Origin of the sequence: Prosthecobacter sp., assembly GCF_044232965.1 — a bacterium.
Classification (GTDB): domain Bacteria; phylum Verrucomicrobiota; class Verrucomicrobiia; order Verrucomicrobiales; family Verrucomicrobiaceae; genus Prosthecobacter.
In genome coordinates this window covers 56,301-171,643 of the sequence record NZ_JBIIKX010000002.1, presented here as the reverse complement: position 1 = coordinate 171,643, position 115,343 = coordinate 56,301, and the positions used below count along the sequence as shown (strand labels likewise).

At 61.1% G+C, this 115,343-nt stretch carries 91 protein-coding genes (2 of these 91 cut by a window edge); 54 read left to right on the top strand and 37 right to left on the bottom strand.

All coding sequences use genetic code 11. The features are described from left to right. The 3 genes from ACILSI_RS01620 to ACILSI_RS01610 form a co-directional block, all read left to right on the top strand. Nucleotides 1–1,142 carry the 3' portion of a PAS domain S-box protein gene (locus ACILSI_RS01620; protein ID WP_395720088.1) on the top strand. The gene continues 1,819 nt to the left of window position 1, outside the view, so the window shows 1,142 of its 2,961 coding nt (coding positions 1,820–2,961); its start codon lies beyond the left edge, outside the window; the stop codon is at nt 1,140–1,142. A gap of 74 nt (nt 1,143–1,216) precedes the next feature. After that, nucleotides 1,217–3,304: a hypothetical protein gene (locus ACILSI_RS01615; protein WP_395720087.1), complete on the top strand. Its 2,088-nt coding sequence runs from the start codon at nt 1,217–1,219 to the stop codon at nt 3,302–3,304. A gap of 50 nt (nt 3,305–3,354) precedes the next feature. Further along, nucleotides 3,355–3,972 carry a cyclase family protein gene (locus ACILSI_RS01610; protein WP_395720086.1) on the top strand — a complete coding sequence of 206 codons (618 nt, stop codon included), beginning with the start codon at nt 3,355–3,357 and terminating at the stop codon, nt 3,970–3,972. A gap of 65 nt (nt 3,973–4,037) precedes the next feature. Here the strand turns inward: ACILSI_RS01610 and ACILSI_RS01605 are convergent, their stop codons facing one another. From ACILSI_RS01605 to ACILSI_RS01585, 5 genes are all read right to left on the bottom strand, one after another. Continuing rightward, nucleotides 4,038–4,490, bottom strand: a complete 453-nt coding sequence (locus ACILSI_RS01605; RefSeq protein WP_395720085.1) for a hypothetical protein — start codon at nt 4,488–4,490, stop codon at nt 4,038–4,040. Nucleotides 4,491–4,672: 182 nt separating this feature from the next. Next, complete coding sequence (locus ACILSI_RS01600; RefSeq protein WP_395720084.1) at nt 4,673–5,272, bottom strand: L,D-transpeptidase; 600 nt, start codon at nt 5,270–5,272, stop codon at nt 4,673–4,675. Between the two features lie 112 nt (nt 5,273–5,384). Continuing rightward, the gene (locus ACILSI_RS01595) at nt 5,385–5,951 is read right to left on the bottom strand and encodes a hypothetical protein (protein WP_395720083.1); all 567 of its coding nucleotides are present in this window, start codon (nt 5,949–5,951) and stop codon (nt 5,385–5,387) included. A 45-nt stretch (nt 5,952–5,996) separates the two neighbouring features. Next, on the bottom strand, nt 5,997–6,806 hold the full coding sequence (locus ACILSI_RS01590; protein WP_395720082.1) for a DUF6576 domain-containing protein: 810 nt from the start codon (nt 6,804–6,806) through the stop codon (nt 5,997–5,999). Between the two features lie 12 nt (nt 6,807–6,818). Further along, nucleotides 6,819–8,117, bottom strand: coding sequence for an ABC transporter permease (locus tag ACILSI_RS01585; RefSeq protein ID WP_395720081.1), 1,299 nt, complete (start codon nt 8,115–8,117; stop codon nt 6,819–6,821). Nucleotides 8,118–8,215: 98 nt separating this feature from the next. On the opposite strand from ACILSI_RS01585, the gene ACILSI_RS01580 reads away from it, so the two are divergent. Both ACILSI_RS01580 and ACILSI_RS01575 read left to right on the top strand, forming a co-directional pair. Then, a complete protein-coding gene (locus ACILSI_RS01580) occupies nt 8,216–8,458 on the top strand; it encodes a hypothetical protein (RefSeq protein WP_395720080.1) in 243 nt (80 codons plus the stop codon). A gap of 111 nt (nt 8,459–8,569) precedes the next feature. Then, nucleotides 8,570–8,869: a DUF4412 domain-containing protein gene (locus tag ACILSI_RS01575; protein WP_395720118.1), complete on the top strand. Its 300-nt coding sequence runs from the start codon at nt 8,570–8,572 to the stop codon at nt 8,867–8,869. A gap of 1 nt (nt 8,870) precedes the next feature. On the opposite strand, the gene ACILSI_RS01570 is transcribed toward ACILSI_RS01575, so the two are convergent. Next, nucleotides 8,871–9,896, bottom strand: a complete 1,026-nt coding sequence (locus ACILSI_RS01570; protein WP_395720079.1) for a hypothetical protein — start codon at nt 9,894–9,896, stop codon at nt 8,871–8,873. Beyond that, nucleotides 9,893–11,116, bottom strand: coding sequence for a beta-ketoacyl-[acyl-carrier-protein] synthase family protein (locus ACILSI_RS01565; protein ID WP_395720078.1), 1,224 nt, complete (start codon nt 11,114–11,116; stop codon nt 9,893–9,895). Before ACILSI_RS01565 ends, ACILSI_RS01570 begins: the two co-directional genes overlap by 4 nt. A 116-nt stretch (nt 11,117–11,232) precedes the next feature. Between ACILSI_RS01565 and ACILSI_RS01560 the strand changes: the two genes are divergently transcribed. Together ACILSI_RS01560 and ACILSI_RS01555 are read left to right on the top strand one after the other, a co-directional pair. Then, nucleotides 11,233–12,429, top strand: a complete 1,197-nt coding sequence (locus ACILSI_RS01560; RefSeq protein WP_395720077.1) for an AMP-binding protein — start codon at nt 11,233–11,235, stop codon at nt 12,427–12,429. Further along, nucleotides 12,426–13,094, top strand: a complete 669-nt coding sequence (locus ACILSI_RS01555) for a class I SAM-dependent methyltransferase (RefSeq protein WP_395720076.1) — start codon at nt 12,426–12,428, stop codon at nt 13,092–13,094. Before ACILSI_RS01560 ends, ACILSI_RS01555 begins: the two co-directional genes overlap by 4 nt. Here ACILSI_RS01555 and ACILSI_RS01550 read toward each other — a convergent pair. Then, the gene (locus ACILSI_RS01550; protein ID WP_395720075.1) at nt 13,063–13,857 is read right to left on the bottom strand and encodes a polysaccharide deacetylase family protein; all 795 of its coding nucleotides are present in this window, start codon (nt 13,855–13,857) and stop codon (nt 13,063–13,065) included. The genes ACILSI_RS01555 and ACILSI_RS01550 overlap by 32 nt on opposite strands. After that, nucleotides 13,854–14,789, bottom strand: a complete 936-nt coding sequence (locus tag ACILSI_RS01545) for a hypothetical protein (protein ID WP_395720074.1) — start codon at nt 14,787–14,789, stop codon at nt 13,854–13,856. The genes ACILSI_RS01550 and ACILSI_RS01545 overlap by 4 nt, the downstream gene beginning before the upstream one ends. Nucleotides 14,790–14,879: 90 nt before the next feature. Between ACILSI_RS01545 and ACILSI_RS01540 the strand changes: the two genes are divergently transcribed. Next, complete coding sequence (locus tag ACILSI_RS01540) at nt 14,880–16,430, top strand: NAD(P)/FAD-dependent oxidoreductase (RefSeq protein WP_395720073.1); 1,551 nt, start codon at nt 14,880–14,882, stop codon at nt 16,428–16,430. Between the two features lie 77 nt (nt 16,431–16,507). Beyond that, nucleotides 16,508–17,776: a right-handed parallel beta-helix repeat-containing protein gene (locus ACILSI_RS01535; RefSeq protein WP_395720072.1), complete on the top strand. Its 1,269-nt coding sequence runs from the start codon at nt 16,508–16,510 to the stop codon at nt 17,774–17,776. A 3-nt stretch (nt 17,777–17,779) separates the two neighbouring features. Here ACILSI_RS01535 and ACILSI_RS01530 read toward each other — a convergent pair whose 3' ends face one another. Further along, complete coding sequence (locus tag ACILSI_RS01530) at nt 17,780–18,856, bottom strand: DEAD/DEAH box helicase (protein ID WP_395720071.1); 1,077 nt, start codon at nt 18,854–18,856, stop codon at nt 17,780–17,782. Between the two features lie 123 nt (nt 18,857–18,979). Here ACILSI_RS01530 and ACILSI_RS01525 point away from each other — a divergent pair, with 123 nt between their 5' ends. Genes ACILSI_RS01525 through ACILSI_RS01515 form a run of 3 tightly spaced genes read left to right on the top strand, consistent with a single transcriptional unit; the run spans nt 18,980 to nt 24,213 of the window. Next, a complete protein-coding gene (locus ACILSI_RS01525) occupies nt 18,980–21,070 on the top strand; it encodes an FAD-dependent oxidoreductase (RefSeq protein ID WP_395720070.1) in 2,091 nt (696 codons plus the stop codon). Between the two features lie 51 nt (nt 21,071–21,121). Further along, nucleotides 21,122–22,417, top strand: coding sequence for a hypothetical protein (locus ACILSI_RS01520; RefSeq protein WP_395720069.1), 1,296 nt, complete (start codon nt 21,122–21,124; stop codon nt 22,415–22,417). Nucleotides 22,418–22,467: 50 nt separating this feature from the next. After that, the gene (locus ACILSI_RS01515) at nt 22,468–24,213 is read left to right on the top strand and encodes a class I SAM-dependent DNA methyltransferase (protein ID WP_395720068.1); all 1,746 of its coding nucleotides are present in this window, start codon (nt 22,468–22,470) and stop codon (nt 24,211–24,213) included. Here the strand turns inward: ACILSI_RS01515 and ACILSI_RS01510 are convergent. Both ACILSI_RS01510 and ACILSI_RS01505 read right to left on the bottom strand, forming a co-directional pair. Next, nucleotides 24,113–25,018, bottom strand: coding sequence for an AccI family restriction endonuclease (locus ACILSI_RS01510; protein ID WP_395720067.1), 906 nt, complete (start codon nt 25,016–25,018; stop codon nt 24,113–24,115). The genes ACILSI_RS01515 and ACILSI_RS01510 overlap by 101 nt on opposite strands. Beyond that, complete coding sequence (locus tag ACILSI_RS01505; protein WP_395720066.1) at nt 25,015–25,233, bottom strand: helix-turn-helix domain-containing protein; 219 nt, start codon at nt 25,231–25,233, stop codon at nt 25,015–25,017. The genes ACILSI_RS01510 and ACILSI_RS01505 overlap by 4 nt, the downstream gene beginning before the upstream one ends. Before the next feature lie 133 nt (nt 25,234–25,366). On the opposite strand from ACILSI_RS01505, the gene ACILSI_RS01500 reads away from it, so the two are divergent. The 5 genes from ACILSI_RS01500 to ACILSI_RS01480 are packed head-to-tail and all read left to right on the top strand — an operon-like array spanning nt 25,367 to nt 32,721. After that, on the top strand, nt 25,367–26,833 hold the full coding sequence (locus ACILSI_RS01500) for a hypothetical protein (RefSeq protein WP_395720065.1): 1,467 nt from the start codon (nt 25,367–25,369) through the stop codon (nt 26,831–26,833). A 25-nt stretch (nt 26,834–26,858) separates the two neighbouring features. Further along, a complete protein-coding gene (locus ACILSI_RS01495) occupies nt 26,859–28,850 on the top strand; it encodes a DUF4838 domain-containing protein (protein WP_395720064.1) in 1,992 nt (663 codons plus the stop codon). An 18-nt stretch (nt 28,851–28,868) separates the two neighbouring features. Beyond that, on the top strand, nt 28,869–29,717 hold the full coding sequence (locus ACILSI_RS01490) for an alpha/beta hydrolase (RefSeq protein ID WP_395720063.1): 849 nt from the start codon (nt 28,869–28,871) through the stop codon (nt 29,715–29,717). 34 nt (nt 29,718–29,751) lie between these two features. Beyond that, nucleotides 29,752–31,185 (top strand): sulfatase, encoded by a 1,434-nt coding sequence (locus ACILSI_RS01485; RefSeq protein WP_395720062.1) that lies wholly within the window; start codon nt 29,752–29,754, stop codon nt 31,183–31,185. Between the two features lie 45 nt (nt 31,186–31,230). Next, nucleotides 31,231–32,721 (top strand): sulfatase-like hydrolase/transferase, encoded by a 1,491-nt coding sequence (locus ACILSI_RS01480; RefSeq protein WP_395720061.1) that lies wholly within the window; start codon nt 31,231–31,233, stop codon nt 32,719–32,721. On the opposite strand, the gene ACILSI_RS01475 is transcribed toward ACILSI_RS01480, so the two are convergent. Next, the gene (locus tag ACILSI_RS01475; RefSeq protein ID WP_395720060.1) at nt 32,722–36,489 is read right to left on the bottom strand and encodes a PQQ-binding-like beta-propeller repeat protein; all 3,768 of its coding nucleotides are present in this window, start codon (nt 36,487–36,489) and stop codon (nt 32,722–32,724) included. Between the two features lie 59 nt (nt 36,490–36,548). Between ACILSI_RS01475 and ACILSI_RS01470 the strand changes: the two genes are divergently transcribed. The 8 genes from ACILSI_RS01470 (at nt 36,549) to ACILSI_RS01435 (ending at nt 44,774) form a co-directional block, all read left to right on the top strand. Beyond that, complete coding sequence (locus ACILSI_RS01470; RefSeq protein WP_395720059.1) at nt 36,549–38,003, top strand: sulfatase; 1,455 nt, start codon at nt 36,549–36,551, stop codon at nt 38,001–38,003. A gap of 40 nt (nt 38,004–38,043) precedes the next feature. After that, a complete protein-coding gene (locus tag ACILSI_RS01465) occupies nt 38,044–39,459 on the top strand; it encodes an arylsulfatase (protein WP_395720058.1) in 1,416 nt (471 codons plus the stop codon). Between the two features lie 21 nt (nt 39,460–39,480). Beyond that, nucleotides 39,481–40,383: an alpha/beta hydrolase gene (locus ACILSI_RS01460; RefSeq protein WP_395720057.1), complete on the top strand. Its 903-nt coding sequence runs from the start codon at nt 39,481–39,483 to the stop codon at nt 40,381–40,383. 193 nt (nt 40,384–40,576) lie between these two features. Next, nucleotides 40,577–40,756: a hypothetical protein gene (locus tag ACILSI_RS01455; protein ID WP_395720056.1), complete on the top strand. Its 180-nt coding sequence runs from the start codon at nt 40,577–40,579 to the stop codon at nt 40,754–40,756. Then, nucleotides 40,731–40,937, top strand: a complete 207-nt coding sequence (locus tag ACILSI_RS01450; protein WP_395720055.1) for a response regulator transcription factor — start codon at nt 40,731–40,733, stop codon at nt 40,935–40,937. The genes ACILSI_RS01455 and ACILSI_RS01450 overlap by 26 nt, the downstream gene beginning before the upstream one ends. Further along, nucleotides 40,934–42,241, top strand: coding sequence for a tetratricopeptide repeat protein (locus tag ACILSI_RS01445; RefSeq protein WP_395720054.1), 1,308 nt, complete (start codon nt 40,934–40,936; stop codon nt 42,239–42,241). The genes ACILSI_RS01450 and ACILSI_RS01445 overlap by 4 nt, the downstream gene beginning before the upstream one ends. 17 nt (nt 42,242–42,258) lie before the next feature. Next, nucleotides 42,259–43,326, top strand: coding sequence for a HEAT repeat domain-containing protein (locus ACILSI_RS01440; protein WP_395720053.1), 1,068 nt, complete (start codon nt 42,259–42,261; stop codon nt 43,324–43,326). Continuing rightward, nucleotides 43,323–44,774 carry a glycosyltransferase gene (locus ACILSI_RS01435; RefSeq protein ID WP_395720052.1) on the top strand — a complete coding sequence of 484 codons (1,452 nt, stop codon included), beginning with the start codon at nt 43,323–43,325 and terminating at the stop codon, nt 44,772–44,774. The genes ACILSI_RS01440 and ACILSI_RS01435 overlap by 4 nt, the downstream gene beginning before the upstream one ends. On the opposite strand, the gene ACILSI_RS01430 is transcribed toward ACILSI_RS01435, so the two are convergent. From ACILSI_RS01430 to ACILSI_RS01415, 4 genes are read right to left on the bottom strand one after another with little or no spacing between them, the layout of a single operon-like run. Beyond that, a complete protein-coding gene (locus ACILSI_RS01430; protein WP_395720051.1) occupies nt 44,749–46,533 on the bottom strand; it encodes a hypothetical protein in 1,785 nt (594 codons plus the stop codon). The two genes, ACILSI_RS01435 and ACILSI_RS01430, sit on opposite strands and share 26 nt — an antisense overlap. A gap of 7 nt (nt 46,534–46,540) precedes the next feature. Then, nucleotides 46,541–49,141: an ATP-binding protein gene (locus ACILSI_RS01425; protein WP_395720050.1), complete on the bottom strand. Its 2,601-nt coding sequence runs from the start codon at nt 49,139–49,141 to the stop codon at nt 46,541–46,543. Between the two features lie 29 nt (nt 49,142–49,170). Continuing rightward, nucleotides 49,171–51,228, bottom strand: coding sequence for an ATP-binding protein (locus tag ACILSI_RS01420; RefSeq protein ID WP_395720049.1), 2,058 nt, complete (start codon nt 51,226–51,228; stop codon nt 49,171–49,173). Nucleotides 51,229–51,236: 8 nt separating this feature from the next. Next, nucleotides 51,237–51,791, bottom strand: coding sequence for a CHASE3 domain-containing protein (locus ACILSI_RS01415; protein WP_395720048.1), 555 nt, complete (start codon nt 51,789–51,791; stop codon nt 51,237–51,239). 143 nt (nt 51,792–51,934) lie between these two features. Between ACILSI_RS01415 and ACILSI_RS01410 the strand changes: the two genes are divergently transcribed. The 17 genes from ACILSI_RS01410 (at nt 51,935) to ACILSI_RS01330 (ending at nt 71,908) form a co-directional block, all read left to right on the top strand. Next, the gene (locus tag ACILSI_RS01410) at nt 51,935–52,720 is read left to right on the top strand and encodes a DUF1080 domain-containing protein (protein ID WP_395720047.1); all 786 of its coding nucleotides are present in this window, start codon (nt 51,935–51,937) and stop codon (nt 52,718–52,720) included. Between the two features lie 63 nt (nt 52,721–52,783). Further along, entirely contained in the window at nt 52,784–54,037 is a 1,254-nt protein-coding gene (locus ACILSI_RS01405) for a hypothetical protein (protein ID WP_395720046.1), read from the top strand. A gap of 69 nt (nt 54,038–54,106) precedes the next feature. Continuing rightward, on the top strand, nt 54,107–54,430 hold the full coding sequence (locus ACILSI_RS01400; RefSeq protein ID WP_395720045.1) for a nucleotidyltransferase domain-containing protein: 324 nt from the start codon (nt 54,107–54,109) through the stop codon (nt 54,428–54,430). After that, nucleotides 54,411–54,797 (top strand): HEPN domain-containing protein, encoded by a 387-nt coding sequence (locus ACILSI_RS01395; RefSeq protein ID WP_395720044.1) that lies wholly within the window; start codon nt 54,411–54,413, stop codon nt 54,795–54,797. Before ACILSI_RS01400 ends, ACILSI_RS01395 begins: the two co-directional genes overlap by 20 nt. A gap of 26 nt (nt 54,798–54,823) precedes the next feature. After that, a complete protein-coding gene (locus ACILSI_RS01390; protein ID WP_395720043.1) occupies nt 54,824–56,743 on the top strand; it encodes a sulfatase-like hydrolase/transferase in 1,920 nt (639 codons plus the stop codon). Nucleotides 56,744–56,991: 248 nt separating this feature from the next. After that, entirely contained in the window at nt 56,992–57,495 is a 504-nt protein-coding gene (locus ACILSI_RS01385) for a hypothetical protein (protein ID WP_395720042.1), read from the top strand. Nucleotides 57,496–57,551: 56 nt separating this feature from the next. Continuing rightward, entirely contained in the window at nt 57,552–58,427 is an 876-nt protein-coding gene (locus tag ACILSI_RS01380; RefSeq protein ID WP_395720041.1) for a sialate O-acetylesterase, read from the top strand. Nucleotides 58,428–58,571: 144 nt separating this feature from the next. Next, entirely contained in the window at nt 58,572–59,324 is a 753-nt protein-coding gene (locus ACILSI_RS01375; protein ID WP_395720040.1) for a hypothetical protein, read from the top strand. Nucleotides 59,325–59,346: 22 nt separating this feature from the next. Continuing rightward, nucleotides 59,347–60,837, top strand: a complete 1,491-nt coding sequence (locus tag ACILSI_RS01370; RefSeq protein WP_395720039.1) for a sulfatase — start codon at nt 59,347–59,349, stop codon at nt 60,835–60,837. A 69-nt stretch (nt 60,838–60,906) separates the two neighbouring features. Continuing rightward, nucleotides 60,907–62,529 (top strand): arylsulfatase, encoded by a 1,623-nt coding sequence (locus ACILSI_RS01365; RefSeq protein WP_395720038.1) that lies wholly within the window; start codon nt 60,907–60,909, stop codon nt 62,527–62,529. Nucleotides 62,530–62,538: 9 nt separating this feature from the next. Next, complete coding sequence (locus ACILSI_RS01360; protein WP_395720037.1) at nt 62,539–64,134, top strand: sulfatase-like hydrolase/transferase; 1,596 nt, start codon at nt 62,539–62,541, stop codon at nt 64,132–64,134. A gap of 76 nt (nt 64,135–64,210) precedes the next feature. Then, nucleotides 64,211–65,716: an arylsulfatase gene (locus tag ACILSI_RS01355; protein WP_395720036.1), complete on the top strand. Its 1,506-nt coding sequence runs from the start codon at nt 64,211–64,213 to the stop codon at nt 65,714–65,716. 289 nt (nt 65,717–66,005) lie between these two features. Continuing rightward, a complete protein-coding gene (locus ACILSI_RS01350) occupies nt 66,006–67,448 on the top strand; it encodes a sulfatase (RefSeq protein ID WP_395720035.1) in 1,443 nt (480 codons plus the stop codon). 66 nt (nt 67,449–67,514) lie between these two features. After that, nucleotides 67,515–69,308: an arylsulfatase gene (locus tag ACILSI_RS01345; RefSeq protein ID WP_395720034.1), complete on the top strand. Its 1,794-nt coding sequence runs from the start codon at nt 67,515–67,517 to the stop codon at nt 69,306–69,308. 207 nt (nt 69,309–69,515) lie between these two features. After that, complete coding sequence (locus ACILSI_RS01340; protein WP_395720033.1) at nt 69,516–69,854, top strand: hypothetical protein; 339 nt, start codon at nt 69,516–69,518, stop codon at nt 69,852–69,854. Nucleotides 69,855–69,879: 25 nt separating this feature from the next. Then, nucleotides 69,880–70,326 carry a hypothetical protein gene (locus tag ACILSI_RS01335; RefSeq protein ID WP_395720032.1) on the top strand — a complete coding sequence of 149 codons (447 nt, stop codon included), beginning with the start codon at nt 69,880–69,882 and terminating at the stop codon, nt 70,324–70,326. A 154-nt stretch (nt 70,327–70,480) separates the two neighbouring features. After that, entirely contained in the window at nt 70,481–71,908 is a 1,428-nt protein-coding gene (locus tag ACILSI_RS01330; protein WP_395720031.1) for a sulfatase-like hydrolase/transferase, read from the top strand. 55 nt (nt 71,909–71,963) lie between these two features. On the opposite strand, the gene ACILSI_RS01325 is transcribed toward ACILSI_RS01330, so the two are convergent. Then, nucleotides 71,964–73,541, bottom strand: coding sequence for a hypothetical protein (locus ACILSI_RS01325; protein WP_395720030.1), 1,578 nt, complete (start codon nt 73,539–73,541; stop codon nt 71,964–71,966). 42 nt (nt 73,542–73,583) lie between these two features. Further along, complete coding sequence (locus ACILSI_RS01320) at nt 73,584–74,231, bottom strand: hypothetical protein (protein ID WP_395720029.1); 648 nt, start codon at nt 74,229–74,231, stop codon at nt 73,584–73,586. 183 nt (nt 74,232–74,414) lie between these two features. Here ACILSI_RS01320 and ACILSI_RS01315 point away from each other — a divergent pair, with 183 nt between their 5' ends. Continuing rightward, nucleotides 74,415–76,952, top strand: coding sequence for an efflux RND transporter permease subunit (locus ACILSI_RS01315; protein ID WP_395720028.1), 2,538 nt, complete (start codon nt 74,415–74,417; stop codon nt 76,950–76,952). On the opposite strand, the gene ACILSI_RS01310 is transcribed toward ACILSI_RS01315, so the two are convergent. The 7 genes from ACILSI_RS01310 to ACILSI_RS01280 all read right to left on the bottom strand — a co-directional run bounded on the left by ACILSI_RS01310 (nt 76,945) and on the right by ACILSI_RS01280 (nt 82,947). Continuing rightward, nucleotides 76,945–78,201, bottom strand: coding sequence for a beta-ketoacyl-[acyl-carrier-protein] synthase family protein (locus ACILSI_RS01310; protein WP_395720027.1), 1,257 nt, complete (start codon nt 78,199–78,201; stop codon nt 76,945–76,947). The genes ACILSI_RS01315 and ACILSI_RS01310 overlap by 8 nt on opposite strands. Further along, nucleotides 78,198–78,551, bottom strand: coding sequence for an acyl carrier protein (locus tag ACILSI_RS01305; protein ID WP_395720026.1), 354 nt, complete (start codon nt 78,549–78,551; stop codon nt 78,198–78,200). Before ACILSI_RS01305 ends, ACILSI_RS01310 begins: the two co-directional genes overlap by 4 nt. A gap of 29 nt (nt 78,552–78,580) precedes the next feature. After that, nucleotides 78,581–79,429 carry a methyltransferase domain-containing protein gene (locus ACILSI_RS01300; RefSeq protein ID WP_395720025.1) on the bottom strand — a complete coding sequence of 283 codons (849 nt, stop codon included), beginning with the start codon at nt 79,427–79,429 and terminating at the stop codon, nt 78,581–78,583. A 3-nt stretch (nt 79,430–79,432) separates the two neighbouring features. Then, entirely contained in the window at nt 79,433–80,602 is a 1,170-nt protein-coding gene (locus ACILSI_RS01295) for an FAD-dependent oxidoreductase (protein ID WP_395720024.1), read from the bottom strand. Continuing rightward, entirely contained in the window at nt 80,599–81,744 is a 1,146-nt protein-coding gene (locus ACILSI_RS01290; RefSeq protein ID WP_395720023.1) for a type III polyketide synthase, read from the bottom strand. Before ACILSI_RS01290 ends, ACILSI_RS01295 begins: the two co-directional genes overlap by 4 nt. Nucleotides 81,745–81,748: 4 nt before the next feature. Then, nucleotides 81,749–82,312, bottom strand: coding sequence for a YceI family protein (locus ACILSI_RS01285; RefSeq protein ID WP_395720022.1), 564 nt, complete (start codon nt 82,310–82,312; stop codon nt 81,749–81,751). A gap of 146 nt (nt 82,313–82,458) precedes the next feature. Further along, the gene (locus ACILSI_RS01280; protein WP_395720021.1) at nt 82,459–82,947 is read right to left on the bottom strand and encodes a hypothetical protein; all 489 of its coding nucleotides are present in this window, start codon (nt 82,945–82,947) and stop codon (nt 82,459–82,461) included. A gap of 168 nt (nt 82,948–83,115) precedes the next feature. Between ACILSI_RS01280 and ACILSI_RS01275 the strand changes: the two genes are divergently transcribed. Genes ACILSI_RS01275 through xerA form a run of 3 tightly spaced genes read left to right on the top strand, consistent with a single transcriptional unit; the run spans nt 83,116 to nt 86,485 of the window. Further along, the gene (locus ACILSI_RS01275; protein ID WP_395720020.1) at nt 83,116–84,780 is read left to right on the top strand and encodes an FMN-binding protein; all 1,665 of its coding nucleotides are present in this window, start codon (nt 83,116–83,118) and stop codon (nt 84,778–84,780) included. Between the two features lie 23 nt (nt 84,781–84,803). Next, the gene (locus ACILSI_RS01270; RefSeq protein WP_395720019.1) at nt 84,804–85,592 is read left to right on the top strand and encodes a hypothetical protein; all 789 of its coding nucleotides are present in this window, start codon (nt 84,804–84,806) and stop codon (nt 85,590–85,592) included. A 5-nt stretch (nt 85,593–85,597) separates the two neighbouring features. Further along, nucleotides 85,598–86,485, top strand: a complete 888-nt coding sequence (xerA, locus tag ACILSI_RS01265) for a site-specific tyrosine recombinase/integron integrase (protein WP_395720018.1) — start codon at nt 85,598–85,600, stop codon at nt 86,483–86,485. Nucleotides 86,486–86,528: 43 nt separating this feature from the next. Here the strand turns inward: xerA and ACILSI_RS01260 are convergent, their stop codons facing one another. The 4 genes from ACILSI_RS01260 to ACILSI_RS01245 all read right to left on the bottom strand — a co-directional run bounded on the left by ACILSI_RS01260 (nt 86,529) and on the right by ACILSI_RS01245 (nt 92,805). Further along, nucleotides 86,529–88,832: a heparinase II/III family protein gene (locus tag ACILSI_RS01260; RefSeq protein ID WP_395720017.1), complete on the bottom strand. Its 2,304-nt coding sequence runs from the start codon at nt 88,830–88,832 to the stop codon at nt 86,529–86,531. Nucleotides 88,833–88,992: 160 nt separating this feature from the next. Beyond that, nucleotides 88,993–90,492: a Gfo/Idh/MocA family protein gene (locus tag ACILSI_RS01255; RefSeq protein ID WP_395720016.1), complete on the bottom strand. Its 1,500-nt coding sequence runs from the start codon at nt 90,490–90,492 to the stop codon at nt 88,993–88,995. A 153-nt stretch (nt 90,493–90,645) separates the two neighbouring features. Continuing rightward, nucleotides 90,646–91,071 (bottom strand): hypothetical protein, encoded by a 426-nt coding sequence (locus ACILSI_RS01250; RefSeq protein WP_395720015.1) that lies wholly within the window; start codon nt 91,069–91,071, stop codon nt 90,646–90,648. A 162-nt stretch (nt 91,072–91,233) separates the two neighbouring features. Then, nucleotides 91,234–92,805 (bottom strand): peptide ABC transporter substrate-binding protein, encoded by a 1,572-nt coding sequence (locus ACILSI_RS01245; protein ID WP_395720014.1) that lies wholly within the window; start codon nt 92,803–92,805, stop codon nt 91,234–91,236. 400 nt (nt 92,806–93,205) lie between these two features. Here ACILSI_RS01245 and ACILSI_RS01240 point away from each other — a divergent pair, with 400 nt between their 5' ends. The 3 genes from ACILSI_RS01240 to ACILSI_RS01230 all read left to right on the top strand — a co-directional run bounded on the left by ACILSI_RS01240 (nt 93,206) and on the right by ACILSI_RS01230 (nt 98,041). Beyond that, entirely contained in the window at nt 93,206–94,864 is a 1,659-nt protein-coding gene (locus ACILSI_RS01240; protein WP_395720013.1) for a sialate O-acetylesterase, read from the top strand. An 85-nt stretch (nt 94,865–94,949) separates the two neighbouring features. Continuing rightward, the gene (locus ACILSI_RS01235; RefSeq protein WP_395720012.1) at nt 94,950–96,449 is read left to right on the top strand and encodes a PDZ domain-containing protein; all 1,500 of its coding nucleotides are present in this window, start codon (nt 94,950–94,952) and stop codon (nt 96,447–96,449) included. A gap of 41 nt (nt 96,450–96,490) precedes the next feature. After that, on the top strand, nt 96,491–98,041 hold the full coding sequence (locus ACILSI_RS01230; protein WP_395720011.1) for a PDZ domain-containing protein: 1,551 nt from the start codon (nt 96,491–96,493) through the stop codon (nt 98,039–98,041). Between the two features lie 13 nt (nt 98,042–98,054). Here the strand turns inward: ACILSI_RS01230 and ACILSI_RS01225 are convergent, their stop codons facing one another. After that, the gene (locus ACILSI_RS01225; RefSeq protein ID WP_395720010.1) at nt 98,055–98,747 is read right to left on the bottom strand and encodes a YceH family protein; all 693 of its coding nucleotides are present in this window, start codon (nt 98,745–98,747) and stop codon (nt 98,055–98,057) included. Nucleotides 98,748–98,830: 83 nt separating this feature from the next. On the opposite strand from ACILSI_RS01225, the gene ACILSI_RS01220 reads away from it, so the two are divergent. Beyond that, a complete protein-coding gene (locus tag ACILSI_RS01220; protein ID WP_395720009.1) occupies nt 98,831–99,106 on the top strand; it encodes a hypothetical protein in 276 nt (91 codons plus the stop codon). 7 nt (nt 99,107–99,113) lie between these two features. Here ACILSI_RS01220 and ACILSI_RS01215 read toward each other — a convergent pair whose 3' ends face one another. Further along, the gene (locus tag ACILSI_RS01215; protein WP_395720008.1) at nt 99,114–100,574 is read right to left on the bottom strand and encodes a sulfatase; all 1,461 of its coding nucleotides are present in this window, start codon (nt 100,572–100,574) and stop codon (nt 99,114–99,116) included. A 17-nt stretch (nt 100,575–100,591) separates the two neighbouring features. Then, nucleotides 100,592–101,287, bottom strand: a complete 696-nt coding sequence (locus tag ACILSI_RS01210) for a pseudouridine synthase (protein WP_395720007.1) — start codon at nt 101,285–101,287, stop codon at nt 100,592–100,594. 140 nt (nt 101,288–101,427) lie between these two features. On the opposite strand from ACILSI_RS01210, the gene ACILSI_RS01205 reads away from it, so the two are divergent. Then, nucleotides 101,428–102,159 carry a DUF1080 domain-containing protein gene (locus ACILSI_RS01205; RefSeq protein ID WP_395720006.1) on the top strand — a complete coding sequence of 244 codons (732 nt, stop codon included), beginning with the start codon at nt 101,428–101,430 and terminating at the stop codon, nt 102,157–102,159. A 73-nt stretch (nt 102,160–102,232) separates the two neighbouring features. On the opposite strand, the gene ACILSI_RS01200 is transcribed toward ACILSI_RS01205, so the two are convergent. Further along, entirely contained in the window at nt 102,233–102,973 is a 741-nt protein-coding gene (locus ACILSI_RS01200; protein WP_395720005.1) for a helix-turn-helix domain-containing protein, read from the bottom strand. A gap of 91 nt (nt 102,974–103,064) precedes the next feature. Between ACILSI_RS01200 and ACILSI_RS01195 the strand changes: the two genes are divergently transcribed. Further along, nucleotides 103,065–105,629, top strand: coding sequence for a discoidin domain-containing protein (locus tag ACILSI_RS01195; RefSeq protein ID WP_395720004.1), 2,565 nt, complete (start codon nt 103,065–103,067; stop codon nt 105,627–105,629). A gap of 213 nt (nt 105,630–105,842) precedes the next feature. Here the strand turns inward: ACILSI_RS01195 and ACILSI_RS01190 are convergent, their stop codons facing one another. The 3 genes from ACILSI_RS01190 to ACILSI_RS01180 all read right to left on the bottom strand — a co-directional run bounded on the left by ACILSI_RS01190 (nt 105,843) and on the right by ACILSI_RS01180 (nt 111,184). Beyond that, nucleotides 105,843–107,294 (bottom strand): DUF1501 domain-containing protein, encoded by a 1,452-nt coding sequence (locus ACILSI_RS01190; protein WP_395720003.1) that lies wholly within the window; start codon nt 107,292–107,294, stop codon nt 105,843–105,845. 17 nt (nt 107,295–107,311) lie between these two features. Then, nucleotides 107,312–110,683: a DUF1553 domain-containing protein gene (locus ACILSI_RS01185; RefSeq protein ID WP_395720002.1), complete on the bottom strand. Its 3,372-nt coding sequence runs from the start codon at nt 110,681–110,683 to the stop codon at nt 107,312–107,314. Between the two features lie 90 nt (nt 110,684–110,773). Next, nucleotides 110,774–111,184 carry a type II secretion system protein gene (locus ACILSI_RS01180; protein ID WP_395720001.1) on the bottom strand — a complete coding sequence of 137 codons (411 nt, stop codon included), beginning with the start codon at nt 111,182–111,184 and terminating at the stop codon, nt 110,774–110,776. A gap of 154 nt (nt 111,185–111,338) precedes the next feature. Between ACILSI_RS01180 and ACILSI_RS01175 the strand changes: the two genes are divergently transcribed. Further along, on the top strand, nt 111,339–114,236 hold the full coding sequence (locus ACILSI_RS01175) for an alanine--tRNA ligase (protein WP_395720000.1): 2,898 nt from the start codon (nt 111,339–111,341) through the stop codon (nt 114,234–114,236). Between the two features lie 83 nt (nt 114,237–114,319). Next, on the top strand, nt 114,320–115,343 hold the 5' portion of the coding sequence (locus ACILSI_RS01170) for an arylsulfatase (RefSeq protein ID WP_395719999.1). It continues 380 nt past the right edge of the window; 1,024 of the gene's 1,404 nt are visible here — the first part of the coding sequence; it begins with the start codon at nt 114,320–114,322; the stop codon falls past the right edge of the window.

The window sequence follows — 115,343 nt, the reverse complement described above, 5'->3', positions numbered from 1 at the left end:
TCCTACAGGAGGCTGCCCCGCCCCCTACCACAGCGGCCGAACCTGTGCCTTCAGCCCCCGTCAGCATCGAAACACGCGCACCAGACCTGGCCACCGCACGACAAACCACCGAGATGCTGCTCACCACCGATGCGAACGGCCGCGTGCGCACCTGGACGGAACGCGCACGGCAGATTTTTGATATTGAGGAGTCCGCCGCCGTTGGCCGTCCGCTGCACCAGTTCTTCCGCCCTTCCGACGCCACGGGATTTTTCGCCGACCTCGCCCAGCAGGCCGACGATCCGCAGCAGTTCATCCTGCATCCGTTCTTTGGCGGCAATGGCAGCCGTGGTGAGGTGCTGATGAGTGCCCGAGTGTTGGAAAGCGGCGGTTTTGAAGTCCAGACGCAAATCACGGAGAACGTGGCCGTGACAGAAAACGTCGCTTCATCGCCACGCGTCCAGGCATTGACCGCCGCCGTGCCGCAGGCCTTCCAAGTGATCTCATCCTCCAGCCAGCGCTGGCCCGTGGTCGATTTGGAGCGTGAAAAGCTGCTCCTCACCGAGACGCATCACCGCATCAAAAACCATCTCCAGATCATCTCCAGCCTGCTGAACATGCAGATCAACGGCGTGAGCGACCAGGACGCCCGCAACGCCCTGCGATCCAGCCAAAACCGTGTGCGCGCCATTGCCGCGCTGCACCAGCATCTGTATCAGATCGCCCTGGGAAAAGGCGACACCTTCAGCGACTTCACTCGTGATCTGGTCTCCCATCTGCGTCAATGCTACGAGGTGGCGGCGGAGCAGATCAGCGTGCGTCTCGAAATCCAGGAAGGCCCTGTGCTGCCGGAATGGCTCATGCCCTTGGCCCTCACGCTCAACGAGGCGCTCTCCAACTGCTTCGAGCACGCCTACCCGCATGGTCGCCAGGGGCAGATCACCGCCACACTGAGCTACACGGAGGAAAGCGGCGAGCTCACCGTGCGTGACGACGGTCTCGGCCTGCCACCAGACTTCCACCCCGGCGAAGGCACCGGCCTCGGCCTCAAAATCCTCGCTGTCTTTGCCGATCAGATGCGCGGCCAGCTTTTCGTCCAGGGCAGCCCGGACCAGGGCGCTGAAGTCCGTCTGCGCTTCCCGCTCGTCGTCAGTGACGCGTGAGGTGACGAATCGCCTCCTGGCTTCTGAATCACCACGCCGCTTGACCATCCCTCGTGCCGCCTTGACAATGGCGGGTGCATCTCACGCCCACGGTCGCCCTGCGCCTCCTTGCGTTCCTCACGCTGGGCATTTCGGTCGTTCATGCTCAGCAACCAGTCACCACCCGGACGGACGAGGTCGCAAAGTGGCTCAACGAATGGTTCATCAACGGCACCGCCGCCGGACTCAAGGCCATCAGCTATGAGAACCGCGACGGCCAGCACTCGCCGCTGAACACAGCGCTCTATCCACAGTTGCAGGTTCACAAGGCCGGAGCTGACGATGTCGGCGCCGCCAAGCAAGTCCGTCAGCAGCCCACCTTCGGAAACTGCTCCATGGCCTCCGGTGCCGAGCAGCTCGGCTGCCTCCCGCGCCTCTACATGATGGAACCCAGCGGAAACCGCTTCCTGGCCCAGCAGTATCTCTCCAACAACCTCTTCATTTACCCCGAGCATCAGGATCACGACATCGGTGCCAACGGTATCGGCGGTTATGGCGATCTCCTGCCGGTGAACACGCCCGCCTTGCTCATCTCACAAGGCTCCTCTTATACCGACCAGCCCTTCCTCCAGGCCCTGCTCTCCACCACCGCCGCCTTCCCGCCGGACACGCAGAAGCTCCTCATCGAAAAACACCTGCTCAGCCCCACGCTCCAGTCCGTCTTCCGCCGCTCAAACAAATGGGTGCGGACGCCCGAGGACTACTTCACCGGCAAAGCGCACCCCGTGGTCTTCGACGGCACCCAAATCGACGAGGAAAAAATGGTCCGCATCGCCCATGAGATGACACCGGAGAAAATTCCGCCCCTCGTCATCATGCAGATCCTTGAAGAGACGAAGATCGAGGCGGGCAAAAACTACTTCGAGCACACCGGTCCCTATCCCTGGCAGCTCGCCGACACGCCCGTCTCCATCGCCCGCATTTTGCGTGGCAACGAAGCCGAGCACGGCCTGCTCATCAGCCTCGAAAAGACCCTCAACCCCGTCAAAGGACCGCTGCAGATGCGCGCCGCGCTGCTTCAAGGCGATCCACGCTTCGTCAGCATCGAAAGCACCCCTGGCAAGCCTGTCATGCGCATCCGTGTCCGCTGGCAGCCCCCGGTGATCAACAGCACCGGCATCCGCAGCCACCGCATCGACATCGGCCTCTTCGCCGACAACGGCGCCAGCATCAGCGCCCCCGCCATCCTCAGCTTCTACATGCTGCCCAACGAAATGCACTTCTACGATGAGCAGGGCCGCGTTTCCGAAATCCATTATCAAACGCACAACCCCGACTTCGGCCTCCCCGCCTCCGACACCGATCCACGCTGGATCAAAGTCCTCCTCGCCTTCAGCCTCAAGGACACCAACCTCCGCAGCCGTCTGCTCGATCAAATCCTCACACCCGCCGAACGCGGAGGCCTGCAAAAGCTCTACCTCGGCCTCAAACAGCCATCGGATGCCCTCGCCAAAGCAGAACGCGATGAAAAACGCAAGGACGAGGCCGGCAAGCTCCGCACCCAGCTTGGCGAGGCCATCCGCACCGCCGTGAACGCCCGGCTCGAAAACACCACCGGCCTCACCGCCCGCCAGACCATCGAAAAAGTCCTGCACGCCATCGCCAGCTTTCACCCCTTCTACCTGGGTTCCCAGCGCGAGCTGGACGCGCTCGCCACCGCCTCGCCCAAATCATCTGCCGTCGCCGATGTCCGCGCCGAGCTTCACCGCCTCATCATGCAAGGCGTCCTCGTCGAGCAGGCCTCCGGCCAGATCGACACCATGTCCCCGCCGGACAAGCTTTCCCTCGGCGAGCGTCACATGCTGCGTGGACTCAATCTCACCCTGCTCAGCCAGGTGCTCTTCCCCGATGTCCTGGAGCGCTCCACCGCACCCGCCTACGTCAGCCCGCGCCTCACCACACCGAAGCAATGGCGCGATGTGTATCGCTACGATCCCGATTCCGGCCAGCGCCTCGGCTGGATTCGCTACGCCAAGGCCCGCATCGCCAACTTCGACGCCGAAGGCCGCCTGCTGCCAGACGGCCCCAAAGGCAAGTCCATCCCTGTCATTTATCTCAAGGACGAAAACGGCACCCTCACCTGGCAGCCCCAGGCCGAACCCGCCCCCGTCTCGCCCAAGTAACCCACAAGTGGCCCTTGCGGTCGGCCTGCTTGCGAGTTCGTTCACCGCCTATGAAACGCCCCTGGAAAGATGTCTCCACACCGCTGCGGGACGGCATGGTTCACTGGCCCGGCGATCCCGAGTGCAAGATCACCCGCGTGAACCGCATGGAAGACGGCGCGGTGTGCAATCTGACCCACCTCTCCATGAGCGCCCACACGGACGCGCCACGGCACTTCATCGCCGATGGCATGACGATGGAGCAACTGCCCTTCGAGGCCGTCATCGGTCGCTGCCGCGTCTTCGAACTCGACTGCGAGGACCAGATCACCGCAGACGACCTCAAAAAGATCCGGCTCTCCAGCAGCCAGCGGGTGCTCTTCAAGACCCGCAATTCGACACGGAGCTGGTCCATGAACGAGTTCGATAAAGACTTCGTCTCCCTCCGCGCCGACGCCGCACAGTATCTCGCCGACCTAGGCGTCATGACCGTCGGCGTGGACTACCTCAGCATCGGCGGCTTCAACAAAGACGGCGTCGAAACCCATCAGATCATGCTCGGTGCCGGCATCTGGGTGATCGAGGGCCTCAACCTCTCCGACATCAAACCCGGCTATTACGAGCTGATCTGCCTGCCCCTCAAACTCGAAGGCGCGGACGGCGCCCCATGCCGAGTGGTGCTGCGTTAACCCGCTGATTTTTGGCTGGCCAATCCTAAACAAGGCGGAGTGAAGCAACCCGCGATCAAGGCGAGCTACCGGCTCTCCACGCGCAGCGGTTCGTCCATCGACTTGATCAAGCGCTCGGTCCGCACCAAACGCGAGTCACTAAAGTGGTAGCGGGCCTCGGCCCGCGTGGCGGTCAAACTGCCGCCGATGCTGATCACGAAGGCCGCTTCATTCTGCCAGCAGGCAAAGTCATAGGCGCCGGATTCAACGGTGAAGGCGCCGTCTGTGGGAATGCCATCATCGGCAAACGGCCACATCGGCAGCCTCACCTCATTCTCGCCGAACTTGAGCAGGCATTGCCCGCCTCTGATGCGCAGGGTGGCTGGAGGCTGCGAGGCAAAACACACCGCCCCATCCTGCACATGCGCCGTCACGGAGCGCAGGCCGGCGGGTGGTGGCAGGGTCTGGGTAATGTCCATTTTCCGAGACGTGGCACAGCCGAAGAGCAAACAGATGAGGAGCAGACGAAACCTGTACATGGCGGGCTGGATCAATGGCGGTTCCGTCTAAAATTTCAAGACTTCATGCCCAGCACCGCCTCCAGCACGCGACACTGCTCCTCGGGAAGCGAAAACGAGGTCATGCTGCAATTGGCTGACAAAACAAATCACGAACAGGAAAGGGCCGGGAATCGATTCGTGACAAACGGAGTCTCCTTCGGCTATTGAGCGCCGACTCTTTCTTGCAACCGCGATGGCACCGGATGCACCGCGCGATGGACGCTCACTCGCACGCCTGGCCTGCACAGTTCCCAGCATTGCTGCTGCGGCTTCTCGGGGCAGCGGATGCAGCCATGGCTGGTGCAGCGACCGCGTTCAAAACCGCCGACGTGAACGCCCACGCCATCATCGGTCAGTCTCAGCCAGAACGGCATGGCGATGCCAAGATACTCGGTGCCCTCAGGCTTCGGCCCCGCATGTTCCCAGGTGCGCGGCACCACGACCTCGCCCGTGCCCGGTCGCACATACTGCCCGTAGAGATTGGAGCGTTTGAGCGGCAGTTTTTCCTTCACCTTGAACTCGCCGGTCGGAGTTTCGTGCCCAGGCAGCCCTGGGGAGACATCCATCTCTACGAGCACGCAGGAATCCTCGTCGAGGAGTTGGGCGGTCTGGCTCGCCAGGGAGATGTCCAGGCGCACCTTGCCCGGCTTCGCAGCGGCGCAGCGCTCCTCATCGATGTGCCAGCGTGGATGCTCGAAGGCGGCAGGCTTCTTCCGCAGGCCCTGGCAGGAGGCGAGGCAAAGCGGCAGCAGCAGGGGCAAGGCGGCGGCCAGGAGGTAAAGCCTCCCGCCCGGTCTTCGCTGCCGCAACCCATTCAACACAGCGCCGAGGCTGCCACACGCAGGCCCGTTGCCAAGTCGAAAACCCGGCGGCTTAGGCTCTTCGTGAGTTGAGAACCGCCCAAGCTGGTTCAGCCGTTGCTGCCAACGATCGACTCCCGCCCCTTTGCTGCATGAATTGGGGCGTTTGGCCCGTGGACGCACCGCGCTTGGGCCCGTGGACCCGAATCCGCCTTTTCGCCCCGCCAAACCGCAGTTTGGTGGCGTCAAACCACGGTTTAGCACGGCCAAACCTGGGATGGGTGGCGTCAAACCCAGGTTTGGTGGCACCAGACCACGGTGTGGTGCGGCCACACCACGGTTTGATGATGTGAAGCCACGGTGTGGTGGCGTCAAACCCAGGCATGGCGCGGCCGAACTCAGGCTTGGTGGCACCACACCACGGTTTGGTACGGCCAAACCATGGTTTGGCGTGGTGAAACCTGGGTTTGGTACGACCAAACTTCGGTTTGGCGGCGTGATAAGCCGGGTGGGGCGGGCCAAACCTAGGCTGGGCATGGTCATGCCGGAGAGGGGCGGCAAGCGGTTTGAAGTTCCTTCGAGGCGTTTCAGGCGGCAGGGGGCGTGAAACAGGCAGCCTTGCCTGTTCTTTTCGATTCACCCACAGGCTGGCAGCCTATGTCACACGATCGCGCTCCAGACGAGTTCAACGGGCACGACGTTTCATCTCATCGCTCGCCTTGTCGAGAATGCGGCGCTCTTCAGCGGTCAGGCTTTGCATGCCCTCGCGGCTGATCTTGTCGAGGATGTCATCGACCGTGGGAGCGTGTGGTGTGGCGGGTTTCTTGGCTTTGGCAGGCTTGAAGGCCGGTTTCGGCATGGAGGGCAGTTTCAACTCGCCGGTTTCATAACGGATGAAGGCGTAGGCGGAGCCGACGTTGGCGGCGAGGAGGAGCAGCGACAGCCAGTCACGCGCCGCGAGGCTGCCCAACGCATTGAGGCCGACGAAAATGGCCGCCAGCACCCAGGCATCAATGGTCAGGATGATGATGCTGATCTTGGCGCGTGGATACAGCGTGGCGAAGGCGATGAACACGCCGAATTCGAGCTGCAAAATGCCCGCGCAGCCCGGACCGCGAATGCCGAGCAATCCAAGCACGGTGATGAGCAGCGGCGAAACGAGCAAGAGCAGCAGCAACATCCGCACGAAGGCCCGGCGGCCCAGATGCCTCTCCACGGCCTCGCCAAAGCTCCACAGCAGGTAACAGCCGATCAGCGTCCACAGGCTGGGCGGATTGAAAAGTACATAGGTCAGTGGCGTCCAGAGGTGCAGTTCGCCAAAGGCCCGGTCGAATGTGAAGACGAAGTGCCCCATCAGATCGTAGCCGAGCACGGCGGTGACGATCATGCTCGCCGCGGCGACGAGCGCGATGATGGCGGCGAGATAAACCGGATGCTGCTTCCACCACGTCAGCGGCAGGCGGTCTTGGGATTCAGGGAGCCAGGAGTTGAACATAAGCGGAGGGTTTCACTTTCGCAGCCGATCCACGAGCACGGCGGCGAGGATGACAAGCCCGAGAACGATTTTCTGGTCGTTGCTGCCGATGTTGGTGAGGTTCATGCCGTTTTGAATCACGGCGATGATGAACGCGCCGATCAAGGTGCCCGGCATCGTGCCTTTGCCACCGCTCAAACTGGTGCCACCGACCACGACGGCGGCGATGACATACAGCTCATACATTTGACCGTAGGTGGGCGATCCGCTCTTGAGCAACGAGGCGGTGACCACGCCGCCCAGACCGGCAAGCAGGCCGCAGATCACATAAGCGATGAGAATGACGCGCTTCACCGGCACACCGGAGATGAACGCGGCCTCGGAGTTGCCGCCGACGGCGTAAAGATGCCGCCCCAGGCTGGTTTGCGTCATCACGACATGCGCCACGCCATACAGCAGCAGCATGAGCACCACGGCGTTCGGCAGACCGAGCAAATCCGACCCACGACCGAGCCACACGAAGGAATCGGGCACCTGATAGACGGATTGATTGTCCGCGAGACGATACGCCAGGCCGCTGCACACCAGCATCATCGCCAGCGTGACGATGAACGGCGGCATGCGCAGGCGCGTGATGAACATGCCGGAGATCCAGCCGAACACACCGCACAAGGCAATGCCGCCCAATCCAGCGATCAGCATCCCTCCCACGCTCGCGCTCGTGCCTTCAAAGCAGTCCCGCACAAGCATCGTCGTGACGACGGCGGAGAGCGCGATCAGGCTGCCCACGCTCAAATCAATGCCACCGGTGATGATGACCATCGTCAGGCCGATGGCGAGAATGGCGATGACGGCGATCTGATTGGCAATGTTGAGCAGGTTGTCGGCCTTCAGAAAGACCGGCCACGACTGCGCCCTCGGTTTGAGCACCTGCGTGTTTTTGAGCGCCGGAAAGTCGGTGCCAAGTTCGCTGAACACCAGCCACGCCGCCGTGGCTTGATTGCAGGCGATGACATCGAGCCCGCCGGAAGCAGCGGCACGTTCCAAAGCCGCGCGGGCGTCTTTCGGCTCGCCCTTCACGATTTCGGCCCGAGAACCGAGCGCGGTGTTCAGAGCCTCGGCAAAGACAGTGTCCTCAGCCTGCGGGCGCACCACGATGAGCACCTTCGCGCTCGGAGCGATCTGCGCTGCCAGTTGCCTCGCCGCCGCCGCATCTTGCGGATGCTGCTCCGTCCACGTCACGACGCTGAAGAAGGCGCACAGCAGCAGCAACGCGAGCAGCATGCCCGAACCGGCAAGGTGATGGCTGAGAAAGGCAAAGAGGCGGCTCATGCGGTGGCGTGGATCATGAGGGCTGGAAGAACGCGGTTCAAGGCCGCAGACGTTCGAGATTGACCACCGAAGTCGTTTTCGGGTACTCTCCCGGCATCATGAAAACTTACCTCCGTGCTCTTGGCGCGCTGCTTTGCACCACCGCGATCGCCTGCGCCGACTGGGTCTTGGTTCAAAAGACCAACACCGACGGCCAGGAGAAGGAAATGACCACCAAGATCAAAGGCGATCTCGCCCGTGTGGACATCGGCTCGGAAATGAGCGCCATCTTGAGCGCCGAGGGCATGACCGTGCTCATGCACGCCCAAAAAAGCTCATGCGGATGGATGCGGGCACTCTGAAAACCGCCATGGAAATGGCCGCCAAGGCTGCGGTGCCTCTCGAGAAGCATGCGCCCGCCAAACCCGTGACGACGGGGCAGAAAGAAAAAAGTCGGCGAGTGGGAGGCTGAGATTTTCACCTGGGACGGCCCGCTGGGCAAAGGCCGCTTCTGGGTGGTGAAGGACTTTCCCAAGTTCGCCGAGATCAACGCGGTCAGCGACAAGCTCGGCAAGGCCATGGGCAACCCGATGGCGAAGATGGCACCGCAGGCCGCCGACTTCGGCGGCATGGTGGTGAAATCCGAAATGACCACGATGGGCAAAAACATCTCCACGTCGCTGGTCTCGGCCAAGGAGCAGGAGCTCGACGCAAAAGAGTTCACCGCCCCCGAAGGCTACAGCGAGATGAAAATGCCCGCGCTGCCGAAATAACTCACGGCGTGATCACGCACGCGTAGGCCGCGGTGTTGGCGCCGGGCATGGAAACAACCACCGGCTGGCGCGTGTCACGTGCTTCGAGGGTGCCAAGCACGAGTTGCAGGGCAGAGGACGCACCCATGCTTTCGCCGAGGATGAGTTTCGGGCTGCGCACGGCCTGCCACTGCGCTCCAGACCACGCCGCCTGCTCAGCGCGGTCGATGCGGTCGATGCCGCAACGGTCGTCGATGAGAATCGCGTCGCCTGTGAGTTTGGCGCGTGTTTGGGCCGCGAGATCCGGCAGCAAGGCGGCGCGTTCATCCCAGGAGGTGTAGCAGAGCGGGCCGATGACCTCGCGCACCTGCGGACCGGCGCTTTTGGCTGAAAGCAGCAGCGCTCCCGCGCCTTCGGTGGCGATGAGCTTCGGATGATAATAGGTGAGCGCCTCGGCGCTGAGCCAGTCGCATTCCTCGGCGGCGATGATCAGGCACTCTTCGACAATGCCGCTGCGAATCCAGAACGCGGCGGTGTCCAGCGCCTCCACAATCGTGTTGGGACTGCCCACCAGCGTGCTGACCACGCCGTCGATGCCGAGGAAGGAGGCGATGTGCGAGGCGGGCGCGTTGAACACGGTTTCCGGGAAGATGAGCGGACTGGCCTGCGCGGGATTTTGCAGCACCTCGTTGAAGAAGCGGCCCGTGTAGTTCACACAGCCGTTCATCATCACGAACAGGATGCCCAAACCGCGTGGCGGAGCCGCAGGATCGTGCCCGGCGTCCGCCAGCGCGCCGAGCGCGGCAGCCACGGAGTAGCGGGTGATGGCGCTGGACCGGCGCATGCGCGGATGCCGCGCCGTTTTGTCCGGCGGTGGCGGAGGAACCAGGCGCACCGGGCAGGGCCAGGTCCGTTCATCGCCCGGACGCGCACAATTGACCGCAGGCAGCGGATTTCCTTCGCGCACGATGCGCAGCAGATCACCTGCGCTCCAACCGGCGGAGCTCACCGCGCCGACGCCGCGAATGTGGACGCCTTCGAGGTTCATGCGGTCCTCCTTTGCAGCACCAGCGTGGCGTTCGTGCCGCCAAAGCCGAAGGAATTCGTCAGTGCATGCTCGAAGCTGGCCTGGCGGAACTTTTGCACCAGATCAAAGCGCACGGCGGGATCAATCGTGCGCACATTCAGGCTGGCGGGCAGCCACTGGCCGCGCAGCGCCATGAGGCAAATCACCGCCTCGACCGCGCCAGCGCCGCCGAGCAGATGGCCCATGGCAGACTTCGTGGAGCTGACGGGAATGGTGGAAACCGCGTCCCCCGCCCATGCGGCGATGGCTGAGGCCTCGGCCACGTCGTTGAAGGGCGTGCCGGTGCCGTGGGAGTTGATGTAGCCGATTTGCGCCGGAGAAACACCGGCCTGGGCGCAGGCGCTGGTCATCGTGCGGATGGCCGCCTTGCCCTCGGGATCAGGCTGCGTGAGGTGGTGCAGGTCGGTGGCGGTCGAATAACCGGCCACGTCGCCCAGCGCGTCGCTTTGACGGGCGCCTTCGGCTTCGAGCAGCATCACCGCCGCGCCTTCACCGAGCGCGAGGCCGTCCCGCTGCGCATCAAACGGCCGCGGGATACCGCTGGGAGCCAGGGCGCGCAGGCTGTCGAAGCCCGCGAAGACCAGCCGCGCGAGCGCGTCGAAACCACCGGCCAAAACACGTTTGCAGCGCCCGGAGCGGATCATGTCTGCACCCCACCCGATGGCGTTGGCACCGGAGGCACAGGCATTGGACACGATGATGACCGGGCCGCGCCAGCCGAACTCGTCGGCAATGCTGTTCATCTGCCGTTGCGGCTGGTAATGCTCGGCACGTGATAGCTGGGACGGAATGCGGCCTGGATCATGCCGGGCGCTCTCAAAGTAGGCCTCGCCCAGCGGCATCGCCCCCGCCGAGGTGCCGATGACCAGCGCATCAATGCCATCCATGCCGCTGCGACCGGCCTGAGCCAGTGCCTCGCGGATGGCGAGCAGCAGCATGCGCGTGCCACGGTCCACATGGCCCTGTTTGTGCGGCGAAATGCGGTGAAACGGGCTTTCAGCGGGCAGATCGACGACACCGGCGGTTTTGGCGATGAGCCCGGTGGTGTCAAAAAAATCGACCGGCCGGAACGCGCTGCGGTCCGCCGCCAACGAGCGCTCATTGGCCTCCCAGCCCAGCCCCAGGGGCGAAACGATGCCCGCTCCGGTGATGGCGATGCGCTGGCTGGGTGAAAACGACACGGAAAAGGTCTGCGACAGGTAAGATTCGTTGGCGCGGCGGTTGAACTGCCCACTCAAGTGTTCATTCTACGCCACGACGCGGTTCATGGATTACGCCGCCGTCGCATGGACTGCAAATGTTTGCTGAACGTTGGGATCGTATCGTGGCAGAGCGCGGCGCGCAGGCGGCCTTTTATTGGGCCGACGGCAGCGCCACGACTTTCCGTGAACTCGACGCCGAAGCGCAAGCCGTGAGGCCTGCGGGGGATCACGTCCTCGCCCAAGGCGACACGCCCGCCCTGCTGCGGGCGCTGCTCTCCGGCTTTTTGCACGGCATACCGGTGCAATTGGTCGAAAAAGACCGCCAGCGCCGCGTACCCGCAATTCCACCGCCCGCTGGCACCGCTTTGATCAAACAAACCGTCGGCGGCTCCGGCGTGCGCCGCTGCCAGTTCTTCACGCTGGAGCAAATCGCCGCCGATGTGGACCGTCTGCACGCGGCGCTCGATCTCGGCGCGCGCGGCGTCGGTGTGGCGGCCATTTCCTGCGCGCACTCGTTCGGACTGACGATGACGGTGCTGCAAACGCTGTTTCACGGCGTGCCGACCTGCTTTGCACCGCAGCCCTTCGCCCAGCCGCTGATGGACGCGATGAATCACCACCCGCGCGTCTTCCTGCCCGGCGTTCCCGCCTTGTGGAAGGCCTGGCTGATGGGCGAGGTGCGCTTTGGCAATGTCAGCCTCGCCATTTCCGCCGGGTCATCGCTCACGCTGAAACTGGAGCGGATGGCACTGGAGCAGCACGCGCTGAAAATTCACAACCTCTACGGCACCAGCGAGTGTGGCACCGTATCGTGGGACGATTCGGCGGTGTTGCGCGAGGACGAGCGTGATCTCGGCACGCTGCTGCCCGGTGTGACGGTGCAAAACGAGCCGGACGGACGTTTGAGCGTCACCAGCAGCTCCACCGGGCTCGGCTATGACCAAACACTGCCCGGTGAGCGCTACGGCGGTGGTGTTTTCACCACCTGCGACCAAATCGAGCTGCGCGACGGCCATCTGCTGTTTCAACAAAGCTTGGGAGCTGGCATCAACGTGGCCGGGCGCAAACTCAGCCCGGCCGAGATCGCGAAAAAGATCCAGCAGGCCGCCGGTCTGGCCGGTGTGAAGATTTATGGCGCGACCAGCCGGGACCCGGAACGCGGCCAGGACATCGTGGCCGAGCTCGAACTGCCACAGGCGGCGATCAACGCGGAGTTTAAAACTCGCGTCTGTTCCCTGCTTGCCCCCTGGGAGGTTCCGCGTCGATGGGTGGGCACCAAGATCTCCGAATGACCCAGCCTCTCTCCCCAGCCTCCCTGAAACGCATCGCCTCGCTGTATCCGCGAGTTTGGGACTACAATCACTACTATGTGCCGTCGAAGCTGCGTTCCGACCCGGTTTACTCGGCGGTGGTGAGCGAGATCGGCGGCTCCGCGCTGCCCGTGCTCGACATCGGCTGCGGCATCGGCCTGCTGGCTTTTTATCTACGTGAATCCGGCGTCACGGCCAACATCACCGGCTGTGATTACGACGCGTGGAAGATCACCAGCGCCCAATGCATGGCACAGCGCGGCGGTTACGTGGGATTGAGCTTCCTCGCGGCAGACGCGCGCACGGGATTGCCCGATTTCAGTGGGAATGTGGTCATCCTCGACATCCTGCAATTTTTCACGCGGCCCGAGCAGGAGGCGCTGCTGCGCCTGGCGGCGGCCCGCGTGGCCGAGGGAGGAAAACTCGTCATCCGCAGTGGCCTGCACGATGATTCCACCCGTTTCCGCATCACCGTGGCCGGCGACTGGCTGGCCAAGCTCACGTTTTGGATGAAAGCAGGCCCGGTGTGCTATCCCGACCGCGATTTGTTCGAGTCCGTGCTCGGCGCGGCCGGTTTGAAGGTCCAAATCTCGCCCATGTGGGGCGGGACGCCGTTCAACAATCATCTGATCGTGGCAGAGCGCTAGCGCCGCACTTCAGGCCGCTTTCCGCCATCATGCGGGCGATGGATTCGGCCACTTCGATGGCCACGGGCGTGGCTTCATGGATGAGGACGATGGCACCGGGTTTCAGGCGGGCGCGGATGCGGTCGGTGATGAATTCCACGTCCTGCATGACGCCGTCGAAGCCGCGGGCGCTCCACATCAACATCTTCAGACCGAGCGCCTGGGAAATCACGAAGGTGAAGGCGTTGTGATGCCCGGCAGGCGGGCGGAAGAAGCGCGGCGGGTGGTCCGGGCAGATGCTGGTGAGTGTTTCTTGGCACTCGGCGATCTCCCGCCACAGGGCGACCGGACGCAGCGCCCAAAAACGGGCGGCAGGGTGCGTCTGCGTGTGATTGGCGATCTCATGGCCTCGCGCGACGATCTCGCGCACCAGTTCAGGGTGGCGCGCGGCACGCTCGCCGATGAGGAAGAAGATCGCCTTGATCTCGTGACGGTCGAGGATGTCGAGCATGGCAGGCGTGTGCTCCGGGTGCGGGCCATCGTCGATGGTGAGCAACGCGTGGCCGGTGTCATGCGGTAGCCGCTTGATCATGGGGCCGAAGAATGCACAGCGCGGCACGAGCGTGCCGATCATCATCAACGTAAGCACGGAGCAGAATAGCAGCCCGGCGGCGAAAATCTGACCGCGTGAGACGAGCCAGCCCACAATCAACAACGGCAGCAGAGCGATCACCAAACGACCGTAGGCCGTGCGCAAACAGCGGGCTCTGGTTTCTGCATTCATGCCGGATCACGAGTGACGAGCGGTTCAAACACAAACCATTGGTCCCAATGCCGCAAAAGGAACTCATGCATCACCGGCAGCCAGGCGGCGCTGATTTCGGCGGCCTTGGGCTTGCGACCGCCGCAGTGGAAGGGCTTGCCGATCTCGATGCGGTAGGACAGGCGGCCTTTGCGGCTGAGAAACACTGGGTAGCATGGCACGCCGGTCACTTCGGCGAGCACGAGCGGCCCGCGTGGGATGCGATAGGTGACACCGTCAATGTGCGCCTCGACCGGGGCGACTTCTCCCATCACGCGGTCGCCCTGCACGCAGACCACTTCTCCGGCGAAGAGCTTGCGGCACAATTCCATGCCGAGATGGCCGCCCGGCTCATTGTAATGCACATGCAGATTGGGGTGGCGGCGCTCCTCCTCGCACAGTTCCTTTTTGCGCAGCTGTTGGAGCGAGTCACTGGCCTCCGGCACGCGCACGGTGTGAATGGTGCGGCCAAATTTGCGGGCGAAGAGCCCGGCGCCGAGGTCGTAGTTGCCGGAATGCACGGTGAAGACGAGCGCCCCGCCGTTCTCCTGCTGCAATGCCTCGAAATCATCCTTGCCGATGATCTCCCACTCCACCTCGCGCTCAAAGTGCAGATGCCAGAGACGGTCCAGGTAGGTCAGCGCGAACTGGTAAAATACATGAAAGCTGGTGAAGGCGCTGGTGCCCTGCACCGGCAGCAGGGCGCTCAGATTGGCGCGCACCGCCTCGCGCTGCGGCACGGCCAGCAGCCAGATCACCGCCGTCACCGGCCAGGTGAGCGCGGTGATCACCGGCGCGGGCAGCCAGCGCATGAAAAACAGCATCAGCCGTGTCCAGCACGCGTCATGCAGACCCATCCGCGCCGGAGCGGTTTCTTCATGCGGCTGGAAGGTTGCGGATTCGGCGATTGGCATTATTTAGGCGCGGACAGAGAGCGGCGGGAGTCGTTCTTCTTCGACCGTCACGCCCGCCCCCACAACTGAGAATTTCACCCCGCCCTCTCCATGAACATGCCCGCCACGGATTACGATGTGATCATCATGGGCGGGGCCTTTTCCGGGTCTGCGGCGGCCATGATGCTGAAACGCGACCACCCCGACATGCGCGTGCTGATCGTCGAGCGCACGACACATTTCGACCGCAAGGTGGGCGAGAGCACCTCCGAAGTCGCGGGCTGCTTCCTCACACGAGTGCTGCACCAATCCAGTCACCTGAGCGCGAAGCACTATCAAAAGCACGGCCTGCGCATGTGGTTCTGCAAAACGCCGCAGGATTCCGTGGACGACCTCACCGAGATCGGCCCGCGCTTTCAGTCACGCCTGGCGACCTTTCAGCTCGACCGCTCGATTCTCGACGAGCATCTGCTCAAGGAGGCCTGTGATTTCGGCTGCGAGCTCATGCGGCCCGCGACGATCAAAACGATCACGCTGTCCGAAAACGAAGCGCCGCACACGCTCGAAATCATGCCGCAGGAGGGCCAGATGCGCACCGTGACCACGAAGTGGATCATCGACGCCTCCGGCAAGGCCGCCCTGCTCGCCAAAAAGCTCGGCATTCAGCATTCCATCGGCGACGAGCACCCCACCTCCTCCGTCTGGTGCCGCTTCCGCAACGTCAACGACCTCGACAGCTTCAAGAGCCGCAAGATGTTCCCGAAACTCACGGAACAGGCCAACTGCATCCGGACGACGGCCACCAATCACCTCATGGGCCGCGGCTGGTGGTGCTGGATCATTCCACTCTCCGACGGCAGCTTCAGCGCCGGCGTCACCTGGGACCGCCGTCTGTACACGCTGCCAGAAGGGCCTTCGCTTGTGGCCCGGCTCCAAGCACATCTCGTGAGCCACCCAGTGGGCAGGCTGATGTTTGAAAACGCCATTCCAGATGAAGGTGACACCTTCTATTACAAGAACCTCGGCTACCACGCCGAATACATCGCCGGCAACCGCTGGGTGATGGTGGGAGACGCCGCCGGATTCATGGACCCGCTTTACAGCCAGGGACTCGACTTCTGCGGCTACACTGTTTCCGCCGCCACCGAGCTGGTGCGCAAAAGTCTCGCGGGGGAGGACACGCAAAAGATCACCGATTACCTGAACATGGCCTACCCGCGCAGCTACCGCACTTGGTTCGAGGCGCTCTACAAGGACAAGTACACCTACCTTGGCGATGCCGAGCTGATGCACGCCGCGTTCCTGATGGATCTCTCGACTTATTTCCTCGGTCCGGTGCGCGGCGTTTACACCAATCCTGACCACGAATGGAAGCTGATGCCCTACGACGGCCCCATCGGCGGCTTCTTCGGCAGGTTCATGGCCTTCTACAACCGCCGCCTCGTCAGCATCGCCCAGGAGCGCGTGCGCAAAGGCATCTACGGCCTCAAAAATCACGGTCACTTTCTGGCGCCGCGCATGAGCATGTCTCCTGACACCTCGGCGGGCCGTCTGCTCTTTGATGGCATCATGGTCTGGCTCAAAGCCGAGATCAGCACTTGGTTGGCCCCCGCTCCGCCCAAAGAAGCCATGGTGATGGCGAAGAAACCGGTGACAGCGTGATCGGCTGGAATTGTCCGAATCGAGGAAGTCTCCTGCGCAATTGGGTGGATTGGACAAGTTTAACCTGTCCCCGCTCCATGAAAGCCCTGTTTCTTCTTGCCTTTCTTCTCACCCTCAATACCTCCGCCGCTGAACGGTCTGTCAGCGCGTATCCGTCGATTCAAGCGGCGCTGGATGCGAATCCGAACCGCATGCTGTTCGTTCCTGCGGGTGATTATCCGATCACAGACAAAATCCGCATCCGCGGCGTGCGCAGCGGCCTGTTCGGCCCCGGTCGCATCATTCAACAAAACGCCGAGCAGCCCATCATCGTGATCGAAGATGCCAAAGAGGCCGAAATCCGCGATCTGACGCTCACACGACCCGAGGGAAAGATGGAGACGCGCCAGGAGGGTATCGTGGCGATCAAATGCCGCGATCTCGTCATCGACAACGTGCGTGTCATCGACAATCGCAGTCCTGCCGGCGCGATCACGCTGCGCGCGAGCCAGAACTGCCGCATCAGCCGCTGCCTGGTGCGCAATTACATGCGCGTGAGCATTGATGATCGCACCAAGAGCCTGGAGTGGGGCTACGCCTTCAACTGCACTGACGGCACCGGCATCAGCGTCAGTTACAGCACCGGAACGCACATCGAGGGCAATCGTATCATTGAGGAAAACCTCGTCCCGACGCCGGAGATCAAGGCAAAGCACAAGCTGGGCGACTATGTGAAGAAGAACCCGGTCAAAGGCACACTGCTCAGCCAGCAGGCCTGGGACGCAGGCTACACGGACAACTGGCAGCAAGGCAGCGGCCTCGTCGTAACCGCGCCGGCAGTGAGCAACCTCACGCGCATCCTTGGCAACCACATCGAAAATGCCGCGCAGGGCATCGATCTGCACTCAGATCACGTCATCGTGAGCAACAACATCATCGTGAACTCCTTCATGGGCATGAAGGCCATGCACGGCTCCCGCAACGTGCTCATCACCGGCAATCAGTTCTCACGAAACTGCCTCTGGGCCATCGGCCTGATGCCCGGTGCGGCGGCGAACGCCGAGAACTTCGACGGCGGCTCCATCATCGCCAACAACATCATCTCCGACTTCGGCCACGGCGACGCGCACTGGATCTGGGGTGATGAACGCTCGCCCTTCAAATTCGACACCGGCCAGCAGCCCGACGATCCGCCGCTCACCGATGTCGTGGTGACTGGCAACGTCGTGCACAGCATCGGCAAACCGCGCTACAAATACGCCGTCATCATCGGCGGAGGTCCGAATACGCCGCGCGGCATGCATTTCTCCAACAACCTGCTGCCAGTAGGCTCGCAGGGCGTGGCGAACACGGAGCTGAAGCCGTGACCGCTACTTCCGATACTCGCTGAACTTCACCCGCAGCTTGGTTTCCAGCTCGGTGAGCTGCCATTTTTCCTTCGAGTTGATCAAGGCGAGCGACATGCCCTTCTTCCCGGCACGCGCGGTTCGTCCGCTGCGATGTGTGTAGTATTCGCGTTGGTCGGGAAGCTGGTGATGGATCACAAACGTCAGTCCCTCGACATCAATGCCACGCGCGGCCACATCCGTGGCGACGACGAATTGCACGCGCTGCTTTTTGAAGGCGCGCATCACCTTGTCGCGCTCCTTTTGCATGAGATCGCCCTGCAAGACATCGACCGGCAGTCCGAGCGCGACCAGTTCGCGGTGGAGTTCGTTCGCGCCGGCCTTGGTGCGGCAGAAAATGAGACCGCGTCCTTGCTGGCGCTTCAAAAAATTGGCGATGAACGCAGTCTTATCCTCGCGCTTGCAGATCGCAAAGCGGTGGTCGATGTCGCGGTTCACGACATTCGCCTGGTCGATCTGAATCGAGTGCGCGTCGGGGGACATGCAGCCTTTGATGAGCACCTGGATCGCCTCCGGGAAAGTCGCGGAAAACAGCCAGGTGCTACGCCGCATGGCGGCCAGCTTGAGGATTTCCGTGAGCTGCTTCTTGAAACCCATGCTCAGCATCTCATCCGCCTCATCCAACACCACATAGCGCACGAATTCGAGCGTGAGCGCATCCCGCTCGATCAAATCGAGCAGCCGCCCCGGCGTCGCGACGACAATGTGAGTAGGACGTTTCAGCGCCTCCGTCTGGCGGTCGATGTTGTCTCCACCACTCAGGACTTCGATGAAAATCTTGTCGGTGTACTTGGTGAAACGGAAGAGCTGCTTGCCGATCTGCTTCGCCAGCTCCCGCGTCGGAGCCAGAACGAGCCCCTGAATGTCCCGGTGCTTGGAGTTCATCTTTGTCAGCAGCGGCAGGCCAAACGCCGCAGTCTTGCCCGTGCCGGTCTGGGCCTGGGCGATGAGATCGCTGCCGTCGGTCAGCAGGAAGGGAATGACTTTCTTCTGAACCTCCGTCGGCGTGACGATGCCCAGCTCCTCCAGGCCACGGATCATGTCCTCTGGGATTCCGAGTTCTTTGAATGGGTGCGACATCCCTTGCCATCCTTCACAATGCGCTGAATTGCCAGCGAGAAAGACGATGGAGATGACTTCCAGCAACGTTCTTGCCCCTGCTGCATGAAACCACTGCTCTTCTTCCTTCTCTCTACCTTTGCCTCGGCGGAGACCATCCAGACGGATCTGCTCATCGTCGGTGGCACGGAGTCGGGATGGGCGGCGGCGATCCAGGCGGCGCGGATGGGGTGCAAGTCGATCACGGTCGTGCATGACGGGCCGTGGCTCGGCGGGCAATACACGGAGCAGGGGCTGGTGTGTGTGGATGAGAGCAAAGGCACGGGCGAGGTCGGCTGGGGGCCGAACTGGCATCCGATGAAGCGCTCGTTTCATCGCTTTGGCCTCTTCAAGGAGTTGATGGATCGCATTGAGGCCTTCAACACGAAGAAATACGGCTCGCCGATGCCGGGCAGGCCGATGCACGGCCCCACGACGTTCCGACCTGCTGAGGCGGAGGCGATTTTTCGCGAGATGCTGCAGCCTTACCTCGGCAGCGGGCAGGTGACGTTGAGGCTGAATCACATTCCCGTCGCGGCGATGAAGTCGGAGGGAAAAGTCACCGGCATGACGTTTCGCTCGGACAAAGGCGACACGTTGGAGGTGAAGGCCGCGCTCACGATTGATGCGAGTGATTGGGGCGATGTCGTGCAGCTCAGTGGCACCGAGTTTGAGGTCGGTCCGGATCCGAAGTCGCGCTATGGAGAGCCGCATGCGCAGGAGGATGTTTCCAAGAATCCGCCGAATGAGATGAATCCGCTGACGTGGGCGCTCATTGTCGAGGAAAGCCAAAGCGACACGCCGATTCCAGCGCCGCCGCATTACGATGAGCGCCGTTATCTGCGCAGCACGTCGTTGGGACGAAAAGAAGCCGCGAAGTTGAAGTGGGATCATCCGGTGAAGATCGGCAACAACTCGCCGTGGCCTGCGAAGGGCACGGAAAGCAAACGCCAGGGCACCATCCTGAGCATGCGGCGCATCGTCGAGGGCACGACGAGCGCGGATGGCATCACTTCGTCGCTCATTTGCTACTCGAATGGCCAGGACTATCCGCTGGAGCGTCTGCCGAAGCATGTGTGTGACGCGCTGGAGGCCACGGAGCGCGGTGCGTCGATGAAGAACCTCGTTCTGATGAGCCGCGAGCAGCGCCAGATCGTGTTCGAGGACTGCAAAGCGCACTCGCTGGGCCTGCTGCATCATTTGCAAACGACCGTGCATGATCGTGCGCCCGATAAAACGAACAGCCTGCGTCATTACCACCTCAGCGCGGAGTTTGGCACGGCGGACCGCCTGCCGATGAAGCCCTACATTCGCGAGAGCCTGCGGCTGAAGGCGCTCTACATGATGCGCGAGCAGGACAGCTTCATGGGCCAGAGCGACAAGTCCGCGAAGGAGACCTTTGCCACGGCGATGTATCCCGATGGCGTCTTCGCGTGGCAGTTTCACTACGACTTCCACGACACCGGCCGCGCCTATTTAAATAGCGAGGGCGACTCCGGCCCGTGGACGCACTACGGCAAGCCTGGGCGTGACATCCACTACCTCAGCGAGCGCAGCGTCTTCCCGCTCCGCAGTCTCATCCCGGTGAAGATGAATGGTCTCATCGGTGCGCAGGGCAATGTGGGCTTCAGCAGCATCGTGAGCAGTGCCGTGCGTCTGCACGATCATCGCGTGCACATCGGTCAGGCCGCCGGTGCGCTTGCTGTGCTCGCTTTGAAGCATCAAAAGCAGCCGCGTGATCTCGCGTGGAACCGCACGCACCTCGAAGAAATCCAGCACGCCCTCTGCGGCGGCACCGAGGGCACTCCCATGCTCCTCTGGCCCTGGCGCGACCTTCCCGCCGATCACGCGGCGTTTGTCGCGATCAATCGATTGAGTGCTCGCGGCCTCATTCCCGCCGCGAGAGATGAAGTGGACCTCCAACCCGATGCTCCGGCGGCTTCTGACTGGCAGAAGGCCCTTTTGAGCCGATGTGGCCTCGAAATGCCCGTGGACGAAAAAATCACGCGGGGCCAGTTCGCGGCTCTAATCTGGCAAAAGCTCGAAAAAGTGCCGTTTCAGCCGTGGGTCCGCTTGAAGCCCTATGATGCCGATGGGGATGGCGTTCCCGATTTGAATGATCCGAAGCCGTTTGGTGCGTTGGAGCCGAGGTTTTAGCCGATTTGATCTTTTGCTCCCAAACCTCGGCTAAAGCCTGCACTCCAACACATGAAATCGTTCCTTTTCCTGCTGGCTATCGCTTCGCTCCATGCTGCTGAGCCATCTTTATCCGACGCCGTGCTCCAAAGCACCGTGGATCGCGCTCGCATTCTCTCTCAGGTGAAATGGACGCCTGTCGCGGGGACGATGCCGAATCGGCAGGGCGGGTTCTTTGAGGCGGGGAAGGAGAATGTCGGTGTGCCATACTCCAGCGTGCGGTCGGAGGGGCGCTACATCGGTTTTGACATCGGATTGCGCACGTTTCTCGCGGCGGTGGAGAACCCGCAGAGCGTGCTCTACACGGAGAACCTCACGGGCAAGGTCTCGAACGCCGCAGCCTACTACGGCAGCGTTTGCTCCGCTTACACCAGCTATGCGTTGGGCTGCGGGATCTGGGAGGTGAGCCGCCGCTACGGTCCGCAAATCAGCGATGGCATCCGGTTGGTCGAGCCGCAATCGGCGGACGCCGCGCAGCCGGGTGATGTGATCTACACGCCGCATGCCACCGAGACCTCCGGCTCGCATGTGGAGATGGTCACGGCGGTCATCAAGGATGCCGCGGGTCGCGTGATCTCCGTGCGCGTGGATGAAAGCCGCCCGCCGACCACCGCCACGACGGAGCGCAGCGCCGTCGCCTTCAACGCGCATCTCGCCTCGCGGAACAAGCAGCTCTTTCGCATCACGGATCGCGAGGCGTGGCGCGGCTCGAATCGCTCTGAGCCGTTGCTTTTCCCGAACTACGAGGCCGATGCCGCGAAGCCGACGATCAATCGCGCTCTGCTCCTCGATCTCGGCGACTGGGTGCCGTATCAGAAGAGCAAGCCTGTGAAGTTCAACGTCATGGACCGCGATCAGCTCGGTGTGAAATCGCTCGTCATCCGTCGCGGCGACCAGGTGGTGGAGGAGATCGCTCTCGAAGGCCCCGGCGTGCATGAGCGCACCTTGGACATCTGCGGCGACTACACCGCGCAGGTCATCCATCGCGATGGAAAGCCCAGTCAGGCCTGTGAGTTCGCCGTGTGTGATCTCCAGCTCACGCTGCCAAAGGACAAAGTGTCGATGAAGGGCGGCTGGGAGGTCGCTTTCAGTGAGGAGAACATCAAACCCATCGTCATCTACCTCTGGAACGAGGCCGACAGCTACGGCCGTCATCCGCTCTTCCTGACCGATGAGCAACGCCGCGCCGGATCACTCACCATTCCCGCGAATCTGCTCCAAAAGCCCGGCAAGCTGCAAGTCTGGCTCATCGGCGAACACAAGCTCGGCCGTCTGAAACTGCGGAAGGACATCACGATGGTGCCGTGAGGCCCGGCTCCAGGTCCTTGACTCGTAGTTTAACTCCGTGTAGCTAACCCATGATGAATCTCCAAGAAGGCCAGACATTTCTCTCGCTGTATCTCGACCCAGGACGGGTCGAGTTTGCGGCCGGGTCGGCTCGTGACGTGGCTTCGAGCGAATTTTGGCAGCGGGAGACGAAACGACTGGGCCAAGTGCCGACGCCTCTTGCCGTAGCCGCGCTCATGGCCCGGTGGGTGATGTCCGCCAAGCCGGAAATCGTGCTCGATCCGGCGGCGGGGCTGGGAAACTTGCTCCATGCTTGTGCTGACATTCGCGACGGCGTCAAATTGGTCGCCGTGGAGCGTGATGAGGACACTTTTCAGCAAGCAAAACGCACAGCACCGCATGGCACAAAGCTGATTCTTGCGGATTACCTGTTCGCCGAGTCGGGGCAGTTCACGGGCATCATTGCCAATCCGCCGTATGTGAAGTCACAGCGTCTTGAATACTCCGAAGCCGAGTGGCGCTACTTTGATGAGCGATTCGGTGTGCCACTGGATCGGTTGACGAACTTGTATGCGATCTTCTTGCTCAAGATTTGGGACGACTTGGCTCCCGGTGGGCGGGCTGCGGTGCTGCTGCCGGCGGAGTTCATGAATGCTAACTTCGGAGAGGAGATCAAAGAGCGACTGCTCAATGAAATGCGTCCTGCGGGTCTGGTCGTCTTTGCGCCGGAGTTGAACTTGTTTGCCGATGCGCTGACCACTAGCTCGATCATTTTTCTGGAGCGTGGCGGCGCTAAGGATCGTCCCATAAAGGCGATGAAGGCATCGTCACTTGTAGCGGCGGTGAATTTTGTCGGTGAGTTGCTTGGAGAATCAGTGGCTGCATCTGCCCCGGCCATCCACGATCTGCGCACCTTCGATCCCCGCGAGAAGTGGCTGAACGCCTTGCTGGAGAACGAGCCATCGAAAGATCTTCATCATCTGACTCAAAAGATTGGCGATTACTTTCAGTGTCGGCGAGGCATCGCGACGGGAGCCAACGACTTCTTCTGCCTTAACGAATCGCTTTTGCACGAGCATCGGCTGTCGCAAGAGCACATTGAACCTTGCGTCACAAAGGCGACCGATGCCGATGGCATGGTCTTCACTCCTCGCAAGCTGACCCAACTGGCGAACTCGGATCGGCGCTGCTACCTGCTCAGTCCGCGAGCGAATGGATCTGAACTCGATTCCTATCTTCGCGTGGGTCAAGAGCTTGGCATTCATGAGCGGCATCTGCCAAGTCATCGTCCAGTTTGGTATCAGCCTGAGAACCGTGCTGTGGCAGATGTGTGGGTTGCTGTGTTTTCGCGTGAGACCGTCAAGTTCATCCTCAACACCTCGGGAGCAAAGAACCTCACCTGTTTCCACGGCCTGTATGCTCGCAACGGCCACAACAGTCTTGCGCCTTTGCTCGTCTTATTCCTCAACAGCTCATGGGGTCGCATAGCCTTCTCGCAAGTGAACCGTTTTTATGGAGACGGCTTGAACAAGCTTGAGCCGAAGGATGTGGAAGCTATGCCGTGCCCGACGCTGCCTGCCCAAACGAAGGAACAGGCAAAGCAGCTCACCGCCCGTCTGATTGAGCTTGAATCAGTGCCTGATGACGAACGTCGCCAAATCATGGACCGTATGGTGGCAGAGCTACTGGGCTTGCCCGTCATCAATCCTGCTGAACCTAAACAGCAGGCAGAAGCACCCGCCGGGCCGCTTCCGGGTCCAGCGAAAAACCTCCGCCGCAGGGCACCACGAAAGCGTCGTGCCGCCCCAGTTCAGTGACGCGATGCTCAGCTTCAAATCGAGGCAGTTCCGTGGCTGTGCCGATCTTGGAACCGCTGGTGATCGGAATCATGATCGTTGCCTTCTCTTGGCTCTTGGCGGGTGTTTCGATGGTGAAACCAGAGCCGCCGGAGATGATGGAAAAGATGTCGAGGAAGTTGATGGCGAAGATCGAATCGAAGAACACCTGACAGTAGCTCTGCACGACGCCGTAACGTTCCAACCATCGATACACGATGATAAGGTCTTCCACCTTCACGGTGAAGCTCGGGGTTTCGCACGCAGCCTTGTTACCAGCCTCACGCTGCTGCTGACGCACTCGCATGTAGGTCAGTGCCTCGAACTTGCTGGAACGCACTTCGATGGATGCGAGACCCTGATTCACGAAGGCGTCACTGTCAGCATGGCTCAGTTCTGAAATATCGTCTGGAGCGGCAACATTGCCTGGCAAGAGAAGCAAGTCGGGCCGCTTGCCGAAACGTCGTGTTTCCTCGATACCCGCAAGATACCTCGCCTTAAAGTCAGGGTGGCCTGCAGCAATCCGATCCGTGTTTCCATACTGCACGATCTTCAATTCCGGAAACACAGGACGAAGCGCAATAGACAGGCTGTGCTCCGCCCAATCACCCATCGCTCGATTCGCGAGGAACTCCGAACGCGCATCCGTTGGCACCGTAATTTTCTTTGCAGGTGGACTGCCTTCGCCGCCGAATCCCAGATGCCTCGCTTCGATTCCCTTACGCTCCAAAGTCGCGATGACTCCAGGCACTGTATCCTTCAATTTAGCGAGGTAAGCGGTATTCATTTTGGTTTCTTCCCGTCAAAGGTGAACAGATCACGAACCTCCACTTTCAGGGCATCCGCGAAGCCCTGAAGTCCAGCCACTGAAGGCGCATTCACACCTCGCTCGACCAGACTGATGAACTCAACCGAGCAACCAATCACCTCTGCCAGAGCCTCCTGAGTGAGTCCCTGCTTCTTCCGCAACGCGGCGATTCGCTGTCCGAGTTTTTTCTGCAACACGGAGTTTAGCTACCACCTGGTATTGATGTTAACCACGGAGCTAAACTACGGGTTAGAGCACGAACATTCTCCCAAAGCCACAATGACACGCCGCAAGTTGCCAATGCTTGGGCCGTTCACAGGACACACCATGCTCCCCCAATCTCTGCTCATCCTCACCAGCCTTTGTTTGGCATTTGCTTCGCTGGATCTTGTCGCTGCGGCGCCGGTTTTTCGAGCGGGGGCGGCCACGAGCAACATCACGCCGACCATTGCCGTCGAATCGGGTGCTCGCACCAGCCGACCGCCGGCGACGCACGTGCATGATGAGCTGCAGGCCCGTTGTCTTGTGCTCGACGACGGGGAGGCGAAGCTGGCGCTGGTCGTGTGCGATTTGCGGCATATTTCGGCGGAGGTCGCGGCTGCGGCCAAAGTGATCATCGAAAAGACGACGGGTATCCCGCCGCAGTGCGTGGTTATTTCGGCGACGCATTCGCACACCACGGGCGGCGCGAAGCTGGAGGAGCGCGAGGGCGAGCCGTATTTTGAATACAGCGCCTTCCTCACCCGCCGCATCGCCGACGGTGTGCTACGGGCTCACAATCAGTTCGAACCCGCGCAGATCGGCTGGGGCGTTGTCGAGGAGCCGACGCAGGTCTTCAACCGCCGTTGGTTCGTGAAGCCTGAGCGCGGCCCGATTTACGGAGCCCACGACAACGTCGAGAAAGTGGATACGAATCCCGGTTACAGCGGTTTGTTGCGAGCCGCTGGACCGGTGGATCCGCAGATCACCTTTGTCTCGGTGAGATCGACTTCGGGAAAGCCGATCTCGCTGCTCGCGTCCTACGGGCTGCACTATGTTGGCGGCGTGCCGCCCAATACGATCTCGGCGGACTACTTTGCGATCTTTGCTGATCGCGTGGGTGAGCTGCTCGGTGCGGACCGGCATCAAGATCCGCCGTTTGTCGGCATCATGGCCAACGGCACCAGTGGCGACGTGAACAATCTGGAGCGCTACTCCGACGAGGAACTGGCGAAGCGCGGGCCGCAGCCGAAGAAGAAGTATCAACCCTTCGAAAAAGCCCGCGAGGTGGCCGATCTGTGCGCCAGCAAGGTGATGGAGGCTCACAAAACCCTGAAATGGCATGATCATGTGAAGCTCGCCTCGGTGCAGCGCACGTTGACCTTTGAGCGTCGCCACCCGACGAAGGAAGAGGTCGCGTGGGCGGAGTCGGTGAAGGCGAAGCGCATCAAGCCGATGAGCACCAGCCGGTATAGCACCTACGCCACCGTGCTTGCCTATGCCTCGCCGGATATGCCGCCGACGATCGATGTGATCGTGCAGACGCACCGCATCGGCGACCTCGCCGTGGCCACGATGCCGTTCGAGGTCTTCGCGGAGATCGGTTTGGAATTGAAACAGCGCAGCCCGATCCAGCCTCTGATGAATATCTCCATCGCCAACGGTGCCCACGGCTACCTGCCGACGCCTGAACAGCACAAGCTCGGCGGCTACGAGACGTGGATCGGCGTGAACCATGTGCAGCTCGATGCCTCGGTGAAGATGGTGAACGCGCTGGTCGAGATGCTCGGCGAGCTGGCGGTCAAGAAACCGTGAAACGAGGCCGAAAACGCATTCAAACATGAAGCACACGCTTACCCTCATCGCCGCTTTGCTGGCCGCCTTTGTGACTGCAAGCGCCGTGGACCTCGTTCTGGTCGATAAAGACAAACTGCCCATCCCGATCGTCGTTTTCAAAGACGCACCACCGCGCACCCGCGATGCGGCGGTGAAGCTGGCGGATTACATCGAGAAGATCAGCGGCAAAAAGCCGTTCGTGTTGCTCGGTGCATCGGAACCGATGCCAGCGAGTGCCATCTGGATCGGCGTGCAGCCGGAGGTGAAGGCGTTGTTTCCCGAGACTGACTTCGACTTCAAACATCCGGAGGAAACCTTGATTGTGGCGAACGAAAAGCATGTCGTCATCGCCGGACGCGACCGCTGGGACCCACAGCACATGGAGGCGAAGGGGCGACTGAGCACCAAGACCGGCATGCAGCAGGAGTATGGCACGGCGAACGCGGTTTTTACGTTTCTCCGCGACCAGCTCGGCGTGCGGTGGCTGTGGCCGGGGGAAGAAGACGTGATCAAGAAAGAGCACATCGCCATCGCGGCGTGCGAGGTGCGCTTTAATCCGCAGATCCGGGCGCGAGCGGGTCTGTTCACCAAGCTTGAGCTGGGTGATCACAAAGAAGGCCCCGACATGGAATGGGCGCGTGTGCAGCGATTGCAACTCGACTCCATGGAGCTCGATGGTGGACACGGTTTTGGTCACTGGTGGGAGAAGTATTCAAAGACGCATCCCGGCTACTTCGCCCTCCAGCCTGACGGCTCGCGCAGTCCGCATCCCACGCCCAACAACACCAAACTCTGCGAATCAAATCCCAAAGTCTGGCAGCAGTGGCTCGCCGAGGTCGAGGAACAGCTCCGCGAAGATCCCACGCGGCGCGTTTTCAATGTGAGCGAGAACGACGGCTACGACTTCGGGCATTGCGTGTGCGCGGACTGCCTCGCCAAAGATCACCCGGATGGTGAAAAGTTCACCTTCCGCTGGCGCGGCAAGCAGGAGGAACGCCCGGCGTTGACGGACCGACAGGTCGTCTTTGCCAACACACTCGGGCGCATGCTCAAAGAGCGGTATCCCGACAAGGACCTTTATGTCCAGCTCCTCGCTTACGGCTACTCTCGCCCTGCGCCTATCGCGGCCGTGCCGGATGACAACGTCATCATTGCCAACGTCGGCAACTTTGCGATGCGAGGAGCAAAAGAGCGCGAGGTGCCGATGCAGCAGCACACTGCGTGGGCTGCCAAAGCGAAGCACATCATGTGGCGGCCGAATCTCGGCAATCCCGCAGGTGTGAGCTGGGGCATGCCTGACGTGCCGATCACGCAGTTGGCCGAAGACTTTCGCTTTGCGGCGAAAACGCAGTGCATCGGCCTCTACTTTGACATGTTCTGGTATCACTGGTCCACGCAGGGGCCGCTCTACTACGCGCTGGTCCATCTCGCGTGGAACCCGCACACGGATGTGAAGGCGCTGATGGACGACTACCACCAGCGCACCTACGGCCCCGCTGCGGCGGACATGAAAGCCTACTGGGAGCTGCTGGAGCGCACGCGCATGGAGTTCGTCGCCGAGAATCCGAGTCCCTTCCGCGCTTTTGATGTTCCCCAGAAATACACCGCCGAACTCTTCGCCAAAGCACAGGCACATCTGGACTCCGCTGCTGTGAAGCTCGTCACTGCGGATGAAAAATTCCGTCGCCGCCTGCACTTCGCCCGCTGCGGCTTTGAGTTCACCAAGCTCTGTGTCGATACCCGCGCGGCGATGCAGCAGCTCGAGGCCAGCAAAGGCAAGGACGAGGCAGCCAAAGCCCGTGTGCTCGCCAACTGGGAGCGCACCGTGATCATGCAGAAAGAGTTCCCGCGCTATGCGATCAACTGGATGGCCACCTTTCACACACCCGGCTCTGCCCCCGGCGGCAAGCGTGACAAACGCAGCGAAGGCCTGCACCCCAATTCCCCCATCACGCCCTACACGCTCAAGCGCATGCAAGCCGTGGGTTTGGAGTGAGGATTCGCCCACACCAGAATGAAATGCCTCTCGATTCTCGCTGCCACATGGCTTTTGCCATGTCTTTCGCTCTTCGCCGCTGAAAAGCCGATCACCCTCTGGCCGGATCGCGCTCCCGGAGCACTCGGAACCTCGCCAAAGGACATCCCGACTCTCACACCGTATCTCCCCGCCAAACCGAGCGGCGCGGCGATGCTGCTCATCCCCGGCGGCAGCTACAGCGGCATTTATGAAGGGCAGGCGGAGCCCTTCGCGCTTTGGCTGAATGAGCATGGTTTGACCGTCTTCGTGCTGCGTTACCGGCTCGGCAGCGCAGGCTATCGTTATCCCGCGCAGCTTCAGGATGCCGTGGAGGCGATGTTTCAGATCCGTGGCCATGCCGAGAAGTGGAAAATCGACCCGAAACGCATCGGCGTGATGGGTTTCTCCGCAGGCGGGCATTTAGTGTCCACGCTCATCAATCGGCCTGAGGACGGCATGCTTGTAGAGCGGAAGCATCACATCAGCGTACGTCCCGATCTCGCCATCCTCTGCTATCCCGTCATCAGCATGATCACGAAGCCGCACGCCACCTCGCGAAAGATGCTCATCGGCGACTCACCGGCTGAAAAACTCGTCCGCCAGACCTCCAGCGAGCTGCAAGTGAAGCCCGACCTACCGCCCGTCTTCCTCTGGCACACGATGGAGGACAAAATGGTGCCCGTGGAGCATGCCCAGCTCTACGCCGCCGCTTTGCATGCGAACAGCGTCCCCCACGAACTCCATCTCTACCAGGATGGCGACCATGGAACGGGCTTGATTGGCACCGAGCATCCGTGGTTCGCGGATCTGCTGTTCTGGCTGAAGGCGCAGAAGTTCATACCATGACACAAGTCACCGTTTGCCACGTTCCCAGCGCACCATGAAATCCGCGCTCCTCTGCCTCACCCTCTTCGCCCTTGGCTCTACGCTCTTTGCGGCGAAGCCTCACATCATCTTCATGATGGCCGATGACATGGGCTGGGGGCAGACGGGGTATCGCGGGCATCCGGTGCTGAAGACGCCGAACCTGGATGCGATGGCGGCGAACGGGCTGCGCTTTGAGCGGTTTTACGCAGGGAATCCAGTGTGCTCGCCCACGCGGGCCACGGTGCTCACGGGACGCACGAATGAACGCGCAGGCGTGCTCTCGCATGGATATGCGCTGCGGTTGCAGGAGAAAACCATCGCGCAGGCGCTGAAGGGCGCGGGCTATGTGACCGGGCATTTCGGCAAGTGGCATCTCAACGGCCTCAAAGGACCGGGGGCACCCGTTTTGAAAAGTGATCCACGCAATCCGGGCGCGTTCGGCTTCGATGAATGGGTGTCGGTGACGAACTTCTTCGATCAAAACCCGCTCATGAGCCGCATGGGCGAGTTTGTGGAGTTCAAAGGCGACTCCTCCGACATCGCGGTGGGCGAGGCGGTGACGTTCATCGACAAACATCGCGCTGGAGACAGGCCAATGTTTGCCATCATCTGGTTCGGCAGCCCTCACAGCCCCTTCAAGGCGCAAGACAAGGACAAAGCGGCCTTCGCGCATCTCGAAAACCTTTCCCAGCAGCACTACGGCGAGCTGGTGGCGCTGGATCGCGCTGTGGGCACGCTGCGGCAGAAGTTGCGTGACACCGGACTCGCCGACAACACGATGCTCGTCTTCAACAGCGACAACGGCGGCCTCCCCGGCATCGAACCGCCGACTGTGGGCGGTCTGCGCGGCAACAAAGGCACCGTGTTTGAAGGCGGCCTGCGTGTGCCCGGCATCATTGAGTGGCCAGCGATGATCAAGCCGCGCGTCACGAGCTTTCCCGTCGGCACGGTGGATCTCTTCCCCACCGTCGCCGACATCGTCGGCCTGCCAGACAGCGTGATGATCAAGCCCATCGATGGCATCAGCCTGAAGCCGCTCTTCGCCGGAGAAATCGGCGAGCGCACCAATCCCCTCGGCTTCCGCTTCGGCAGCAAGCTCGCGCTCACCGGCCCGCGTTTCAAAATCCTCACGGAGAATATCGAGAAGGCCAGCTTCCAGCTCTACGACATCATCGCCGATCCAAATGAGAAAACCGACCTCAGCACGAAGGAGCCGCAAGTGTTTGAAAAGATGAAAAAGGATCTGCTCGCCTGGAATGAAAGCGTGAGCGCCAGCTTTGCGGGCAAAGACTACCCCGAAAGCAAAGTCACGCCGCCCGATCCGACGTCGATCCCATGGACCGAGCACCCCGGCTACGCGCCCTACCTCGCCGAATGGCAGAAGCGCTGGGAATACAAGAGCGAGCCAAAGACCAAAGGTAAAAAGGGGAAGAACAAGGCAGAATGATGCTTGGGTGAAATGTGCCGGAGTCGGGGCCGTTCACTGCGGATCATGCGTCTCGTCTTGCTCATCCTCCTTTCGTCATTTTCAGTGCTCTGGCCCTCCGAAGCTTTGGCGAAGGATGGGAGGCCAAACCTGCTCTTCATCCTCGTGGACGACCAGTCGCCCTTCGATTTGAAAATGTACAATCCGCAATCGACGCTCCAAACGCCCAATTTGGACAAGCTGGCGGCGCAGGGCATGGTTTTCGACGGAGCGTATCACATGGGCTCGTTCAGTGGCGCGGTATGCATGCCATCGCGTCACATGATCATGAGCGGTCGCACGGTCTGGCACCTACCGCCAGCGCCTTGGGGAGCCAAGACGAGCCCGCCTGCGCTGGAGCAGCAGACGATCCCGGCAGTCTTCAATCGAGCAGGTTACGCCACCATGCGCACCTGCAAAATGGGCAACAGCTACGAGGCGGCGAACAAGCTCTTCACCGTGCGCAAAGACGCCTCCAAACGCGGCGGTGATGATGAATCTGGCAGCGCCTGGCATGGAGACCAGGTCATGAACTACCTGAAGGATCGCGAGGCGACGAAGGACACAAAGCCTTTCCTCATTTACTACGGCTTTTCGCATCCGCACGACACGCGCGATGGCAAACCCGAGCTTCTAGCAAAGTATGGTGCCACGAATCACACCGACGAGGCGAATCCGCCTTCGCTGCACTCCCTGCAGCCACCTTTGCCGCCGAACCATCTGCTGAAGCACCCCTTTGACACCACCGACTCCGGCGTGCGTGACGAAGTGGCCGTCAGCGGTGTGTGGCAACGTCGCGACGAGGCCAGCATTCGCAACGAAATCGGCCGCCAGTATGCGTGCAGCGAGAATATCGACATCCAGATCGGCCGTGTCTTGAAGAAGCTCGAAGACATGGGTGAGCTCGATAACACCTACATCATCTACACCGCCGACCATGGCATGTCGATCGGTCGCCACGGTCTCATGGGCAAACAAAACCTCTACCAGCACACCTGGCGCGTGCCCTTCATCGTCAAAGGACCGGGTATCGCCGCAGGCAAACGCGTGGAGGGGAACATCTACCTCCTCGACGTGCTCGCCACGCTCTGCGATCTCGCCGGCGTCACTCCGCCCGAGACGAACGAAGGCACCAGCTTCAAGCCCGTGCTCACCGGCGAGAAGAAAGTCATCCGAGACGTCCTCTACGGCACCTACGCTGGCGGCGCAAAGCCTGGCATGAGAGCCGTGAAGCAGGGCGACTGGAAGCTCATCCGCTACGAGTCTCCTGATCGAAGCGTGAATCAGACTCAGCTCTTCAATCTGGCCGAAAACCCGCACGAACTGCTCCCCGAGCACGGTAAGCCCAATCTCGCTGCTGATCCCAAACACGCCGACAAGCTCAAGGAGATGGAAGCGCTGCTGCTGGCCGAGATGCGCCGTCTCGACGACCCCTTCCGCTTTTCGAATCAGCCCGGTGATGATCTGCCCACACCTCCCATGCCAGTGAAGAAGGCGAAGGGGAAGAAAAACAAGTAGTCACCTCGATTCCGCCACGAACTCCACGCCGCTGAGGACGGGCTTGGCTTTCGATCCGTGCGCGGACTGGAGCGTGAGGCGCAGGTCTTTGCCGATGACGATGCCTTTGAACTCGCGCACGGCGCTGCCGCCTTCTTTGGCGAGGTCGAAGTTCTTCAGCACGGCCTTGCCTTGCAGCAGGACGTTGAAGACGCGCTCGCCGGGCGGGAGTTGATCGGGATCGCTGAAATGAAGGCGCACGGTGTGCGCCAGCGGTGGGTAATCGACTTTGAGCAACGGCTCCTGCGTCGGAACGATCACGGCTTTCGGTTTCTCCGTCGTCTTCTTTTTCCCGCTGGGCTTGTCGTCATCATCGTCGGACTTTTTAACTGGCTTCACGAGCAATGGACGACGTAGCGAAGGCGTGATGACGATCTCGCCTTCGCCGATTAAGCCGGAGGCGATGATCCACGGCTGGCTTTTGCCTGCATCCGCGATTTGCGTGCTGTGGCGGCGGAACCACGTCACGTCCTTGCCGATGCCTTCAACACCCAGTTGCGGCGCGTTGCCATCACCGACGTGAGGATGTTCAATCCAAAGAGTGCCATCAGGAGCACGGCGATTGCCGGGTGCGCCGAAGTTGATACCCGCGTGAAGGATGCGGTCGCCTTGTTTGCCATCGAGACCGAACTGGCTGTAGCTCCACATCTCCATCTCCGGCATGTGGATGAGCGCGAGCGAGGTCTGGTTCTGATACGAGCAGGAACAGGTGCGGGTGTAATCAGGCGCGTTGAGCACGCCATTGGCCACGACGAGGTTCGAGGTGCAGCCGGATTTGAAGCCGCCGAGGTTCGAGGTGCCGCTCATGCTGTCGAGATCGTAAAAGCCCGCCGCGCCACTGCGGTAGGTGAGCAGGTGCTCGCTGGCGATGATGGTGTTGCAGCCGTAGGTGCGGTTCAGCCGCCACGGCTCCATGTTGCCAGTGAGCGGGTTTTTCACGAGATGTGGATCTCCGGTGAGCAGGCTGAAGGCACCGCCGGAGCTGGTGTAGGAGTTCGCTCCGGTGAGGATGAGCTCGTTGTGCAGGATGCAGGGGCCGGTGTAGGCGCGTTTGAGATCCTGCCAGCGCACGCGGCCCGTTTTGCCTTCGTAAGCGATCATGCCATCGCCGACTTCCGTGGAAAGGCGGTCGCTCGCCTTGGCTCCGGCTTGCAGCAAGACATCATGCTTCTTGGAATAGCCGAGCCAGGTGCCAAACAGATCCTTCTCCTGCTCCCAGAGCACTTTCCCAGTGCGGGCATCAAGCGCGACGATGCGATAGTCCTTGGGCAGATCCTTTCCACGACGCTCCAGCAGGCCCTCGGCATGTTTGGTGAGTTTGTCGAGGCAGTAGATGCGGCCATTGCCCGCGACGATGCCGTTGTGCAGGAAGCTGTGACGCGCCTTCACACGCCAGAGCAATTTGCCGCTGTGCCGGTCAAACACCGCGAGTCCCGCGCTGGCGGAATAGTCCTCGATTGGCGCGGCGGCGCGACTTTTGGCATTGCCGGTTTGCAGGCTGAAGTGAGCGAAGTCGTCTCCACCGATGAGCAGATCATCCAGCACACCGATGAAGGCCCACTGCGCGGGATCTTTGGCGTCTTCACGAAGTTTGATGGTCTTTTTCAGCTCGCCGGTTTGTGCATCGAGCATCTGGCAGTCGCCTTTCAACGCCACATAAACAGCTTCCTGCGTGGCGGCGTAGTTCGTGCCGCGACCATTCGCGCCGGGGATGTGCTTTTGGTTGTAAGCGGTGCTCAGCGGCGTGTCCTCGTAGGTTTCATTGTAGTAGATACCGAAGGTGCCGAGGTCTTCGAAGTCGTGCTTCCAGATGACACGGCCGGTGTAAACATCGCGCGCGCTGAAACTGCTCATGCCCTGGATGTAGAGGCGACCGCCCACGACCTGCTCTGGCGGGCCGTGACCATGACGCGGCAGCACGTCCATGTTTGAGCTGCCACCGAACCACAGCACACCGAGCGGTGCGCGCACGCGGCTGTCGTCGGACTTCACCGTGTTGCCGATGTCGCCATACTGATGCGTCCAGTCGGCCGCGCCGGGGAGCGCACCTTCGCGAATGATGAGTTGATGTGCACCAAGCTTCTCCAGCTTGGCGTTTTCGAGGGTGCTGACATCGGCCGCCTCATCACAAAGCATCACACCGCCGTAAGGCCGCACAGAGGCGTAAGCGGCGGCAAGGTGCTGCCTCGTCGTGATAACGAGATGCGCAAAGTAAGGTGGTGCCTGGAAGGAAAGCGCATCGCCCACATGGAAGCTGATGCGTGTGCCCTGCAAGCCGAGGGCGTCATACTGACGACGCAGCGCATCGACCTTCACCTCGTCTTTCTCCACCACGGTGATCTGCATCTGGGAATCGCTGAGCAAGGCATCGAGCAAGCCCGTTTCACTCGCTCCGAAGATCAATGCATGCCCGCCTTTGTCCCCTGCCCTCTCCAGCAAAGCTTGCGCGAGCTTGGAGGCTTCAGCAGGCGCTGTGGCGAGCTTTTGCGGCTTTGATGCGAGGCTTCCGAGGTTCTTGCCGCTGCCATACACTTGAATGCGGCCATCTTGCGTCACCGCGATGAGCTTTCCATTCGCAGCCAGCAGACGGAGCACCTCACCTTTGACTGGCAGTGTCCATGCCACGCGTGGCTTTTCGCCTAAAGCGATGGAGCTGAGGCTGCTTTTGCCTGCGGCGTAGAGATGATCGCCCGCCTTGATGAGATCGCCTGAGCCGTCTGCCTTCACTTCCCAGAGCACTTTTTCACTCGTGCCGAGTTCGCGCACTTTGTCCGCGTCCGAGTCGAACAGGCGGCTGCCATCAATGACCGGCTCGTTCATCACAGACTTGCCCTGCGTGCCGGTTTTGAGGTCATAGACACGCACACCGCGCTCACGCGTGTGGACATAGAAATAATTGTCGCCAGCAGCCACAAAGGAGCCGCCATTGCCCTTGCCACCATCATTCAGATGGAAATAACGCAACGCACCTGTGGCGAGATCGAAGCCCGCAGGCACCGAGCGTCCACCCGGCACGAGCAGCGTGTCTTTCGTCGCCACCAACGCACCTTGCGGAGCCACACCGGCAAAGGATGAGGCGCTGTGCGGCTGCTTGATGAAGTCCGCGCCGGTGCCGTCGTTCACCCACACGACCTTGCCCGTTTCCGCATCGAGCGAGTAAAGGAACGTGCCCATGAAGGGCCAGATGCTCGCGGCAAAATACACTTTGCCTTCGCGAATCACCGGCCCGCCGCGCGCAGGCCATGCGGAGATCAGGCGATTGTTCCCCAGCGCCTTGCGAGCCGAAGGTGCGCCGCTGAAGGACCACACCGCTTTGCCATCATCAGCATTCAAGCAGTAGAGATGGCCGTCATCGCTCGTGATATACACTTTGCCCTGCCAGCACACCGGTGGCAGGCGCACCGGACCACCGGTGAAAAACGTCCACACCTCCGCGCCCGTGCTCAGATCCAGCGCCACCACCTTGTCGCGATCATTGAAGCCGATGAACATTCTGTCGCCCATCACCACCGGCTCGAAAACCTTGTCATACGGCATCAAATCGTGGTTCAGCGGATCATCCCACACCTGCTCACGGGGTGAATACAGGCGTTCCCATTCGAGCTGGAGCTTGGCGGGCAGTTTTTCACTTGAAGCCGCTGTGCGACCGGCATCATAGCGCCACATCGGCCAGTCGGCGGCGTGTGCAGCGGTGGAAAGCAGGAGCAGAAGGCAGACGGGCAATTTCATGGACAGGAATCAACGAGGCAAGCAGGGCAATATTGCCCCAGGCGGCTCGTTTCACCGTCATGCGTTGTGCATTGCTTTTCGCCATCATTCTCCCGTCTTTCCTTATCGCCCAAACCCCCAACTTCGTCTGGATCATCGCGGATGACATGTCGCCGGACATCGGGGCCTATGGCTTGAAGCAAGTCAGCACGCCGAATCTCGACCGGCTCGCTGCTGAAGGTCGGCGCTACACACGGGCCTATGCCACCGCGCCGGTGTGCAGTGCTTCGCGTTCGGCTTTTATCCTCGGTTGCTATCAAACCACGACGGGTCTGCATCCTCATGATGTAGAGAATCCGCAGCCGCTGCCCGCGCCATACAAGCACCTGCCGGGCCTGCTGCGCGAGGCGGGCTGGTTTGTCACGAATGCGGCGGCACCAGAAACGATGCGCAACGGCAAGACGATCAAGAAGGGCAAGACGCACTACAACTTCACTCATGACGCGGCGGAGATGTTCGATGGCGACGACTGGCGGAAACGGAAGCCGGGGCAGCCGTTCTTCGCGCAGTTTCAGATCACGGAGCCGCATCGACCGTTCCCGATTCCAGAGAGCTATGATGAGGCAAAGCTCCGCGCCATCGATCTGCCGCCAAACTATCCCGATCATCCGCTTGTGCGACGCGATTGGTATGCCTACCAGCGCAGTGTCGAGGTCGTGGATCAGCGTGTGGGCGTGATTCTCGATCAATTGAAGACGGAATGCGTGCTTGATGACACCATCATCATGTTCTTCGCCGATCATGGCCGCCCGATGCCGTGGGGAAAGCAATGGCTGAGCGTTGAAGGGCTTCAGGTGCCGCTGATCATGCGCGGGCCGCAGATTGATGCCAAAGGTGTCGAGGAACGCCTCGTGAGCTTGATCGACCTCGCGCCGTCGATGCTGAAGCTCGCGGGCCTGCCTGTTCCAGCATGGATGGAGGGCAAACCAATCCTCAGCGGTGATTTTCCTGAGCGTGATACGCTCTTCGCCGCGCGTGATCGCTGTGGCGATGCGATGGACCGCATCCGCGCCGTGATCAGCTGCGATGGGTGGCTCGTGCAGAACTTCAACACCAGCCTCTCGCGACTGAACTGGTCCGGCTACAAGGAAGCCAGCTATCCCGGAATGGCCCTGCTGCGTGTGCTGAATGAAACCGGAGGGCTAGACACCTTCCAGGCGCAGTGGTTGCTGCCGACTCGCCCCGAGATCGAGTTTTATGACCTCAAGACCGATGCTCTCGGGCTGCATGATGTTTCACAGCATCCTGATCGTGCCCAGTCCATCGCCAAGATACGCAGTGAACTCAATGCTTGGATTCAATCGAGCAGTGATCGCGGTGCTGCTGGTGATCCACCCACCGAACCGACGATGGAGCAGATTCAAAAAGACAAACGCGCCGACTACCAACGCACCTGGAAATCACGCCTCAAGAAGCCAGAGCCAACGGATGCCGAGCGTCTCGCCTGGTGGATGAAGAGCTACGGGCTGGATTGAATGGAAGATGAGACCGTCGCGGCTCGTTGGCAGGCGTCCCATGAAGCTGTTTCGCGTCCTCATCCTGCTTTCGTCATTTATCATTCCACATGCATCCTTTTCGGCGCAGCCGAACCTCATCTGGATCATGGCCGACGATCTCGGTTACGCCGATCTCGGCTGCTACGGGCAGAAGGTCATCACGACACCAAACATTGACCACATGGCGAAGGAGGGCATGCGTTTCACGCACTTCTATGCCGGTGCCACCGTCTGTGCGCCATCGCGCAGCGTGCTCATGACGGGCTTGCATCACGGTCATACCCGCATCCGTGGCAATGCAGGCCAGCAGAACCCGGCGGCACAGGCCTTGAAGGAGGCCGATGTCACTGTGGCCTCCGTTTTGAAGAAAGCGGGCTACAAAACCGCGCTCATCGGCAAATGGGGGCTCGGCAATGTCGGCGAAGCGGAGAGCGGCCTGCCGCGCAAGCAAGGCTTCGACTACTTCTACGGCTACCTGAGCCAGCACCACGCGCACAATCACTTCCCCGACTATCTTTGGCGTAATGAGAGCAAGGAACCGCTTTCGAACATCATCGTGCCCGTCGGCGAAGATGGTGCGGGTTATGCCACGGAGGCAATTCATTACGCGGATGATCTCTTCGCCGATGACGCGCTGAAGTTTGTCACGGAAAACAAAGCGACGCCCTTCTTCCTCTACTGGGCCATGGTCATCCCACACGCGAATAACGAGCGCGGCAAGATCCTCGGCGATGGTGCCCATGTGCCCGACTACGGCCCCTATGCCGACAAAGACTGGCCGAAGCAGGACAAAGGCCAGGCGGCCATGATCACACGCCTCGACAGCTATGTGGGACGCATGATGGAGCATCTCAAAGCACTTGGCATCGCGGAAAACACACTCGTCATCTTCAGCAGCGACAACGGACCACACAACGAGAGCAAGCACGACCTCGAACGCTTCGATCCCAACGGTCCCTACACTGGGATCAAACGCAGCCTGACCGATGGTGGCATCCGCGTTCCCTTCATCGCCTGGTGGCCGGGCAAAGTGAAGCCGGGTGAGTCCGCGCATGTCGGTTACTTCCCCGATTTCATGCCCACCGCCGCCGAACTCGCCGGAGCACCCGCACCGGAGAAAACCGACGGCATCAGCCTCGTGCCAGCGCTCACCGGCAAAGAGCAGCCCAAGCACGAGTTCCTCTACTGGGAGTTCCACGAAGGCGGATTCAAGCAGGCGGCGCTTTTTCAAGGCCGCTGGAAAGGTATCCGCAGTGGTGGCCCCGATGCTCCGGTGCAGCTCTTTGATCAGCAAAACGACATCGCCGAGCTGACCAATGTCGCCGACAAGCATCCCGACATCGCATCGAAGATCAGCGACTACCTGAAAACCGCACGCACACCGCTGACTGAGTGGGAACCGCAGTGGAAAGCTGGCAAAAAATCCAAGAAGTAACCTCTTCATCTCCGCCACTGCATGAAACTCCTCTCTTTAATCCTCTGCGTCCTCTGTGGTGCATCCCATGCCGCTGAAAAACCCGCCAAAGCCAAAGGTGGCATCGGCGCCGATGCGCCACCCGGCAAAGTTTACATCTACAAAGAGAGCGCCGGCAAACCGCGCCAGATGGAGATCTACTTCCCGCCGGATCACGATCCAGCGAAGTCCAAAGTGCCCGGCATGATCCTCTTTCACGGCGGCGGATGGGGCGGCGGCTCGCTGGGCCAGTTTCGCATCGCCTGCGCCTACTTTGCAAGTCGCGGGCTTGTCTGTGCCACGTCGGAGTATCAGATGCTCAGCAAGGCTGATGCAGCGAAGCTGCCTGCGGGCGAAACCAAGAAGCGTGTGTGCGTCACCGACGCGAAAAGCGCCATTCGTTGGTTCAAGCAGCACGCGGGAGAGTTCGGCATCGATCCGCAGCGCATCATCACCGGTGGTGGATCGGCGGGCGGACACATCAGCGCGCTCGCCACGATGAATCCGGGCCTGAACGACCCCGCCGACCCGAAGGACATCGACACCAGCGTCGTCGCTTATGTGTGGTTCAATCCCGCCTTTGCCACCGATGACGACAAAGACCCCGAGATCGACATCCTGCGTCATTTGAAGGCCGATCTGCCGCCCGCCATCGCGTTCTTCGGCGATCAGGACACCTGGAAAAAAGGCTGGGACACCGCCCACGCCAAATGGAAGTCACTCGGCACCAAAACCATCGATCTCCAGATCGCGCCCGGCCAGTCGCACAGTTTCTTCAACAGCGGCCCATGGCAGACCGTCACGCTGATCGCTGCGGACCAATTCCTCGTGAAACACGGTCTGCTCACTGGCGAACCGACGAAGACGATGCCAGCCACGGGTGAGAAACTGCTTCCGAAAGAGTGAGGCCGGGCAGGTAAAGCAGCCGCGCCAGGATTTTCACGACGGCTCCTCCGAGGCAACAGGATCCTTGGATAACTCTTTTTTGACTTTACCCCGTCGGGGCGGATCGTTTATACACATTTGCGCCCGCTTCATTTCTGGCAACAGGCTGAAATAGGTCGCGGAGCTTCCTAAATCGGGACGATCAACGTTTCCTATGAACAACACGCTGTTACTCGCCGATGATGATCCACTCCTCCACCGGGTGGTGGGCTTCAAACTTGCGCAGCATGGCTGGCAGATCGTTTCCGCCTATGATGGCGCGGGAACTACGGCCCAGGCTGATCATCCTGGACGGCATGATGCCGGTAATGGACGGCTTCGCCGCGCTGCGTGAGCTGCGCCGTGATCCGACCTTTGAGGCGACACCGGTGCTCATGCTCTCCGCGCGCAATCGTGAGGCGGATGTGGTGGGCGCGCTGGACGATGGAGCCAACGACTATCTGACGAAGCCCTTCAGCCCGGCCGAGCTGCTGGCGCGGGTGGCACGCTTGGTTCCGGAGGGGGCGGCGGCATGAAACGCCGCTGCCTGCTGATCGCTCTCCTGGCCGCCCAAGCGGCCTGGGCGGGTGTCTATGAGCAGGGACTGGAGGCCAAAAACGCGGGTCGTCACGAGGAGGCGGCCCGGTTGCTGAGAAAGGCGACCAGCGCACAGCCGTCCAACATTGAGGCATGGCTGCATTACGGCATGGTGCTGGGGTGGCAAAGCAAGTATGACGAGGCGTTGACGGCGCTGCGGCAGGGGTTGCGCCGGAAGCCGGAGAATTATGATCTGGGGATGGCGGAGGCGACGGTGCTGGCCTGGAGCAAGGACTACTCTGCGGCAGACGAGTGCCTGGCGAGGCTGGAGAAGAAGTTTCCCAGCAATCTGGAGGTGGCGCTCATGCGCGGGCGCATCGCGGTCTGGCGCGGGGATCTGGCGGAAGGACGGCGGCGCTACGAGGCCATTTTGCAGAAGGATCCGAACCAGGCCGAGGTGCTGATGGGACTTGGAGACATTGAAATGGAGGAATGGCATGTGAGCCAGGCCAAGACGCTGTATGAACGTGCGCTGGCGGTGCAGCCCTCGGCGGAAATCGAGCAGCGCCTGGAAGCGGCCAAAAGCCAGACCCAGAGCCGGATCGACATGGGCATGAGCGGGAGCACCTTTGCGCGACAGGAGCGGGATGAGTGGTGGGGCGTCTATGGCTCCTACTCACACAAGTTCCGGGGCTGGGATGCCTGGCTCCGGGTGGAAACCGGAGAACGTTTCAACCTGCAGGACGTGACCTGGGAGACTGGCACGTCCGGACTGGTGATGAAGGGGATTCGGACCACGGTTTATGGCGGCGTCACACCAGACGCGTCTTACAGCGCCCGCTGGTATGCGGATGTTTCCGTGAGCTGGCGTCTGTATGAGAAACTGGGTCCGCTGGGCCGGGGGGATCTGCTCACCGAGGCGCGCTGGGCTGACTACACCAGCGTGGGTGTGAGGATCACGCGGCTTGGCTGGCAGCAGCAGGTGGCAGATGCCTGGACGGTCAATGCGCACTGGCTGCATTTCAGTTACGACACGGGCATGGAGGCAGATGGTTGGCTGATGTCCATCGCCTGGGAGCCGAAGGAACGCTGGCAGTTCCGCATCGGCGCCGGCCAGGCGGTGGAATCCCTGACCACCCAGACCCTGCAACGGGGACGCTCCATCCGGTCGTGGACGATTTTTGCGAGCATGGTGATGCCGGTTTCCGACTTCTGGCATGTGCGGCTGGATTTGGAACGCGAGGAGGTGCAGAACGGAGTGATCCGCTACGGCATGGCGGCGGGCTGCGGGTACCGATTTTGACGTGATCTGAACCCCTGATGAAGTTCGCCCTGGTCATACTCCTCATCGTCTCCCTGGTTTTGCTAGGGATCGCCCTGGTGCTGTGGCTGTTTCTGCTGCTGCATCGCTTAGTGGACAACCGCCGGACGTCACGGGGTGAGCAAGTCGCCCACGACTGGCTGGGACTGTTGCTGCCGGTGCTGGAAGAGGTGGAGCCGGTGGCCCATCTGCCACGGATCCAATCTCACGCGGTGCTGGAATCGGTCCTGGAACTGGTGGGGGAGTTAAACGAGCGGTTTCGCGGCCAGTATCGGGAACAGCTCAAGGACGTGCTCGTTCACATCGGCGGGGAGGACTATGGGCTGCATCTGGTCCGCAGCCGCAGCCGCCAGCAGCGCGTGCGCGGATGCGCGCTGCTGGGATGGACCAGCTTGAATCCCAATGTGGACTTCGCCCTGGAACGCTGCCTGCGGGATGCTGACGGGGAGGTGCGTGTCGAGGCGGCCTATTCTCTGTCCCTGCGCCAGGAAAGCGGGGTGACGCTGCAGGCCATTATGGAATCTTTGCGGGAGGGCGGCTGCCTGGAGTCCGAGCGCGTGCGGGACATCGTGCGCAAGTATGCGCCCACCCGGGTCCGGGAGCTTGCCAGCCTGCTCACACGGGAGGAATCCGCGCGGGAGAAAGTCCTGCTGCTGGACGCGATCTCCGTGGCGGGTGATCTGGCCCAGTCCGGCGTCGTGGCGGAGCAACTCACACACCCGGCCCCGACCGTACGTGCGGCGGCGGTGCTCACACTCGAAAAACTCTCGGACCCCGAGCACATGGAGCAGGTGGCCGCTCTGACCACGGACACGGACCCCAAGGTGCGCCTCGCCGTGGCAAAGTATTCAGTCAGCATGGGCCGGAACGCCGGAGCCCGGTACCTTTTGTGGCAACTGGCCCAGGATGCAAATTTCGATGTGCAGCGCGTGGCCACACACGGCCTGGCTTCAGTCAAAGGCGATTTCTGGGAACGCCTGCGGGCGGGATGCCATCAAGATCCTCTGTTAGAATCGCTCATCGAGGAGGCCATTGAGGCCGCCTCGCCCCCCGTCGTGCGCTCATGACCTCACCGCCCGTAGAATGGACCCAGTCCGTCTGGTTCACCGAAAGCGTCTGGCTGACGTCCACGTTCATCTTGATCCTCCAGAGCGCGCAAAATGCGGTTTACCTCTACAACATCTTCCTGGCGCTGCCCGAGTTTATCCACGCGCGCGCCCGGGCGTCCCGGTTGAGCGAGTGGTGGATGATCACCTCGGAGGCGACGCCGCCCGTCTCCCTGCTGGTGCCGGCCTACAACGAGGAGGCCACCATCGTGGAAAGCCTGCGCTCCTTGCTGACACTGCGTTATCCCGAGTACGAAATCATCGTGGTGAACGACGGCTCGAAGGACAACTCGTTGGGCAGCCTGATCGAGGCGTTCAAATTGCAGCCGGTGAAGCGTGCCGTGCCGCGCCGCGTGGCCTACGCGGAGGTGCGCGGCATCTATGCCTGCGAAGACCTGCCCAACCTGCTGGTGGTGGACAAAGTCAATGGCGGCAAGGCTGACGCGCTCAACGCGGCCATGGACCTGGCCAGCCATCCCTATGTGTGCTCGGTGGACGCGGACTCGCTGCTGGACTCCGACGCGCTCATCCGCGCGGTGCGGCCCTTCATCGACCATCCGGAAACGACCATGGCGGTGGGCGGCACGATCCGCGTGGCCAACGGCTGCACCGTGCGCGCCGGGCTGGTGCTGGAGGTGCGCCCGCCGCGGCGCTGGGTGGAGCTGTTTCAGGCCGTGGAGTATCTGCGGGCCTTCCTGCTCACGCGCATGGCCTGGACGCGGTCCGAGTCCGTCACAATCATCTCGGGTGCGTTTGGCATTTTCCGCCGCGAGACGCTGCTGGAACTCGGCGGCTACGAGCACGGCACCGTGGGGGAGGACATGGAGCTAGTCGTGCGCATGCACCGCTGGGCGGCGTCCAAAGGCGTGCACCATGCGGTGCATCATGTGCCGGACCCCGTCTGCTGGACGGAAGCCCCCTCCACCCTCAAAGTCCTCTCCCGTCAGCGCACCCGCTGGCAGCGGGGCCTGTGCGAAACGCTTTGGAAACATCGTGACATGCTCTTCAGGCCCAAATTCGGCCGGGTGGGCATGCTGGCCCTGCCTTCATTCCTGGTCTTTGACATCCTCAGCCCGCTGCTGGAGCTGCTGGGCCTGGTGATGGTGCCCCTGTGCTACCTGGCTGGCATTCTGAGCCTGGAGTTTTTCCTGGCCTACTGCGCGGTGGTCTTCAGTTTTGGCATGTGCCTCAGCCTCTCCGCGATGATCCTGGCCGAGTACTCCCTTCAGCATCATCGTAACGTGGGCGACCTCATCCGGCTGGGCATCGGTGCGATCGTGGAGAACTTCGGCTACCGGCAGTTGAACAGTTGGTGGCGGGTGAAAGGCATCTGGCAGTTCTTGCGCAATAAAAAAGGCTGGGGGGAGATGACGCGCCGGGGCTTCAACGAGAAAAAGCACGGCGGCTGAGATGCTCCAGCACGGCCTCGTCCGGCTCATGCAGCAGCAAGGTGGGCCGCAGAGCTTCGGGGAGCCGCATTTGTCTGGCCGTGCCCTCCAGCCGTTCGATCATCTGGCTGATCTTCTCCGGCGGCTGGTCCTTCAGGGTGGTGCGTGAGCCCGAAATGACCGTCTCCCGCGCCTGGGCGAGCACCACAGCGGGTGCTCCAGCTCGGATGTCGTTCTCAAACAGCACCACGGCGGTGCCTTGCCCGGCCCAGGGGCAGATCCACAGCCGCCCCGCGTCCGCTTTTCGGAAAGTGAAGCTGCGGGAGTCGCTGATCGGGCCGCACTCGATCGCCAGGGACACCGGGCGCTGATGTTTGGCGCTCCATTCCAGCCAAGCGACGCCCCAGGCGGCGGCTTCCACCGGATCGCTGCGGTAATTCATCGTCACCACCCGCCGGGTGCTTCCCGCCATCACTTCCAGCACCTTTTTACCCTGCTCTTGATGGAGCAGCCAGAAAGGTGTGACCGCCTCCACCGGTGCCAGGCCTGCCGCCGGGAGAGATTCGAACAGTTTGGCCCAGTTCTCATGCCAGCGGTCGGATTGCAGGCGGAAACCGGGCAGCAGGTAGGGCTCCACGTCATACTGCACCGCGTCGAGGGCGCCTGGGTGCCATGCGGAGAGCTGCCGATGGCGCTCCAGCACCGAAGCCTGGACCGTCGGCAAAACCATGTGCGGGTCTCCCTCCACCGCCACCACCTCGAAGCCTTCCGCACGCAACTGCCGCAGCGTTTCAAGGCAGGCCGCGCCCGGCTCGCCGCGTGGCAGCGCCAGTTGCAGCACGCGGATGCCCGCCTTTTTCCACAAAGGCCGCAGCTCCATCCAGCGTTCAGGACGGGCGGACCAGTCCCAGATGCCCAGTCTGCCATCCCATTTGGCGGGAGCGTCCTGCGGGGTCAAAACCGGCTGGAAGACCACCGACCTCACCCGAATCTCCCCGCCCCCGCCATGCGTGGCGGCCAGGGTCAGACGAAGTGCTTGCGCGTCCTGCATCCGGGCGGGTACCCAGCAACAGAAGCCCTGCTCACCCGATGTCAGCGTTGTCTCGATGAGCACCTCAGGCGGAGCAAACCCCTGCCCATGATCATCGCTCAAACCGACCTCAAACCGGCCTGCCCCGCTGAGCGTGATCTCCACCTGCCAGGTCGATGCCCCCGGCAGACGTGGCAGCCGCCAGGGCATGGCACTGTAGAGGCCTGCGGGCGATTTTCCGCCTTTCACCACCCAGCCGCCCTGGTTTGAACCCGCCTCGGCCGCCATCACCCGTTCCTCGATGCCAAACGGCACCCAGTCCATGTGCGCGGCCAGGTTCAATCCCATGGGCGCAGGCAGGGGCACGCTCGGCTGCTGCAATGGCGTAAGCTCCCGAATGGCCGCCGCAGGGCCGCCCAGGTCTCCCACCACTTGCACGCCGCCGGAGGATTGGGCCGCCAGAGGCACCGGGAAAAGGCCCGCCCATGCGACGCGCCCCTCGGGCAGGGGCAATGAGCCCTCCTGAGCCTGCGCTGAAAGTTCCAGAATGCTCCAGCGCCCGTCTGGATTTAACATCCGCTGCCATTCGGCCAGCGCCGCCGCAGGAGCCTCGCCCGCAGGCAGCAGGCGTACTGTCAGATGCGGGCCCGTCTGTCCTAAAGCCGTCTCGGGCAGATGCAGGAGCAGGCCCGCGCAACAGGCGCACAGCCAGGATGTCCAGGTGCGGCGGCGGAGTGACTTCCAGGTCATAGCGGGTTCACACGGACGCTGGCACGACCGCAAATTTCATCTCCACCAGCTTCTGCACGAGCTCGTCATGCGCCACGGCCAGCTCCGACAGAACCTGGTCGCGCGCCTCACGGCTGGTGGCCTCGGATTCGGCTTTTTGAAGCAGCAGGGCCATCTGCGCAAATCCCATCGTCCCGCAGGAACCACGCGCACGATGCGCCGACCGCACCCAGTCGTCCTCAGGGCCTTCCTCGTGCGCCCGCCGCATTTTCACCAGCATCTCATCCATCTGGTTCACGGCCATCTGCACCAAGTCCTGATCGAGCATGTCTTCTCCCGTGAGGCAGGCGCGCAGTTGGGCCTCGTTCAGGGCGGGAATGGCGGGACTTTCAGGCGGGGGCGACTCAGTGGTGGCGGCTTTCCCCTCCGGCCCGGGCAGCCATTTGAGCAGCATGGGTTGAAGCTTGTCGAGTTCCACGGGCTTGCCCAGATAGGCGTTCATGCCGCTTTGCAGGCACTGATCCACGACCCCGCCCAAAACATGGGCGGTCACGGCGATGATGGGGATCGGCGGGCGCTTGTTCGCCCTTTCCCACTCGCGAATCTTGCGGGAGGCCTCATAACCATCCATCTCCGGCATCTCGCAGTCCATCAGCACCAGCACGCCCTCACCAGCCTTCACCCGGTCCACCGCCTCCAGCCCGTTGACACACGGCACCACCTCCAATCCCAGATATTCCAGTTGGTTGCCCAGCACGCGTTGGTTCACCGGATTGTCCTCCGCCACGATCACCCGTGCCTGGGGCAGCGGCAAAGGCGTGCCCGGGATATTTTCGAGCGTCGGCAGCTCATGACATCCGGTGATCAGATGCCCGTGCAGCTCCGAAGGGCGGAGCGGGTAGCGCAGCGCCGCCTTCACCCCCTCGCAGACCATCTGCTCCTCCCGGATGTCATCCTGGTCCACCAGCAGGTAAATCGGCACGTCCTTCAGCCAGGCGTGCTGGCGCAGACGCCGGACCTGCTCCAACCAGTCTGACGCGCCGTTGATGATGATGCCCACGGCGTGGTTTGCCAGCTCCATCGCTTGAGCCTCCCTCGGGGGCTGCTCCACAATGTCGGCCAAATGATCATAGATCAACGGCTTCAAGCCCCAGGCCAACGCATGCTCCCGTACCACGTCTGCCGTGATCGGCCGGTTTTCCAGGGCGATAAGGAGGGGTCGTCCCTCCACCCCAGGGATCGCGGGCGTTTCTTCCGCGATCGCAAAACGCGCGGTGAACCAGAACGTCGCCCCATGCCCCAGGCTGCTTTCCACATCCATCGTGCCGTTCATCCGCAGCACCAGCTCACGGGCAATGGCCAGGCCGAGCCCCGTGCCGCCATGCTGCCGGGCCAGTTTCAAGTCCACCTGCGAAAACGGCTGGAACAAGCGCTCCTGGTCCTCCTTCGAAATGCCGGGCCCGGTGTCTTTCACCTCAAACTTCAGGCAGACACGCCCGGCCGCATCCACCTCAGGCAGCCGCGTCACATGGATCGCCACCCCGCCACATTCGGTGAATTTGACCGCGTTGGAAAGGAGGTTGCACAGCACCTGGCGCAGCCGCAGGCGGTCTCCCATGAAATGGTTCGGCAGGTCAGCGGCCAGGAAGGAGGCCAGCTCCAGGTTCTTGCGCGCTGCGGCCGCCGCAAACAGGGCGATGACCTCCTCCACCACCTCGGCCAGGGAGAATCGCTCGCTGTGAAACTTCATATCACCGACCTGCAGCTTCGAGAGGTCCAGGATGTCATTGATGATCTCCAGCAGGGATTTGCCGGAGGTGCGGATGGTTTCCAGCCCGTCCCGTTGTTTCAGCGTCAGGTTCGGAGCGCGCAGCATGAGATCCGCCGTGCCCAGCACCCCGTTCAGCGGCGTGCGGATCTCATGGCTGACCCGGGCCACGAACGACTCGGTCGCCAGCACCCCGCTCAGCGCGGCGTCCCGCGCCTCCTGCAGGCGGGACTCATAATGCACCCGTGCCCACTGTCCCCGGTAAACTGTGATGCCCAGAACGATCATCAGCACGATTCCTACTCCCATCACCACATAGGCCAGCAGACGAAACTGAATGGTATGTTCCACGAAATGATGCTCCTGGCTTTGCAGCCACGCACGTTCGGTCCTGGCCATGTCCAGGAGGACTTCCTCCATCTGTGCATCCAACTTCAAGTGCTCCTGCACGGCACGGAGAAGAGACGCCGCTGTCCTCGGCAGATCAGCCGTTGACTGCAACTGCCGCAGATTCGACTCAACGATTTCGGCCAATTGCTTCAGTTTTCCCCACTGGTGGGGCCTCCGGCTCAGCAAGCCCTGCAAATACCGGAGGTCTTCGGCGATGAGGCGGCGAGTCTTGTGAAACTTCTGCATCCCTTCCGGACCCACTTGATGCAGGTGTTCGTTGACCCCCTCATCCGCCATCCGAATTTTGACCCGCAGCCCCCACAAGCTCTCCAGCACCTCGTAGGTGTGCTCCACCTCTTCGTGGCTGTCATCCGCCTCGGTCGCCAACTGTTGAAAAAGAACCGCCATGATCACAACGACCGTCATGATGATCGATGTGGCGGCCGCGATTCCCCAGCGGGTATTGGACATCAGTTTGTTTGGCACAGCCATGGAGTCTTTTATAAAGGCATCGTTGTGTCCATGATTTTCATTTCCTCAAGCCTTGCGACAAGCTCGTCGTGCGCCTGCTCCAGTTGGGACAGGACTTCGCCCCGCGCCTCGCGGGACGTGGCCTCAAACTCGGCTGTTTGAAACAACGCGGCCAGTTTCGTAAAGCCCAACGTGCCAGACGAGCCCCGGGAACGATGCGCGGCCCGCTTCCACTCGGCATCGAGCCCCTGCTCCAGAGCCTGCCGCATTTTCGCCAGCATCTTATCCATCTGGCTCACGGCCATCTGCACGAGATCCTGGTCCAGCGCGCTGTTCCCCTTGAGGCAGGAGCGCAGTTGGGCCTCGTTCACGACCTCCAAAGAAGCACTGGCGGCCGGCGCGGCGGCGGTCATGGGCGATGCGGCCGCCTCCACCTCTTGTCCCCCCTGTTTAGGCAGCCATTTCAGCAGCATCTGCTGAAGCTTTTCGAGTTCCATCGGCTTGGTCAGGTAGGAATTCATGCCGCACTCCAGGCACTGCTCCAACGCGCCAGCCATGACATGGGCGGTCACCGCGATGATGGGGATCGGCGGGCGCTTGTTCGCCCCTTCCCACTCGCGAATCTTGCGGGAGGCCTCGTAACCGTCCATCTCCGGCATCTCACAGTCCATCAACACCAGCACGCCCTCACCGGCCTTCACCCGGGCCACCGCCTCCAGACCGTTGAAGCACGGCACCACCTCCAATCCCAGGTACTCCAGTTGGTTCGCCAGCACGCGTTGATTCACCGGATTGTCGTCCGCCACGATCACCCGTGCCCTGGGAAGCTGAAGTGGCCGGCTCGGAACCTCTTCCTTTGCCACCGCTACGTCTGCGCCGGCCAGGTGATCATAGAGATCCGAAGGCCGGAACGGATAGTGCAGCGTGGCCTGCAAACCTTCGCGGGCCATTTGCTCCGCGCTGATGTCCTCCTGGTCGGTCATCAGAAAAACCGGCACGCCCTTCAGCCATTCGAGCTGCCGCAGGTGCCGGATTTGCTCCAGCCAGTCCTGCGCTGTGTGGGAGATGATCACCACGGCGCGGGTCGGCTGCTCCATCGCATGAGCATTCCACGGAGCCTGCCGGGGAATGTCTGCCACATGACCATACACCATGGGTTTCAGACCCCAGGCCGTGGCATGATCCCGTATCGCATCCGCTGTCATGGGCCGGTTTTCCAGCGCGATGAGGATCGGCCGTGACTCCAGCACAGGCGTCTCAAACGCCTCCTCCACGATCATGAAACACGCGGTGAACCAGAACGTCGCCCCCTGCCCTCGGGAACTTTCCACATTCAGCGCCCCGTTCATCCGCAGCACCAGTTCACGCGAAATGGCCAGGCCGAGTCCCGTCCCGCCGTGACGCTGCGCCAGCTTCACATCCACCTGGGAAAACGGCTGGAACAAACGCGCCTGGTCCTCCTTCGCAATGCCGGGGCCTGTGTCCCGCACTTCAAACCTCAGGCAGGCCCGTCCGTCGGTCTCCATATCCGGCCTTCGGACCACATGCACCGTCACACCGCCACGTTCGGTGAATTTGATCGCGTTGGACACCAGGTTTCCGAGCACTTGCCGCAGCCGCAGATGATCACCCATCAATTGCCGAGGCAGATCGGGGGCCAGGTGGGGCGTGAGCTCCAGGTTTTTGCGCGTGGCGGACGCCGCAAAGAGGGCCACCACATCTTCCACCACCTCTTCCAGGGAAAATGACTCGTTGTGGAGCTTCATCTCCCCCGCCTGGAGCTTCGAGAGATCCAGGATGTCATTGATGATCGCCATCAAGGACTTGCCAGAGCTGCGGATCGTGTCCAGCCCCTCCCGCTGCCTCGGTGTCAGCGTGTGATCACGCAGCATCAGGTCCGCCGTGCCCAGCACCCCGTTCATCGGCGTGCGAATCTCATGGCTGACGGTGGCCACGAAAGTCGAGGTCGCCTGCACCGAGTCCAGCGCCGCGTCACGCGCGGCCAGCAGCCGTGATTCATAATGGTCTCGCTTGTGCTGTTCCTTGCACAGCATGATGGCAATGCCGCCGAGCAAAATGACAGCCACTCCCATCGTCAGGCCTGCCGCCAGACGGAAGCGCGAGATTTTTGATTGAACCGGTCTTGCCTCGTGCTGAGCAACGAACGCTCCTCACGGGCAATCTCCTGGATGAGTTCCTCCAGCCGGTCGGATTTCTCCAACCGCTCCCTCATCACACGGAGAAAGGGCAGCCTGTCCGCCGTCACATTCTCCTTCGCATGAGACTCGAGCAGCCGCATCCGCGACTCGATGGTTTCGACCACCATTCCCAGCCTGTGCAACTGCCGGGCATTGTCCCGCTCCAGACTTTTTAAATACTGGATCGCTCCGGGAATCGCGTCGCGAATGTCATGGAACTGCTTCAGCGTGTCCGGATCCCTGGAGTGCAGGTAGATGTCCATCAAACCCTCCGCCATCTGGGTCTTCACTCGCAGTCCCCACAGATTGTCCAGGACATCATGCGTGTGCTCCACCTCGTTATAACTGTCATCCATCTCGACCGACTGTTGCTGAAAAATATACCCCAGCAGCGAGGCCAGCAGCAACACAATCACCGAGGAGGCCACGATTCCCCAACGGGTTTTGGACATCAGTTTGTTTGGCACAGTACGGCAAGGCTAACATACACACCCAAGGCCACCAGCTAATTTTGGTTTGGCGGCTTATCTGACCTGTTGCCTCTGATGTAAGTGAGCCAACGGAAAGACCCCCGTTCATCACTCGTTGAACTCGGATGAATCCTCCTCTTCGCTTCATCTTTGCCCTCCTTCTCTCCTCCGCTGCCTTGAATGCCGCAGACGACGGCTTCACCCCGCTCTTCAACGGCCAGGATCTCACTGGCTGGGACGGCGATCCCAAGCTCTGGAAGGTCGAAAACGGCATCGTCATCGGCACGAATGCATCGCCTGAGGCGATGGCGAACAACAGCTTCCTCATCTGGCGCGGCGGCACGGTGAAGAATTTTGAATTGCGTGCCACCGTCCGCGTCATCGGCGATAACAACAGCGGCATCCAGTATCGCAGCCGCGAGCTGAAGGACGTCGCGCCATGGGTGATCACCGGTTACCAGTGCGACATCCATCCGGCCATCGAGCACACGGGCATGACGTATGAGGAGCGCGGTCGCGGCATCTTCGGCCTGAACGGCAAGGATGTGATGCTCGACCCCGAGGGCGCGCTCTGGCAGGTCGGCGAGCACGCGCCGGTGAAGGTCGATGTGAGCCAGTGGAACGAGTATGTCATCCTCGCGCAGGGGAACCGCCTCCAGCACTTCATCAACGGCCAGCCCACCTCCGAGCTCATCGACCACCACGCGGACAAACGCACGCTGGAGGGCCTGCTCGCCATCCAGCTCCACAAAGGCAACCCCAACCGCGTCGAGATCAAAGACCTACGTCTCAAAGTCCTGCCCGAAGTGCCGCTCGTGCCCTTCGAGCCCGCGAAACTGCCATCCACTGCGACGAGGATCGAAAAACCACGCACCAGCCGGCCGCAAGGCACGGGGCCGGTGGTGAAGTAGTCAAAACCATGTTGTTAATTGGTCGCAGGCACACTTTGATAACTCACCCCTGTCTCTTCGATCATGATAACCGATCCAATTCCATTCTTGGCGAACATTATTGCCGTCGCTCATGCTAATGGCCAGTTGTCGACAGGAGAGAGCGCTCAACTCGAAGTCATTCGTTCAGAGTTCAATTTTAAGAAAGGTGACTTCACGAAAGCAGCGAAGCTCGTCGAGCAAGGGGATTACCACCTCACCCCGATAGGAAGTTTTGCTGATCAAGTGGCCAACCTCGAATGTATTCTTCGAGTTGCTTATGCCGATGCAGAACTTGAGCAGGCTGAATCCAGCCTTATCGCTGGCTTCTGCGAGAAGATCGGCATTTACCAAGATCAACTCGACCGTTTGATTTCGCAGGTCGTCGATTTTCTTTCAAAGCAAGAGAAAGCCTGTCCTTCGTGTGGAACCGCTTCCGGCCCTGACGCCAGCTTTTGTCCAAAGTGTGGTTCGCCACTGTCATCGAGAAAAGAGGAGCCTGTTCAGCTTGATTTTGATATACCAAAGGCGGGGCTAGTAATCGAGTTCGCGGATTCAACAGCCGCAACCTTTTCCAAAGCCTTGGAACTCGCAAAGGCTTCGGACGGCTATCAGACATGTCAGAGAATGAAAAAGGCTTGGCATCTTGCCACCTTCAGTTCTGGATCTGTATCCGACGCACTGCCGTTGGCGGAATCGCTTTCGTGCATCAGAAACAAAAAGGTGTTCTTGGATGGCATCGAAATCTCTTGGGAAGAGATGTTTGGCTTTGCATGGTGCGCGGCGCAACGCACAACCTCTTACAGGCCAGTCGAATACTGTTTCGGCAAAGATGAAAACAGAATCAATCCATGGGGATGCAAGCAAGCACGTCTCGATTGGGTCGAATGGAGTGAATGGTTTTCATTCGGTTCTTGGGAGAAAGGTGGGTTGCTTGGCCCCAAATATGTTTGGAAATTCGATAAGCAGCGAATTCGTCACGAACTCGCAACCCGTCTTTACCGCTTCAGGCATTGTCCATTCCTCAACACGAAACTGTCTGAGGTGGTTTTGAGACTCTTGCCAGACACCGTTTCCCCTGAGAAGGACAAAAATTGGAAGCATAACCGGAATTACGAAGAAGTTCCGGGGGCAATCAAAGTCTGCATTCAAGAGAAGATGGATGGCTACACGTTTGATCAGGAGTTTTGGTCCGACGGAGTTCGTCCTGTCGGCCAGCGTGTACTGGCCGATATTCTTGCGACAGCATTCAAAGAGCTTGGAGTGGCTCAGCCTAATGCCGAAGCACTCATGAAATGAGCCCCTGAATCTCAAGTTTATCGAATGCACAGATCGTTTTTCGAGTAATCTCCCAATCAGTTTACTGCCATGCCCACCCTGCCGGACATCCAGCGCTACTGCGACAAGATCGCTGAGGCTTTCAAGCCGCAGCGGATCGTGCTGTTCGGCTCCTACGCCTACGGGAAGCCGACGCCAGATTCGGATGTGGATGTGCTGGTGGTGATGAAGAAGGCCCGTCGGCTCTGGATGGACGCGACGCAGAAAATTCATGAGAAGGTCTCCGCGGGCTTTCCGGTGGATGTGATCGTGCGTGATCCAGATTTCCTCCGTGAGCGTCTGCATGAGGGCGACACCTTCCTCGAAGAGATCACCACCAAAGGCCGCGTGATGTATGAAAGCCGCCACGCGTGACTGGATCGAGAAGGCGGAGGCCGATCATCTCGCCGCGGTGGATCTCGCACGGCGGCGGAAGTTGCCACTGCATGACATGGTGTGTTTTCACTGCCAGCAGTCGGCGGAGAAGTATCTGAAGGCTCGCCTTGAGGAAGCTGGCATTCACTTTCCGAAAACGCATGATCTTGAGGCCATTCTCGCGCTCGCCTTGACGGTCGAGCCGCTGTGGTCGGCACTTTTACCGGCTGCGAGACGCTTGAAGCCCTTCGGTGTGCTCATTCGCTATCCGGGCAACGATGCCAGCAAAGCCCAGGCCCGCCGTGCCCTCACCGATGCGAAGGCGATTCGCGAAGAAGTCCGGCTTTCGCTCGGCTTGAAGGTTTGAGACCGCGCCCGTCGTTCACCGACGCCATGCGCCTCCTCCTCTGCCTCTTCGCCCTCAGCTCTTCGCTCTGCGCCGCTGCTTCGCAGCCGAACATCATCATCCACTTCATCGACGACCTCGGCTACGGCGACATCGGGCCGTTTGGCGCGGTGAAGCAGAAGACGCCGCATCTCGACCGCATGGCGCGGGAGGGGATGAAGCTCACCTCCTTTTACGCCGCGCCGGTGTGCAGCGTGTCGCGGGCGCAGATCATGACCGGGTGCTATGGCGCACGCGTTTCCGTGCCCGGCGTATATCCGCCGGGGGCGAAGAACGGGCTGCATCCGCAGGAGCACACCATCGCCGACCGCCTCCGGCCGCTGGGCTATGCCACGCAGTGCATCGGCAAGTGGCATGTCGGCGACCAACCAGCGTTTTTGCCCACGAAGCAGGGCTTTGATCACTACCTCGGCATCCCGTATTCCAATGACATGCTCAAAACCGCGAGAGTGGACGGCCGCCGCGTCGTGCCGCTCGTGCGCGATGAGCAGGTCGAGCGCCTGCTCGACGAGGCGGACCAGGACCGCATCGAGGAAATCTACACTGACGAGGCCGTGAAGTTCATCCGCAGCACCCAGGCAACGAAGAACCAAGAACCAGGCACCAAGAACACGGCGCAGCCGTTCTTCCTCTACTTCCCGCACACCGCCGTGCACACGCCCATCCATCCCGGCAAGGCCTTCCAGGGCAGCTCGCAAAACGGCCGCTTTGGCGACTGGGTGCAGGAGGTCGATGCCAGCGTCGGTCGCGTGTTCGACACGCTGCGCGAGCTGCAGCTCGACACGAACACGCTCGTCATTTTCACCAGCGACAACGGCCCCTGGCTCATCAAAGGCCCCGATGGCGGCAGCGCCGGTCCTTTGCGCGGCGGCAAAGGCAGCACCTGGGAAGGCGGCGTGCGCGTCCCCACGCTCGCGTGGTGGCCCAGCAAGATCGCGCCCGGCAGCGTGTGCGATGCCGTCGCAGGCACCATCGACGTGCTGCCCACATGCCTGAAAATCGCCGGAGCCGAGGTGCCCGCACAGCCCGTCATCGACGGTCGCGACCTCTCCCCGCTGCTCTTTGGTCAAAGCAAAGAATCACAGCGCGAAGCGCACTACTACTTCTCCAGCTACAACCTCCAGGCCGTGCGCCAAGGCCCGTGGAAGCTCGCGCTCATGACGCAAGGCAACGCCCGCGCCAAAGGCCAGACTGAGGACGACGCGAAAACGAACCCGCGCCTCTACAACCTCGATCAAGAAATCGACGAACGCACCAACCTCGCCGCGCAGCATCCCGACATCGTCGCGAAACTCACCGCGCTCGCCGAAAAGATGACCGCCGAGATCGGCGGCAACGAACCCAAAAGCCGCCGCTCGCCCGGCGAAGTCGAAAACCCCGTCACGCTCTATCCCACGAGCGACGCCCCGCGGTCCAAAGACGCCCCCAAAACCGGCGCGAAGCCCGCCGACCTCTCCAAGCTCCAACCCGGCGAAGCCCTCGCCGCCGACAAAGCGCCGCAAATCGCCAACAAGCCCTTCACGCTCACCTGCGAGCTCACCACCGCGCAGCGCGATGCCATCCTCATCGCCCACGGCGGTGCCAGCACCGGCTACGCGCTCCATCTCAGCGGCGGCAAACTCATCTGGGCCATCCGCCACGGCAAAACCCTCACCACCGCCCAGACCGACTACCCCGCCGACAACCAACCCCACCGCATCACCGCCACTCTCGGCCAAAAAGGCCAGCTCACCCTCCAGCTCGATCAAAACACCCCCATCACCGCCACCAGCCCCAGCCTCATCCGCACCCAGCCCAAAGAAGACTTCTGCCTCGGTCACGACAACAAAGTGCCCGTGGCGAGTTACACGGCGAGAGGGAGGTTTGCGGGGAGGATCGCGAATGTGAAGCTCACGACAAACTCATGAGCGAAAAGATCTCGTCGGTCCGCCTGCCATGAGAAATTGTTTGCCAGACTCTCGCGACCAAGGATCATTGCCGCATCAAAGATGAGCTTCCAACAACTGTCAGCCAAGCTCCGCCAGATTCGCTCTCAGATGCCGCGGGTCACCTCCGAGCGTGCCTATGCGCAGATGGATCACTTGATGGGGCGGACGACTTCGAGCGACCCGAAAAAGAATGGGCAGCTCTACGCGGATGGGCCAAAGACCGTGGCTTGATCCTACCACGCGATTTTCAGCCACCGGAGAAGGACGGCGGACGCGAGCACGATGTGCGTTACGAAGCCGAAAGCGGACTTTGGTGGAAATACACTAAGCCTAACATGGCAGGTTACACGGTCAGTTGGAATGATGGCCTTCCTTGGCTGCACAACGCTCTTCCGCTCGATTATTTGGAGCGCATGCTTCGACAGAACGAGCTGTTTGGTGACAACGTGAAGTTGATCGGCCTTTGGAATCCTCAAGCGCATGATTGGTCCATCGTCACCACGCAGCCGCATGTGGAAGGACGAAAAGCCACCTTGGAAGAGTTGGAGAAGGCGTTCATCGAAGCTGGCTTCGAAATGCTGCCCTGGCGTGGCCTTGGATACGCAGAATCACTCTCCGTCCGCAAAGATGGCTTCGATGTTTGGGACATTCATCCTGCCAACGTCTTGGTCACCGACACGGGGTTGCCTCTGCCATTCGATGTCATGATCACACCGGTTCCGTCGGCTTGAAACAGCCTCCCAGCCTCCGCGCTGCAACATCCTCATCTGCGTCCCGTTCACGCACCATGCGCCGCGTTTTTCTTCTCTGTCTCCTCGCCCTCAGCTTTCCGCTCTTTGCCCAAAAGGCTGCGAAGGCCAAGAAAGCCAGCACTCCGCCACCGACGAAGCCGCCGCTGGTCAGCGTGGACATCACGAAACTGCTGGTGGGCGCGACGCATCTCGATCTTTGGCTGCTGTGCGGGCAGTCGAACATGAAAGGGCGCGGATTCATGCCGGAGGAGCCGAAGAACGCCCCCCGCATCGTCATGATGCACAAGATGGACGACCAGTGGTATCTCGCGCGGCATCCGCTGCATCTCACGGGCGACGCGAAGACCTTCCAAGGCCACGACAACGCCGGCGTCGGCCCCGGGCTGACCTTTGCCGAGGTGCTCGCCGGGCAGGACAAAACCGTCGCCATCGGCCTCGTGCCCTGCGCCGTCGGCGGATCCTCCATCAAGCTCTGGCAGAAAGGCGCGAAGCTTTACGACGACGCCCTCCGCCGCGCCAAACTCGCCCTGCAAACCACCGCGCCCGTCAAAGCCCGCCTCCGCGGCATCCTCTGGCTGCAAGGCGAGGCCAACGCGAACGCCCAGGAACTCCCCCTGCACGCCGAGCGCCTCCGCGCCATGATCGAAGCCTTCCGCACCGACCTCGCCCAGCCCGATCTGCCCTTCATCGCCTGCACCGTCGGCGAAATGAAGGAAGAGCCCACGCTCTCGAATCTCAAAGCAATGAACGAGATCCAGCTCGCCTTGCCGAAAAGCATTCCCCACACCGCCTGCGTCGATGCCCGCGATTTAAAGACCCACATCGGTGATGCCGTTCATTTCGACACCGCCGCTCAAAACGAGATCGGGAAGCGCTTCGCCTCGAAGTTCTTCGAGATGAGCAAGCCGTGACTTTGTTGGCATGGCGTCATTTTGAACCGCTGACATGACGCTGATGAGACGCTAATAAATGCTTATCAGCGTCAGATTAGCGTCCCATGAGCGGTTGAAAATTTCCCGATTGCTCCAAGAAGCCCCCATCTCAATCTACAGCCCATGCGCCTCTACCATCTCCTCTTCGCTCTTTGCCCTCTGCTCACCACTTTCGCTCAAGACGACGCCACCTGGCTTCGCGAAAAGGGCACACTGATCTTCCATGATGCCTTCGAGCGTGAAGAAGACGGGAACCTCGCCAAAGCCATCGGCAACGGCTGGAACAGCGCCACGGCGGATCGCGTGCCGCACATCAAGATGTCGGATCTGGACGAAGGTATCCTCAAGATCGCCAGTGCCTCCAAAGAGGCTAAACATGCGGCGCACATTCACCATGAAGCGGGTTTTGCGGATGGTGGTGCCGTGGTTCGCTTCCGCTTTCCGGGACTCAACAAAGCGGAGACACTGCAACTTGGCTACGTGGATCGAGAGACAACCACAGGCGTTCACGCGGGGCATCTCTGTTACGGCATCCTTTCGCAAAGCAGCATCACGCTGACCGATCAGAAGACCGGCATCATGAACTTGGAGAACCGCAAGCGTCGTGACGACGCGGTGGCAAAGAAAGAGAAAATTCCCGCCGATCTCGAAGCCCTGCTGAAGACCAAAAGCATCAACGTGCCCTACAAAGCCGACACAGAGTGGCACGAACTCGTTCTCGTCACCGAGGGCGATGAGATGCGCCTCAGCATCGACGGCAAGTTGCTCGCCAAGCATCGCTCCGAAGGTTTCGCGCATCCGATGAAGCGCTGGTTCAGCTTCCTGGTGAACAACACCGTCTGGATCGACGATGTGAAGATCTGGAAGGTTCGTTGAATCCCCGTATCCATCACATCTCATGAAAACAACACTGCTGCTCGCCCTCTGTCTCACTGCTTGGTGCGCGTCACTCCAAGCCGTCACACCAAACATCATCCTCATGATGGGCGATGACCACGGCTGGGAGGAAACTGGTTACAACGGCCATCCGCATGTCAAAACGCCCGTGCTGGATGAGATGGCGGCCACGGCCTTGAAGTTCGAGCGCTTCTACGCCGCGCATCCGAGCTGCTCGCCCACACGCGCGAGTTTCCTCACCGGCCGGCACCCAAACCGCATGGGCACCTTCACACCGGGCTGGTCCTTTCGACCAGAAGAGATCACCAGCGCTCACCTCCTCTCGAAAGCAGGCTATCACTGCGCCCATCTCGGCAAATGGCATGTTGGCGCGGTGAAGAAGGCGTCACCCGTGAGTCCGTTGTCGATGGGATTCCAAGAGTGTCTCTCGCATGACAACTTCTTCGAGATGAACCCCTCGCTCTCGCGCAATGGCGGTCCGCCGGAAGTTTTCAAAGGCGAAAGCTCCGAGATCCTCATCCGCGAGGCCATTGAAGTCATCGAACGTGCGCAAAAAGCCGGGGAGCCGTTCTTCCAGGTCATCTGGTTCGGCTCGCCGCACGAGCCTTACAGCGGCCTGCCGCAGGATCTCGCGCTCTACGACGATCTGCCTGCGAAATACACCAAGCAGGTCAAACTCACCTCGAATGAAACCGGCGGCGGCACCAAACGCCCGCAGGGCGAAGTGCTGCGCGAGCGCTACGCCGAGACCACCGCCATGGACCGCGCCATCGGCACCTTGAGAAAACACCTCGCCCAAAACGGCCTGCGCGAAAACACGCTGCTCTTTTACTGCGGCGACAACGGCACCTCGCCCGATGCCGCGCTCGGCTTTCCGCATCGTGGAGCGAAGGCAACCTTTTATGAAGGTGGCACGCTGGTCCCCGGTCTCATCGAATGGCCCGCGCGCATCTCAAAGCCGCGCAGCACGAGTGTGCGGGCCTCCACCAGCGATCTCCTCCCCACTGTCGCCGCCATTGTCGGCCAGCCGCTGCCACAGCGTCCGCTGGATGGCATCGACCTCAGCCCAGTGATCGATAGCACGATGACGACTCGGCCTACAGCACTGCATTTTTGGGAATATCAGACGGCGGGTAAAAAGGCTGGTGCGGAGCCCTACATCGCTCCCGAACTGCAACAAGGCACCACACCGCTCGTCAAAAAGATGGGCGGCAAAGCCACGCGCGACTTCACGAACTTCCATCACCCCGTGATCACTGAGGATGACTACCTCGGCCCGCGCTCCATTATCGAAGGCGATCACAAGCTCGTCATTCATGAGCAGAAGAACGGCGCACCAAAGATCGAGCTCTTCGATTTGAAAGCTGATCCCGCCGAGAAGACAAATCTAGCCGCTCAGCAGCCTGAGCTCGTGAAATCTCTTCAGACCAAACTCCGCCAGTGGCAGGACAGCGTGCTGAAAAGCCTCACCGGCGCGGATTATGGAAAGTGATGCCATGCTACGGGCATCCGCCGATCTTTGCCGCAAGCTGCTCGCCCATGCCGCGTTTCCTGACGCTCCATGAAGCTTGCCCGCGCCCTCGCCTGTCTCTTTGTCCTCTGCCCTTCGCTCTTCGCCGCGAAGCCCAACGTCGTCTTCATCCTCGCGGATGACCTCGGCTACTCCGACCTCGGCTGCTACGGCGGCGAGATTGAGACGCCGAATCTCGATTCGCTGGCGAAGAACGGCCTGCGCTTCACGCAGTTCTACAACACCGCCCGCTGCTGGCCCACGCGCGGTGCTTTGATGACGGGATTCTACGCGCAGCAGATTCATCGCGATGGGCTGCCCCAGGTCGGCGGTGGTGGTCAGGGCGTGCGGCAGTCTTGGGCACGATTGCTGCCAGATTTCCTCAAACCGGCGGGTTATCGCAGCTACCACAGCGGGAAATGGCATATCGACGGCAAGGTGCTCGACGGCGGCTTTGACCGCTCGCTCGACACGCGCAATCAAGGAAACTTTTTCACTGCCGAAGGCAATGCCATCGACGACGTGCCCGTGAATCCGCCTGCGCACGAAAAAGGTTACTACACGACCATCGCCACCGCTGATCACGCGATTGATTGCCTCAAAGACCATGCGGCGAATCATGACGCGAAGCCCTTTTTCCACTACATCCCCTTCATCGCGCCGCATTTCCCGCTGCATGCGCTGCCGGAGGACATCGCGAAGTATCGCGACAAATATCTCGAAGGCTGGGACAAGATGCGCGAGGCCCGCTTCGCCCGCCAAAAGGAGATGGGCATCACAAACACGACTTTGTCGGCCTTGGAGCGTGAAGTCGGCCCGCCGTATGCTTTCCCAGATGCGATGAAGGCGCTCGGCTCTGGCGAAGTGAATCGCCCGCTGCCATGGAGCGAGCTGACCGACGAGCAGCGCCGCTTCCAGGCCACGAAGATGGCGATTCACGCCGCGATGGTGGACCGCATGGACCGCGAGATCGGCCGCATCCTCGCGCAGCTCAAAGCGATGGGCGCGTTTGAGAACACGCTCATCTTTTTCGCCTCTGACAACGGCGCGAGCGCCGAGATCATGGTGCGCAATGGCGGCCATGATCCCGCCGCATCTCCCGGCAGCGCCGCGACCTATCTGTGCCTCGGACCCGGCTTCTCCAGCGCCTGCAACACACCTCATCGCCGCCACAAGACCTGGGTGCATGAAGGCGGCATCAGCACGCCGCTCATCGCCCACTGGCCCGCAGGCATCACAGCTAAGAACGAGTTGCGCACCACTCCAGCCCACGTCATCGACATCGTGCCCACCGTGCTCGAACTCGTCGGCATCGAGAAGCCGAAGGAATGGAAGGGTGAGCCGATCCCGGAAGCACCCGGTCACAGCCTCGCGCCTGCTTTTGCGAAAGATGAGACCATCGCCCGCAACTCGCTCTGGTGGCTGCATGAAGACAACAAAGCCATCCGCGTTGGCGATTGGAAGCTCGTCGCCGCCAAAGGCGATGCCTGGGCACTCTACGACCTGAAAACCGACCGCGCCGAGCAAAACGATCTCGCCGCCAAGATGCCCGACAAGGTGAAGGAACTCGAAGCCGCGTGGCAGAAGCAAACCGATGACTTCACCACGCTCGTAAAGAAAACACTCTCCGATCAGCCGAAGGGCAAAGCCAAAGGCAAGAAGGCGAAAAAGTAATCTTCCATCATGAAGCGTCTCTGCGTCTTCCTCTTCGTCCTTTGCCCTCTGCTCTTTGCGGCACAGCCGAATGTCGTCTTCATCTACGCAGACGATCTTGGTTTTGGCGATCTGGCCTGCCATGGGCATCCACGCATTCAGACGCCGCATCTCGACAGGATGGCGAAGGAAGGCACTGACTTCTGGAGCTTCACGGTGGTGAATCCGGTGTGCTCGCCGAGTCGCACGGGCATCGTGACGGGGCAGTTTCCCTCGCGCTGGGGTGTGCATCAGCACTTTGCCACGCATGAGCAAAACGTGGCGCGTCAGATGCCTGACTGGCTCGATCCGAAGGCACCGCTGCTGCCGCGTGTGATGAAGGAAGAGGGCTACAAGACCGCTCACTTCGGCAAATGGCATCTCTCCGGCGGCAACATCGAAGGCGCGCCGCTGCCCGCCGCCTACGGCTATGATGACGCGGCGGTGTGGACCGGGCCGGGCGCGCATGTCTTTGACGGGCTGAAGTATGAGTTCGCCAATGGCGACGCCTCCGCGCATGACACGCACGCGGCATCGTGGATCAGCGTGGCGGCCACAGATCACGCGCTGCGTTTCATCCGCGAGGCCAAGGGCGCTCCCTTTTACCTCAATCTCTGGCTGCATGAGACGCATCACCTCGTCTCCGCCACGGAGGACGACAAAAAGCCCTATCCCGACGTGCCGGAGCCGCAGCGGACGTATTACGCGGCGGTTTCACGTGCGGACCGGCAGGTAGGACGCGTGCTGGATACGCTCGATGAGTTGGGCCTCGCGAACAACACTCTCGTCATGTTCTCCAGCGACAACGGACCGGAGAACAGCCACTCGCAGCCTGGGCAGAAGTTTTATCACAGCCAGGGCAGCACGGGCGGGCTGCGTGGTCGCAAGCGCAGCCTGCTCATGGGCGGCGTGAATGTGGCCTTTCTCGCACGCTGGCCCGGAGTGGTCCCCGCAGGTCGTGTGGACAAGGAGACCGCGCTCGCTGCTGTGGATGTCTTTCCCACTGTGCTCGCTGCCACGGGCGTGAAAACACCTAAAGGTTATACCTCCGATGGCGAGAGCATGCTCCCCGCGTTTAAAGGCGGAAAGCAGGCACGCACCAAGCCCGTCTTCTGGTGGTGGCAGGGCGGCCACGCTGGCGATGACTGGCCCGCCTTTGCCATGCGCGAAGGATCGCATGTGCTCATCCTCGACGAGGCGAAGCAGCGCGTGGAGCTTTTCGATGTCATCGCGGATCGTTTCCAAACCAACAACCTCGCCAGCGCCGAACCGGAACGCGTGAAGCGCATGACCACGGCCATCGACGATTGGTTTGCCACGCTCCCCAAAAGTGTCGATCCCGCGCTGCGGGCCAAAGCCGCGCCCAAGTCTGCTGCGAAGCCTTCCAAGCCCGCCGAGAGCACACTGGAGACCCGCCTCCGTGCCTTCAAGAACTGGGACAAGAACCAAGACGCCCTTCTCACACTCGACGAATACCGCAACGGCCTCGCGAAGAAGGATAACGTCGAGAATCGCTTCAAAAACTTCGACCAGAACGGCGACGGTAAAGTGACCCGCGAGGAGTTTGCCGGAAAAGCGGTGCCATGACGCGGCATGTGGATTTCAGGCTGTCGGATGAGCATCGTGGGCTGTAGTTCAGCACTTCATCCGCGTTTCAGTCTGCATGAAGCACCTCCTGTTTTTTCTTTTCGCCCTCTGCCCATCGCTCTTCGCGGCGGAAACGCCAAACATCGTCCTGATTCTCGCCGATGACCTCGGTTATGGCGATGTGGGTTGCTATGGCGCGACGAAGGTGAAGACACCGAACATCGATCGGCTTGCCAGCGAGGGTCGAAAGTTCACGGATGCGCATTCGGCTTCGTCGGTGTGCACACCTTCGCGGTATGCGCTGCTCACGGGCGAGTATCCGTTTCGCAAGGATCTCTGGCGACCGGTCATGAATCCGAGCCCGCTCATCGTCGATGTGTCGAAGCCGACGCTGCCGGGCATGTTGAAGCGTCAGGGCTATGCCACGGCTTGTTTTGGCAAGTGGCACCTCGGTTTCGGCGACAAGCCAAAGCCGGATTGGAACGCTGATTTGAAGCCCGGGCCGGTTGAGTGTGGCTTTGATCACTACTTTGGCATTCCCGTGGTGAACAGCCATCCGCCCTTCGTGTGGGTGGAGGACCATCGCGTCGTCGGCCTCGATCCGGCTGATCCGCTGAAGTATGGCGGCAAGGCACAGACGCGCTTGTTTCCCGAAAAGATGCTCGCGCCGGCCATGTCCGGCGGAAAAGCCGCGCACGCCCTCTACAACGAGGAAGAACACGGCACCACGCTCACGGAGAAAGCGGTGAACTGGATGCGCGGCCACGCGGGTCGGCCGTTCTTCGTTTATTTTGCCACACCGCACATCCATCATCCCTTCACGCCGGGCGCGAAGTTCAAAGGCAGCAGCGAGGCCGGGCCGTATGGCGATTTCATCCAGGAGTTCGACTGGATGGTCGGGGAAGTGATGCGCACGCTCGATGAATTGAAGCTGCGCGAGAACACGCTCATTATCCTCACCAGCGACAACGGTGGCATGCTCAATCAAGGCGGCCAGCAGGCCTGGAAAGCGGATCACCGGCTCAATGGCGACCTTCTCGGCTTCAAGTTCGACTCCTGGGAAGGCGGCCACCGCGTGCCCTTCATCGCTCGTTGGCCCGGGAAAATCGAGGCGGGCAGCGTGTCCGATCAACTCATCTGCCAGATCGACCTCCTCAGCACCTTCGCGGCGCTCACCGGTTCCGAAACCACAGTGCCGGACAGTCTCGACGTCCTGCCTGCCTTGCTCGGCAAGCCTGACAAGCCCCTGCGCACCGAGCTCGTGCTCGCCCCGAATCGAAAAACCCATCTCGCTCTCCGCGACGGCCCCTGGCTCTACATTGGCGCACGCGGCGGCGGCGGTTTCGGCGGCACCAAACCCGGCGACCACGCCCTCGGCGGCGGCGGAGCGCTGAAATTCACCGGCGAGACGAACAGCGACTTCATCAACGGCAAACTCAAGACCGATGCGCCCGAGAAGCAGCTCTACCACCTCATCCATGACCAACGTCAGACGACGAACGTGATCCATGAGCATCCGGAGATCGCGAAGCGCATGGCTCAGCGCCTCGTCGAGATCCAATCAAGGAAGGGCGGTTTGTAACCGCCCCGAGGCGCTTGAAAAGCGCCGCTCCTTGGCCGGAAAACGGCTAAAACGCACCGAATTGGACTGGAGTATTCGTTCGTTCCCTCGAACCGGAGCTTACGCTCCCAAGAACCAAGTTCAGCCATCGTATTCCACTTCAACCATGCGCCAGATCATGTGGCAGCAGAGACGGCTGCACCACACTCCCAAGTGCGTTTGCCGGTTGTTGCATCTCTCCTGTGGTCTCAGTCAGTGAATCCACGGGCACAGGCTAGAAAGCCCATGCTATGGCGTTTCACGCATCACCATGCGCCTTCTGATCCTCCTCATCTTCGCCCTTTGCCCTTCGCTTTTTGCGGCGAAGCCGAACATTCTCTTCCTATTCGCCGATGATCAGCGCTACGACACGCTGGGTTGCGCTGGGCATCCCATCGTTCAAACGCCGACGATTGATCGTCTCGCGGCTGAGGGCGTGCGCTTCAGCAATGCGCATGTCACCACCGCCGTCTGCTGGGTGAGCCGCGCGGTCGTGCTCACCGGCCAGTGGGTGCGTACGCATGCGAAGCGCGATGCGATGCCGCAGGTGCTGCCGGAATCCTTGAGCACGATGTTTCCCGAAGTGCTGCGGCAGGCGGGGTATCGCACCGGGCATTTCGGCAAGTGGCACATGATCGCCCCGCCGGGCTTCAAGCCCGAGGAGCATTACGACGAATACGAGGCCGTCACTCGAAATCCCTATTTCAAGACCATGCCGGATGGCTCGAAGCGACACGAGACGGACATCGTGTGCGACAAAGGCATCGAGTTCATCAAGTCACAGCCAAAGGACAAGCCCTTCTGCCTCAATCTGTGGTTCAACGCCGCTCATGCGGAGGACAACGATCATCGCCCCGGCATCGGTTTGTATCCGTGGCCGCCGTCTGTGGATGGCCTGTATGAGGACCGCAGCATCCCGCCGCCGCGCCTTGGCGATGCGGCCATCTTTGACGCGCATCCGCAGTTCCTCAAAGACAGCATCAACCGCGAGCGCTTCTTCTGGGGCTACGACACACCGGAGAAGTATGAGACGAATGTGCGCGCCTACTACCGCATGATCAGCGGCATCGACAAAGGCATCTCGCGTGTGCTTGCCGCGCTGAAAGAGGCCGGGCTGGCGGACAACACGATCATCGTCTATTCCGCCGACAACGGTTATTACCTCGGAGATCGCGGCTTTCAGGGGAAGTGGTCGCACTATGAGGAGTCGCTACGTGTGCCAATGGTCGTCTATGATCCACGTTTGCCGAAAGAGAGGCGTGGCAAGGTCTGCGATGATCTCGTGCTGAATGCCGACCTCGCCCCGACCTTCCTCGACTGGGCGGGTGCGAAGCGCCCCGAGGGCTACGAAGGCCGCAGCCTCTCCACCTTGATCGAAGGCAAGGGCAGCGACAAACCCTGGCGCACGCACTTCTTCTGCGAGCACGTCGATCTCGCGCCCACGCTCACCTGGGAAGGTATCCGCGATCAACGCTATGTTTATGCGCGCTACTTTGACCAACAGCCCGCCTACGAGTTCCTGCACGATCTGCAAACCGACCGCGACCAATTAAAGAACCTCGCCACCGATCCTGCACACGCCGAGACCTTGAAGAAGATGCGCGAGCTCTGCGATGCGGAGATGAACGCGCGGGGCGGGGCATTGCTGCCGATGGATCAACGCGGCTCGAAGAAGCCCGCCAAAGGCAAGGCGAAGGCCAAGGTGGCGAAGTGACGCCTCATTCGCCTGCAATCGCCGAAGGATTCACACCGCATCGTCGTTAGCACGGGTCCATCCACCATGCCCACGATCCGTCTTCTTCTCTTCGCTCTCTGCCCGTTGCTTTCCGCTTTCGCGGCCCCGCCGAATGTCGTCGTGTTCCTGGCCGATGACGCGGGCTGGGGCGATTACAGCCACTCCGGCAACAAGCAGGTCGCCACTCCCAACATCGACTCCATCGCGAAGGGCGGCGTGTCACTGGACCGCTTTTATGTCTGTCCGGTGTGTGCGCCGACTCGCGCGGAGTTTCTGACCGGGCGGTATCATCCGCGTGGTGGTGTGCGTGGCGTCTCCACCGGGCAGGAGCGGCTCGACCTCGGTGAAAAAACCATCGCGGACGCGTTCAAGGCCGCGGGTTATGCCACCGGCGCGTTTGGGAAGTGGCACAACGGCAGCCAGTGGCCGTATCACCCGATGGCGCGTGGCTTTGACGAGTACTTCGGCCACACCTCGGGGCACTGGGGCGAGTACTTCGACGCGCCGCTGGAGGAGAATGGGCGCATGATCCGCACGCAGGGTTACATCGTGGATGTCTGCACGGATCGCGCCCTCGGCTTCATCGACAAACACAAGGACAAGCCCTTCGTCTGCTACCTCCCCTTCACCACGCCGCACTCGCCGTGGGCCGCTCCAGAAGCGGACTGGAAGCGCTTCAAGGACAAGCCCATCACCCAAACCGCCACGCAGGCAGCACAGGAAGTGGCCGATGAAACGCGCTGTGCTTTGGCGATGATCGAAAACCAGGACATGAACGTCGGCCGCGTGCTTACTCGGCTGAAGCAGCACGGCGTCGAGGACAACACCATCGTCGTCTATTTCTCCGACAACGGCCCCAACTCCATGCGCTGGACTGGCGGCATGAAGGGCAAAAAAGGCACCACGGACGAGGGCGGCGTGCGCTCCGTGTGCTACATCCGCTGGCCCGCGAAACTCCCCGCTGAGCATACCGTCACGCAGATCAGCGGCGCGATTGATCTGATGCCCACGCTCACCGCGCTGGCCGGTGTGAAGCGCGTCGGCGACAAGCCGCTCGATGGCCGCGATCTCACGCCGCTGCTCATGCAACAGGCGGTCGAATGGCCGGAGCGCATGATCTTCTCCACCTGGGCCATGAACGCGAGCGTTCGCACGCAAACGCATCGGCTCGACAACGCGGGCCAGCTTTACGACATGATCGACGATCCAGGCCAAACCACGCCGATCAACGACAGGGAGCCAGCGCTGGCCGCAAAGCTCACCGACGCGGTCAAAGCCTGGCGTCAGGATGTGTTCGGCGCTGCCGCGGTTTTGCCCAAAGCGAAGGGCGACAAGAAGAAAGGCGGCAACGCCGTCGATCCGCGGCCGATTCCGGTCGGTTATCGCGAATTCCCCATCACCATGCTGCCCGCGCGTGATGGCGAGCCACGCGGCGGCGTGCAGCGCAGCAGCGGCGCGCCTAACTGCTCGTATTTCGTGAACTGGACCAGCAAAGACGACAGCATGGTCTGGCTGCTCGATGTCCACACCGCCGGAAAATACGAGGTGACCATCGACTACACCTGCAAGGTGCCCGATGTCGGCTCCACCATCGAGCTGGCCTTCCAAAACACTCAACTGAGCGGCAAAGTCGCCCCAGGCTGGGACCCACCACTTTACACGAACCAGGACACCCTCCCACGCCCGCATGGTGAAAGCCAGATGAAGGATTTCCGAATGCTCAAACTCGGCGAAATGACCCTGCCAGCCGGCCAAGGCCCGCTCACGCTCCGCGCCCTCGACATCCCCGGTGCCTCCGTCATGGACGTGCGCCGCGTCACGCTCACGCTGCTGCGGTGAAAAAGATGAGCAGGGATTCTTGGTTGTTTGACTGCCTACGAAATGCGTCTTGCCTGCATTCCTAGCCTTTGATAAAAACAAATTCACAAGCTTGGTTGTGGACGACTCCGATACGCCCACAATTTATCGCGGATAAAAACGTTCGGCGATTCCTCGCGTCTCCCGTGAACGGAAACCAAGAAAGTCACCGATAACTCGACACGAACCATGACAGCCGACGAGTTCACTCAGAGCATAATCACCGAGGTCGTGGACGGTAACTCTGCGTTTTACGAGAGCACCTTTCGCGACACACGCCCCGAGCAGGCGTCCGACCCACACTGGCGCGCGGCGTTAGCCATGTTCGCCTCACTGCCCGAGTCGCAGCGCCCAGCCTTCTTTGCCGTTCTTCGTCAGGTTGCCGTGGATTCCGTGTCGAACGTCTTCGGCATTCTCGACGGCAGTTCCTCACTCGGCAGTCACTCCGAGGAGTTCCGTCTCAGCACTTCCACAGGCGAACGTCTCACCGATTTGCAGGACCGCTTTCTTTCTCATTTCACGCCATGAGCCAACACCCGGAGTCGCCCGTTCAATGAGCTTTAACCTACCCGAATCCGCCGTCGATTTTCTCCGAGTTGGCAAGCAACTCCAATACGACGAGTCGCAGTGCGAGGCGGGTCGCGTTGGTCTCAAGCAACTTGACCAACTCTCCCTTGGCGAGGTCTGGATTGGCACTGAGTCTGAGAGCGATCCTCACCACGACGATGATGGTCACTACGCCATTCCAGCCGTTTCCCTTTCCGGAGAGTGTGCCAGCTACAGTCCAGAGTTCATCCTGCTTTGGTTGCCGGAGGACCGGCTGTTCGGAGCATGGGACTGCGATCACTGGATTCTGACCGTCTTTCCCGATGCCACCTGGGAGGACATCGTTGCAGACCCACTGACTTACCTCAACTCGCAGTGGTATCCCGGCGCTGGTGGCGGTGTTCCGTTCCAACCGTGGCCCAAATATGAATTCAAGCTCGGGCGTCCATTCTGAACAACTGTTCAACCATGCGCTGTAGAAAGCCGCCCCGGACGATGATGCAAAGCTTGGGACTGACATTCGCAGAACTGGGGTCATCCGCCAAAGAACGGCTATAGTCCGAGATGGATATGCGCCGCTTCACACTCACCCTGCTACACAGAAATTCATGAAACCGCTGCTCTGTCTATTTTCGTCATTCGTCATTGCTTCGCTTCGCTCACCCCTGCCGGGCAGCATACGCTTCGCGATGCTGGCTGTCTCGCTATGCTCGGCTCTGCATTCGTCATTTTCGGCGCAGCCCGACTCCGCCAAGGCTCCGACGGGAAGGCCCAACATCATCCTCATCATGGCCGACGACTTCGGTTACGAGTGCGTCACTGCAAATGGTGGCGAGTCGTATCAGACGCCGCATCTCGACCGCCTCGCGGCCAGCGGCATGCGCTTTGAGCACTGCCACTCGCAGCCGCTTTGCACGCCGACGCGGGTGCAGCTCATGACGGGCAAGTACAACGTGCGGAACTACCTGAACTTCGGCACGCTCGTGCGCACGGAGACGACTTTCGGGCATCTCATGAAAAAAGCGGGCTATGCCACCGGCATCTGCGGCAAATGGCAGCTCGGGCACGAGACGGACTCGCCGCAGCACTTTGGATTCGACGAGTCGCTGCTCTGGCAGCAAACACGCCGGCCGCCCCGCTATGCGAATCCCGGCCTCGAACTTAACGGCGAGGAGAAAGAGTATCCTCAGGGCAGCTACGGCCCCACGCTCATCAACGACTTCGCCCTCGAATTCGTCACGCGGCACAAGGAGCGGCCTTTCTTCCTCTACTACCCGATGATTCTCACGCATGATCCTTACCAGCCCACGCCGGACAGCCCGGGCTGGGACCCCACAATCAGCAACGAGGCGAAACAGCGCGATGTGAAGCACTTCGCCGAGATGGTGGCCTACATGGACAAGATGATCGGCCGTCTCGATGCGAAACTCGGCGAACTAGATATCCGCGACAACACGCTGCTCCTTTTCACCGGCGACAATGGCACTGGCAGAGGTGCGACGAGCCGCTTCAAGGGCGCGGATTTCCCCGGCGGCAAAGGCAGCACGACGAACAGCGGCCATCATGTGCCGCTCATCGCAAGCTGGCCCGCCGTGATGAAGCAGGGCCGCGTGAACCGCGATCTCATCAGTTGCGCCGACTTTCTGCCGACGATCTGCGCTGCCGCCAGTGTTGAGGTGCCCGTCCATTTGGATGGAGTGAGCTTTCTACCTCAACTGCGTGGTGAAACCGGCTCGCCGCGTGAGGCGCTCTACATGTGGTATTCGCCACGCCAGAAGTTCGACCTCAAGGTCAGCGAACTCGCCTTTGATCACAGCCACAAGCTGTACCGCAGCGGAGAGCTGTACGACCTTCAAGCCGATCCCATGGAGAAAGCCCCGCTTACCGGCGATCAGCCTAGCAGGGCCAAACTCCAAGCCGTGCTCGACCAATACAAGGACGCCCGTCCCGCCGAGCTCGACCGTCTTTTTGAGTCCGCGATGAAGAATGAACCCAAGCCTGCCAAGAAGGGCAGAAAGAACAAAAAGGCGGAGTAAGGCAGCGACGCCCAGTCTTCACAGGAGCGTCACCACCGCCAAGTGATGGAAATGATCATTTCGCCACCCCTGCCACGGCGATGCCGATTTCCACCGTCGGCTCCGTGGCATCGTTCAACGGCAGCTCGGTGGGCAGGCCGTTGGCGGATTTCAAATCGTTGCCCACGGACCACAGCAGGCCACGGGCGAGGTTGTATTGCAGCGGAGCGCCGGTGTAGGGATCGACGGGCACATCGAGCAGGTAATTGAAGGTGCGGAGCTGCTCCAGCGTGGCGGGCAGCGTCTTTCGCTCCGCGATGCAGCGGCGAATGGCGAACAGCGTGACGATCAAATTGCCCCGGGCGCGCACGAGGCCGAGAAAGGCGGGCAGAGGCGTGTAGGTCTTCATGCGGCGTGTGAAATAGGCCTGTCCTTCCGAGTTCGGCTGGAAGGAACCTCCACCACCTGGGACGTTTTTGAGCCGCACCTCGGAGGTCTGGGCCAGCGGTGCCTTGGCTTCGTCACGCAATTGACGAAACGCATGGGCAAAGAGCTGCACCGTTTCGTTCGGCTTAAAGAACAAGCGCCCCGGACGCCGCAATTGCGCCCCGCCAGGCATCGTGTCGGCCAGCTCGCCGCTTTTCGGCCCGAGGATGAGCTTCTTCTCATGCACATAGAAGGCGTTCATCGCACTCTCCAGCAGCTCGGCACCCGGCTGGCACACGCTGAACTGGCGCTGAAACTGGCGCAGCGTCGCTTCGGAGAGCTTCGTCTGCCGCAGCAAATCGGCGAGAGTCTGCGCGGCGCAGGTCTGCGCCTCCAGCGAGCGCTGATAGCATGAAGGCCAGGCCCACAGCGGCTCCAGCCGCCAGCCGATTTCCGCCAGATCAATCGCCGCCGTGAAGGCCTCCTCCTCTTGCATGCGCCGGGAAAGGTAGGCCGCCTCCGCTTGTTTCAAACGCAGCGCCTGATGCCAGCGTGGATCGCTGCACGGGTCCGCCGCATGCCAGGCGGAGTGCGCGGGATGCCAGTCGGCGTCTTCGAGAAGATCTCGCAGATTGTCCAGCGCCGCGCCGTTCGACTGCACGACGCGTGAGAGCGCCGGCGTGTCCCACAGCCAGGGCGGTTTGCCGTAAAGTGTGGTGTCCTCGAAGGGGACGAGGGAGTCTAGGAAGCGCCGCAGCTTTTCCGGCGTCTGAAGGGTGAGCGTCTGGTCCACCGGGCGCCGCAGCTTTAAATCCTCATCCGCGCCGAGTTCAGGATCATCCAGATACACCCAGGCGATGAACACGCACACGAGCAGCCCCAGGCTTAAAACCGCCAGGCTGGACCACGAGGCCTCGCGCTCAGGAGGCAGATGAGGTCGTTGCTCGTTCGTGGCCGGTCGCGCAGGAACGACCCCATTCGGAGCGGCCGACTCCTGTTTGGGCTCTGCTGCCGGGGTGGGTCGGATCACCGGCTTGGGCCTTGGTTCGGTCTCACGCGGCCTTGCCGGCTCAGGCTCGTCCTCCTCGATCCACCGGCTTTTTTTTGCCGGGGGCGCGTCCTGCCATTCGTGATCCAACTCCCAGGGCGATGCCCACATACCGCCGCTCTGCCCGCTATGCGCGGGCTTCTCGGCAGGAGTTTCGGACGGCGTATGGGGCCGGATCATGCGGCGCAGTATGTACGCATGAACGCGTGCGGGCAATGCGCGTCATCGCCACGCTAGGAAACGATAAGCGCCCAGTGGATGCGATTGAACGCTCACCTTCCATTCCTGACCGAGACCGAGCGCCTGGCGCAATTCATCTCGGCGAAAACCTGCGCGGATGCTCACCGGCATGTCATGACGATGCACATGATTCAACTCGGCAAACTCACAAAACAGCCGTCCTAGGATCGTGAAAATCCACCACCGGGCCGGTTCTACCGCCACCAGGAGCCGCGTGGCCGGTGATATGCGCGAGCCAAGTACCCGAAGCTGCTCGTTCGTGAAGTGATGCAGAAACAAATTCGCAATCACGATTCGCGTCTCCGGCAGAGGATGCGCCAGCACGTCGCCACAAGTCCATCCCGCGCCTGCGGGCCAGTGATCCGGCATGGCAGCCAGATCGACGGCGTGCAGTTCCTCTTCCCGGCATAAATTCAATTTCAGCAGGCCCAAAGAGAGCGTGCCATCACCCGCGCCGAGTTCGGAGATCGGCCAGCCCGGCTCACCATGACGACGAAGCATTCGCTCGATCCAGCGGTGATTCCCCATGATGGCATTCACCAGCACCATCTCCTCACGCGCACGCAGCGCGTCAGGATCATGCTGCGGAAGCAGGTCGAGCAATTCAGGCTGGATGTCGCGGTGTTTCATCTTGGCAGCCGATGACTGAAAGGGCTTGCACCGTTAACTACGCCTGTCGGCGGCTGGCAAGCAGCCATTGTGCGTCGTGGGTCGGCCAATCCTGTCAATTTTCATTCGAAGCCTGGCTTTTCAGAAGCTCCGTTTGCACGACAAGTGGCGAGCATCGAACAATGCCCGCTCACGGACGCACGCATGGATCCATCCTCTGAACAACCCCACCCAAGAGGCGGCATCACGCAGTTTTTTGTCGAGCATCGCATGCTCGGTTGGTTCACGATGGCTGCCACGCTCGTCTGGGGCTGGTTTGCTTTTCAAAGCCTGCCGCAGCAGGAAGATCCGACGTTTCCGACGCATGATGCGGTGCTCATCACGGTCTGGCCGGAAGCCAGTGCCGGAGACATGGAGAAAGAGGTCACCCAAAAACTCGAAGCCGCGCTTTCGAAGCTGCCCACGCTCGAAAAACTTCAGTCGCAGTCGAAGGACAACATCTCCACCCTCGTCATCACGCTGAAGACGGACCGCAAAGAAGTCATTGATGAGCAGTGGAAAAAGGCGCGGGAGATCCTCGCCACCGTCAAACTGCCTGAAGACTGCGAAGATCCTCGACTCGAAACCGACTACCAGCTTCCCGCCACGTTGCTCTTTGCCGTGCTCGGCGATGAAGCGGCCACCGCAGCCGATTTGGTCGAGAAAGAACTCAAAACCGTGCCCAGCACCGGCCGCATCCGCCAGTTTGGTCATGCACCCGAGGAGATCCTCTCCTTCGAAGACATGGCCGCAGCCAGTTACAGCGTTCGTACACTGCATCGCGAGCCAAACGGGCCTTTGAAGTCCTCCACCAGCGTTCTCGTCGCCATCGAGATGAAGGCTGGAAGCATCATCCGCGACTTCAAAACAGCCGTGCTGGCCAGGATCGACTCGATGAAGTTCCCGGCCGGCATCCGCGTCATCACCGTCTCCGATCAACCTGCCGCCACCGCGCATCGCATCGGCGAGTTTTTGCGCTGCTTCATCGAGGCCGTCATCGTCGTCGTGCTTGTGGCCTTGCTGCTCATGGACTGGCGCACCGCGCTTGTCGTCGCCGTGGCGATTCCGCTCACCATTGCGATGACACTCGGCGGCATGGCGGCGCTAGGCGTGCCCTTGCAGCAGATCTCCATCGCCGCGCTCATCATCTCGCTTGGCATGTTGGTCGATGATCCCGTCGTGGCCTCCGATGGCATCAATCGCGAACTCGCTGACGGCCAGCCACGCGGCATCGCAGCCTGGCTCGGGCCGTTCAAGCTACGTCGTGCCATCTTCTTCGGCACCATCATCAACATCGTCGCCTTCCTGCCGCTCGCGCTGCTGCCGGGAGACATGGGCGCGTTCATCATCTCGCTTCCCATTGTCATCACGCTGGCGCTGGTGTCGTCGCGCATTGTGTCGATGACCTTCATCCCGCTGCTCGGCTACTACCTGCTGCGCGGCCAAAAGGGCTTCGATGCTCTCAACGGCACGCATCCGCTGCACCGCCTTGTGTCCTTCTACAAATCCGCGCTGCAACTCGCCCTGCGCCGACCGCTTCTCACCGTCATCGCCGCCTACGGCCTCCTCGCCGCCAGCACCGCGCTCATCCCGTATTTCGGCAAGCAGTTCTTCCCGGCTGCTGAGCGCAACCAGCTCCTTGTGGACATCCAACTTCCCGAGGGCAGCGCCATCGAGCAAACGATGGCCGTCACCACTCGCGTCAGCGAGTTCCTGCAAAAAGAAGACGCCATTCAAAGTGCCATCGTCGTCAGCGGCGGCGGCACGCCGATGTTTTATTACAACGTCCTGCCGCGACAGCCGGCCGCGAACGTCGCGCAGGTCCTCGTCAATACCCGCCATGCCGAGGATGTGCCCACGCTCATCGTCCATCTGCGCGAAGTACTCGACCGCGAAATCAAAGGCGCGCTTTGCCTCGTCAAACAAATTGAACAAGGTCCTGCGCTCGAAACGCCGATCCAGATCGAGATCAGTGGCGATAATTTGCAGACGAAGACCGCTCAAGTCGCCACCGCGCTGCGCGAAGCCGGTGCCTACAAGGTCCACGACGATTCCAGCGTCATCACTCGCGTCAACCAGCAGCGCACTGTCACCGTCAAAGCCCTCGCACCCTTCGGCGAACTCGCCTCCCGCATCCTCCACAAAGCCCGCGAGCATTTTCCGAAGGAAGGCATCGCCTTTGGCGGCGAGGAACGTGAATTGATCAACAGCCAGCGCGAGATGGAGCACGTCTTGAAGATCTCACTCGCCCTCATCGCCCTCGCCATGGTCATCCAGTTCCGCTCGATCATGAAATCGCTCGTGGTGATGCTCACCGTGCCGCTGGGCCTCATTGGTGCCTTCACCGGTCTCGCGACGACGCACGCCTCCTTCGGGTTCATGGCCTTGATCGGCATTGTCAGCCTCGCAGGCGTCATCGTGAGTCACATCATCGTGTTGTCCGACTTTATCGAGGAAGAACGTGCCGCCGGTGTGGAACTCGAGGAAGCGCTCATGCAAGCCGCGCTCGTGCGTCTGCGTGCCGTTCTCGCCACCGTATTCGCGACAGTGTGCGGCTTGATCCCGCTGGCTCTTACTGGCGGCGAGTTGTGGCGTCCGCTGACCGCCGTCCACATCTTCGGCCTTTTGTTTGGCACCGTGCTCACGCTGCTGGTGCTGCCGGTTCTGTATTTCCTCTTCGCGAAGTGGCGGTGGATCAAGTAGCCGAGAAAATCAGCGCCACATTCGCGCCGCCGAAGCCGCTGCTGTTGCTCATGACCACGCCGGGGGCTTCATCGCAGCGTTCCGTGAGAATCGAGATGCCTTCACACGCGGGATCGAGCTGCTGAATCTTGGCGGAGGCGGGCATGAAACCTTCGCGGAGGGCAAGGCAGCAGATGCCCGCCTCTAAAGCGCCAGCGAGGCTCAAGCCGTGACCGGTGAGAGCTTTCGTGCTGCTGACTTTAGGCTTCGCCTCGCCAGTAAACACGGATTTGAGAGCGCTCAGCTCGGCGAGATCACCCGCTGTCGTCGCGGTGGCGTGGGCGTTGATGTAATCAATGGCGGAGGGTTCCAAGACCGCGTCTTGAAGGGCGTTCGTCATGGCACGGGCGAGACCGCTGCCCGTGGGATCAGGGGCGACAACGTCGTAGCCGTCGGAGGCCTGGCCCCAGCCTTTGACCTCGGCATAAACCGTCGCGCCGCGTGCGGCGGCGTGTTCGGCGTCTTCCAAGACGAGGGCGGTTCCGCCGCCGGTGATGAGGAAACCATCGCGATTCACATCAAAGGGCCGAGGAGCCAATGCGGGATCGGTTTGAACGCTCAAAGCACGCAGCGAGGCGAAGGGCAGGATGTTGCACGGATGACAGTCCTCAGCGCCGACGACGAACATGATCTTTTGCCGGCCGAGACGAATGAGATCGCACGCGCTGCCCAAAGCGTGAGCGGACGATGCGCAGGCGCTGCTGAAGCCGACAGAGGCGCCTTTGATGGCAAACTTCGCGGTGAGATTGAGGTGAAGAGAGTTCGGCATGCCAGTCACCACAGTCGGCGCTGAGGTGCGGGCGGGGCCACGAGTAAGCACAGACTCAATCGCCACATGTGTCATCCACGCGGAGCCTGCTGAGGCACAGTACAAACCGGTTTGCGGCACTGAAACGAGCGCGGCATCGAGTTTGGCGTCACGGATGGCTTCTTCCATCGCGGCGATGGCGAAGACAGCATTGGGCACTAGCGTGCGGAGCTGAGCGCGGCTGATCTGGACATTCGGCGGGAAGGTCCAGTCGAGCGGATCGGCGGTGGGAAAAGTGAAGCCTTTCACCGTGCCTGCGAGCTTCACGCGATCGTTTGCGGCGGCGAGTTCTGGCATGAACTCGATGCCACTGCGGCCCTCACGCAGGCTTTCGAGCACCGCCGCACGGCTGTTGCCGATGCTGGAGATGAAACCTAGGCCGGTGACGACGACGCGCTTCATGCAGCGAGCTTGGTTCGCAAAAACGCCTTCAACTGACCGAGGGTGCGGATGTCGTTCATCTCCTGATTGGCCACGGTGATGCCGAGCACTTCCTCAGCCGTCATGACGACCTCGATCATGCCGAACGAATCCATGCCAATGTCTTCGATGAGCCGCGATTCATCCGTGGCGGCCGCCACTCCCTCGGCATTGGGATTCGTCGTGTCTCGGCCCAGCACGCCAAGGATGATGGCGGGCAGTTCGTCCAGATCACGAGTTTCCTCAAAGCGCATCGCGGCAGCCACGGTGGCCTCGCTGCAATGCTTGAGCGACTTGGCGATCTCCTGCTTTCGTTCTTCGGTGATGGGCATGGCTTTGTTTAATCGGTGCTGCTGCTGGTTTAAACCTTGTCTGCGCTGAAGACACCGTAGCGTTGCACGCCGAGTTCATAGGCCAGCCAGATGCGGAAGAGGGTGAGGGCGAAGATGCGGTTCGGATTCTTCGAGCTGAACAGGAAGCGGCGGTAGTGCGGCTTGGTGAAGAGACCTTTCACCGTGCGCAGGGCGCAGAGCGGCCAGGTGCGCTTCACCTGCTTCGCATAATCCTTGAATTGGTAGTTCACAAAGCCTGCGGCCTCGGTGGCGGCGCGGAACTCGCTTTCCGGCCTGACACCGGCGATTTGGGTCTCGCGCGTGATCGCGTCGATGAGATGACGTTTCGCCCATGCGTCAGGATGTTCGCAGGACATCCAGGCGGTGGCGACGAGACGACCGCCGGGTTTCATCACGCGGTAGCACTCGCGGAAAAACGTGGGCAGGTCCGGCATGTGTTCGAGGCTTTCGACCGTCTGCACGACATCGAAGCGATTGTCGGGAAGCTGGTTTTCATACCAATCACGCACCATGAAGGTCGTTTTTCCAGGCACGTTGTTGTTGGCCTGCGCGTAGGCGAGCTGCACGGACGAAATGGTCATGCCGGTGACGTTTGCGCCGTAGCGCTGTGCGAGAATTTTTGCCGTGGCCCCGTAGCCGCAGCCGATGTCACAAACATCCGTGTTTTGGCCCGTGCGGCCGAGTTCAGCGACCATCTTGACCAGATTCTCCGCCGCTTCGGTGTCGGTTTCCTTGCCGGTGAACCAAACGCCGTGGTGGACGTGCTCGCCCCAGATTTCGCGGTAGAATTGATCAAGATCGTCGTAGTGCGAGGCAGCACCGTCGATGGTGGGGGTGTATTCGAGAGTCGTGGTCATGAATCAAACGGTGCGCGGTTTCAAACTGCCTTGCGGGACGCGGGCGAGCGTGTTGAAGGGGATGGTGAGCATGGCGTAGAACGGTCCCATGCGGCGTGCGACGGGGCCCTGGCAAAGCAGGAACTTCAAAATGGCGTCGCGCAGCATCGAGAGTGTTTTCCCGCGCCAAGTGCCAAGCCACATGCCCCATTCAGCACGGAAGATGGCGGTCTTCGCGGCCTTGCGGCGGAAGCGGCTATAAGCGGGCAGCAGCGAGGATGGATCGCCATGACTGAGCACCTCGGCGAGGAACTCCGCATCGGCAAAGCCGGTGTTCATGCCCTGACCACCGATGGGGCTCATGCCATGCGCGGCATCGCCGCAGAGGATGACGCGGCCATCGTAGTAGCGGTCGCAATTGAAGCGGCGCGGTGTGAAGACGCTTTCATTGACTTGATCCGCCACCGGCACGTCGAAACCGGTGCGCAAGCGTGTGAGCTCGCTAACGAGACCTTTCGGCGGCTGATCGAGACGCGTGTCGGTTTGCACGATCCAGCGACGCTGACCGCCGGGCAGGGGAAACGACTCCACAGAACCCATGGCGGTGAAAAACAGATGAGCTTCTTCACCAAAGCCAGTGCGGTCGATGAAGTCGCCCATGACGAAGTGGAGGTCATAGGCATGCGTGGGAGCTTGCATGCCAATGAACTCACGCACGGGGCTGCGCCAGCCGTCGCAACCAACCACATAGCGCGCAGTCCATTCACGCTCGTCGGCACGCACGACGCAGTGATCGGTGAATTGCCTCACCTCGGTGACTTCACAACCTGTCTCGATGAATTCAGCGCCTAGATGTTTTTGCAGAATGGCAATCGTCGTCACCTGCGGCAGCGCGAGGATGAAGCGATGCTCGTCCGGGATGTCACGGAACGTCATGCAGCCGAGTTGGCCGCTTTGGCCGTGGACGAAGCAGTCCCGCACCTTCAACCCGGCGTCGATGAACTCGGAAGTCAGCCCAAGCTTGTTCAAGATATGCAACGAGGGCGGCGTGATGCCGATGGCGGCGGAGTGCGGGATGGGTTGCGTGCGTTTTTCCAGCACGCGGACGCGCAGGGCCTGTTTTTTGAGCAAGCAGGCCAGCAGCAGGCCCACCGGGCCGCCACCGACGATGATCACATCAAAATCCGTCTTCATGCTCGGATCGTGGCTTTCGATTTCTTTGGTGAGGTGATTGCCGCGCCGCAGCGCTCCAGCACCGCCGTTTCCACCGTGAGTCCGGGGCCGAAGGCGATGGCGCAGGTCGTGGCGCGATCAGTTTCGGCCTCCTCGAGCATGCCTTTGAGCACAAACATGACCGTGGGGCTGCTCATGTTGCCGTAATCACGCAGCACGTCGCGGGACATCTCCAGCGCCTCGGCAGGCAGTTCGAGATGCTGCTCGACTTGATCGAGAATCGCGCGTCCGCCGGGATGCACGGCCCATTCGTCGATGTCGCTGAACTGCATGTCACGCTTCGCGAGAATGCCGCCGAGCATCTCCCGGATGTTGCTGCCGATCAAATCGGGCACATAAGCCGAGAGCACCATGTTAAAACCGTTGTCGCCGATGTCCCAGGCCATGTGCGCCTCGCTGGAGGGCACAAGGGCCGAGTGGAAGCCCTGCACGCGGTAATACGGCCGGTCACTGGTTGGTTTGCGGGCGCTAAGGATCGCCGCCGCGGCTCCATCGGCGAAGAGCGCGTTCGCCACGATGCTTTCCGGCTTGTCGCTGACTTGCAGATGCAGCGTGCAAAGCTCCAGGCACATCACGAGCACCACCGCGTTTGGATTCGCCTCACAAAACTGCGCCGCCATGCGCAACGCGGGAAATGCCGCGTAGCAGCCCATGAAGCCGATGGTGTAGCGCTCCACGCTCTCATTGAGGCCGAGATCGCGAATGATGTGATAATCCGGCCCTGGATTGGCGAAGCCCGTGCAGGAGGCGAAGACAATGTGCGTGATGTCTTCTTTCTTGAACTGCGGGCACTCGGCGAGCGTCTTGCGGGCGAGCTTCACGGCGAGTTCGCGCGAGGCTTTGGCGTAAAGCGCGTTGCGCTGGCCGGTGGTGGGCGAATTGATCGTGCCGTCCGGCAGCGTGTGAAAAAGCTCGCCGTCGTCCTTCAGGAAGTCATCGCTCACGCTGTAACGCGTGTCGATGCCGGTGCGCTCGTAGATCATCTCGACCATGCGCTTGGCGCGGGGTTCGCTGACCCAGCCTTTCATCCGGGAACAGGCGAATTCGTTGCTGTAAATGAACGGCGGATTCTCCGTGGCGATGTGGTGAATGTAGGCGGGCATGGAATCAATTGGCAGAGCGTTTCAATTCGACGGCGGCGTGGACTTTGATCGCGTCACCCACACGGATGACCAGCAGCACGGTGGGGACTTTGATACCGCTGGTCTTGAGCGAGAGATCGAAATCGAGATCGAAGGAGGCCTTGTCGTCCTTCAGCTTCCAGTTGCTGATCTTGCCGGTGAGGGTCTGTGTCTTGCCCAGCAGGGTCAGCTTCAGCGGCAGAGAGGCGGGGGTGGCATCGCCCTGGCGGATGGCGGTGAAGGGCGTGTCGATGACACCGGTGATGAGCGGATGCTCGTCGGCCTTCATGGCCTTGCGCATGTTTTCGTCACGTTTGGCCTCGGCGGTGTCCATCTTGGCCGCTTCGACGGTGACGGTGGCCTCCACGCGGGTGGGATTGCCGCTGGCGTCGGTGGTGACCCTGGTGACGAAAGGTTTGGCAGCCACTTTGCCACCCCAATCGTGCAGCGTGGAGGTGCCGTCGAAGGTGATTTTGCTGGTGCCAGACCAGGTGGAGGTGTCCGCCAGCACGGAGCTTGCCACCAAAAGAGAGAACAGAATGAGTTTCATAAAGACAGAAGAAGATTGAATTAAAAAGGCAGTCGTTTGGGCAAAGGGCATTGCCGGAGGATGTCGTGCCTGATTCCAGGCTGAACCTGTGTGGCACGATTAGAAATCAGACGCATGGGGGGAATGCCGCGTCTGTTCTGCCTGGTTCAAATCAAAAGCTGCACCGTGGCCATCGCACATGGCTTCTGCCTGCCACTCTCGCGAATGGCCATGAAGAGGGGTGGCTGCGTGTGGAACAGACTGGCTGGGTGTGAATGATGGAAGATCAGATTCACCGTGGCCTGGGTGTTCAGCATGGGTGTGTCCTTGAGGTCACGCTTTACATCATCGCGAGCATGAATGAGGCCGCATGCCACCCCCATGGTGGCAAGGCTGTGATCTCCCTCGCTGGATGGTTTGCACAGGCAGACAAGACACCGGGCCAGCTTTGACGCATGATCTTTGACCTCAGGAGTAAACTCCGCGTCACGATGATGCAGCAGCACCTTCGTTCCGCTTACCGACTGGCAGACAATGACCGCATGGCTGCCATCCAGCTTCGCGAGCACCATCACCACCGCAGGCATGATCGCAGTTCCCGTGCTGACGTAAGCCAGTAGAAGAAGCGCGGCGAAAAAGCGGTAAATGCGATGCATGTGGAGGAAAATCTCCGGTAAAGCGGCCCCATTGTCCTACCTTTTGGGCATTTCGCAATTCTTTCTTCCTCCCCCACGGCGGGGGCGTCTGAGGCTGACACGTTGCATGAGCAGAGAAACCGGCAAAGCGCGCTTCTCTTTCAGCAGGCGGCTGCTAACGATTTGCCCATGCCTTCCTCCCGCCGCTGGAAATCCGCCGCCCTGCGCTTCTGGCGCTTGGCGTTGCTGGTTGCGGTGGTTTGGGCGGTCCGGCGCTCGCATCAGCCGACGGCGGCAGAACTCACCGTGGAGCGGATTCGTGACTTCTTTCCCGCTGCGGCTGTTTTGACGCCGCAAAACGGCATGCAGGCGGTGAAGGACGAGTCGGGCATCACGCTCGGGCATGTGATGCAGACGTCGCCGGAGGCGGATGACATCATTGGCTATTCAGGGCCGACGAACACGCTCATCGCGCTCGACTCACGCGGCAAAGTACTCGGTCTGCGCATCCTGCACAGCAGCGACACGACCGATCATGTGGCCGAGGTGGTGGGCGAGCGGGCATTCTTCAAGCAGTTCACGAACAAGAAGGCCGCTGAGATGGCGAACATGCCTGTGGACGCCGTTTCTGGCGCGACTTTGACGAGCAGCGCGATTGCGGAGGGTGTTTTGCGTCGTTTGGGCAAGAGCGCGACGACCTCGCTGCGTTTTCCAGACACGATCACGCTCGATGAGGTGAAGAAACTCGAGCCGAAGGCCGCGAAGCTGCGTGAATCGAAGGCGCACACGGGTTCGCAGGAGATTCTCGATGCGAAGGGTGCGTTCATCGGGCTGGCGGTGCGCACAGCGCCGAGTTCGGATGGCGTGGTGGGCTACAAGGGGCCGAGCGACACGTTCATGCTGATGGATGCGACGGGTTCGACACTGCGTGGCATCGCGTTGCGGCGCAGCTACGACAACGAAGCCTATGTCGGCTACGTCACGGGTGATGCGGCGTTTTTGAAGACCTTTGATGGCATGACGACGGAGAAGATCGCGAACATCGACTTCGCCAAAGCAGGCGTGGAAGGTGTTTCCGGTGCGACGCAGACGAGTTATGGCGTGGCGGAAGGCGTGCGCGTGCGTGCGCAGTCACTCCTCAAAGAAAAAGAGGCGAAGCGTGACTGGTGGAGCCTGATTCGCTGGCGCTGGCAGGACACGGGACATGTGATCATCATTCTGGCAGCGTTCGTGATGGCGTTCACGTCGTTGCGTGGTCGTGCGTGGTGCCGGCATCTGCATCATGCACTGTTGGTGGCCTATGGCGGCTTCCTGGCGGGTGAAATGCTCTCGCAGGGTCTGCTCGCGGGCTGGGCGGCGCATGGAACGCCGTGGCGCAATGTGCATGGGCTGGTGCTGCTGGCGGCGGTGGCGCTGCTGGGGCCGATTTTCACCAGCAAGCAGCTCTATTGCCACCACATCTGCCCGCACGGCGCGTTGCAGCAGCTTTTGGCCAAGCGGCTGCCGTTTCAGTGGTCGCCGTCGAAACGGATGGAGGCGTTTTTATCGAAGCTGCCGTTCGTGCTGCTCGTGTTCGTGCTCTTGAGCGTGGCGTTTGCCCTGCCGGTGGATTTGAACGCGCTGGAGCCGTTCGACGCGTATCTGTTCCGCGTCGCGGGCTGGGCCAGCATCGTGATCGCCATCGTGGGTGTGTTGTGGTCGTTGGTCACGCCGCTGGCATATTGCCGCTACGGCTGCCCGACGGGCGCGCTGTTCAAGCTGCTGCGCTTCACGGGCGACGCGGATCGTCTCGGAACTCGCGACTGGCTGGCGGCGGCATGCGTAGTGATGGTTCTTCTCTTTGCTCCGGGCTGAAACCCGGCTACCAACAACCATTCATGCCCATCATTTCCACTTTAGAGTCCAAGTTCGGCCGTTTCGCGATTCCGGGCCTCGTGCAGGTCATCGCGATTTTTCAATTGCTGGTGCTCTTCATGGTCATGGTCATGTCACCGGAGGGCGCGGCGGCCTATTTGATGTTTCTGGACCTGAATCCGGCGCGTGTGATGCACGGCGAGGTGTGGCGGCTGATCACGCATGTGTTCATTCCGGGCAATTTCTCGCTCATCTGGGCGCTGATCGGCACGATGTTCATGATGTGGGTCGGCCGCGGGCTGGACTCGGCGTGGGGCGCGTTCCGGGTGAACCTTTACGTCTATGGCTGGATGTTTGTCGTGACGCTGGGCGCGTTGCTCTTCGGCTGGCCGGCACCGGGATTGTTTCTCTACCAAACGCTGCTGTTCGCCTTCGCGACATTGTTTCCGAACGAGGAGATCTATTTTTACTTCATCCTGCCGATCAAAATGAAGTGGGTGGCGCTGCTCAGCGCGGGCATGACCGCGTTTCTGGTGATGCGCGATCCGGCGATGCTGCTGCCGGTGCTGGCCTGCCATTTGAACTATCTCGTGGCGTTTGGCCCCGGCTTTGTGAGCGAGCGTGCCAAGCAGGCGCGCGTGGTCGCGCGCCGCAGCCGTTTTGAGTCCGCCCAACTGCCTGGGGACGCGTTTTTCCACCAATGCTCGGTCTGCAAGAAGACGGAGATCGACAATCCGCAGCTCGACTTCCGTGTGCTGGACTCGGGCGATGAAATTTGCAGCGAGTGCCGGGCGAAACGCACGGGAGGATAAGCTGCATGGACGATCTGCTGGCCGATGCTTTTCTGGAGTTCATGAGTTCGGAGCGGCGCTCGTCCGAACGCACGCTGGCCAACTACGAGCTGGCTCTGCGGCAGTTCCGTGAGTGGCGCGTGCCGTTTCAAGGCTGGAGCGAGCTGACGGCGGATGACTTTCGAGCCTATTTGTTCGACTTGATGAAAAAGGAGCGCGGGCGAGCGACGATCCGGCTGCAATTCGCGGCGCTGCGCAGTTTTTTCAAATGGCTGACACGGCGGCGGGGCTGGAAGTCGAATCCGCTGCTGGAGGTGCAACTGCCGAAGCGTGAGAAAAAACTGCCGGTGGTGCTCACCGTGACGCAGATCGACCAGATGCTGAACCTGCCGCTGACGCTGGAAAAATCGAAACGCGACACGGTCTGGGCACCGGAGCGCGATGCGGCGATTTTGGAGCTGTTTTACAGCACCGGCATGCGTTTGAGCGAGCTGGTGGCGCTGAACGTGGCTGACATCGACACTTACACCGAGACGGTGCGCGTCTTTGGCAAAGGCAAGAAAGAGCGGCTCTGCCCGGTGGGCAGCAAGGCTCTGGAGGCGGTGCAGCGTTATCGTGCGAAAGCGGGCGTACATGACGGGGCGCTGTTTTTGAGCAAGCTGCGCAAACGCCTCAGCATTCAGGGTGTGGATGATGTGGTGAACAAATACTGGCGAGCCTCAGGCCTGCCGGTGCATCTCACACCGCACAAGTTCCGGCACAGCTTTGCCACGCATCTGCTGAACAACGGGGCCGACCTGCGCAGCGTGCAGGAGCTACTGGGTCATGCGAGCCTTTCGACCACACAAATTTACACGCACGTCTCGACGCAGCGGATGAAAGAGGTCTATGACAAGTCACACCCGAGGGCGTAGGACTGGGTGGGGAATGAGAAGTCAGAGATCACCCAGCCACACCTCACTTCTTCGGCACCCAGGTTGCGACCGGCGCAGGAGTATGGGTTGGAGCTTCGTCGAGGGCGAAGGTGATGCAGAGGCTTTGCGGACCTTTGGCGTCGGCGATGGTGGCCTTGAGGACGTTCACTTTTTCCTTCACGAGGTCACGGGACTGCTCGCTTGGAGGCTCGGGCGGCGTGCCAGAAGAGAAGGTGGCACCGGCTGGCGAGACGATGGTGGCGATGAGTGTCTTCCCGCCCTGGGTGAGGGTGGCCTTGGTGCCCTCGGCGGCGATCTCGGCCTTGGTGTGCATGCTCCAGGTGATGGTCTGGGTGGTTTTGATGACCAGGTCATCTTGTAGCACGGCGTAAGGTTTGGTTCCGCGCACAACCATGACACCGCGATGCACATCCTTGGCGGCTTTGCTGTAGGCGTCGGTCATATCAACAACGGCGAGGCCTTTTTCCGGGCTGGAGGCACCGACGAGGACTTTGGCCTTCGCCTCGAGATCCTGATTGCCATCAATGACAAGGGTGTTCTGGCCCTGGGTGTTCTCAAGATAGAGTTCGAAGCGTTTGGTGCGGTCGGCACCGGGTTTCACTTCCAGACCGGGTGCGCGTTCAGTATCCGCGCCGAGTTCGACGCCCCAACGCTGGCCCCCGGCCTCAAGCACAAAACTGCCGATGTCGAGCTGCGCGGTGTGGTCCGCGTTGTCTCCGCCTTTGACGGCGACGAAGTAGTCTGCCTTGTCCCAGCCGGAACGCGTGGTGGCGACGAAGCCGGCGGGCAACGCGTAATCGAGCGAGTCTGCCGTGCCGTCACCAGCGGCGTGCGGGTTGTAGTAAAGGAAGTTGCCGACCTGGCCAAAGTAACCGGATGAGACGGCCTGCTTGCCAGTGGCGGCGACGGCACGGAGGCCCGGATTGCCATGCACGCCACAGAGCCAGGTGGCGACCCACGGACGGGTGGAGGCCGCCCCCTTGCTGTCGCCAAAATTGAAGGTCTGGCCGCTGGGGCCGATCAAGTGCATGCGTGCCACGCCGAATTGCGGGATGCCTTCCACCAAACTGATGCCAAGGTCGCTGCCAGCCGCCGCTTTGCGTGTCTGGGCGATCATGGCGATGTAATCCATCACGTCCTCACCCGCCTGCAAGCCTTCCGGCCACACACCTGCGGGAGCAAAGCGCTCCAGACCTTTGCCAAAGACCTTGGCACCTGCATCCGCCGCCTTTTTTGCCACAGCAGGATCGTCATCCACCAGGCAGATGGCGGCGATGATCAGCGCGGAAGCTGCGGCCATCTGCTTGCTGTCCGGGGGTAGCTTGGCGTCGTCCTTGGGGGCGGCTTTTTTCTTGGCACCACCTTTGGCTTTGGCGGGATCGGACTGGCCTCCAGAGGTGCCTTTGGCAGTTTCTGGGATTTCTTCGCCTTCAAGATGCGCCACGAGCGCGTCGATACCCTTTTGTGCGAGGTAGGTGCGAATGGTGGTCTTTTGCTGGGCGTTCAGAGAAGTATAAAACCAGTCGTAGCCCAGGCTGGTGGCCACGACCATGTCGGCCACATTGTCCATGAGTTCAGGATGCCAGTCGCGGAAGGAAATCGGGTCGGTCAGAGCGAGCAGCTCCTGCAGGCCCTTGTCCTGCCATTTAAGATCGCCCTCGCAGTAGTGCAGCGCTCCGAGCAGGCCCATGCGGTAGATGGCCTTGGGCCCTTCGCCGCCGGTGTCGCCATTAATGCGGGTGAGGCCGGGATCCTGGAGGAGATCCTCTCCAGAAGCCTTCATGGCTTCGAGTATTTTCGCCGCCACCGGATCGGTGGCGATCAAGCCTTTGAGATAGGCCCAACTGGCAGCGTTATGAATCAAGCGTGGGCGCACTTTCTGAATGCCGCCGAGATAGTCATTCGCGCCGGGGGCCTTGAATTTGGAAGCCGGGATGATCGCGATGGCCGGCCGGGGCGGCGCGGGTTTGCTGGCGACCTTCGCGGCCGGAGCCTTCGGTGCAGCAGGTGTACCTGGCGCGGCTGCCGGTGTGGCCGCAGGCATCGCAGTGGCCGGCGCAGCAGGAGCGGCCTGCATGGCGGCATAACGAGCCTTGGCGTATTCGAAATCCGCAGGGCTCAGTGTGGCGATGGGCACATCGAACTCACGCCCGTCCTTCATTTTGATTTTTAAGGTCTTGGCCGCCGCATCGACGGAGACGAGCGTGGCCTCAATCTGCTTGCCGGCGGTGTTGGTCCATGGCCGGTATTCTTCAGCAAGCTGGGCGCTGGCAGTGGAGAGCAGGCCGATGACGGCGAGGGAGAGGAAACGCGAGGCGGTTTTCATGGCGGAAGACGGTTGGCGCTAGAGCAGCGTTTTGTGGATTGATCGTCAAGATTAAACGCCGCCTGCGCGGCTGGGATTAGCGGAATTCAGTCCCCCAAAGGAAAGACCACTGGCCGGCATGGGTCATGCCGGGCCAGTGGTCCGTCAAAGGAAGGTCCAATCAGGCCGACTTGGCCTTTTTCTTCTCTGCTTTGGGCCGCTCAGGAGGAGACAGCGGCTCAGGTGCCGGAGCTGGAGCGATCGGAATGAGCGGGAATGGATTGGCCTGCGGCTCCATGGCGTATTCGCGGTCTTTGAGGATGCCTGGCTGCGGCACGGGATATTTGCCCTTCGCGTCGGCGATGAGCGGGGCAGGGCCGTCGAGCGTGAGCTTGTCCACGCCTGGGGCGAACTCGAAGGCGCTGTTGATATAATCGTCGTAGCGGATGACCTGGCCGGTGTGGGCCGCTGCACGACCCATGGCGGTGGTGACGCTGGACTTGATGCCGCGCTCGACTTCGTTGTAGGGCTTGTCCTTGATAATGGCCTCGATGAGATCCTGCCACTCCAGGTCATACGGATTCGGCTCGGGCTGCTTGCCGCGCCAGATGATGTTCGAGCGCTGCATGTTCTGGCTGTTGAAGGTCATCGCTTTCGACGGGAAATGGCCGGCGGTGGAGACGATGGCGCTGCCCTTCGTGCCATGCACCTGGGTGGCGAACTGGTTGTGCGTGCCGATGGCGGTGCGGCCTTCGAGGAAGAGCTTGGCACCGTCCTTGAAGGTGTATTCACAACTGTAGTGGTCGAAGTTTTGGTCGATGTAATCGCCACGGTCGCTGCGGCCGCCACTGGCCTGGACTTCGACGGGCCAGTCGTTCTTCATCCAGCAGGCTTCGTCGATGTTGTGAATGTTGAAGTCGCTGAAGCCGCCACCGCTGGCCCAGAGGAAGCTGTGGAAGCGCTGAATCTGCCACTGCAGCTCGCTCGGATCGACGTTCGGATCACGCGGCAGTGTGAAGGCGGAGCCCACCGGGCCCTGCATGCGGTAGGCGCGCATGAGGAGGAGGTTGCCGATCTCGCCGTCCTGGATGCGGTTGAACAATTCGCCACGCACGCGGCAGTGGCGGCACATGAGGCCGACGCCGACCTTCAAATTCTTCTTTTTCGCCTCTTCGTTCAGCGCGAGCAAGCGGCGGGCGGTGGGGCCGTCGGTGCAGATCGGCTTTTCCATGAACACGTTCACGCCTTTGTCGATGGCATACTTGTAATGCACCCAGCGGAAGGCCACCGGTGTGGTGAAGATGGCCACGTCGCCCTTTCGCAGGCTGTCGATGGCGTTCTTGTAGGCGTCGAAGCCGATGAACTTCGCATCCTCGGACACGGACATGCGGTCGGGGTGCTTCGCGCTAAGCGCCTCAAAGCTGCCTTTCAAGCGCTTGTCGGAAACGTCCGCCATCGCCACGAGACGCGTCACGCGCTCCTTGATGTTCATCGCGTTGCTCGCCGCTCCAGTGCCACGGCCACCGCAGCCGATGAGCGCGGTGCGGATTTCATCGCTGCCGGCCGCATGCACATACGGAAGGCTGATGCCTGAGAGCACGGACAGCCCGGCGGCTGTCTTGGTGGTGGTCTTGAGAAAATCGCGACGGGACGCGGGTGCGGATTCGAGAACGGTGTTCATGGGCGGGTGTGTACGTTGACTGGGTTGGGCAGCTTGCTGGAGAATGCGGCGGTCATCGGCCGAATAACCAAGACTCGTTCCCATTCTGGACAAGACCCATCATTCCGTCATCGGAATTCGTCACCAACCCGTTGTTGTCTGGCGATAACGCTGTTACGCGAGCATCCCGCCCCGGGAAGAGATTTCCGAGAATGCGCGTGCCAGCGCGTCGTTCAGCTCACGCAGCGTGGCTTGTTCCAGCTCGGGGTCCAGCGTGATAATCTTCGTCGGTGGCAGCACGATGGCCTGATGCTGGTGTTTAACTCCCTTGGATTCAGGTACTGGCAGCGTCTCCACTTCGACAGGCTGCGGGGGGTGGAACAAGGTGTCCATCGACGCGCTGCAAACTGAGTCGTCCACCTGCATGGCGGCGCGGAGCTGGTTCAGGCTGCTGAGCTGCGCTTCGATCTGAGTGTTGAACCACTCTCGCGTGCGCTGGATTTCATCCATCAGCAAAGCCAGTTCCTGGGAAAGATGTTCCCCGGCAGGTGCTAGCAAAGTCGAAGGTGTCAGAGTCGCGGTGGAGTGGGGAAGGCTCATACTCAGCAGAGTCTATTAAAATTTCCATAGAATATCAAGCCCTGTTCACTCTAAACACCATGGAATTTTAAAAATTATGGACGGGAAGCCCGTGAAACTACCGCTCTGTATAATAATTGGCTCCGCCAACCAAGTATCGAGTTCAGGTGCCAAGTGGGGCTGCTATTTCCACCGCATGCAGCGGAAGGGATGATCGTCGATCATGTTGGGCTGCACGCCGGTGAGGCGGTCGGCGTGGTAGAACTGGACGCCGACGTAGTGGTAGATCGGAAGAATGACGGCCTCGTCGGTGACGAGGAGTTTTTCGGCCTGCTGAAAAAGCGTGCTGCGCTGATTGAGATCAGGTTCGCGGGCGGCGGCGGCGATGAATTCGTCGTATTTGGGGCTGGCCCAGCCGGTGCGGTTGTTGCCGCTGGTGGAGAGGAACATCTCCAAGAACGTGCCGGGGTCGTTGTAGTCGCCCACCCAACTGCTGCGGCAGAGGTGGTAATTTTTCTCCTTCATCGACGAGAGGTAGATCTTCCACTCCTGCTTCACGAGATCGACGCTGACACCGAGATGCTCCTGCCACATGGCTTGCAGTTCGACGGCGATGTTGCGCTCGACCGGTTTTGGAAAGTAGAGGTATTCGACGCGTGGAAAACCTTTGCCGCCAGGATAACCGGCGGCGGCGAGGAGTTCGCGGGCACGCTGCGGATTGAACTCGGGTCCAGGCGGCGGTTGGTAGTTTTGACCTGCGCCGGGCGGTGTGAGACTGAAGGCGTTGCGTTCGCCGAGCTGGGTGATTTTTTCGGTCACGCGCTTGCGATCAATCGCCAGCGAGAAGGCGAGGCGGATCTTCGGATCGGTGAATGGGGCGCGGTTGACGTTGAAGCGCGTGAAGTAGCTGCCGAGAAACGGACCGGTGTGGAAATACGGCTGCTGTTTGAGCTTCGCGGTGAGCGAGGTGGGCACCATGCCCTTGTCCATGATGAGGTCCGCCTGGCCGGTGAGGAAGTAATTGATCGCGGTGTTCGGCTCGGAAATGGGCAGGATTTCGATGCTCTTCATGGGCACGTTCGCGGCGTCCCAGTAGCGTTCGTTGCGGCGTAGCACGATGCGGTCGTCGAGCAGCCAGTCTTCGAGCGTGTAGGAGCCGTTGCCGATCAACGCGCCCGGCTTGATCCACGCCGTGCCGTGTTGTTCGACGATGCGCTGCGGCACGGGCGAAAACGTGGTGAAGGCGCAGAGATCGATGAAGTAGGGCGTGGGATTTTCGAGTTCGACGCGCAACGTGCGATCATCCACCGCAGTCACGCCGACCTGCGCGAAATCTTTGAGCACGCCCTCGTGAAAAGCACGGGCGTTTTTGATGACATAGAGCTGGCTGGCGTAATCCGCACCGAACTCGGGGCTGAGCACGCGTTTCCAGGAGTAAATAAAGTCGTGGGTCGTGAACGGCTGGCCATCGCTCCACGTCGCGTTCGGGCGCAGGTGGAAGGTGTAGGTCTTGCGATCCGGTGAAATGTCCCAGCGCTCCGCCATGCCCGGCTGCGGTTTGCCCGCCTCGTCGATGCGGCACAGCCCTTCAAACAACGCCGAGGCGATGCGCATGCCGACTTGGTCGGTCACAATCGCCGGATCAATGCTCTCCGGTTCCGCGCCGTTGATGAACACGAGATCCGCACGTGGACGCGACTTCCCGCAAGCGGCGAGAGCGAGAAGAAGTGCTGCGGCAAGGACGAAACGAATCACACGAAAAGCTAGCACACGCTTGGGGCGGTCCGCAGCACAAAGATGGCGGTGCTGTGTCGGCAATTTTGATCCCGAAGGGATCGAAGAAGGTAGCCGGGGGTAAGCTCGCGCAGCGAGCGCCACCCCCGGAACACGAAATAACCGTTTTTTGCCCAAGGGCGCATCCTGAAGGAATGCGAGAGGTGTTCGCAGTCTGCTCGTTGACGTTCAGCGGTCGCAGACTTCTCGCATACCTCCGGCATGCCCCCTTGAGCAAATGTGTCGTCGATCTCCATCCAGGGGCGGCATCTGCTGCGCAGATTTGCCCCTGGCTACCCTCTTTGATCCCTCCGGGATCGAAGGGCAGGCAGCTCTTTTCACGCAATGAAGCGACTTCGGCGGTCGTTTTGGCTGCCCGATCATGATATCCCGACTCGCACTCCTCCTCGCCAGCCTCGCGCTGACCGCTCACGCGGAACTGAAACTCCCGGCCATCATTGGCGACAACATGGTGTTGCAACAGAAGCAGGCGAATCCGATCTGGGGTTGGGACACGCCTGGCACCGAAGTGTCGGTGACGTTCGCAGGCCAGACGAAGTCCGCCAAGGCCGATGAGAAGGGCAAATGGACCGTAAAACTCGATGCGGTGCCCGCGAATGCGAAACCAGCGACAATCACGATCAAGGGCAGCAACACGCGTGAGCTGAAAAACGTGCTCGTGGGCGAGGTGTGGGTCTGTTCGGGCCAGTCAAACATGGGTTTCAACCTCGGCAGCACCTGGGATGCTGATTTGGACATCGCGCAGGCCAAGTTTCCGCAGATCCGCCTCATCTCGGTGCCACAGGTCGGCACGCAGGAGATTCAGGACGACTTCAAAGGCCAGTGGGAGGAGTGCAGCCCGACGAATGCGGGCCAGTTCACCGCCGTGGGCTATCATTTCGGCCGTGTGCTGCATGAAATGCTCGGCGTGCCGGTCGGCCTGATCGACAACGCTTGGGGCGGCAGCGCATGCGAGGCCTGGGTGAAGCGCGATGTGCTGGAAAAAGACCCGCGCTTTGCCTCCATCATCGCGAAGTGGAAGCAGACCGAGGCGACCTTCACGCAGGCGGCCTTCGACAAGCAGGTGGCGGATCACAAGGCCAAGGTCGATGCCTGGGCGCTGGCGCGGAAAGAAGCGCTCAAGGCCGGCAAGCTGTTCACGGCAAATCCACCGCGTGCGCCGCAGAATCCGCTGACCGGTCAGCATCGTCCGGGCAATCTGTATGCGGGCGTGCTGCATCCGACGATTGGTTACGGCATCAAGGGCGCGATTTGGTATCAGGGCGAATCAAATGCCAGCCGCGCGAAGGAGTATCGCGAGCTGTTCCCCTTCATGATCGAGCATTGGCGCAAGGAATGGAAGCAGGGCGATTTCCCCTTCTACTGGGTGCAGCTCGCCGACTTCAAGCCCTACCAGACCGAACCCGGAGACAGCGACTGGGCCGAGCTGCGCGAGGCGCAGACGCTCACCATGAGCAAACTGCCGAAAACCGGCCAGTGTGTCATCACCGACCTCGGCGAGGCGAATGACATCCATCCCAAAAACAAACGCGATGTGGCCGAGCGCCTCGCGCGCTGGGCCTTGGTGCAGGATTACGGCCAGAAGCTGCCCTACCACAGTGCGGAGCTGAAGGACGCGAAGTTTGACGGCGGCAAAGCACTGCTGACCTTTGATCACGCCCCATCCGGTCTGCGCACGGTCGATATTGACGAGCCTCAAGGCTTCGCGATCTGCGGCGAAGACAAAAAGTGGGTGTGGGCGAAGGCCAGCATCCTCGGTGGCTCGAAGCACGGCACAAACCAGATCGAAGTGAGCAGCCCCGCCGTGGCCAAGCCCGTGGCCGTGCGTTATGCCTGGTCCGACAACCCGGTCTGCAACGTCTATTCTGCCGAAGGCCTGCCTGTAACGCCCTTCCGCACGGATGACTTCCCGATGATCACTGATCCGGCGAATCCGAACAGCGTTGAAGCGCAGAATGCCAAGCGTGCCGAAGAGTTGAAGAAGCTGATGGAGGCGAGGAAGAAGGCCGGGAAGAAGTGATTTCCCTTCAGCCGGTCAATATTTCATCACCAAACTTGTGTTTGGAGCGGCGGGACGCGTATGTTTGGGGCTTCCCGCCACCTGCATGAACATCCGACCGCTCCTGACTCTTCTCGTCCTCGCCGTGCTGCCGCCAGTCATGGCGCAACCGGCCCCGGAACCCCCCACGGCGAGCCAAGCCATTGATCTCAGCTCGGGAGCCTGGGACGGTGTGGTGAACATCGACGTTTCGGTGCTGTTTCCCGATTACCGCGAGCCATGGAACGCGGGACAGCCGAGCGGCGGCAGCGGGACAGGTTTTCTCATCGGGAAGAACCGCTTTTTGACGAACGCGCACGTCGTCAGCAACGCCACGCGCATTCTGATCCGTACCAGCAACGACCCGGAGCCCCATCCGGCTAAAATTGTTCACATCGCGCATGATTGCGATCTGGCGCTGATCGAGGCGGAGGACCCCGCACACTTTGAAAAACTCAAGCCGCTCGATTTTGGCGGCATTCCGCAGCTCAACACCGAGGTGATTGCCGTCGGCTACCCGATTGGTGGGGACCGCATCTCGGTGACACGCGGCGTTGTTTCGCGCATCGACTTCCGGCCTTACAGCCATACGAGTGTTGATTCCCATCTCGCCATTCAGGTGGATGCGGCCATCAATCCGGGAAACTCCGGCGGTCCGGTAATGCAGGCGGGCAAGGTGGTCGGCGTGGCCTTCCAGGGCTTTAGCGGCCGGGTGGCGCAGAACGTGGGCTACATGATCCCAGTGCCGGTGATCAAGCGCTTCCTCAAAGACATCGAAGACGGTCGCTACGACCATTATGTGGATCTCGCGGCGAGTGACTTCCCCATTGAGAACCCGGCGCAGGCCAAGGCGCTGGGCACCAATGGCGGCGGCGTGGGCGTGATGGTGGCCGATGTCGAGCCCGCCGGCAGCGTGGGCGAGATTTTGAAGATCGGCGATGTCATCCTGAGCATCGACGATAATCCAGTGCTCAACAACGGCCTCGTCCGCTTCGAGGGTGAACTGATGGACATGAACGAAATCGTCGAGCGCAAGTTCGCCGGGGACAAGATTAAGCTGGCCTTCATGCGTGACGGCAAGAAGCAGGAATCCACTGTGACGCTGAAGCGTTTCGATCCTTATGTGCGCCTGGGAGCCACCTACAACCAGCGTCCGCGTTACGTCGTCTTCGCCGGACTGGTGTTTCAACCCATGGACCGCAACCTGATGGACGCCCACCAGATGCGCGATAGCACGGTGAACTATGTCTTCGACAACTTCCTCACCGACAAGCTCTACGTCGAGCGCCCGGAACCCGTGGTGCTCACCAGCGTGTTGCCGGACGAGGTGAACACCTGGCTCACACCCTATGCCCACAGTATCGTGGACGAGATCAACGGCGTGAAGATCAAATCGCTCAAGGATGTGAAGACCGCACTGGAGAAAAAAGACAAGGCCTTCATTGAAATCCGACTGCTGGAAAAAAGCCGCCCGCTCGTGCTGAAGCGTGAGCTCGCCGAGGCCGCGCACCCGCGCATCATGCAGACCTACAACATTAAGGGAGATGCCTTCCTCGGTGAAGAGTGAGCCCAACGACTTGTCCTGAAACCTTTCGCCACGACGATCTCATGAAGCTTTTCGCCTCCTTCCTCCTTCTCGCTTTCAGCGCCACCTGCTTGCATGCCCAGGCTCCCGGCCCGGCGGTTCCAAAAAAGAAACGTGTGCTCGTGGCTCCTGCCACAGCCGCTGCGGCACAGCCAATCGTGCAAAACAGCTCGCTGGTGAAGGTGAACGCCACCTCCCAGGCCTACAATCTGCATCTGCCCTGGCAGAAAGAGTCCCCCAGCGGCCGTCGCGGCCTCGGCGTTGTCCTGGCTGGCAATCGGGTGCTCGTCACTGCCCAGATGGCGGCGGACGCGACTTACCTGGAGCTGGAGTTGCCGGAAAGCGGCCAGAAAATCCCCGCGAAGGTCGTGGCGGTCGATTACGAGGCCAATCTCGCGCTGCTGGAATCCCCGCCTTCGGACAAGCAGAAGGCGTTCTTCGCCGGATTGAAGCCCATGAGCATTGATGCCAGCGCCCGCATTGGCGACGCGGTCTCCATTCTTCAAACCGGCCGTGTGGGCGAGTTGATCGAAAGCCCGCTGAGCATCAGCAAGGTGATGTCACGCCGCTACATCGTCGAAGGCTCCGGGTTTCTCGTGTATGAGGCCACCGGTATCATCCGCAGCGAGGCGAACAGCTTCACGTTACCGGTGGTGAAGGGCAGCAAGCTCGCCGGGCTGCTGCTGAGCTACGATTCAAAAAACCAGGTCACCACCATCCTGCCAGCGCCGATCATCGAGCACTTCCTCAAAGACGTGGCCGATGGCAGTTACGAAGGCTTTCCAGGCCTCGGCATGGAGTTGCAGGCCACGCAGGACGAGCAGTTCCGCGAGTACCTCGGCCTCAAGCCCAACGAACCCGGCGTGCTGATCAGCGCCGTGGTCAAAGGCGCCTCCGCAGAGCAAGCGGGCATGAAAAAAGGGGACATCCTGGTCTCGATCAACGGTTTCACCATCGACTCCCGCGGCGACTACAAAGACCCGCAGTACGGTGCCCTCAGCGCCGGCCATCTCGTGCGCGGACGCGCCTATGTGGGCGACAAGGTGGAGATCAAAGTCATCCGCGAAGGCAAGGAAGTGACCTTGAACGGCACGCTCAGCCGCAAAAAGCCCGAGGACCACCTCGTGCTGCCTTATCAGTTCGACCGCGGCCCGCGCTACGTTCTGGTGGGCGGATTGCTCTTCCAAGAGCTGTCACGTCCGTATCTTGACGCCTTTGGCGAGGAGCAGCGCAGCGGCGCCATCCTGCGCCTGGCCCGGATCGCCACCCATCCTGAAAAATATGAGGAGGAGGGACGCAAGAAGCTCGTCTTCCTCAGTCTCGTGCTTCCCACGCCCGGCGCCCAGGGTTACGACAAACTCGGCGGCCAGGTGGTGAACAAGGTCAACGGCAAGGTCATCAACGACCTCAACGATCTCGCCGAGGCCTTCAAAAGTGCCAAGGAGACATGGCACGTCATCGAGCTCGACGACTTCCCGCACATCCTTCACCTCGATACCTTCAACGCCGAGCGCGACAACATGCGCCTGCTCGGCGGCGCTTATCGCATCGGCAGCCTGAAGCGTCTGGAGTAGCGAAAGCTGCAGATCATTTCACCGCGCCGATCAAATTTTGCAGTCGACTCACCTGCGCCTTCAGCAGCGTGATCTCCGCCTCCATCCTGGCACGCCAATCGGCATCTGAGGCGCTTTCATTCACAGCAGAAACCTCCACCGGGCTTGAAACCATCGTCGCAGCAGGCGTGCCCTCCACCTCGCCGCAGAACAGGTGCATGAACTGCGCCACGCGCTGCCCCGGACCGGCGGGCAGGCACTGCACGAGCGGTCCCTCCTTGTAGCCAATCAATTCCGCCAGCGTGTTCTCCACGCCCGGCATGTCCTCAAAGGTGTACAGGCGCTCCGTGCGCTGCCGCAGCTCACCGGCGGTCTGCGGCCCCCGCAGCAGCAGCATGCACAGCAGCGCCATGTGCGGGCGCTCCAGGCCCGGCAGGCGGCCTTTGAGATTGTGGCGGTATTTCACCGCTCGACCGCCCACGATGGTCACCTCGAACACATAGCCGTGAGACTTCATCGACTCCAAAGCCCGCAGCACGGTGCGCTCGTCGTAGCGCACGATGGGTTCGCGGTTGGTCGTCTGATTGCAGGCGGTGACCAGCGCGTTCAGCGTCATCGGGTAATAATCCGGCAGCGTGATTTCCTTCTCCATCAGGCATCCCAGCACCCGCGCCTCCTCAGAGCTGAGGGTGAACAATAGGGCGGGGGTGACGGATTCGGCAGACATGCGTGCGGCGATCATGCCGTGCTTCAACAACCGCGCAACTTTCTCTGAATAGACGCCCAGGACCGCCGTCGAATCCCGCACCTATGAAACGGAAACTCCTCACCGCCGTCGGTGCGCTCCTTCTCGCCACCGGGCTCTCCTCCTGCTACGTCTATGACGATCCGCTGACCTGGAGCACTCCCTACAACTCGCCAGTATATCGTCCCAGCTATTACCCACGTTCCTATGGCTACCCTACCCGCAGCTACGGCTACAGCAGCTATCGCTCGTATTCGCCTCGCTTCAGCTCCCATTCCCACTGCGCCCCGCCGCCTCCTTCCTGCGGTCCGGGCGGCTTTGGTGGCCACCGTTGGCATTGAACTGTGATCAAGGCTGCTTATTCGCCGGAGCAGCCTTCTTCTTTTTCACATAATCCGGCCACTCGATCTTTTTCCCTTCGCTACCGGTGAAGGTCCACGCCGGCCAGGCTGGTGATTCGGCCTTCACCTCGGTGTATTTGGCTTCGAGCAGGGCTTTCATCTCCGCCAGCTTGGCGGGTTCGCTTGCGGCGAGATCGTTCTTCTCGCCGATGTCGGTTCGCAGATTAAAGAGCATGAAATTCTTCAGCGCTGCCGCTTTGAAATCGCGCTCCTCCTGCTCGGTGATGTCGTTGCCGCGTGGCGACGGTGTTTTGTCGAGCGTGGCGAGGATTTTCCAGTCGCCAATTCGCATGGCGACCTTCGGATCGCCGCTGGCGCGGTTGAAATGCCAGTAGAGCGGTGTCTTGCGCTCGACCTTGCCGCCTTCGAGTGCCGGCAGCCAGCTTGCGCCGTCGATCACACGATCCTGCGGTGCCTGGAGTCCGGTGACGGCGCAGATCGTCGGCAGAAAATCGACATGGCAGATGGGCTCGTCACTTGTCATGCCAGGCTTGGCTTTTCCAGGCCAGCGCAGGATGCCCGGCACGCGGATGCCGCCCTCCCACATGGAGCCTTTTTTGTCGCGCAACGGCCCGGCGGAGCCATAGGGGTGCTGCGCGGTGATCGCGGGGCCGTTGTCACTGCTGAAGAGCACGAGCGTGTTATCACGCAGACCGGAATCGTCGAGCTTCTTCATCACGCGGCCAAACGCATCATCCATTTGAGTGATGTTGCCATGATGCGCGCTGTAGGCAGGATCGTCATGCGGATAAAGCGCGGTGTACTTCGCGTCGGAGGCGATGGGCTCGTGCGGCTCATGAAAGCAGACGTAGAGGAAGAACGGTTTCGCCTTGTCGCGAGAGTCGAGCCAGCGCAGGGCCTCATCGGCGACGAGATGCGCGGCGTAGCCTTCGAGTTTGCCGACCTCCTTGCCGTTGCGCACGAAGTTGTCCGGGTTGCGGTGATTGGGATACGCGTTGTTCTGCGTGGAGAACCAATGATCGAAGCCGTGGTCGCCCGGCTGCGGCTGCGTGGGCTGGTTGAACTCGCCGTTCATGTGCCACTTGCCGCTCTGGCAGGTCGCATAGCCTGATTGCTGGAGCAGTTTGGCGATCGTGATCTCGCTGCGCCGCACATGCACCGGCGAGTCTTCGGGGATCCAGTTGCGCACGCCCACACGCGTCGGTGTGCGGCCCGTCATCAGCGCCGTGCGCGAAGGCGAGCAGTTCGCATGCCCGGCGTAGCAGCTCGTGAAACGCAGCCCCTCGCTGGCAAAGCGGTCGAGGTTCGGCGTCCGCACGTCCTTCGCGCCAAAACACGCCAGATCGCCGTAACCGAGGTCATCCGCCAGCACGAGGACGATGTTCGGGCGTTCCGCAGACGAGATCGTGGCAAAGACCAGCGTGAGGAGAAAGAGCAGCGGTTTCATGGCTGCTGAGAACGTCCTCAGCGCGACGCTTGTTCCACCGGAATCATCCGCCACTCGCCTTCCGCCAAGTCACCGAGCTCATGCGGGCCAAAGCGTTCGCGGTGCAGCTTCTCCACATGCCAGCCCTGGCTGGCGAACATGCGTCGTACTTGATGATAGCGCCCTTCGGTGATCGTGAGGCGTGCGGTTTTCGGCGAAACAATCTCCAACTTGGCCGGGAGACACGGCTTCTCCTCGCCCCGCAGCATGAGATCGCCCTTCGCGAAGATTTCCACGAGCTGCGGATCAAGCTCACGGTCGAGTTCAGCCAGATAAACTTTCTCCACCTCCGCTTTGGGCGAGGTGAAACGATGCACGAGGCCGCCGATGTCCGTCATGAGCAGCAGCCCGCTCGTGTCCTTGTCCAGGCGGCCCACACTCGTCACCACCGGATTGCGGTCCGGCCAGTGGGAGGGCAGCAGTTCATAAATATTCGGCCCTTCATCCGCGCTGTGCGTGCAGGCATAGCCCACCGGTTTGTGCAGCATGGCCAGCAATCCCTCGGGGGCTTCGAGCGGCAGGTCATCGACGGTGATGAGCGCTGAATCGACGCGTTGATCCGACCGCTTCAACACCACGCCCCCCTGCTTCACACGGCCTTCTTTCACGAAGGCCATGGCCTCGCGGCGTGAGCAGTAGCCGAGGGAGGAGAGCAGTTGGTCGAGGCGGCGCATGGCATGCAGTGCCATCAGGGATGCAAAGCGCAAGCCCGTCAGCACTTTCAAGCAAGCAGCCATGACCACGCGCGTGCTCATTGGTCAGTTGGAAGCGCCGCGAAAGAATGTTGCCACAACGGCCGAATGAGTTCACCACCATGAAACGCCGCCTGCTCCTTGCCACCCTCTGTGCCGCCTCGCTCATCCACGCCGCCGAGCCCCCGGAAGGCTTCCAAGCCATCTTCAACGGCAAAGACCTCACCGGCTGGCATGGATTGAATCCACACAGCGTCATGAAACTCGAAGGCGAGAAGAAAGACGCCGCGCTGAAGAAGATGCGCGAGGAGTTTCCGACCAACTGGCGCGTGGAGAACGGCGAACTCGTGAACGACGGCCACGGCCCCTACGCCACCACGGACGCGGAGTTTGGCGACATGGAATTCCTCATCGAATACAAAACGGTGCCGAAGGCCGACAGCGGCATTTACCTGCGCGGCGTGCCGCAGGTGCAGATCTGGGATAAGAGCCAAGTCTTTGATCCTGCGAAACCTACGCGTCGCCCACACCTCGGCTCTGGTGGCCTCTTCAACAACACACCCGACACTCCCGGCCGCGATCCCCTCGTCATCGCGGACAAAGACTTCGGCGAGTGGAACAGCTTCCGTATCCGCCAGATCGGCGCCCGCACCTGGGTGTGGCTGAATGACAAGCTCGTCGTCGATGGCGCCCCGATGGAGAACTATCCCGATAAAGCCATCCCCTACCCCGCCAAAGGCCCCATCATGCTGCAAACCCATGGTGGCGAGATCCGGTGGAGAAACCTCTTCGTTCGCGAGATCGGCGCCGATGAGGCGAAGAAGATCCTCGCTGAGGCGGACGTGAAGAAGTAAATCGAACTTCCAAGTCCGATTTCAAGCTTTGCAACCCTGCCAGGGAACGAATTCTGAAGTTCGTTTTACGCTGTCAGCCCTGATGCCGTCGGCGGAATTCCTTCGGCGTCATGCCGGTGCGTTTGCGGAACTGCTGGGTGAAGGCGCTTTGGTCGCAGAAGCCGTGCTCGAGCGCGACATTGATGATCGGCGCGGACGTTTTGGCCAAAGCCTCGGCGGCGGACTGGATGCGTGTGCGCAGCAACAGCTCGTAGGGGCTGAGTCCGAGCGCGGCGCGGAGCTTACGATGCAAATGGCGCTCGGAGACACCGGCGGCACGGGCGAGTTCGGCGGTGGTGATGACCTCGTGGCAGTGCTCGCGGGCATACTGCACGGCGGCAGTGACTTCGCGCACATCGTGGTGGCGCATGCGGTCCTCATCACGCCGCGTGATGCCCATGACGCCGATAACCTTGCCGCGCCTGTCACGCACGGGCAGCTTCGTGCAGAGGAACCAGCTCAGGTTGCGCTGCTCGTCATACCAGACTTCGAGGCGGTTGATCAGCGGCTTGCCACTGCGGATGACTTTCTGGTCGTCCTCGCGGTAGGCTTTGGCGACTTCAGGCGGGAAGAATTTCTCATCCATCGCACCAACGAGCTCACGCTCGCTCTTGATGCCGAAGCGCTCAAACGTGGCGCTGTTCGCCGCGATGTGCCGCCCCTGGTCGTCCTTCATGAAAAAGAACACGCCTGGCAGATGCTCGAAGATCGCCCGCACTCCCTGCGGATCGGCGATGCGGTCGAAGAATTCGGCTTGGAGGCGTGGCAGCGGCATGGCCGGATTTTAACAAAGATTGGCAGCCTGTCACCAAACGAGGAGCGCCTAGCCTGAGTATGTGGTAGAAGCCATTTCTTCTTTGTCCGCCATGCATCTCCGCATTCTCACCCTCCTCGTTCTCGCCAGCGCCGCATTCGCCGAAACGAATCCGACTTACACCTTCCCCATCCAGGCCAAAACGCCGGAGGAAGAGCTGAAAACCATCCAGTTGCCGGATGGCTATTCGTTGGAGCTCGTTTTGAGCGATTCGCTTATCAAGGAGCCGATGGCCATCGCCTTCGATGGCGATGGCAAGATGTACGTCGTCGAAATGCGCACCTACATGCAGGACATTGATGGCACGGACGAACTCACGCCGAAGAGCCGCATCTCGCTGCATGAATCGACGAAGGGTGACGGCGTCTTCGACAAGCACAGCGTTTATATGGATAACCTGCTGCTGCCTCGCATGGTGCTGCCGCTGGATGATCGGGTGCTCGTCGGCATCACCAACACCAATGACATCACGCTGCATCGCGATGCGAATGGGGACGGCGTGGCCGATGAGCAAGCGTCCTGGTATGTCGGCGGACCTCGTGGTGGAAACATGGAGCATCAACCCAGCGGTCTCGTGTGGGGCTTGGATAACTGGATCTACACCACCTACAACGGCTACCGGCTGCGCTGGGCTGGCGAGAAGCAGCCTGCACTCAAAGAAAACACCGCGCCGAATGGTGGCCAGTGGGGCCTGGCTCAAGACGACTACGGCAAGATGTGGTGGAGCAATGCCGGCGGCGAGAAAGGCCTGTGGAATTACCAAGCGCCCATCCTTTATGCCGCGATCAATGTGAAGCAGCAGAAGAGCGAGAAGTTCGACACCGTGTGGCCGATCGTCGCGCTCGGTGATTTCCAGGGTGGCCCCGGACGTTTCCATTCGCCGGAGGACAAGCGCTTGAATCACTTCACAGGTTGCGCCGGACAAACCGTGTATCGAGGTGATCGCCTGCCAAAGGAGCTTTATGGCAACGTCTTCCTGCCTGAGCCAGTCGGTCGTTTGATCCGCCGTGCCACGGTGGAAATCAAAGACGGCATCACCACGGTCGCGAACCCGTATGAGGAGCAGATGAGCGAGTTCATCCGTAGCAGCGATCCGAACTTCCGCCCGCTTAACATGACCACCGGCCCTGATGGTTGCCTCTACATCGTCGATGCGTATCGTGGCATCATTCAGGAAGGCAACTGGGTGAAGCCGGGCAGCTTCCTGCGCGGAGCCATCGAGCCCACCGGCATGCAGCACGTCGTCGGCCATGGCCGCGTGTGGCGTCTTGTTCACAAGGATTTCAAACCCGGCCCGCAGCCGAAAATGATCGGCGAAACGCCTGCGCAACTCGTCGCGCATCTCACGCATCCAAATGGCTTCTGGCGTGATACCGCGCAGCGCATGCTCATCGTCAAAGGCGACAAGTCCGTCGTCCCCGCGCTCGTTTCGCTGCTCAAAAACGACAACCATCTCGCTCGCTTGCATGCGCTTTGGACGCTGGAAGGCCTCGATGCCATCACGCCCGAACTTTTGCGCAGCGCCATGAAGGATGAGCACGCGCAAGTCCGCGCCAGCGCCATCCGTGTGACTGAGTCGCTCCTCAAAAAAGGCGACACCACTTTGATCGCCGACATCAAAGCTCTCAGGGCCGACAAAGACCCCACCGTGGTGCTCCAGACGCTCTATACCGCTAAGCACTTCAATTGGCCCAAGTGGAAAGACGAGGCACAGATGACGCTCATGACCTCAGCCAGCCTCGGCGTGAAGGAAATCGGCGCGCAGTTGCTCGTCGAGGCACCGCAGATCAGCGGCAGCTTCACCAAGGACGAAAAGAAGCAGCTTGAGCGTGGCCAGGAGATCTTCCGCTCGCTTTGTTTCGCCTGTCACGGCTTCGACGGCGCGGGCATGCCCATCGCTGGACGCGAAGGCGCCACGCTCGCCCCGCCGCTCGCCGGATCACGCACCGCTGTGCAGGGCGATGCCATCGTGCGCGTCATGCTCAATGGTCTCGCTGGTCCCATCGACGGCAAAACCTACGAAGCCGCCATGGTCACCATGGCCACCAACAACGACCAATGGATCGCCGATGTCGCCAGCTACATCCGCAAAGCCTTTGGCAACAGCGGCAAGCTCATCACCAACAAGGAAGTCGCCGCCCTTCGCAAAGAACTCGGCAAGCGCACCACGCCCTGGACCATCGAAGAACTCCGCGCCCTCTACCCGCAGCCATTGCCAAATCGAGCCGCGTGGAAACTGACCTCCAGTCACAACGACAGAGTAGTCGCCAAAGCCATCGATGGCGACATCGCCACCCGCTGGGACACTCGTAAGCCGCAGAGCCCCGACATGTGGTTCCAGATCGACCTCCCCGAGGCCACCGACATCACCGGCCTCATCCTCGACGCCGGCAAATCCCGGAACGACTACCCGCGCCAATACAAGATCGAACTCTCCACCAATGGCACCGAATGGGAAAAGCCGACGCTCCAAGGCAACGGAGAGGCTGGCGTCATCGACTACCTCCTCACCAAGCCCACAAAAGCCAAATCCATCCGCATCTCCCAGCTCGGCGAGGCGAAGGGAACTTTCTGGTCCATTCACGAGCTTCAGGTGCTCGGGGCGGTGAAGAAGTGATCTTGATTCACAGATTTTCGACACCGCGATAGCGCCCTGGAGTGTGCTGGCCCTCCAGCGCTTTCGAGTGTCGCTCGGCCTGCGGAAAGCTCCGCACTCCAGGACGCTGGCGCGACATTCCACGCTGATTTCATCATCGTTAGCACATACTCCCGGAAGGACGTGTCACGAGAGCGTTACATGGCCTGCGCCTTCCCGAACAAACACAGCTCATCACACCAGCAAATCCTTCACCACATGCCCGTGGATGTCGGTAAGGCGGTAATCGCGGCCTTGGAAGCGATACGTGAGACGTTCGTGATCAAAACCGAGCAGGTGCATCACCGTGGCTTGGAAGTCATGCACGTGGACTTTGTTCTCGGCGACGCTGAAACCGAGTTCATCCGTGCTGCCGTAGTCGAATCCAGCCTTCACACCACCGCCGGCCATGAACAGCGTGTAGCAGTCCGGGTAGTGATCGCGGCCCAGCACCTTGCTGGCAGCGGTGCGGCCTTCGCGGAAGGGCGTGCGGCCGAATTCGCCGCCCCAGATGACGAGCGTGTCGTCGAGCAGGCCACGCTGCTTGAGGTCTTTGATCAAAGCGGCCACCGGTTTGTCGGTGGCGGCCATTTTTTTCGTGAGGCCGTCCTCGATGCCATTGTCCGGCCCGGTGCCGTGGAAATCCCAGCCCCAGTCGAAGAGATTCACGAATCGGACGCCTTTCTCGATGAGACGGCGCGCCAGCAGGCAGTTGTTGGCAAAGCTCGATTCACCCGGCTTCGCGCCGTAGGCTTCGATCACATTTTGTGGCTCCTTCGAGATGTCCATGACTTCGGGCACGCTGGTTTGCATACGGAAGGCCAGCTCATACTGCGCGATGCGCGTCACCGTCTCAGGATGTCCAAACTCCGCGACCTGCTGCTGATTCAGCGCTTGGAGCGCATCCAGCGTCTTGCGACGCATCTCGCGGTTCATGCCCGCCGGATCGCTCACGAACAAAACAGGATCGCCCTTGCTGCGACACTGCACGCCTTGATACACGCTCGGAATGAAGCCGCTGCCCCAGCAACCTTGCCCACCGCTCGGCTGCGTGCCGCTGGAGATCAGGCTCACAAAACCCGGCAGATCCTGATTCTCCGTGCCGAGACCGTACGTCGCCCACGAACCCATCGACGGACGTCCCTGCCGCGCATGACCCGTGAACAGCAACAGTTCTGCCGGAGCGTGATTGAACTGATCCGTGTTCATCGAGCGGATCATGCACATCTCGTCGGCGATCGTGTGAAAGTTCGGGCACGCATCGCTCATCCACATGCCTGCCTTACCGTAACGCGCAAACGTGCGCGGCGTGCCCATCAGCTTCGGCACGCCCGTGGTAAAGGCAAAGCGCCGTCCTTTGAGGATCGAGTCCGGACAATCCTGCCCGCTGCGCTTCACCAGCTCCGGCTTGTAATCAAACAGATCGAGATGCGGCGGCGCACCGCTCATGTGCAGGTAGATCACGCGCTTCGCCTTCGCCGCGTGATGTGACTTCCGCGGCAGCATCGGATTCGCCGCCTGCGGCATCGCCGCGGAGTCCTGCTGCATCGCGTGCAACGCAATCGCGCCCAGGCTGAACTGCCCCGCATTGCCCAAAAAAGTGCGCCGCGTCGTGAGCTGGAGTTTGTCGTGGAGAATGGGGTTCATAAAACAATCGGTGAAGGTTAACGGCGCATCAAAAACTCATCCAAATTCATGACCACGTTCGCCACCGCGGTCCAGGCAGCGAGTTCGACGACATCAGCACCGGCTTCGACGGGTCCCAGCGGCTCCGTGACCATTTTCGTGGCCGCAGCAGCATCCGCACGATACATCGCCACGCTCTCAGCATGCAATTGGGTCAATGTGGTCAATTCGGTCACACTAGGTTCACGCGCCAGACACAGCTTAAACAGCCGTGATAGCCGCTCCGGCTGCGTTTTGGCCTCTCGAACAAGCCGCCGCGCCATCGCCTGATGCGTTTCGAGGAAGACGGGGTCGTTCAGCGTCACGAAGGCCTGCAGCGGCGTGTTCGTGCGGCTGCGTCGGATCATGCAGACTTCGCGATTACCAGCGTCGAAGGTGGTGAAGCTCGCATACGGCGAGTTGCGCCGCACCTCGGTGTACAGGCTGCGGCGATGGCCGTCTTCACCTTTGCTGACTTCCCAGTCGTTGCTGCGACCAAAGGCGGTGCTGAGGCCGACATTCGGTGTCATCGGCCGAACGGGCACTCCATACATTTTCTCTGAAAGCAAACCGCTCACCGCGAGCGCCTGATCTCGCAGCAGCTCGCCTGTCGGACGAAAACGCGGCCCGCGTGCCAGTAAACGATTGTCAGGATCGCGCTCGTTGAGTTCAGGTGTGGATTTGGAGCTTTGCTGATAGGCCTGACTGGTGATCATCAGCTTGAGCAGGTGCTTCATGTCCCAACCACTGTCCATCAGCTCGGCGGCGAGCCAGTCGAGCAATTCGGGATGAAACGGCAGATCACCCTGACTCCCAAACTCCTCGCTGCTGCGCACGATGCCGGTGCCGAAGATGCTTTCCCACAGGCGATTCACCGTCACGCGAGCCGTGAGCGGATTGTCGCGGCTCACGAGCCATTTCGCCATCGTGAGGCGATTCTTCGGCTCCGCACCCGGCAACGGATGAAACACCGCCGGCGTGCCCTCGCTCACTTCATCGCCGAGCGACTGCCAGTTGCCACGAAGCTGCACTTTCGTCACGCGACGCTGCTTCGGATCGAGATCGCGCATGATCGGCACCGTCACCGGCTTCATCGCCGCGAGCTCTTTGTTCGCCGCGGCGAGCCGCGTGCGCTCGGCGGCGGATTCCTTCGCGATGTTTCGCACATAATAATCCGCCACGACCTGTTGCTGCTCCAGCGTGCGTTTCGGCTGCGCCAGCGCGGCGATCACATTCGCGGGAATCTTCGCTGCCTGCTGCACGCGGGCATCGCCAGTGAAACTGAGTCGGAAATTACCGAGCGTGTGCTGCTTGAACTCGCTCTTCTGCTCCAAAGTCACGCGCAGCTTCGCACCCGCAGGCACCACAACGGGCGAGTTTGTCAAAAGCGTCAGCGTGTGCGGCTTTTCATGCGCACCACCAACCGCCCAGCCCTTGCTTTTCGCTTCGAGGAACTTCGTGGCCTCAAAACCGCTCTGCGAGAAATCCGCGAGCGCCGTGGTGAAGCTCAAAGCGACAGGTCCACTGATCGCGAAGGCCTTTTCCTTCTCCGGCGCGGGCGTCGGCTCGCTCTTCCACAGAATCTGGCGCTTCTCATCGAGCAGCACGATGCGGAAACCATCAAGGCGCTTGCTGGCGCCGCCATCCGTGCGATTCCACACCACCACGCGATCTACCGGGCTCGCGGCTTTCAGATCGACCTCCCACCACGGATCGTTGTCGTTCCCGCTCGTGTGGGCGACGCTGCCGTTCTTGTATTCGCCGCTCGTGTTGCCGTCGTTGGCGCGTTTCGCCGCGGCGTCCTGATACTGGCTGCTGTGACTCGCCACGCCCTTCGGCGCGATATTTTCGGCAGCGCTGAAAACCTGAACTTCGGCGAGTTGGAGCATCTTTTTCTCACCCGGCAGCTCCACGCGCACGAATCGAGCCTGCGGAGCCGCTTTGGCATCCGGCGGCACGACCTCGGCCTTGAGGCTGGTGAGCACAAAATTGCCGAAACCTGCCTGCGGAGCCGTTTCGAGCCGCAACGCGCTCAGTTTGTCGCCCGTGAGCGTCACTTCGACCGTGTAGCTCGCCGTGTCCTTGTTTTTCGCGATCAACACGTGGCCGTCGTTTTCGATCTTCGCGTCGCTTTCGCTGACTCTGACGGGCTTCGGACTCTGCCAGCCCAAATCCCGCGCAAAACCACGATCCCACGCATCAAGCCCCGCGAGCCATTTCGCGTCTGGTTTCGTGAATTTCGACTCCAGCGTCGCGATCTCGGCTTTGAGGGCTTCGCGTTGTTTTCTCAGCTCCGGCGTGTCAAAGCTGTGCAGCGGCACCTCGTCCTTTTTGTCGCTGTCGGCGCTTTGATTCAGGAAGGCGTAGAACTGGAAATACTCGTTGATCGTGATGGGATCGTATTTGTGCGTGTGGCACTGCGCACAGGCCATCGTGGTGCCCATCCACACCGCAAAGGTCGTGTTCACGCGGTCGATGATCGCCGCGTTGCGGAATTCCTCGTCGTCGGTGCCGCCTTCATTTTGCGTCATCGTATTCCGATGGAATGCTGTCGCGATGAGTTGGTCGTCCGTCGGATTCGGCAGCAGATCGCCCGCGTTTTGCTCGATGGTGAACTGATCGAACGGCATGTTCGAGTTCAGCGCCCGGATGACCCAGTCCCGGTAGGCCCAGATTTCACGCGGTTGGTCGCTGGGATAGCCGGAGGAGTCGGCGTAGCGCGCGAGATCGAGCCACTGGCGTGCCCAGTGTTCGCCGTAGCTGGGTTTGGAGAGATAGTGCGTCGCGACGTCGGACAGGTCTGACTTGTCGGACGAAAAGCGTTGCAGCTCCTCCAGCGTCGGCGGCAGGCCGGTCAAATCGAGGGCGACGCGGCGGATGAGCGTGGCGCGGTCCGCCGCAGGAGAAAACTTCAGCCCTTCCTTCTCCAGCCGCGCCGCCAGAAACGCGTCGATCGGATTCAACTTGGAACTCGGCGTCGGCACCTGTGGCCTCACGACCTTTTCATAGCTCCAATGCTTCCCCCACTTCGCGCCCTGCTTGATCCACTCTTTGAGAAGCGCCACCTGCGCGGGGGAGATCGTCTTGTGCTGCTTCGGCGGCGGCATGACCTCGTCGGGGTCTTTCGACACAATGCGCTCGATGAGGGCGCTCTTGTCGGGATTTCCAGGCACCACGGCGATGACGCCATCGTTGTTCTTCTTGGAACTCGTTTCGTCATCCAGCCGCAGACCGGCCTCGCGCTTCTTTTCATCGGGGCCGTGGCAGAAGAAACAGTTCTCCGACAGGATCGGGCGGATCTGCTTGGAAAAGTCGATCGGCTCCGCGAGCGCGGAGGAAACAAGGGCAAGAGTGACGAGGGGGCGGATCACGCAATGTCATACGGCTGAGAAAGCCCGATCTTGACCGCGAGCGGGATTCTTCATGCCGCGTGGGCGGCGCAGCCTGGCCGTCCTGGCCGCTCATTGCCCCCCGGCGGAGTCGTAGATCAGGTCCGTGTCATTCAGGACCAGGTAGCTCATGGCCCGTTGGATTTCCTCGTCACTCATCGCGGGGAGTTTGAAGACGCGGTTCTTGAAAATGCCCCGGCTGGGGGCGCTGCCGGTGCGCAGGTTGCCCACCGTGGCCTCCTCGTCATCTGCCACGAAATACGGCGCTCCGGCGGCCCCGGCCATGGCGGCCATGTTGGCGATTTCCTGGGCGTTGCGCCTGTCCCGTTGTTTCTCGGCCTCCTGAGAGAGGCCGTTGCCGAACGTCATCATCGCCAGGCTGCCGAGGATGCCCAGAATCATGATGGCCAGCAGCAGCTCCACCAAACTGAGCCCCGACTCGACCCTGCGGACTTTGGGTCGGATGAAAGCCGCAGTTTGCATGCCTGAATTGTTTCGGCAGAGCCAGACGACCACAATAGTTCGGTCATTCAGTTTCCTTTGAACATGGGTTGGCCTCTACACCGCCGCCTTGACCCCTCTTGACCTTTGACGGCGTAGCCCTCCGCTCCATACTCCGCGCTCCCTTTCCCCAGCCATGTCCGCCGTTCCCACCGCCGCCCAGATCCGCCAGAGCTTCCTCGACTTCTTCAAATCGAAGGACCACACCATCGTCCCCAGTGACAACGTCGGCTACACCAGCCGCGACGGCGCGCGCATCTTCACCAATGCCGGCATGAACCAGTTCGTGCCCATCTTCCTCGGCGAGCGCAGCGCGGATGTCGATACCTGGCCCGGCGTGCTGCACAAAGGCTTGCCCACACGCGCGGCGGACACGCAGAAGTGCATCCGCGCGGGCGGCAAGCACAACGACCTCGAAGACGTGGGCCTCGACACCTACCACCACACCCTCTTCGAGATGCTGGGGAACTGGTCCTTCGGCGACTACTTCAAGAAGGAAGCCATCTCGTGGGCTTGGGAACTCATCATTGAGAAGTGGAAGTTCCCGCCGACCCGCGTGTTCGCCACCATTTATCAGCCTGACAAATCGAAGGGCGATCCCGCCGACCGCGACCAGGAAGCCTGGGACATCTGGGCCGAGAAGTTTCGCAGCATCGGCCTCGATCCCGACATCCACATCGTCAACGGCAACAAGAAGGACAACTTCTGGATGATGGGCGACACCGGCCCCTGCGGCCCGTGCACCGAGATCCACATCGACCTCACGCCCGGCGCTCCGAACCTCGACGAAGACCGCCAGCGCGCCGGAGCGTTGCTCGTCAACGGCAGCGACGCGAGCTGCATCGAGATTTGGAACAACGTCTTCATTCAATACAACGCCAACCCCGATGGCTCGTTCGTCCCGCTGCCCGCGAAGCACGTGGACACCGGCATGGGCTTCGAGCGCGTGTGCTCCATCATCCAGGGCACGAAGAACTTCACCGACTTCGAGACCGCGAAGATCAGCAACTACGACACCGACGTTTTCAAACCCATCTTTGATGAGCTGACGAAGATGTGCGGCAAGACCTACCAGAGCACGCTGCCGAAGGCCAACGCCCAAGGCCACGTCGTGCCCGTGACCGAGCAGGAGAAGATCGACGTCGCCTTCCGCGTCATCGCCGACCACCTGCGCACGCTCAGCTTCGCCATCGCCGACGGCATCCAGCCCGGCAACTCCGACCGCAACTACACCCTCCGCCGCATCCTGCGTCGCGCCGTGAAGTATGGCCGCACGCTCGAGTTCAAAGAACCCTTCTTCTACAAGCTCGTCGATGTCCTCGCCCAGCACATGGGCGATGTGTTCCCCGAACTGCGCACGAAGAAGGAGCAAGTCAAAGCCGTGCTGAAGCTGGAGGAGGAGGCATTCAATCGGACTTTGGATCGTGGGATTGCGCTCTTCGATAAAGTCGTAGAGGCAATGGAGTGGACCACTCAAACAGAGACAGAGTATACTGCTTCAATTACGTCCAAGCTAGGGACTGGTGAGGTTTTGGAGAAGAGCAAATCGACGACAACTGAAACAACCAAGATTCGTCGTGCAGAGCCCATCACTGTGGTTCCCGCAGCGAATGCTTTTGAGCTCTACGACACCTACGGCTTCCCGCTCGACCTCACCGAACTCATGGCCCGCGAACGCGGCCTGACCGTTGACACCAAAGGCTTTGAGGCGCTCATGGAAGAGCAGAAGCAGCGCGCTCGCGAGGCTGGCAAGAAGAACAAGCAAGTCGTCTCCGTCAGCGAGATCGAAACCAAGGCACCGACCAAGTTCATCGGTTACGACACACTCGAAGCCGACGTGCGCGTGTTGGAAGTCGTCTCGATGAAGGACAAGAACGCCGTCGTGCTGGATGTCTCGACTTGTTACGCCGAGATGGGCGGGCAGATCGGCGATGCAGGTCAGCTCATCCTCGGCGCAAACACTTTCCCCATCAGCGCCACTACCAAGGTCGGCAACACCTGGCTGCACTTCCTCGAAGGCGATGAAACACCCGCTGTCGATGCCACTGTGCGCCTCGTCGTCGATGCCCCTCGTCGTCACGCCATCGAGCGCCACCACACCGTCACCCACATCCTGCACTGGGCGTTGCATGAAGTCGTGAGCAAGGATGCCACGCAGAAGGGCTCCAGCGTCACGCCGGACAAACTCACCTTCGACTTCAACAGCGCCGCGCTCACCCCGCAGCAGCTCGCCGACATTGAGCGCCTCGTGAACGAACGCATCGTCGCCAACGACCCCGTTTCCTGGAGCGAAGTGCCCTACGTCGAAGCCAAGGCCAACAACGGCATCATGGCCCTCTTCGGCGAGAAGTATGGCGACCTCGTCCGCGTCGTGCAGATCGGCGGCCAGCCGCACAAGCTCGATGGTTGGAGCATGGAACTCTGCGGAGGCACCCACACACGCGGCACGGGTGAGATCGGCCTCTTCCGCCTCGTCGGCGAAAGCGCCGTCGCCGCCGGCGTCCGCCGCATCGAAGCCATCGCGGGACTCGAAGCCTACAACGCCGCGCGTGCGGATGCTGATTTGCTGAAGCTCCTCGCTGGCAAAGTCAGCGCTCAAGGCGCGCACGATCTCGAGAAGAAGATCGAAGCGCTCCAGCAGCAGCTCAAGGACACCGAGAAAGCCCTCAAGGCCGCCCAACAACGGGAAGCCTCCGGCCGCGCGAAAGACCTCCTCACCAAAGCCGAGAACAACGCCATCATCGCCAACCTAGGCGACGTCGATGCCGACAACGCCCTGGCCGTCAGCGATGCCTTGAAAGGCACGTTCAACGGCATCGTCGTCCTCGCTGCTACCGGAGGCGGCAACGTGGCTTTGATCGCCAGCGTCGCCAAAGACCACCAAGCCAAAATCCAAGCCGGCAAGATCATCCAAACCATCGCCCCCATCGTCGGCGGCAAAGGCGGCGGGAAGCCGGACTTTGCGCGTGGTGGCGGCAAGGATGTCTCAAAGGTCGATGCGGCCCTCGCCGAAGCGCGAAAGCTGATTGGGTAGTGTAGTTCCGCCTGAAGGCGGGACTACAATACTCGGACAATACGGCGCAAGGCCAGTCCTGGGGCCTTCGTTCCAGCGCGACCATGAAGAAACGCCTGCTGCTCTCGCTCTGCCTCGCCCTCACCACTTTCGCTGCGGAGGCACCGCGACCGAACATCGTGTTTCTCCTCGCGGATGACTTGGGGCGCGCGGACTGCGGCTTCATGGGCGGGAAGGACATCCAGACGCCGCATCTGGACAAACTGGCGAAAGCGGGAGCGATTCTGGATCAGTTCTATGTGCAGCCGGTATGCTCGCCGACACGGGCGGCGCTGATGACGGGGCGCTACCCGATGCGTCATGGCCTGCAAGTCGGCGTGGTCCGGCCCTGGGCGCAGTATGGACTGCCGCTGGAGGAACGCACGCTGCCACAAGCCCTGAAGGAAGTGGGTTATGAGACAGCGATTGTTGGCAAGTGGCACCTCGGTACCTTCCAGCCAGCTTACCTGCCCTTGCAGCGCGGATTTGATCATCAGTACGGCCACTACAACGGCGCGCTCGATTACTTCACGCACATCCGTGACGGCGGCTTCGACTGGCACAAGGATGACCGGGAGAATCACGATGAGGGTTACTCGACGCATTTGATCGCCAAGGAATCGGTGCGGCTGATTCGCGAACGTGATGCCAAAAAGCCACTGTTCATCTATGTGCCCTTCAACGCGGTGCATGCGCCGCATCAAGTACCGGAGGACTACCTGAAGCCGTACGCGCAGCTCAAGGGCAACCGTCAGAAGTACGCCGGCATGCTGGCAGCCATGGACGAGGCCGTGGGGCAGATCAGCGCAGCGATTGACGAGGCTGGCATGCGTAAGAACACGCTCTTCATCTTCTCCAGCGACAATGGTGGGCCGAATCCCGGCCAGATCACGGACAACGGCCCTCTGCGCGCAGGCAAAGGCACACTCTACGAGGGCGGCACACGTGTGGTGGCCTTTGCCACATGGGATGGCGTCATCAAGGCAGGCAGCACGGTGAAGGCACCACTGCACATGGTGGACTGGTATCCCACACTGTTGAAGCTCGGCGGTGCCAAGCTGGAGCAGAAGCTTCCGCTGGATGGACGAG

Bases quoted from the DNA above. Each gene is read 5' to 3' on its own strand.
- ACILSI_RS01295 (WP_395720024.1), bottom strand. From the start codon at position 80,602: ATGAAGACGGATTTTGATGTGATCATCGTCGGTGGCGGCCCGGTGGGC.
- ACILSI_RS01310 (WP_395720027.1), bottom strand. From the start codon at position 78,201: ATGAAGCGCGTCGTCGTCACCGGCCTAGGTTTCATCTCCAGCATCGGC.
- ACILSI_RS01270 (WP_395720019.1), top strand. From the start codon at position 84,804: ATGCCCATCATTTCCACTTTAGAGTCCAAGTTCGGCCGTTTCGCGATT.
- ACILSI_RS01260 (WP_395720017.1), bottom strand. From the start codon at position 88,832: ATGAAAACCGCCTCGCGTTTCCTCTCCCTCGCCGTCATCGGCCTGCTC.
- ACILSI_RS01465 (WP_395720058.1), top strand. From the start codon at position 38,044: ATGAAGCTGTTTCGCGTCCTCATCCTGCTTTCGTCATTTATCATTCCA.
- ACILSI_RS01405 (WP_395720046.1), top strand. From the start codon at position 52,784: ATGATAACCGATCCAATTCCATTCTTGGCGAACATTATTGCCGTCGCT.
- ACILSI_RS01545 (WP_395720074.1), bottom strand. From the start codon at position 14,789: ATGCCAATCGCCGAATCCGCAACCTTCCAGCCGCATGAAGAAACCGCT.
- ACILSI_RS01555 (WP_395720076.1), top strand. From the start codon at position 12,426: ATGACCCAGCCTCTCTCCCCAGCCTCCCTGAAACGCATCGCCTCGCTG.
- ACILSI_RS01345 (WP_395720034.1), top strand. From the start codon at position 67,515: ATGCCCACGATCCGTCTTCTTCTCTTCGCTCTCTGCCCGTTGCTTTCC.
- ACILSI_RS01580 (WP_395720080.1), top strand. From the start codon at position 8,216: ATGAAAACTTACCTCCGTGCTCTTGGCGCGCTGCTTTGCACCACCGCG.
- ACILSI_RS01540 (WP_395720073.1), top strand. From the start codon at position 14,880: ATGAACATGCCCGCCACGGATTACGATGTGATCATCATGGGCGGGGCC.
- ACILSI_RS01455 (WP_395720056.1), top strand. From the start codon at position 40,577: ATGAACAACACGCTGTTACTCGCCGATGATGATCCACTCCTCCACCGG.
- ACILSI_RS01275 (WP_395720020.1), top strand. From the start codon at position 83,116: ATGCCTTCCTCCCGCCGCTGGAAATCCGCCGCCCTGCGCTTCTGGCGC.
- ACILSI_RS01355 (WP_395720036.1), top strand. From the start codon at position 64,211: ATGAAGCACCTCCTGTTTTTTCTTTTCGCCCTCTGCCCATCGCTCTTC.
- ACILSI_RS01330 (WP_395720031.1), top strand. From the start codon at position 70,481: ATGAAACCGCTGCTCTGTCTATTTTCGTCATTCGTCATTGCTTCGCTT.
- ACILSI_RS01380 (WP_395720041.1), top strand. From the start codon at position 57,552: ATGCGCCGCGTTTTTCTTCTCTGTCTCCTCGCCCTCAGCTTTCCGCTC.
- ACILSI_RS01440 (WP_395720053.1), top strand. From the start codon at position 42,259: ATGAAGTTCGCCCTGGTCATACTCCTCATCGTCTCCCTGGTTTTGCTA.
- ACILSI_RS01315 (WP_395720028.1), top strand. From the start codon at position 74,415: ATGGATCCATCCTCTGAACAACCCCACCCAAGAGGCGGCATCACGCAG.
- ACILSI_RS01175 (WP_395720000.1), top strand. From the start codon at position 111,339: ATGTCCGCCGTTCCCACCGCCGCCCAGATCCGCCAGAGCTTCCTCGAC.
- ACILSI_RS01400 (WP_395720045.1), top strand. From the start codon at position 54,107: ATGCCCACCCTGCCGGACATCCAGCGCTACTGCGACAAGATCGCTGAG.
- ACILSI_RS01190 (WP_395720003.1), bottom strand. From the start codon at position 107,294: ATGAACCCCATTCTCCACGACAAACTCCAGCTCACGACGCGGCGCACT.
- ACILSI_RS01300 (WP_395720025.1), bottom strand. From the start codon at position 79,429: ATGACCACGACTCTCGAATACACCCCCACCATCGACGGTGCTGCCTCG.
- ACILSI_RS01535 (WP_395720072.1), top strand. From the start codon at position 16,508: ATGAAAGCCCTGTTTCTTCTTGCCTTTCTTCTCACCCTCAATACCTCC.
- ACILSI_RS01335 (WP_395720032.1), top strand. From the start codon at position 69,880: ATGAGCTTTAACCTACCCGAATCCGCCGTCGATTTTCTCCGAGTTGGC.
- ACILSI_RS01410 (WP_395720047.1), top strand. From the start codon at position 51,935: ATGAATCCTCCTCTTCGCTTCATCTTTGCCCTCCTTCTCTCCTCCGCT.
- ACILSI_RS01550 (WP_395720075.1), bottom strand. From the start codon at position 13,857: ATGAATGCAGAAACCAGAGCCCGCTGTTTGCGCACGGCCTACGGTCGT.
- ACILSI_RS01340 (WP_395720033.1), top strand. From the start codon at position 69,516: ATGACAGCCGACGAGTTCACTCAGAGCATAATCACCGAGGTCGTGGAC.
- ACILSI_RS01325 (WP_395720030.1), bottom strand. From the start codon at position 73,541: ATGATCCGGCCCCATACGCCGTCCGAAACTCCTGCCGAGAAGCCCGCG.
- ACILSI_RS01490 (WP_395720063.1), top strand. From the start codon at position 28,869: ATGAAATGCCTCTCGATTCTCGCTGCCACATGGCTTTTGCCATGTCTT.
- ACILSI_RS01435 (WP_395720052.1), top strand. From the start codon at position 43,323: ATGACCTCACCGCCCGTAGAATGGACCCAGTCCGTCTGGTTCACCGAA.
- ACILSI_RS01470 (WP_395720059.1), top strand. From the start codon at position 36,549: ATGCGTTGTGCATTGCTTTTCGCCATCATTCTCCCGTCTTTCCTTATC.
- ACILSI_RS01320 (WP_395720029.1), bottom strand. From the start codon at position 74,231: ATGAAACACCGCGACATCCAGCCTGAATTGCTCGACCTGCTTCCGCAG.
- ACILSI_RS01390 (WP_395720043.1), top strand. From the start codon at position 54,824: ATGCGCCTCCTCCTCTGCCTCTTCGCCCTCAGCTCTTCGCTCTGCGCC.
- ACILSI_RS01225 (WP_395720010.1), bottom strand. From the start codon at position 98,747: ATGTCTGCCGAATCCGTCACCCCCGCCCTATTGTTCACCCTCAGCTCT.
- ACILSI_RS01590 (WP_395720082.1), bottom strand. From the start codon at position 6,806: ATGTTCAACTCCTGGCTCCCTGAATCCCAAGACCGCCTGCCGCTGACG.
- ACILSI_RS01230 (WP_395720011.1), top strand. From the start codon at position 96,491: ATGAAGCTTTTCGCCTCCTTCCTCCTTCTCGCTTTCAGCGCCACCTGC.
- ACILSI_RS01215 (WP_395720008.1), bottom strand. From the start codon at position 100,574: ATGAAACCGCTGCTCTTTCTCCTCACGCTGGTCTTTGCCACGATCTCG.
- ACILSI_RS01365 (WP_395720038.1), top strand. From the start codon at position 60,907: ATGAAGCTTGCCCGCGCCCTCGCCTGTCTCTTTGTCCTCTGCCCTTCG.
- ACILSI_RS01530 (WP_395720071.1), bottom strand. From the start codon at position 18,856: ATGATCCGTGGCCTGGAGGAGCTGGGCATCGTCACGCCGACGGAGGTT.
- ACILSI_RS01475 (WP_395720060.1), bottom strand. From the start codon at position 36,489: ATGAAATTGCCCGTCTGCCTTCTGCTCCTGCTTTCCACCGCTGCACAC.
- ACILSI_RS01205 (WP_395720006.1), top strand. From the start codon at position 101,428: ATGAAACGCCGCCTGCTCCTTGCCACCCTCTGTGCCGCCTCGCTCATC.
- xerA (WP_395720018.1), top strand. From the start codon at position 85,598: ATGGACGATCTGCTGGCCGATGCTTTTCTGGAGTTCATGAGTTCGGAG.
- ACILSI_RS01180 (WP_395720001.1), bottom strand. From the start codon at position 111,184: ATGCAAACTGCGGCTTTCATCCGACCCAAAGTCCGCAGGGTCGAGTCG.
- ACILSI_RS01250 (WP_395720015.1), bottom strand. From the start codon at position 91,071: ATGAGCCTTCCCCACTCCACCGCGACTCTGACACCTTCGACTTTGCTA.
- ACILSI_RS01280 (WP_395720021.1), bottom strand. From the start codon at position 82,947: ATGCATCGCATTTACCGCTTTTTCGCCGCGCTTCTTCTACTGGCTTAC.
- ACILSI_RS01480 (WP_395720061.1), top strand. From the start codon at position 31,231: ATGCGTCTCGTCTTGCTCATCCTCCTTTCGTCATTTTCAGTGCTCTGG.
- ACILSI_RS01610 (WP_395720086.1), top strand. From the start codon at position 3,355: ATGAAACGCCCCTGGAAAGATGTCTCCACACCGCTGCGGGACGGCATG.
- ACILSI_RS01285 (WP_395720022.1), bottom strand. From the start codon at position 82,312: ATGAAACTCATTCTGTTCTCTCTTTTGGTGGCAAGCTCCGTGCTGGCG.
- ACILSI_RS01460 (WP_395720057.1), top strand. From the start codon at position 39,481: ATGAAACTCCTCTCTTTAATCCTCTGCGTCCTCTGTGGTGCATCCCAT.
- ACILSI_RS01195 (WP_395720004.1), top strand. From the start codon at position 103,065: ATGCATCTCCGCATTCTCACCCTCCTCGTTCTCGCCAGCGCCGCATTC.
- ACILSI_RS01605 (WP_395720085.1), bottom strand. From the start codon at position 4,490: ATGTACAGGTTTCGTCTGCTCCTCATCTGTTTGCTCTTCGGCTGTGCC.
- ACILSI_RS01220 (WP_395720009.1), top strand. From the start codon at position 98,831: ATGAAACGGAAACTCCTCACCGCCGTCGGTGCGCTCCTTCTCGCCACC.
- ACILSI_RS01360 (WP_395720037.1), top strand. From the start codon at position 62,539: ATGAAGCGTCTCTGCGTCTTCCTCTTCGTCCTTTGCCCTCTGCTCTTT.
- ACILSI_RS01370 (WP_395720039.1), top strand. From the start codon at position 59,347: ATGAAAACAACACTGCTGCTCGCCCTCTGTCTCACTGCTTGGTGCGCG.
- ACILSI_RS01560 (WP_395720077.1), top strand. From the start codon at position 11,233: ATGTTTGCTGAACGTTGGGATCGTATCGTGGCAGAGCGCGGCGCGCAG.
- ACILSI_RS01350 (WP_395720035.1), top strand. From the start codon at position 66,006: ATGCGCCTTCTGATCCTCCTCATCTTCGCCCTTTGCCCTTCGCTTTTT.
- ACILSI_RS01430 (WP_395720051.1), bottom strand. From the start codon at position 46,533: ATGACCTGGAAGTCACTCCGCCGCCGCACCTGGACATCCTGGCTGTGC.
- ACILSI_RS01290 (WP_395720023.1), bottom strand. From the start codon at position 81,744: ATGCCCGCCTACATTCACCACATCGCCACGGAGAATCCGCCGTTCATT.
- ACILSI_RS01495 (WP_395720064.1), top strand. From the start codon at position 26,859: ATGAAGCACACGCTTACCCTCATCGCCGCTTTGCTGGCCGCCTTTGTG.
- ACILSI_RS01375 (WP_395720040.1), top strand. From the start codon at position 58,572: ATGCGCCTCTACCATCTCCTCTTCGCTCTTTGCCCTCTGCTCACCACT.
- ACILSI_RS01525 (WP_395720070.1), top strand. From the start codon at position 18,980: ATGAAACCACTGCTCTTCTTCCTTCTCTCTACCTTTGCCTCGGCGGAG.
- ACILSI_RS01510 (WP_395720067.1), bottom strand. From the start codon at position 25,018: ATGAATACCGCTTACCTCGCTAAATTGAAGGATACAGTGCCTGGAGTC.
- ACILSI_RS01240 (WP_395720013.1), top strand. From the start codon at position 93,206: ATGATATCCCGACTCGCACTCCTCCTCGCCAGCCTCGCGCTGACCGCT.
- ACILSI_RS01200 (WP_395720005.1), bottom strand. From the start codon at position 102,973: ATGCCGCTGCCACGCCTCCAAGCCGAATTCTTCGACCGCATCGCCGAT.
- ACILSI_RS01415 (WP_395720048.1), bottom strand. From the start codon at position 51,791: ATGTCCAAAACCCGTTGGGGAATCGTGGCCTCCTCGGTGATTGTGTTG.
- ACILSI_RS01395 (WP_395720044.1), top strand. From the start codon at position 54,411: ATGAAAGCCGCCACGCGTGACTGGATCGAGAAGGCGGAGGCCGATCAT.
- ACILSI_RS01520 (WP_395720069.1), top strand. From the start codon at position 21,122: ATGAAATCGTTCCTTTTCCTGCTGGCTATCGCTTCGCTCCATGCTGCT.
- ACILSI_RS01445 (WP_395720054.1), top strand. From the start codon at position 40,934: ATGAAACGCCGCTGCCTGCTGATCGCTCTCCTGGCCGCCCAAGCGGCC.
- ACILSI_RS01305 (WP_395720026.1), bottom strand. From the start codon at position 78,551: ATGCCCATCACCGAAGAACGAAAGCAGGAGATCGCCAAGTCGCTCAAG.
- ACILSI_RS01425 (WP_395720050.1), bottom strand. From the start codon at position 49,141: ATGTCCAATACCCGCTGGGGAATCGCGGCCGCCACATCGATCATCATG.
- ACILSI_RS01500 (WP_395720065.1), top strand. From the start codon at position 25,367: ATGCTCCCCCAATCTCTGCTCATCCTCACCAGCCTTTGTTTGGCATTT.
- ACILSI_RS01485 (WP_395720062.1), top strand. From the start codon at position 29,752: ATGAAATCCGCGCTCCTCTGCCTCACCCTCTTCGCCCTTGGCTCTACG.
- ACILSI_RS01515 (WP_395720068.1), top strand. From the start codon at position 22,468: ATGATGAATCTCCAAGAAGGCCAGACATTTCTCTCGCTGTATCTCGAC.
- ACILSI_RS01235 (WP_395720012.1), top strand. From the start codon at position 94,950: ATGAACATCCGACCGCTCCTGACTCTTCTCGTCCTCGCCGTGCTGCCG.
- ACILSI_RS01570 (WP_395720079.1), bottom strand. From the start codon at position 9,896: ATGAACCTCGAAGGCGTCCACATTCGCGGCGTCGGCGCGGTGAGCTCC.
- ACILSI_RS01210 (WP_395720007.1), bottom strand. From the start codon at position 101,287: ATGCGCCGCCTCGACCAACTGCTCTCCTCCCTCGGCTACTGCTCACGC.
- ACILSI_RS01255 (WP_395720016.1), bottom strand. From the start codon at position 90,492: ATGAACACCGTTCTCGAATCCGCACCCGCGTCCCGTCGCGATTTTCTC.
- ACILSI_RS01450 (WP_395720055.1), top strand. From the start codon at position 40,731: ATGGACGGCTTCGCCGCGCTGCGTGAGCTGCGCCGTGATCCGACCTTT.
- ACILSI_RS01585 (WP_395720081.1), bottom strand. From the start codon at position 8,117: ATGAGCCGCCTCTTTGCCTTTCTCAGCCATCACCTTGCCGGTTCGGGC.